88 protein-coding genes and 2 pseudogenes (2 of these 90 cut by a window edge) are annotated in these 115343 nt (G+C 59.6%); 42 read left to right on the top strand and 48 right to left on the bottom strand.

Translation table 11 applies throughout. The features are described from left to right. From QFZ60_RS11500 to QFZ60_RS11490, 3 genes are all read right to left on the bottom strand, one after another. Positions 1 to 756: the 5' portion of a FadR/GntR family transcriptional regulator gene (locus tag QFZ60_RS11500; RefSeq protein ID WP_307090617.1), read on the bottom strand. 18 nt of this gene lie to the left of the window's left edge; 756 of the gene's 774 nt are visible here — the first part of the coding sequence; its start codon is at positions 754 to 756; its stop codon lies beyond the left edge, outside the window. A gap of 63 nt (positions 757 to 819) precedes the next feature. Then, complete coding sequence (locus QFZ60_RS11495) at positions 820 to 1602, bottom strand: SDR family NAD(P)-dependent oxidoreductase (protein ID WP_307090616.1); 783 nt, start codon at positions 1600 to 1602, stop codon at positions 820 to 822. Next, positions 1599 to 3068 carry an aldehyde dehydrogenase family protein gene (locus QFZ60_RS11490; RefSeq protein WP_307090615.1) on the bottom strand — a complete coding sequence of 490 codons (1470 nt, stop codon included), beginning with the start codon at positions 3066 to 3068 and terminating at the stop codon, positions 1599 to 1601. Before QFZ60_RS11490 ends, QFZ60_RS11495 begins: the two co-directional genes overlap by 4 nt. Before the next feature lie 470 nt (positions 3069 to 3538). Here QFZ60_RS11490 and QFZ60_RS11485 point away from each other — a divergent pair, with 470 nt between their 5' ends. Next, complete coding sequence (locus QFZ60_RS11485; protein ID WP_307090614.1) at positions 3539 to 4657, top strand: 3-isopropylmalate dehydrogenase; 1119 nt, start codon at positions 3539 to 3541, stop codon at positions 4655 to 4657. Positions 4658 to 4792: 135 nt separating this feature from the next. Here the strand turns inward: QFZ60_RS11485 and QFZ60_RS11480 are convergent, their stop codons facing one another. After that, on the bottom strand, positions 4793 to 5449 hold the full coding sequence (locus QFZ60_RS11480) for a GntR family transcriptional regulator (protein WP_307090613.1): 657 nt from the start codon (positions 5447 to 5449) through the stop codon (positions 4793 to 4795). Between the two features lie 538 nt (positions 5450 to 5987). Between QFZ60_RS11480 and QFZ60_RS11475 the strand changes: the two genes are divergently transcribed. Together QFZ60_RS11475 and QFZ60_RS11470 are read left to right on the top strand one after the other, a co-directional pair. After that, entirely contained in the window at positions 5988 to 7349 is a 1362-nt protein-coding gene (locus tag QFZ60_RS11475) for an MFS transporter (protein WP_307090612.1), read from the top strand. Beyond that, a complete protein-coding gene (locus QFZ60_RS11470; protein WP_307090611.1) occupies positions 7339 to 8259 on the top strand; it encodes a Rossmann-like and DUF2520 domain-containing protein in 921 nt (306 codons plus the stop codon). Before QFZ60_RS11475 ends, QFZ60_RS11470 begins: the two co-directional genes overlap by 11 nt. Positions 8260 to 8877: 618 nt before the next feature. Here QFZ60_RS11470 and QFZ60_RS11465 read toward each other — a convergent pair. Both QFZ60_RS11465 and QFZ60_RS11460 read right to left on the bottom strand, forming a co-directional pair. Next, a complete protein-coding gene (locus QFZ60_RS11465; RefSeq protein ID WP_307090610.1) occupies positions 8878 to 9060 on the bottom strand; it encodes a helix-turn-helix domain-containing protein in 183 nt (60 codons plus the stop codon). Positions 9061 to 9277: 217 nt separating this feature from the next. After that, positions 9278 to 9781 carry an Lrp/AsnC family transcriptional regulator gene (locus QFZ60_RS11460; RefSeq protein ID WP_307090609.1) on the bottom strand — a complete coding sequence of 168 codons (504 nt, stop codon included), beginning with the start codon at positions 9779 to 9781 and terminating at the stop codon, positions 9278 to 9280. Between the two features lie 429 nt (positions 9782 to 10210). Between QFZ60_RS11460 and QFZ60_RS11455 the strand changes: the two genes are divergently transcribed. From QFZ60_RS11455 to QFZ60_RS11420, 8 genes are all read left to right on the top strand, one after another. Beyond that, entirely contained in the window at positions 10211 to 11536 is a 1326-nt protein-coding gene (locus tag QFZ60_RS11455) for a dihydrolipoamide acetyltransferase family protein (RefSeq protein ID WP_307090608.1), read from the top strand. A gap of 339 nt (positions 11537 to 11875) precedes the next feature. Then, on the top strand, positions 11876 to 13090 hold the full coding sequence (locus tag QFZ60_RS11450) for an acyl-CoA dehydrogenase family protein (protein ID WP_373427720.1): 1215 nt from the start codon (positions 11876 to 11878) through the stop codon (positions 13088 to 13090). An 89-nt stretch (positions 13091 to 13179) separates the two neighbouring features. Further along, positions 13180 to 13935: an SDR family NAD(P)-dependent oxidoreductase gene (locus QFZ60_RS11445; protein WP_307090606.1), complete on the top strand. Its 756-nt coding sequence runs from the start codon at positions 13180 to 13182 to the stop codon at positions 13933 to 13935. A gap of 35 nt (positions 13936 to 13970) precedes the next feature. Continuing rightward, the gene (locus QFZ60_RS11440) at positions 13971 to 15191 is read left to right on the top strand and encodes an acetyl-CoA C-acetyltransferase (protein ID WP_307090605.1); all 1221 of its coding nucleotides are present in this window, start codon (positions 13971 to 13973) and stop codon (positions 15189 to 15191) included. 83 nt (positions 15192 to 15274) lie between these two features. Further along, positions 15275 to 16795, top strand: coding sequence for an MmgE/PrpD family protein (locus tag QFZ60_RS11435; RefSeq protein WP_307090604.1), 1521 nt, complete (start codon positions 15275 to 15277; stop codon positions 16793 to 16795). Beyond that, complete coding sequence (gene prpB, locus QFZ60_RS11430; RefSeq protein WP_307090603.1) at positions 16796 to 17701, top strand: methylisocitrate lyase; 906 nt, start codon at positions 16796 to 16798, stop codon at positions 17699 to 17701. Positions 17702 to 17729: 28 nt separating this feature from the next. Continuing rightward, positions 17730 to 18890 carry a bifunctional 2-methylcitrate synthase/citrate synthase gene (locus tag QFZ60_RS11425; protein WP_307090602.1) on the top strand — a complete coding sequence of 387 codons (1161 nt, stop codon included), beginning with the start codon at positions 17730 to 17732 and terminating at the stop codon, positions 18888 to 18890. Positions 18891 to 18921: 31 nt separating this feature from the next. Beyond that, positions 18922 to 19695, top strand: a complete 774-nt coding sequence (locus QFZ60_RS11420) for an enoyl-CoA hydratase (protein ID WP_307090601.1) — start codon at positions 18922 to 18924, stop codon at positions 19693 to 19695. 1972 nt (positions 19696 to 21667) lie between these two features. Here QFZ60_RS11420 and QFZ60_RS11415 read toward each other — a convergent pair. From QFZ60_RS11415 to QFZ60_RS11360, 12 genes are all read right to left on the bottom strand, one after another. Next, positions 21668 to 23011, bottom strand: a complete 1344-nt coding sequence (locus QFZ60_RS11415; protein ID WP_307090600.1) for an MFS transporter — start codon at positions 23009 to 23011, stop codon at positions 21668 to 21670. 78 nt (positions 23012 to 23089) lie between these two features. After that, entirely contained in the window at positions 23090 to 24031 is a 942-nt protein-coding gene (locus QFZ60_RS11410; protein ID WP_056394567.1) for a hydroxymethylglutaryl-CoA lyase, read from the bottom strand. Next, positions 24031 to 24945, bottom strand: coding sequence for an SMP-30/gluconolactonase/LRE family protein (locus QFZ60_RS11405; protein WP_307090599.1), 915 nt, complete (start codon positions 24943 to 24945; stop codon positions 24031 to 24033). Before QFZ60_RS11405 ends, QFZ60_RS11410 begins: the two co-directional genes overlap by 1 nt. Further along, on the bottom strand, positions 24942 to 26600 hold the full coding sequence (locus tag QFZ60_RS11400; protein WP_307090598.1) for an AMP-binding protein: 1659 nt from the start codon (positions 26598 to 26600) through the stop codon (positions 24942 to 24944). The genes QFZ60_RS11405 and QFZ60_RS11400 overlap by 4 nt, the downstream gene beginning before the upstream one ends. 502 nt (positions 26601 to 27102) lie before the next feature. Then, entirely contained in the window at positions 27103 to 28635 is a 1533-nt protein-coding gene (locus tag QFZ60_RS11395) for a tripartite tricarboxylate transporter permease (protein WP_307090597.1), read from the bottom strand. After that, positions 28636 to 29187, bottom strand: a complete 552-nt coding sequence (locus QFZ60_RS11390) for a tripartite tricarboxylate transporter TctB family protein (protein WP_307090596.1) — start codon at positions 29185 to 29187, stop codon at positions 28636 to 28638. A gap of 8 nt (positions 29188 to 29195) precedes the next feature. Further along, on the bottom strand, positions 29196 to 30179 hold the full coding sequence (locus QFZ60_RS11385) for a tripartite tricarboxylate transporter substrate binding protein (protein ID WP_307090595.1): 984 nt from the start codon (positions 30177 to 30179) through the stop codon (positions 29196 to 29198). Positions 30180 to 30532: 353 nt separating this feature from the next. Continuing rightward, entirely contained in the window at positions 30533 to 31474 is a 942-nt protein-coding gene (locus tag QFZ60_RS11380) for a hydroxymethylglutaryl-CoA lyase (protein ID WP_056394567.1), read from the bottom strand. Beyond that, on the bottom strand, positions 31474 to 32901 hold the full coding sequence (locus tag QFZ60_RS11375; RefSeq protein ID WP_307090594.1) for an MFS transporter: 1428 nt from the start codon (positions 32899 to 32901) through the stop codon (positions 31474 to 31476). Before QFZ60_RS11375 ends, QFZ60_RS11380 begins: the two co-directional genes overlap by 1 nt. A 382-nt stretch (positions 32902 to 33283) precedes the next feature. After that, complete coding sequence (locus tag QFZ60_RS11370) at positions 33284 to 34051, bottom strand: enoyl-CoA hydratase/isomerase family protein (RefSeq protein WP_307090593.1); 768 nt, start codon at positions 34049 to 34051, stop codon at positions 33284 to 33286. 48 nt (positions 34052 to 34099) lie between these two features. Continuing rightward, entirely contained in the window at positions 34100 to 35269 is a 1170-nt protein-coding gene (locus QFZ60_RS11365; protein WP_307090592.1) for a CaiB/BaiF CoA-transferase family protein, read from the bottom strand. 790 nt (positions 35270 to 36059) lie between these two features. Next, positions 36060 to 36359, bottom strand: coding sequence for a hypothetical protein (locus tag QFZ60_RS11360; protein ID WP_307090591.1), 300 nt, complete (start codon positions 36357 to 36359; stop codon positions 36060 to 36062). 965 nt (positions 36360 to 37324) lie between these two features. Between QFZ60_RS11360 and QFZ60_RS11355 the strand changes: the two genes are divergently transcribed. Continuing rightward, positions 37325 to 38407, top strand: a complete 1083-nt coding sequence (locus QFZ60_RS11355) for a thiamine pyrophosphate-dependent dehydrogenase E1 component subunit alpha (RefSeq protein ID WP_307090590.1) — start codon at positions 37325 to 37327, stop codon at positions 38405 to 38407. Continuing rightward, complete coding sequence (locus QFZ60_RS11350; protein WP_307090589.1) at positions 38404 to 39390, top strand: alpha-ketoacid dehydrogenase subunit beta; 987 nt, start codon at positions 38404 to 38406, stop codon at positions 39388 to 39390. The genes QFZ60_RS11355 and QFZ60_RS11350 overlap by 4 nt, the downstream gene beginning before the upstream one ends. Before the next feature lie 888 nt (positions 39391 to 40278). On the opposite strand, the gene QFZ60_RS11345 is transcribed toward QFZ60_RS11350, so the two are convergent. The 5 genes from QFZ60_RS11345 to QFZ60_RS11325 form a co-directional block, all read right to left on the bottom strand. Further along, positions 40279 to 42234, bottom strand: a complete 1956-nt coding sequence (locus tag QFZ60_RS11345) for an MFS transporter (protein WP_307090588.1) — start codon at positions 42232 to 42234, stop codon at positions 40279 to 40281. Between the two features lie 149 nt (positions 42235 to 42383). Next, complete coding sequence (panD, locus tag QFZ60_RS11340; RefSeq protein WP_307090587.1) at positions 42384 to 42809, bottom strand: aspartate 1-decarboxylase; 426 nt, start codon at positions 42807 to 42809, stop codon at positions 42384 to 42386. A 587-nt stretch (positions 42810 to 43396) separates the two neighbouring features. Further along, entirely contained in the window at positions 43397 to 43822 is a 426-nt protein-coding gene (locus tag QFZ60_RS11335; RefSeq protein ID WP_113719797.1) for a heme-binding protein, read from the bottom strand. Between the two features lie 15 nt (positions 43823 to 43837). Then, positions 43838 to 46042, bottom strand: coding sequence for a malate synthase G (locus tag QFZ60_RS11330; RefSeq protein ID WP_307090586.1), 2205 nt, complete (start codon positions 46040 to 46042; stop codon positions 43838 to 43840). Then, complete coding sequence (locus QFZ60_RS11325) at positions 46039 to 47520, bottom strand: FAD-binding oxidoreductase (RefSeq protein WP_307090585.1); 1482 nt, start codon at positions 47518 to 47520, stop codon at positions 46039 to 46041. The genes QFZ60_RS11330 and QFZ60_RS11325 overlap by 4 nt, the downstream gene beginning before the upstream one ends. Positions 47521 to 48264: 744 nt before the next feature. On the opposite strand from QFZ60_RS11325, the gene QFZ60_RS11320 reads away from it, so the two are divergent. Both QFZ60_RS11320 and QFZ60_RS11315 read left to right on the top strand, forming a co-directional pair. Beyond that, on the top strand, positions 48265 to 48822 hold the full coding sequence (locus QFZ60_RS11320; RefSeq protein ID WP_307090584.1) for a gamma carbonic anhydrase family protein: 558 nt from the start codon (positions 48265 to 48267) through the stop codon (positions 48820 to 48822). A 139-nt stretch (positions 48823 to 48961) separates the two neighbouring features. Continuing rightward, positions 48962 to 49717, top strand: coding sequence for an IclR family transcriptional regulator (locus tag QFZ60_RS11315; protein WP_307090583.1), 756 nt, complete (start codon positions 48962 to 48964; stop codon positions 49715 to 49717). A 36-nt stretch (positions 49718 to 49753) separates the two neighbouring features. On the opposite strand, the pseudogene QFZ60_RS21680 reads toward QFZ60_RS11315, so the two are convergent. After that, positions 49754 to 50106 (bottom strand): annotated as a pseudogene (locus QFZ60_RS21680) (recombinase family protein); the annotation flags it as partial. Between the two features lie 319 nt (positions 50107 to 50425). On the opposite strand from QFZ60_RS21680, the gene QFZ60_RS11310 reads away from it, so the two are divergent. Continuing rightward, positions 50426 to 52072, top strand: coding sequence for an FAD-binding protein (locus QFZ60_RS11310; RefSeq protein ID WP_307090582.1), 1647 nt, complete (start codon positions 50426 to 50428; stop codon positions 52070 to 52072). Between the two features lie 142 nt (positions 52073 to 52214). Here QFZ60_RS11310 and QFZ60_RS11305 read toward each other — a convergent pair whose 3' ends face one another. Beyond that, positions 52215 to 52859: a TetR/AcrR family transcriptional regulator gene (locus tag QFZ60_RS11305; RefSeq protein WP_307090581.1), complete on the bottom strand. Its 645-nt coding sequence runs from the start codon at positions 52857 to 52859 to the stop codon at positions 52215 to 52217. 245 nt (positions 52860 to 53104) lie between these two features. Here QFZ60_RS11305 and QFZ60_RS11300 point away from each other — a divergent pair, with 245 nt between their 5' ends. The 8 genes from QFZ60_RS11300 (at position 53105) to QFZ60_RS11265 (ending at position 63265) form a co-directional block, all read left to right on the top strand. Beyond that, the gene (locus QFZ60_RS11300) at positions 53105 to 54382 is read left to right on the top strand and encodes an ABC transporter substrate-binding protein (protein WP_307090580.1); all 1278 of its coding nucleotides are present in this window, start codon (positions 53105 to 53107) and stop codon (positions 54380 to 54382) included. Positions 54383 to 54447: 65 nt separating this feature from the next. Continuing rightward, complete coding sequence (locus QFZ60_RS11295; RefSeq protein ID WP_373427678.1) at positions 54448 to 55524, top strand: carbohydrate ABC transporter permease; 1077 nt, start codon at positions 54448 to 54450, stop codon at positions 55522 to 55524. After that, positions 55521 to 56435 (top strand): carbohydrate ABC transporter permease, encoded by a 915-nt coding sequence (locus QFZ60_RS11290; protein WP_307090579.1) that lies wholly within the window; start codon positions 55521 to 55523, stop codon positions 56433 to 56435. Before QFZ60_RS11295 ends, QFZ60_RS11290 begins: the two co-directional genes overlap by 4 nt. Before the next feature lie 244 nt (positions 56436 to 56679). Next, positions 56680 to 59040, top strand: a complete 2361-nt coding sequence (locus QFZ60_RS11285; protein ID WP_307090578.1) for a glycoside hydrolase family 3 N-terminal domain-containing protein — start codon at positions 56680 to 56682, stop codon at positions 59038 to 59040. A 134-nt stretch (positions 59041 to 59174) separates the two neighbouring features. Further along, the gene (locus QFZ60_RS11280; protein ID WP_307090577.1) at positions 59175 to 59927 is read left to right on the top strand and encodes a sugar phosphate isomerase/epimerase; all 753 of its coding nucleotides are present in this window, start codon (positions 59175 to 59177) and stop codon (positions 59925 to 59927) included. Beyond that, entirely contained in the window at positions 59924 to 61045 is a 1122-nt protein-coding gene (locus QFZ60_RS11275) for a Gfo/Idh/MocA family protein (RefSeq protein WP_307090576.1), read from the top strand. The genes QFZ60_RS11280 and QFZ60_RS11275 overlap by 4 nt, the downstream gene beginning before the upstream one ends. 31 nt (positions 61046 to 61076) lie before the next feature. Then, positions 61077 to 62267 carry a Gfo/Idh/MocA family protein gene (locus QFZ60_RS11270; RefSeq protein WP_307090575.1) on the top strand — a complete coding sequence of 397 codons (1191 nt, stop codon included), beginning with the start codon at positions 61077 to 61079 and terminating at the stop codon, positions 62265 to 62267. Between the two features lie 2 nt (positions 62268 to 62269). After that, positions 62270 to 63265: a sugar phosphate isomerase/epimerase gene (locus QFZ60_RS11265; RefSeq protein ID WP_307090574.1), complete on the top strand. Its 996-nt coding sequence runs from the start codon at positions 62270 to 62272 to the stop codon at positions 63263 to 63265. Positions 63266 to 63412: 147 nt separating this feature from the next. On the opposite strand, the gene QFZ60_RS11260 is transcribed toward QFZ60_RS11265, so the two are convergent. From QFZ60_RS11260 to QFZ60_RS11250, 3 genes are read right to left on the bottom strand one after another with little or no spacing between them, the layout of a single operon-like run. Further along, on the bottom strand, positions 63413 to 64606 hold the full coding sequence (locus QFZ60_RS11260) for an NAD(P)/FAD-dependent oxidoreductase (RefSeq protein WP_307090573.1): 1194 nt from the start codon (positions 64604 to 64606) through the stop codon (positions 63413 to 63415). Between the two features lie 29 nt (positions 64607 to 64635). After that, a complete protein-coding gene (locus QFZ60_RS11255) occupies positions 64636 to 64833 on the bottom strand; it encodes a ferredoxin (RefSeq protein WP_307090572.1) in 198 nt (65 codons plus the stop codon). Then, the gene (locus QFZ60_RS11250; protein ID WP_307090571.1) at positions 64830 to 66107 is read right to left on the bottom strand and encodes a cytochrome P450; all 1278 of its coding nucleotides are present in this window, start codon (positions 66105 to 66107) and stop codon (positions 64830 to 64832) included. The genes QFZ60_RS11255 and QFZ60_RS11250 overlap by 4 nt, the downstream gene beginning before the upstream one ends. A 704-nt stretch (positions 66108 to 66811) precedes the next feature. On the opposite strand from QFZ60_RS11250, the gene QFZ60_RS11245 reads away from it, so the two are divergent. The 4 genes from QFZ60_RS11245 to QFZ60_RS11230 all read left to right on the top strand — a co-directional run bounded on the left by QFZ60_RS11245 (position 66812) and on the right by QFZ60_RS11230 (position 71997). Beyond that, on the top strand, positions 66812 to 67822 hold the full coding sequence (locus QFZ60_RS11245) for a LacI family DNA-binding transcriptional regulator (protein WP_307090570.1): 1011 nt from the start codon (positions 66812 to 66814) through the stop codon (positions 67820 to 67822). Positions 67823 to 67953: 131 nt separating this feature from the next. Then, a complete protein-coding gene (locus QFZ60_RS11240; protein ID WP_307090569.1) occupies positions 67954 to 70197 on the top strand; it encodes an MMPL family transporter in 2244 nt (747 codons plus the stop codon). Between the two features lies 1 nt (position 70198). Continuing rightward, positions 70199 to 71332, top strand: a complete 1134-nt coding sequence (locus QFZ60_RS11235) for a sensor histidine kinase (RefSeq protein WP_307090568.1) — start codon at positions 70199 to 70201, stop codon at positions 71330 to 71332. Then, positions 71329 to 71997 (top strand): response regulator transcription factor, encoded by a 669-nt coding sequence (locus tag QFZ60_RS11230; protein ID WP_307090565.1) that lies wholly within the window; start codon positions 71329 to 71331, stop codon positions 71995 to 71997. The genes QFZ60_RS11235 and QFZ60_RS11230 overlap by 4 nt, the downstream gene beginning before the upstream one ends. A gap of 115 nt (positions 71998 to 72112) precedes the next feature. Here the strand turns inward: QFZ60_RS11230 and QFZ60_RS11225 are convergent, their stop codons facing one another. Both QFZ60_RS11225 and QFZ60_RS11220 read right to left on the bottom strand, forming a co-directional pair. Further along, positions 72113 to 74752, bottom strand: a complete 2640-nt coding sequence (locus QFZ60_RS11225) for a glycoside hydrolase family 3 N-terminal domain-containing protein (protein ID WP_307090563.1) — start codon at positions 74750 to 74752, stop codon at positions 72113 to 72115. 44 nt (positions 74753 to 74796) lie between these two features. Continuing rightward, positions 74797 to 75972, bottom strand: a complete 1176-nt coding sequence (locus QFZ60_RS11220; protein WP_307090561.1) for a glycoside hydrolase family 1 protein — start codon at positions 75970 to 75972, stop codon at positions 74797 to 74799. 494 nt (positions 75973 to 76466) lie between these two features. On the opposite strand from QFZ60_RS11220, the gene QFZ60_RS11215 reads away from it, so the two are divergent. The 5 genes from QFZ60_RS11215 to QFZ60_RS11195 all read left to right on the top strand — a co-directional run bounded on the left by QFZ60_RS11215 (position 76467) and on the right by QFZ60_RS11195 (position 84154). Continuing rightward, positions 76467 to 78827, top strand: a complete 2361-nt coding sequence (locus QFZ60_RS11215; RefSeq protein WP_307090558.1) for a glycoside hydrolase family 2 TIM barrel-domain containing protein — start codon at positions 76467 to 76469, stop codon at positions 78825 to 78827. 31 nt (positions 78828 to 78858) lie between these two features. After that, positions 78859 to 81120, top strand: a complete 2262-nt coding sequence (locus QFZ60_RS11210) for a glycoside hydrolase family 3 C-terminal domain-containing protein (RefSeq protein WP_235509913.1) — start codon at positions 78859 to 78861, stop codon at positions 81118 to 81120. A gap of 154 nt (positions 81121 to 81274) precedes the next feature. Further along, positions 81275 to 82897 (top strand): DUF5597 domain-containing protein, encoded by a 1623-nt coding sequence (locus tag QFZ60_RS11205; RefSeq protein WP_235509914.1) that lies wholly within the window; start codon positions 81275 to 81277, stop codon positions 82895 to 82897. 148 nt (positions 82898 to 83045) lie between these two features. Then, positions 83046 to 83879, top strand: a complete 834-nt coding sequence (locus QFZ60_RS11200; protein ID WP_235509915.1) for an SDR family oxidoreductase — start codon at positions 83046 to 83048, stop codon at positions 83877 to 83879. Further along, positions 83879 to 84154 (top strand): hypothetical protein, encoded by a 276-nt coding sequence (locus QFZ60_RS11195; protein WP_056394322.1) that lies wholly within the window; start codon positions 83879 to 83881, stop codon positions 84152 to 84154. Before QFZ60_RS11200 ends, QFZ60_RS11195 begins: the two co-directional genes overlap by 1 nt. A 908-nt stretch (positions 84155 to 85062) precedes the next feature. On the opposite strand, the gene QFZ60_RS11190 is transcribed toward QFZ60_RS11195, so the two are convergent. The 3 genes from QFZ60_RS11190 to QFZ60_RS11180 form a co-directional block, all read right to left on the bottom strand. Beyond that, the gene (locus QFZ60_RS11190) at positions 85063 to 87597 is read right to left on the bottom strand and encodes a glycoside hydrolase family 78 protein (RefSeq protein ID WP_307090554.1); all 2535 of its coding nucleotides are present in this window, start codon (positions 87595 to 87597) and stop codon (positions 85063 to 85065) included. A 119-nt stretch (positions 87598 to 87716) separates the two neighbouring features. Next, a complete protein-coding gene (locus tag QFZ60_RS11185) occupies positions 87717 to 89171 on the bottom strand; it encodes an MFS transporter (protein ID WP_307090551.1) in 1455 nt (484 codons plus the stop codon). Positions 89172 to 89379: 208 nt separating this feature from the next. Continuing rightward, positions 89380 to 90906, bottom strand: a complete 1527-nt coding sequence (locus tag QFZ60_RS11180) for a glycoside hydrolase family 43 protein (RefSeq protein WP_082581905.1) — start codon at positions 90904 to 90906, stop codon at positions 89380 to 89382. 470 nt (positions 90907 to 91376) lie between these two features. Here QFZ60_RS11180 and QFZ60_RS11175 point away from each other — a divergent pair, with 470 nt between their 5' ends. From QFZ60_RS11175 to QFZ60_RS11165, 3 genes are all read left to right on the top strand, one after another. Continuing rightward, on the top strand, positions 91377 to 92018 hold the full coding sequence (locus QFZ60_RS11175; protein WP_235509916.1) for a plasmid pRiA4b ORF-3 family protein: 642 nt from the start codon (positions 91377 to 91379) through the stop codon (positions 92016 to 92018). Positions 92019 to 92181: 163 nt separating this feature from the next. Next, positions 92182 to 92400 (top strand): helix-turn-helix transcriptional regulator, encoded by a 219-nt coding sequence (locus QFZ60_RS11170; RefSeq protein ID WP_307090547.1) that lies wholly within the window; start codon positions 92182 to 92184, stop codon positions 92398 to 92400. 630 nt (positions 92401 to 93030) lie between these two features. Then, positions 93031 to 93159, top strand: a complete 129-nt coding sequence (locus tag QFZ60_RS11165; protein WP_268760865.1) for a hypothetical protein — start codon at positions 93031 to 93033, stop codon at positions 93157 to 93159. A 126-nt stretch (positions 93160 to 93285) separates the two neighbouring features. On the opposite strand, the gene QFZ60_RS11160 is transcribed toward QFZ60_RS11165, so the two are convergent. After that, the gene (locus tag QFZ60_RS11160; RefSeq protein WP_056394336.1) at positions 93286 to 93579 is read right to left on the bottom strand and encodes a hypothetical protein; all 294 of its coding nucleotides are present in this window, start codon (positions 93577 to 93579) and stop codon (positions 93286 to 93288) included. A gap of 223 nt (positions 93580 to 93802) precedes the next feature. Then, positions 93803 to 95029, bottom strand: a complete 1227-nt coding sequence (locus tag QFZ60_RS11155; RefSeq protein WP_056394339.1) for an alpha/beta hydrolase family protein — start codon at positions 95027 to 95029, stop codon at positions 93803 to 93805. A 316-nt stretch (positions 95030 to 95345) separates the two neighbouring features. Between QFZ60_RS11155 and QFZ60_RS11150 the strand changes: the two genes are divergently transcribed. Next, positions 95346 to 95648 (top strand): hypothetical protein, encoded by a 303-nt coding sequence (locus QFZ60_RS11150; RefSeq protein ID WP_307090544.1) that lies wholly within the window; start codon positions 95346 to 95348, stop codon positions 95646 to 95648. A gap of 77 nt (positions 95649 to 95725) precedes the next feature. Here QFZ60_RS11150 and QFZ60_RS11145 read toward each other — a convergent pair whose 3' ends face one another. The 6 genes from QFZ60_RS11145 to QFZ60_RS11120 form a co-directional block, all read right to left on the bottom strand. After that, positions 95726 to 96730 carry an ABC transporter permease gene (locus tag QFZ60_RS11145; RefSeq protein WP_056394345.1) on the bottom strand — a complete coding sequence of 335 codons (1005 nt, stop codon included), beginning with the start codon at positions 96728 to 96730 and terminating at the stop codon, positions 95726 to 95728. Further along, positions 96727 to 97488 (bottom strand): ATP-binding cassette domain-containing protein, encoded by a 762-nt coding sequence (locus QFZ60_RS11140; protein ID WP_056394349.1) that lies wholly within the window; start codon positions 97486 to 97488, stop codon positions 96727 to 96729. The genes QFZ60_RS11145 and QFZ60_RS11140 overlap by 4 nt, the downstream gene beginning before the upstream one ends. After that, complete coding sequence (locus tag QFZ60_RS11135; RefSeq protein ID WP_056394352.1) at positions 97485 to 98456, bottom strand: sugar ABC transporter substrate-binding protein; 972 nt, start codon at positions 98454 to 98456, stop codon at positions 97485 to 97487. Before QFZ60_RS11135 ends, QFZ60_RS11140 begins: the two co-directional genes overlap by 4 nt. A 2-nt stretch (positions 98457 to 98458) precedes the next feature. Next, a complete protein-coding gene (locus QFZ60_RS11130) occupies positions 98459 to 99457 on the bottom strand; it encodes an alpha/beta fold hydrolase (RefSeq protein WP_056394356.1) in 999 nt (332 codons plus the stop codon). 14 nt (positions 99458 to 99471) lie between these two features. After that, on the bottom strand, positions 99472 to 100449 hold the full coding sequence (locus QFZ60_RS11125; RefSeq protein WP_056394363.1) for an alpha/beta hydrolase: 978 nt from the start codon (positions 100447 to 100449) through the stop codon (positions 99472 to 99474). 140 nt (positions 100450 to 100589) lie between these two features. Then, positions 100590 to 101558 carry an alpha/beta hydrolase gene (locus QFZ60_RS11120; RefSeq protein ID WP_056394367.1) on the bottom strand — a complete coding sequence of 323 codons (969 nt, stop codon included), beginning with the start codon at positions 101556 to 101558 and terminating at the stop codon, positions 100590 to 100592. 328 nt (positions 101559 to 101886) lie between these two features. Between QFZ60_RS11120 and QFZ60_RS11115 the strand changes: the two genes are divergently transcribed. Further along, complete coding sequence (locus QFZ60_RS11115) at positions 101887 to 102906, top strand: LacI family DNA-binding transcriptional regulator (RefSeq protein WP_056394368.1); 1020 nt, start codon at positions 101887 to 101889, stop codon at positions 102904 to 102906. 503 nt (positions 102907 to 103409) lie between these two features. On the opposite strand, the gene QFZ60_RS11110 is transcribed toward QFZ60_RS11115, so the two are convergent. Beyond that, positions 103410 to 104438: a DUF4192 domain-containing protein gene (locus tag QFZ60_RS11110; RefSeq protein WP_307090533.1), complete on the bottom strand. Its 1029-nt coding sequence runs from the start codon at positions 104436 to 104438 to the stop codon at positions 103410 to 103412. 498 nt (positions 104439 to 104936) lie between these two features. Here QFZ60_RS11110 and QFZ60_RS11105 point away from each other — a divergent pair, with 498 nt between their 5' ends. Next, positions 104937 to 106265, top strand: coding sequence for a PolC-type DNA polymerase III (locus QFZ60_RS11105; protein ID WP_307090531.1), 1329 nt, complete (start codon positions 104937 to 104939; stop codon positions 106263 to 106265). Between the two features lie 940 nt (positions 106266 to 107205). Here the strand turns inward: QFZ60_RS11105 and QFZ60_RS11100 are convergent. From QFZ60_RS11100 to QFZ60_RS11075, 6 genes and pseudogenes are all read right to left on the bottom strand, one after another. Further along, positions 107206 to 107530: pseudogene (locus tag QFZ60_RS11100) on the bottom strand (enoyl-CoA hydratase-related protein); the annotation flags it as partial. Positions 107531 to 107862: 332 nt separating this feature from the next. After that, positions 107863 to 108408 (bottom strand): carboxymuconolactone decarboxylase family protein, encoded by a 546-nt coding sequence (locus QFZ60_RS11095; RefSeq protein WP_307090529.1) that lies wholly within the window; start codon positions 108406 to 108408, stop codon positions 107863 to 107865. 115 nt (positions 108409 to 108523) lie between these two features. Then, positions 108524 to 109129, bottom strand: coding sequence for a VOC family protein (locus QFZ60_RS11090; protein WP_307090527.1), 606 nt, complete (start codon positions 109127 to 109129; stop codon positions 108524 to 108526). Between the two features lie 32 nt (positions 109130 to 109161). Continuing rightward, entirely contained in the window at positions 109162 to 110541 is a 1380-nt protein-coding gene (locus tag QFZ60_RS11085) for an MmgE/PrpD family protein (RefSeq protein WP_307090526.1), read from the bottom strand. Positions 110542 to 110585: 44 nt separating this feature from the next. Beyond that, positions 110586 to 111569, bottom strand: a complete 984-nt coding sequence (locus tag QFZ60_RS11080; RefSeq protein ID WP_307090524.1) for a flavin reductase family protein — start codon at positions 111567 to 111569, stop codon at positions 110586 to 110588. Positions 111570 to 111620: 51 nt separating this feature from the next. Beyond that, positions 111621 to 112883, bottom strand: coding sequence for a hypothetical protein (locus tag QFZ60_RS11075; RefSeq protein ID WP_307090523.1), 1263 nt, complete (start codon positions 112881 to 112883; stop codon positions 111621 to 111623). A gap of 302 nt (positions 112884 to 113185) precedes the next feature. On the opposite strand from QFZ60_RS11075, the gene QFZ60_RS11070 reads away from it, so the two are divergent. The 3 genes in view from QFZ60_RS11070 to QFZ60_RS11060 are tightly spaced (at most 12 nt apart) and all read left to right on the top strand, a layout consistent with a single transcriptional unit that may run on beyond the window. Next, the gene (locus QFZ60_RS11070; RefSeq protein WP_307090521.1) at positions 113186 to 114085 is read left to right on the top strand and encodes an alpha/beta fold hydrolase; all 900 of its coding nucleotides are present in this window, start codon (positions 113186 to 113188) and stop codon (positions 114083 to 114085) included. Next, the gene (gene hpaH, locus QFZ60_RS11065; protein WP_307090519.1) at positions 114085 to 114891 is read left to right on the top strand and encodes a 2-oxo-hept-4-ene-1,7-dioate hydratase; all 807 of its coding nucleotides are present in this window, start codon (positions 114085 to 114087) and stop codon (positions 114889 to 114891) included. Before QFZ60_RS11070 ends, hpaH begins: the two co-directional genes overlap by 1 nt. A 12-nt stretch (positions 114892 to 114903) precedes the next feature. Continuing rightward, a protein-coding gene (locus QFZ60_RS11060; RefSeq protein WP_307090517.1) for an HpcH/HpaI aldolase/citrate lyase family protein crosses the window boundary here: on the top strand, positions 114904 to 115343 show its 5' portion. It continues 406 nt past the right edge of the window; only the first 440 of its 846 coding nucleotides appear in the window; its start codon is at positions 114904 to 114906; its stop codon lies off the right edge, out of view.

Here is a 115343-nt window from a genome sequence, read left to right as displayed (position 1 = left end):
TGTCGGACGAACTTCATCGGCCAGGGACCGAAGCCCGGGCCGCTCCTTTTCCTCCACGTAATCGTAGTAATACCAAAACAACCCGTCGCGGGTAAGCCACGATGCTAGTCGGCCATCACGATGCCGAATCGCATGCAGTAATTCGTCATGATGCCGAATAGAAGCCAACATCTGTCCCCGGCTGTCCCCGGAATCGATGATTCTTTGCTGAATGAGGTTAAGGACGGATTCACGGACGGCCTCGCCGGAAAGCTCCAACAAAGCATTGCCGCTTGCGCGCGCGACGATGCGGTGGAAATCGAAGTCAGCCGCGCTGAAATCCTCATAACCCAACTCAATGCTCGCCCGCATGCGCGCATTTGCCCGTTCCAGTTCCAGGAGTTCCGATTCGCTTCGATTAGTTGCTGCGAGCACAACCGCAGCGCTTTCGATAATCATGCGGAACTGTAACAAGGAGGCGAAGCCGACAATGTCTCCGGATGTCAGCCTCGTCAACGATTTTTGTAGGGAGTGGGAACTTGCCGGAAGGACGACCGGCCCGCGGCGGTCTCCTAATCGCGATTTGACCAGGTGGTTGCTTTCAAGCAATCGGAGGGCTTCCCTGACCGTTGGGCGGCTGACACCATATTGCTCCACTAGCTCCCGCTCGCTGGGGAGACGGTCTCCGGGTTTCAGCTCACCCGACAAGATAGCGCTCTCTACGCGGCCAGCGATCACCTGGTAGGCGCGGCCGGGCTGCGATGGCTCGGTGTTCACGCTTCCGCACCTTCCTTTCTTTTCACCTTGGGTTCTCGGACCTCCCGGTATTGGGACTCTGCCCTATGAAGTTGGGGGATCGAAGCGGCCGTCCACTGCTGTCCATCCGCCGTCAACATACAGTACCGTTCCGGTCACGTAACTGGCCGCGTCAGAGGCCAGGTAAACCACTGCGCCCGTTAGTTCGCTCGGCTGGGACCAGCGCCCCAGCGCGCCCTTGGTGGCATAGGCGTTGTACCATTCAGGGTTTGCTTTGATGGAATCGGTCAAAGGCGTGTCAACACACCCGGGCGCTACAGCATTTGCCCGCACACCGGCAGGGCCAAACTCCGCAGCCGCTGTCCGGAGCAGTTGCACCGTTGCTGCCTTTGTGGCGGCGTAGACGCCTTGTCCGGGTTCGACCACCACGTGGCGAACTGAGGAGAACCCGATGATACTCCCCTTCTGCTGGCGGACCATGTTGGCGCCAAAGGCGCGGATCAGGTCAAAGCTGGACCGGACATTGAGGTTTACGACGCGGTCGTACTCTTCAGAGGAGTAGTCGAGCAGCCTCTTGCGCACGTTGGTTGCTGCGGTGAAGAGCAGTGTTTCCACATCTGGGTGATCGGCAGCGGCAGCGAAGACGGCATCGGTATCGAGAACATCGAGTTCGTACGCTTGGGCGTGCCCCCCTTCGTTTTCGATCAACTTTGCTGTGTGCTTTGCCGCATCTAGGTCTCGATCGGCGCAGATAACGTGGGCGCCATGGGCGGCCAACGCCAGCGAGGATTCACGGCCGATGCCGCTTCCGGCTCCCAATACGAAGGACTTGCGGTCATCAAGTCGAAAAAGGTTGCTGTAGTTCACTTTGCGGTTCTCCTGTCAGGGCGAATAACGGCCATGCGGGTTACGGTCAGTTCTTCCATTGCGAAGCGGGGGCCTTCACGTCCTGTCCCAGAATCCTTGACTCCGCCATAGGGCATCGTGTCATTCCGGTAGCCGGGGACCTCGTTGACGATCACCCCGCCGACGTCGAGCCCGTCGATTGCCCGGTAGGCCCTGGCAAGCGAGGCTGTAAAAACGCTCGCTTGCAGCCCGTAGCGGGAGTTGTTGACGAGGCCTATGGCTGCATCAAAATCGGGTGCGGAGCGAATACACACAACTGGCCCGAAGATCTCCTCATCCCAAACCTTTACACCGGACGGGACGTCAACGAGGACGGTGGGTTCGAGGAGACCATCCTTGGTTCCGCCGCCGAAGGCGATCTCGGCGCCGTTGCTGACAGCTTCGTCAATCCATTCTGTTACCCGCCGGGTTGAGTCTTCGTTGATGAGTTTGGCTACCCGAGTTTTTTCATTTCTGGGGTCCCCGACAACCACCTCTCCCATTCGCTCCACCACCCGTTTGGAAAGATCAGTAATGATGCTTTCGTCAGCAACGATGCGTTGGACTGATATGCATGCCTGCCCGTTGCCGTAGAAGCCGCCGCGGATGACGGCGTCGGCGGCTGCATCCAGATCAGCATCCGATGCCACAATCAGTGCAGCGTTGGATCCGAGCTCAAGTAGTACCTTGCGCGGCGCGCAGTCCCGCGCAATCTGGTGTCCGACAGCTGCAGAACCCGTGAAACTGACAGCACCGATCCGGGGATCGCTGGTAAGGACGCTGCCGACTTCCGGGCCGCCTGTGATCATCTGAACAATGTCCTCGGTGACGTTCAGGGCCTGAGCGGACTGGCGAATCAGGTGAACCAGCCATAGCGTCGACAAGGGTGTGTTGGGTGCCGGCTTGCAGATAACAGCGCATCCAGCGGCGATGCTAGGTGCGATCTTGTGGGTGGCCAGTAGCAGCGGATAGTTGAACCCGGCGATACCGACAACCAAGCCAATAGGCTTGCGAGTCCAGTACCCGATCATTCCTTCTCCACCGGCCTGGATATCGAGCGGGACCGTCTCCCCATGAAGGGCTGAAATGGCCTCGGCGGCAGCGGCCCAGGTGAAGAGGGTGCGGCTGACCTCTGTTCGGCAATCCACAAGAGGCTTGCCCGTCTCTGCCACCAAAAGCTGTTCAAATTCGGAGCGGCGCTCCTCAAGAGCATGACGGACATCCAGCAGCAGCTGGCGGCGGGTCGCTGCAGTCAGGGCTGCAACCAGTGGCTGGGCGGTGAGGCCGGCATCAAGTGCTTGTCTCGCATGGTCGGTTGTGCCGACCGGGGCCTGCGCCACCTCGGAGCCGTCGTAGGGAAACGAAATGGTGGATGTACCGACGCCGTCGGTAACCCATTCTCCGGCAATAGGCAGTCCATTGGGGTAAGGGGGTTTGAAAAGGCCCACTGTTGAGTCCACTCCTTTGGGGTTCATTGTCGGCACTGGTAAGGCCGGTGATACTTAAAAGAATGCGCTAGTGAGTAGTCTCACGTCAAGCGCAGGGGTTTGAACCGGACGATACGACGTGGTCAAGAGGGTCCAGAGGCCCTAAACGACCGCCGTGATGCTCAACGAAGTGGGCAAGAACTGTTGACGCAACACTCGCATCTCGCGATACTTGAGTCTCTGGATCCAAAGACGCTAGGAGTCTTGGATTGAGAAAATCCGCGCAGGCAGCTGGATTGCCTGCTACATCTTCGGGATCCGGAGCGTTCCGCACAGGCGTGTAAGTGGCATCTCCAATGAGGGACTGGCCTTCAGAATGACGACATCTCTTGTTGCGTCCGACACGAGTGGAGCATGACCGAAGAGATGCCGTCCACGGGGACGGCAAACTCTGGCGCGACTTCGATCTCACGAATTAGGACTCGATATTCTTGACTACTTATGACTTGGCCATCATTCATGGCGACGGCATCGGCCCGGAGGTCAACCGGGAGGCCGTAAAAGCGCTGCAAGCCGCCGCCAGCCGTTTCGGGTTTGGTCTGCAGACAACGGAATATCCGCTGGGTGCGCAGGCATATCTCGAGACGGGAACGCTGATTGACTCGGGTACCATAGACAGCCTCCGGGCCCACGACGCCATAATGTTCGGGGCCATGGGAGATCCCCGAGTAACCCCGGGCATCCTCGAACGAGGTTTGATCCTGCGGATGCGCCGCGAGCTTCGCCAGCAGGTCAACCTTCGACCGGTGCGTCTCTATCCGGGAGTGCCAACCCCCATCAGAGACCTCGAACCGGGCCGCTGCGATTTTGTGGTCGTCCGTGAGAATACCGAGGGCATGTACGTCGGCGGAGGTTCGACTGTCCATGCCGGGACCAGGAATGCCGTAGCACTGCAGGAATCCGTCAACACCGCCCAGGCCATCTCCGACGTCGTCGATTACGCCTTCCGCCTCGCACAGGCACGCCGCGGAAGGCTGACGCTCTGCCACAAGAAGAATGTCCTCGTCCACGCAGGTGAACTGTGGCAAATCGTCGTCAACGAGCACGCGGCCCAATATAGTGACGTCGAAGTCGACTACGTCCATGCTGACGCCATGTGCCAACACATGCCCATGAACCCCGAGCGATTCGACGTAATCGTGACTGATAACCTTTTCGGCGATATCATTTCGGACCTGGGCGCCACCATCCAAGGAGGCCTCGGCGTTGCCGCCAGCGCTAACCTCAACTTGGACGGCACCGCACCCAGCATGTTTGAACCCGTCCACGGGTCCGCGCCTGACATTGCCGGAAAGGGATGGGCAAACCCGGCGGCAGCTGTACTCTCCGCCGCACTATGCCTGGCATCTTTGGGCGAAGGTAAAGCAGCGCTGGCTCTGGAGAATGCAGCGGCCTCTGTGCTGGGTGAACTGCCTGCTTTGGCCGGAGCGGGTATGGGTGCAACGACGGTGCAGATCGGCGATCGTATCGCAGAGCGCATCGCGGACGAAACGGGCGTAGATTCCCACATTGGAGAGACGTCCATCATGACGGCGATGGCCGCGATCTGACCCCGCCGTGTACAGCAGGCACCGAGTCAAGAACTCGGGATGCCTGCTGTACACGGCTAGAAGCATTGAGCAAGGGTTCTAGCCATAGGGCAAAGCCAGCCCCATACTTTTCATCCCCGCATGGGCGCCGATTCGCTAGGCGGGCGCTTGAAAATATTCGACTGAGGACTCACGGGGGGCGCCGCTGCGTAGCTGGTGGATCGTTTTCTCGATGTGGTCCCTGGCCAAGCGCTCGGCCGTAACACCATCCCCCAATTCGATCGCGTCCACAACTGCTGTGTGCTCATCGATGGCCCGCAGTGCACTGCTGGGCTCGATCATCGCAACGGGGGCAAATACCTGAGCTGTCATTCGAATAATGGAAGTCTGGGCAATCACGAACTCGTTGTTTGTCATTTGCACGATCATTTCGTGTAAATCGACATTCAGCTTTGAATATCCCCGGGGGTTCCAAGGGTCGACGGCCTTGCGCTGTGCAGCAATAACTTGCCGGAGATCACGAAGGCGTGCAGCCGAGACGTTGCCCGCCGCCAAGCGCGCCGCTAAACCGTCGATAACAGCACGCAACTCGTAAGCTGCGAGCAGAGTCGTCGCATCGCCCGAAATGACTCTGACCCCCCGGCGGGAGTCAGACTTGATCAGTCCTTCTTGTTCCAGCCGGCGCAGCGCTTCGCGCAGAGGCGTCCGGCTTACGCCCAGTTCCTCGGAGAGTTCCTCCTGCTTTAGCCAGGTCCCTGTCGGGTACTGCTGCGAATAGATCCGCTCGCGCAGAAGCACCGTGATTTCGTCCACCAAGGGGACCCTGCGCCGGGCGGGAGCATCAACAAGGCCGTCGCCGCCACCGTGTTGGACTGACTGGGAACCAACCACCACTCACAACCTTTCGTTAGTACAAGCTTAGTCGAGCATGGAAGGCACGCGGACAGGCGCAGAGCCAGCAGATTGCTCCGGGCGCCGAACTGGGCTGCCGGACACGCGAAGACTCTTGTGATCTGAAGAGAGTGGCAATCTGGTCACTGGTCTTACCTGTGAAATTCACACTTCGCCGCAACGGCTTCCTCGCACGGAAGCGCGAATTCGGGAGTACTTAGGCCTATTGACATGTTTTATTTCGCAAGTCACAGTTATCATGGGCTTGTGAGGGTTTTTGGATCCAAAGAATCCCGGTACTTCCTACCATCGGCGCTCTAACCCCGAAACGCTGCGCGGCTCAATGTGGAGGATCGCGGCGATGGCCTTTCGGGAAGAGCTTTTGACCTGGATCATAGCCTCCCTAACTCGCCATGAGATGGCGCTGAATCGCGCCCGCGGGCAACGAAAGAAGGTAACAGTGGCACTCGACAACGCCACCGGGTTCCTCGACGGGACGCCGGGACTCGAGCGAAGCACCATGCGACTTGTAACATGGCGGCTTGGTCTGCTCCTGTTCGTCGTCTACATCCTTAACTATCTCGACAGAACCAACATCGGGATCGCAAAAGATCATCTCCAGGCCTCCCTGGGGCTGAGCGAGGCGGCATATGGGCTTGGCGCTGGCTTGTTCTTCATCGGCTATGTGTTGTTTGAAGTACCGAGCAACCTGATCCTCTACCGGGTCGGAGCGAGGCTATGGATTACACGCATCATGGTTACTTGGGGACTCGCAGCCATGGGCATGGCCTTCGTGCAAAATGAGATGGCTTTCTACATTCTCAGATTCCTGCTGGGTGCCGCGGAGGCAGGGCTCGTGCCGGGCGTGATCCTCTACCTCACGCAGTGGATACCGTCCGCCCGCCGCGCCCGACTCATCGCACTGTTCTATCTAGCCGTGCCGCTTGCATCAGCGTTCGGGTCCCCGTTGTCCGGCTGGCTGATGGGCTTCAATCCCTTCGGCGTCGAAGGTTGGCGCTTCATGTTCTTCCTCGAAGGAATTCCATGTTTGTTTGTCGCCGTGCTCGTACTTGCCTTCCTGACGGATACTCCCACCCGTGCAAAGTGGCTTGACGAACGCCAACGTAGGTGGCTAACGGCTGCTTTGGCAAAGGAAAAGAGTGAAGAGGATACAACTCACCAGTCAGGGACGCTGCGCCAGGCGTTTATCAACCCTCGTGTACTTGGCATGGCAGTGGTGTTCTTTAGCATGATCATCCCTATCTACGCGCTGGCGTTTTTTCTTCCTGCGATCATCAAACAGATGGGCACCTTCTCGATCCTTCAGGTAGGTTTCATCACTGCCGTTCCTTACATCTTCGCCTCTGTCGGGATGTTCCTCATCTCCCGGCGATCTGACCGAACAGGGGAACGTGTGCTGCATTATGTAGTCCCGTCTGCCCTGGGCGCAGGTGGCTTGGTCATGGCTGCTCTGACTCTGGGTTCGGCACCCGTGGTTGCCATGGTCGGTTTCTGTGTCGGCGCGATCGGGTGCCTCTCAACCCTCCCTGTATTTTGGTCCATCACTCCCCGGTTGCTCACCGGAGTGGCCGCAGCCGGCGGCATCGCCCTGGTCTGCGCCATCGGGAACGTAGCTGGTTTCGTTGCCCCCTACATGGTCGGTCTCATCCGCGGTGAAAATGCGACGGCAGCGTCGAGTTCACAAGCGATCCTGGTCAGTGCCGGCTTCTTGCTGGTTGCGGCCGTCGGCATGCTTCTTGTCGGCAAATCCCTGGGCAAACGACACGCCCACAAGTCAGAAAGTAACGCCAATGCATATTAGTCAGCAGCACTCAATCGGTTTGGTTGGAGCGGGGAAGGTCGGCATCGTTCTCGCAACAGCGCTGGTTCGCGCAGGTCACACCGTGGTTTCCGTGTGGGACCCGTCGCCAGCTGCCGTAGAGGGCGCGCGGGAAACACTAGGGGACTTCCAGGCAGCCTCAACGGTGGCTGAAGCTACCGCCGGAGCCGACCTTGTACTTCTCGCCGTGCCCGACGACGTCCTGCAAGGCCTCGCCCAGGCATTGGCCGCCGAGCGACAAGACTGGCTCGGCGTCAACGTCGTTCACGTCAGCGGAAGATACGGGGCTGCGGTGCTTAACCCCCTGGGGGACCAAGGAGCCTCGGTGATTGCACTGCACCCGGCAATGGCTTTCAGCGGAGACCGCGACACGGAACTGAGCCGCATTACCGGTGCTCGTTTTGCCGTCACGGCTGAAGATGGTGCGCGGCAGACCGCAGAAGGCCTCGTCCATGACATGGGCGGAATCCCATTCAAGGTTGCCGAATCCGACCGGGTTCTGTACCACGCGGCTATGGCCCATGCCACCAATCACCTGGTCACTCTGATTGTTCAGTCATCGGCCATGCTCGCCAGCATCTCGGTCAACGACACCTCTGAAGTGCTTCGCCCGGCGCTGGCGGCAGCACTGGATAACGCCCTGCTGAAGGGCGCTGCCGGCGCCACCGGGCCGGTAGTGCGCGGTGACATCGGAACAGTCACTGAGCACATCCGTGCCCTCGCGGAACGAACGCCGGAAAGCCTTCCCGTGTACCGGGTAATGTCCGAAGCCGCAGCGGACATCGCTCTAACCGCGGGACGCATCTCGGAAGAGGTAAAACAGCAGATTGAGCAGATAGTTGGCGTCCCCTCCAACGTTCCCGAACCACTGCATGCCAGTCATCGAGCATAAGTTGGGTATTCCTCGCAACCCGTCCGACGCCTGACGGATACTTATTACCTCCTGCCGGCACTCCATCTACCTTTTCGGCAAGACCAAGAGGAATAGGAATCGATCCTGGACGGGTCGCTTTAGGAGCGAATCAGCTCAACACCCCAACGAGGTTCATAACGACTTTTCGGTAACGGTCGCCCGCACCCGTTCTATTGTTCACCTCAGCCCTATGGGGCGGATGTGGGGCAGCCGGATGGGCGCGGGGACACTCCGTCCTGCGCCCTGAGGAGTAACGGCCGGGCGCCCCACCACTAGGGCGTCCGGCCACCCTAGTGCTGAAAACTACCTACGTATGCGCTCGTCACTGGCCGAGCCGTCTGAGGCGAGCCCATCGTTCCTAGCCAGCTCCATGAATTTGGTGGCCTCCACGGGCCGCCAACCGCTTTGGTTTCACCGCCAAACCAAGATTCTGACTTCGTATGTCAGCGGTCAGATGAAACTGGCACCAAAGCAGCTCAGACGTACCGTGAAGGCGCCCACACTCCAGACCATAACGGGGTATCCCTTTGCTGATGCCCAATACAGCTAAGGTCCTTGAGCGGGAACCTGCCCGACCGGCTTCGTCGGTGCTCGGCATTACTGAGCCGTTCGCGGACCGTAGTTGCCAGAGGGCTCATGAGTGTTCCGGCGGATCTCACAGCTTATGGTCCAAGGACTGCGTCCGAATGCCTTGGATATGGCACGGATGCTACGCCGGGCCTGCAGCAAGTCCGGGTTCGTAATCCGCTCGAACCCGGAAAGGAACCGGACGGAGATCACTGTCGGCCTCTCATGTGAGATGGGAGCGTCCTTCGGAGGCGCTCCCGGGACTTCCTGGGCCTTTCAGCTCTGCCAATTGCAACTCCTAAATCACTCAAGTATTGCAACGACCACTGAACGCCAAGGGCTAACCACGGCTACGTTTCGACCATCGTTGACGCCTCAGCCCGCGAATGCAAGTTGTCGTACGGCCGTCGGCGCGGCTGGCAGGGCTCGGTCAGTCGGGGAGCGGAGTAGAACGTCCCCAGCCTAAATCCCTCGTCAAATGGTCAAGAAGCGGCTGCACGCGATAGGGGAGGGGCGTCGATACCGTAAGGGTTGTATTCGTATGTCTGACACCGGGGATATCGACCATCCTTGCTGCGGCAGCCTGAAGTTCCTGGAGTGTTGCGGATGCCACTCTTACCAATAGGTCTTCCCTGCCGGCCTGGGTCGTGACTTCGAGGACCTCCGGGATCTGTCTGAGTGCTTCGACGACGGTGCTTAGACGCCGCTGATCGAGTTCGAGACCGACAAAGGCCTGCACGGGGATTCCGGCCGCCTCTAGGTCCACAACCGGCCGGTATCTCTGGAGCACACCCCGCTTTTCCAGACCTTGGAGTCGGGCTAGGACCGTGTTTCGGGAGATGCCCAGTTGGGCGGCAAGGTCTGCGACGCCCGTACGGGCGTTGTTGTCGAGCCTCTTCAGGAGCTCTGAGTCGAGCCTGTCGATACTAATCATTTCGTCCAGCTGAATCCCGCAAAGTTTCCCTCATCTACGTCTGATGCTTAGTTAACTGCTTATAAGTTGACCATAGCCGCAGGCACATCTCAAGCTTATGCATCAGATCAATCAGCACTGCTACCCATAGATAAGGAGGCATACATGTGTGAGGTTTTGTTGATCGGCCCCGACGCGAATCAGTTCCGTGAAGTGAACGGGGCGGTTAGTGGTAGCCCACGGGGCCTCCCCTGGCGCAGGAATCAGAGGAGAGATCGCGTCCTTGGTGCATAGCGCGGCATTCCATTCTTGGAGCCCCAGCAATCAGGGTCGCCGGGTACGTCACACACACCCTCAAGCAGGCTGGAAGAAGAGTGGTGGCCTCCCGGGCTGGACAGAATCCTTAATGCGGTTGACCGCAGCTTCAACTACTAACGGACGAGATGAACCATGATCGTAAAACAATTCGCCCTGCCGGATGTGGGTGAAGGCCTCACCGAGGCAGAAATCATCAATTGGCTTGTCAAACAAGGCGACCAAGTCACGGTTAACCAAGCCATCGTAGAGATCGAGACAGCAAAATCGCTGGTAGAACTCCCTTGCCCATTTGCAGGTGAAGTCAGCGAATTGCTGGCCGAACAAGGGGAGACGGTTGATGTAGGACGGCCAATCATCAGCATTGTGACTTCATCCCCTGAGCCTGCTGACGGATCCGACAGGCCAGGAACGTCCCCAGAGTCAACAGCCACCGCGGATGAGGAAGATCCCAAACTCCTGGTTGGCTATGGAGCGCGTGAAGTACAAAGTAAGCGACGCCGCTCCCGAACCGTCCCAAGCGAAGTTAAGGATAGTCCGGCGGTTCAGCCCCCTGCCGAAACCGGGCGCCCAAAGGCGACCCCGCCGGTCAGAAAGCTGGCAAAAGACCTTGGCCTTAATCTGCATGCCGTCGAACCCACCGGGCCTGGCGGCATATGCACCCGCGAAGATGTGCTCAGGGCACACGCCAGCGACAATGGTTTGAGTGACACCCCGATTGGTGGTCTGAAAGCACAGGTAAACCCCGTCGCTGGCGGCGACATTCGTATTCCTATCAAGGGGGTGCGGAAACACACTGCGGCTGCCATGGTGCAGTCCGCATTTACAGCACCGCACGTCACGGAATTCGTTACAGTCGACATTTCACGGACTCTGGCATTGAAATCCGAAATAGGCCGCCGCAGGGAGTTTTTCGACGTCAAGCTCACACCGCTCGCCTTCGTCGCAAGCGCCTTCCTGAAGGCCATTCAGCGGACGCCCGAGGCGAACTCGAAGTGGGATGAAGCCGCGCAGGAAATTGTCCAGTACCGCGAAGTCAACCTAGGCATTGCGGCGGCTACACCGAGAGGGCTGATCGTGCCCAACATCAAGGGTGCCCAGTGTCTGGGTCTCGCTGAACTAGCGACGGCGATCGGTGACCTGGCTTCTACAGCCAGGTCGGGCAAGACCGAACAAGCGGCGATGACCAACGGGACAGTCACGATCACGAATATCGGCGTTTTCGGAATTGATACGGGCACACCAATCCTCAACCCAGGGGAGGCCGCGATCCTGGCGGTAGGAACAGTTCGTCGGACTCCTTGGGTCGTAGAGGACGAACATGGCGAAAGAATCGAGCCTCGATCGGTCCTCCAGCTAGCACTGTCCTTTGACCACCGGGTCATGGATGGACAGCAGGGCTCACAACTCTTGGCAGACACAGCCGCGCTCCTTAGGGAACCCGGTCTGGCACTGCTCTAAACCACCCACGGGTAACAACCCAACTCCCGGGTGCGGCCGCCATCACGAGGCCGCTCCCTAGTGGCAGATGACAGACCATCCCAATCGGACGTCGGTTGAAGTCAGGCAACATCGACGCTCATTCCGAACAAATGTGATCGCGGGTTAGTGGTATGGCCGGCCGCAGCATCGTTCGGCTCCCACAAGGAGAAGGACTTTGCCGCCAGTTCGTGGACAAAGATACGGCCAGAAGCTTTATCCCATCGAACTTTCAAGGCCATGGGCAAGCTGCCCCGTGGCCGTGGCCGTGGCCGTGGCCGAACCGTTAAACAACAAACTAAACGTCAGAGAAGAGGAACCATGCCGGTGCTCCAGAAAGGGCCCCCGCCTGCGTCCGCAGCGCCAGGAGTTCAGGACAATTTGCCGCCGTACCCCGAGGCGGATCTTCTTTACCTTTCGGGCCTCCTCACCGTAGCCGAGCAGGCCCAGCTCGCCCAAGCCCGCAACTTTTTCCAGCAGGAAGTACGCCCCATTGCCGTCGATTTTTGGAATCGAGCGGAATTCCCATTCGAGCTCCTGCCCAAACTGGGCAAACAGCAATTGACCGGACTGAATAGCCGTGGGCATCTATTGGCCGGATTGATCCAGATGGAATTCACACGCGCGGATACCTCCGTGTCCACGTTCTTTGGCGTCCATGACGAACTGTTCACCACAGCGATCCGCGAATTGGGCTCCGATGAGCATCGTCAGACCATGCTTCCAGACTTGCTGTCCCTGAAAAAAATAGGAGCCTTCGCCCTTACGGAGCCCCTGCACGGGTCCGACATTTCCAGGCAGATGGAAACCACTGCAACCCGAAGCGGAGATGAATGGATTCTGAATGGGCACAAAAGATGGATCGGCAACGGTACCTTCGCGGATTACGTCCTGGTCTGGGCCCGCGATACAGCGGACGACCAGATCAAGGGGTTCATTGTCGAGAAAGGCACCGAGGGTTTCCGCACTGAAGCCATACCCAACAAGGCAGCTGTCCGCATTATCCAGAATGCCAACATCACTCTGGATAACGTCAGAATCCCGTTCACCAATTGGCTGCCAGGAACACGAACGTTCCGGGACGCCAACTCTCTCCTCCTTCACTCAAGGGTGTGGGTCAGTTGGCAGGCCGTCGGCCAGCAGTTTGCAGCATTCGATGTTGCGAGGGCATATGCGCTCCAGCGCAAGCAATTCGGCAAACCGATTGCTTCCTTCCAACTCATTCAGGCTCAACTGGCTCGAATGATAGGAAACGCAACCATGTCCCTTTCCCTGATGATCCAACTCGCACGCCTCACGGAGTCGGGCCTTCTCACCATGGACCATGCTGCGCTGGCAAAAGCAACCTGCACAGAGCGGATGCGCAAGACCGTTGCTCTCGGTAGGTCAATCGTGGGAGGCAATGGGATCAGCACGGACTTCGAGATGGCGAAAATCTTCGCTGACGCGGAAGCCATCTACTCCTACGAGGGCAGCCACGAAATCAACACTCTCTTGGTCGGGCGGGCCCTGACAGGTATCTCTGCGTTCGCCTGACCCAAAGCCCTTGCCGCCCCCCCAATATCAGCCGCATCACCACCTGCACCGTCCCGGAAGCAAGCGCCCTACACAGAGGAGCAATTAATATGGAGCTCAGCAATACTGCAGCAATCGTTACCGGCGGCGCGTCAGGTCTTGGCGCAGCCACCGCCCGGGTTCTCGCCGAACGGGGCGCAAACGTGTTTGCCGTCGACCTCGGCGACTCCATCGGAAAGAGTCAGCCGGTGAACGGCGTGGAGTACGTCGAGGCCGACGTGACCGACGTTGCTCAGATCCGTGACGTCGTTTTGAAAGCCTCGGCCGATAAGCCCCTGCGGACAGTAATCAATTGCGCAGGCATTCTCCCAACAATGCGAATCCTCGGGAAAAGAGGCGTACATGACCTCTCACTCTTCGCAAAGGTCATCGAAGTAAACCTCGTCGGATCCTTCAACGTTCTCGCCTCCGCGGCTGAAGCCATCTCACGCACAGACCCGGATAGTGATGGTCAACGCGGTGTAATTATCAACACGGCTTCCATCGCTGCCTTCGAAGGGCAGATTGGCCAAGCCGCCTACGCCTCGTCAAAAGCCGGCATTGTAGGCCTCACCCTTCCTGCAGCCAGGGACCTTGCCCAGTATGGAATACGGGTAAATGCCATAGCACCCGGCATCGTCGAAACCCCCATGATGGCCTCTGTGAGCGATGAAGTGCGTCAGGGACTTGCCGCCGGCGTCACCTTCCCCAAACGGTTAGCCCGCCCCGAGGAATTCGCTCAACTGGCGTTGTCAATCATCGACCACGACTATCTCAACGGGGAAATCATCCGGATGGATGGGGCGCTGCGAATGGCCTCCCGGTAGCCCCGCACATCAACACTGATTTCGAAGGACAAAGCATGCACAGCAAGCCAACACATGAAATACCCTCCCGCCCGGAGGATGTAGTGATTATCGGTGGTGCCCGAACCCCCCAAGGCAAGCTCAACGGCCAGTTGGCTGGACTGACCGCGGTAGAACTCGGTGCAGCAGCAGTAAGCGGAGCACTTGAAAAGGCCGGCATCGATCCGGGCCTGGTAGATGCCGTGGTGATGGGCCAGGTTGTGCAGGCAGGCTCAGGACAAAATCCGGCCCGCCAGACCGCGCTAAAAGCTGGAATTAGCGGGAAAGTACCTGCGACCACAATAAACAAAGTTTGCCTGTCCGGGCTTACCGCCGTCATAGATGCTGCACGCCTCATCCGCGCCGGTGACGCGGAAGTAGTGGTTGCCGGCGGGCAGGAATCCATGAGTCGGAGTCCACACCTGCTGCCTGGCTCGCGCCAAGGATGGCTATACGGCGGCGGCAACTTGATCGATTCCCTTGTCAGTGACGGCCTCAGCGACGCACAGGAAGGCATCTCTATGGGCCTCCTGACTGAACGAGGCAACCAGGTGCACAGCATAGGGAGACGCCAACAAGACGAGGTGGCGGCGGCGTCCCATCGGCGAGCTGCTCAGGCAGCCGACGAAGGAGTGTTCAAGGACGAAATCGTACCCATCACTGTTGACGGCAGGAGGAAAGGACAGTCGCTGGTTCTGGACAGGGACGAACAGATAAGACCGGGCACCGACGTCGGTGTCCTGTCCCAATTACGTCCCGCCTTTGCTGCCGATGGCAGCATCACGGCAGGAAACGCCTCGCCCCTCTCCGATGGAGCTGCAGCCCTTGTCCTCACAAGTCGCGCCAACGCTGAACGACTCCAACTTGAGATCCTTGCCGTCGTCAGCGCCCCTGGCCAAGTAGCTGGTCCTGATAATTCACTGCATTCACAGCCCTCGAACGCCACCCGTGCGGCGCTGGCACGGGCCGGGTGGACCGCAGAAGATCTCGACTTCATCGAGATAAATGAGGCCTTCGGCGCCGTCGCGGTTCAGTCGCTGAACGAGTTGGGAATTCCCTTGGACCGCTGCAACATACACGGCGGGGCCATCGCTTTGGGCCATCCCATCGGAGCTTCGGGGGCGCGCCTGGCACTTCATGCCGCCAACGAACTGTTCCGCAGGGGGTCCGGCCGCGCGGCAGTCGCCCTCTGCGGTGGCGGTGGACAGGGCGAAGCGCTGCTGCTCTACCGGAACTAGCTCCCCCTCCTCAACGACACGGCAAAAGTGCGACGCCTGCGCGGTCCAGAAATCCCATCATCCGCAATCCTGAAAGAATCAACGTGAAGAATAAACATTCCGTCCGTGTATACAAGAGTGAAGAGAACCTTGCTCGCGAGGAGCAGCTGGCGTACAAGATCGCGGTGGTCGCTGCTGACGATGTAGAAGTTACACCGCTAGTGGCTGATATGGTGATCAACCGCGTCATCGATAACGCGTCCGTGGCCATTGCCTCGCTGAACCGGGCGCCGATCGTGGCCGCCCGCGCCCAGGCACTGGCCCACAGCCCCAGTACCGGCGGAAAGGGGGCTAAGGTCTTCGGCGTCGGCGAACGGGTCTCGCCGGAATGGGCTGCCTGGGCCAATGGCGTTGCTGTACGAGAGTTGGACTACCACGACACGTTCCTGGCTGCCGAGTATTCACACCCGGGCGACAACATCCCGCCGATCCTGGCCGTCGCGCAGCACGTGGGTTCCAGCGGCGCCGACCTGATCCGGGGCATTGCCACCGGCTACGAAATTCAGGTGAACCTTGTGAAGGCGATCTGCCTGCACAAGCACAAGATCGACCATGTGGCCCACCTCGGCCCCTCCGCCGCAGCAGGGATTGGCACCCTTCTGGGCCTTGATGTCGAGACCATCTTCCAGTCTGTTGGCCAGGCGCTGCACACCACTACCGCCACTCGGCAGTCACGTAAGGGCGAGATCTCCACCTGGAAAGCGCACGCCCCCGCCTTCGCCGGGAAGATGGCCGTTGAAGCCGCGGACCGTGCCATGCGCGGACAGACCTCCCCGGTGCCGATCTACGAAGGCGAGGACGGCGTCATCGCCTGGATGCTGGATGGCCCGGGGGCCACCTATGAGGTCCCGCTACCCGAGGCCGGCGAGGCCAAGCGCGCCATCCTGGATACCTACACCAAGGAACATTCCGCCGAATACCAGGCCCAGGCCTTGATCGACCTCGCTCGGAAGCTGCACAAGGACCACCCGGAGGCCACCGACCCCGCAAACGTGAGGTCGGTGCAAATTAGGACGAGCCACCACACTCACTACGTCATCGGGTCCGGCGCCAATGATCCGCAGAAATATGACCCGACCGCCTCACGGGAGACGCTGGACCACTCCATCCCGTATATCTTCACCGTCGCGCTCCAGGACGGGGCCTGGCACCACGTGGATTCCTACGCCCCCGAACGCGCCGCCCGGCCTGACACCGTCGAGCTGTGGCACAAGGTGACCACCGAGGAAGACCTGGAGTGGACCCGCCGCTACCACTCCCTGGACACCAACGAAAAAGCCTTCGGCGGATCCGTGGAAATCACCCTTACGGACGGCACCATCATCACCGATGAGATCGCTGTGGCCGACGCCCACCCGCTTGGGGCCCGGCCCTTCGCCCGCGAACAGTACGTGCACAAGTTCCGCACCCTTGCGGCCGGGCTCGTCGAGGATGCCGAAATCGAGCGTTTCCTCGCTGCTGCCGAAGCTCTTCCGGACCTGGGCCCGGGCGAGCTGGACCAGTTAAACATCACCGCCGCCCCCGGCGTCATCGACCTCGACGCAGCACCACGGGGGCTGTTCTAAATGCTGTATTCAGGAACAACGCCCGAGTGGAAACGCGTTAAACTGCGGGAACTCCTGCGATCCGGGCCCATCGCGCAGTTTCCCGGCGCCTTCAACCCACTTTCGGCGCGGCTGATCGAGGAAAAGGGCTTCGCGGGCGTTTACATTTCCGGCGCCGTCTTGGCCAATGACTTGGGCCTGCCGGACATCGGGCTCACCACGCTCACCGAGGTAGCCACCCGTGCCGGTCAGATCGCCCGGATGACCGACCTGCCCGCGATCGTTGACGCGGATACTGGCTTCGGCGAACCGATGAACGTTGCCCGCACCGTCCAGGAAATCGAGAATGCAGGCCTGGCCGGGCTCCACATCGAGGACCAGTTCAACCCCAAACGGTGCGGCCATTTGGATGGGAAAAACGTGGTGGACCTCGACACGGCCACCAAGCGGATCAGGGCAGCCGCCGACGCCCGCCGCGACCCCAACTTCCTGATCATGGCCCGCACCGACATCCGCGCCGTGGATGGACTCCGGGCAGCCAAAGACCGCGCAAAGGCCTTGGTCGACGCCGGCGCGGACGCCATCTTCCCCGAGGCCATGCGAGACCTGCACGAGTTCCGTGCCATTCGGGACGCCGTCGACGTGCCGATCCTTGCCAACATGACCGAGTTCGGCAAAAGCGACCTGTTCACCAAAGACCAACTGCAGAACGTAGGCGTCAACATGGTGATCTATCCGGTGACCCTGCTCCGCAGCGCCATGGGCGCTGCTGAACGGGTTTTGGACACGCTCAGAAGCCTCGGAACACAGCAGGTCCGCGTCCCCGAAATGCTCACTCGTGCGCGTCTTTATGACTTGGTGGACTACGAGGCCTACAACAAATTCGATTCCGACGTCTTCAACTTCCAGATCCCTAATATCCGCTAATACACGTAATGCAACGAAGGAGTTCAGCATGACTGATACAGACATTCGAAAAGGCCTCACTGGGGTCGTGGTGGACTACACCGCCATTTCCAAGGTCAACCCGGATACCAACTCCCTGCTGTACCGCGGCTACCCGGTTCAGGAACTCGCCGCTCGGTGCAGCTTCGAAGAGGTCGCCTACCTCCTCTGGAACGCTGAGCTGCCCTCAGAAAGCGAACTTGCGGAGTTCATTGCTCGCGAGCGTGCAAGCAGGAGCCTCGATCCGGCTCTCAAAATGATCATTGATTCGCTGCCTAAGTCCGCTCATCCGATGGACGTCTGCCGCACCGCAGCATCCGTCCTCGGCGCGCGTCACCCGCTGTCCGAGCACTCCTCACCAGAGGCAAACCTGACAAAGGCGATCGATCTGTTTGCGGCCATGCCTGCCGTTGTTGCCTACGACCAGCGCCGCCGCCGCGGCCAGGATCTCGTGAATCCTCGGGATGATCTGGGCTACTCGGCCAATTTCCTCTGGATGAGCTTTGGTGAAGAACCCGCGGACGCGGTCGTAGAGGCTTTCAATGTCTCCATGATCCTGTACGCGGAGCACTCCTTCAACGCCTCCACGTTCACTGCGCGTGTAGTCACGTCCACACTTTCGGACCTGCATTCCGCCGTTACAGCCGGCATCGGGGCGCTCAAAGGTCACTTGCACGGCGGCGCCAATGAAGCAGTCATGCACACCTTCACTGAAATCGGAATACGCCCGGAGGAATCTCTCGACGAAGCCGCGACCCGGGCCAAATCCTGGATGGAGGAAGCCCTCGCAGAGAAGAAAAAGGTCATGGGTTTCGGACACCGGGTCTATAAGAACGGCGATTCCCGGGTGCCCACCATGAAGGGGGCCCTGGACAAGCTGATCGACTACTACGGCAGGCCGGAAATTCTGGGACTGTACAACGGCCTCGAACAGGCGATGGACGAAGCCAAGGCTATCAAGCCAAACCTTGACTACCCTTCGGGTCCGGCCTATCACCTCATCGGCTTCGACACCCCCATGTTCACCCCCATCTTCGTCGCCAGCCGTATCCCCGGCATGACCGCCCACATCATGGAGCAGGCCGCTTCCAACGCCCTCATCCGCCCGCTCAGTGCCTACAACGGGCCCGAAGAGCGGTCGGTCCCGGTTGGAATCCACACCCACTCCTAGTTGCCTAGCGCAGCCTCCTTCGAGGAAGAGCATGAATTTTCGAACCATCACCGTAAAGCAAAATGGACGCGTAGGCGTCATCACACTGAATCGACCGGAGGCTCTCAACGCACTGAACCTTCAACTCATGCAAGAAGTCGTCTCGGCTGCCAGAAGCTTAGACAAGGACCCTGATACGGGTGCCATCCTTCTGACCGGATCCGATCGCGCCTTCGCCGCAGGGGCCGACATCAAGGAGATGTCTTCCCGGACTTACATGGATATGTACTTGGACGATTGGCTGCAGGGCTGGGACGGTCTGGCCGCCGTACGGACCCCGATAATTGCTGCCGTCGCTGGCCACGCGCTGGGCGGAGGCTGTGAACTGGCAATGATGTGCGACTTCATCATTGCAGCTGACTCAGCGCGATTTGGCCAGCCGGAGATCAAATTGGGCGTCATACCTGGCATGGGAGGTTCACAGCGGTTGACGCGCGCCGTCGGCAAGGCAAAGGCTATGGAGATGATCCTCACGGGCCGCACTATCGACGCGGCTGAGGCTGAACGCATCGGTCTGGTAGCAAGGCTTGTCCCTCACGACAGGCTCCTGGAGGATGCCTTGGAAACTGCGAAGACTATCTCTGAGAAGTCCGCGCCAATTGTCATGCTGGCAAAGGAGGCAGTGAATGCTGCCTTTCAAATGCCCCTGGACAGCGGCATCCTCTTCGAACGCAGGATTTTTCACTCTGTGTTCGCCAGCTCGGACCAAAAAGAAGGTATGCGCGCCTTCGTCGAAAAGAGACAGCCCAACTTTACCCACGGCTGACGCCCTACCAGCTGCGGGGCGACGTGCACATTTCAATCTCCCAGCAGCCCTCGACGACAAACCTGTCAAAAATTCCCGGCGCGGCAAGGAGAAGCGCAACGCACACGCCCGAAGGCCGGGTGCCGCGCCGGGATCCCACACCTACAAAACAGTCCACCCGACCCGAAGCCAGTTCACCCTTCGGGACCCCAACCATGAATCACCCTCGGTCACCACGCCACTTCGATAGACAAAGATCTTGCAGCCGGCGTTGGCCGGAGAGTCGGCAGAACCTAACCGCAGCCAAAGTCACTAGGCCCACGAGGACGTCTGCGATGATCAGCTTCAGCAGGCTGTCCAACGACATGGGATCGCTCCCGTGGTAGTACCAAGTTATGGTGGGAAAGCGGTTCGAGCCGTTGGCTGCCCAGATCTAGTGGCTGATTGTCAGCGATGGTCGAAAAGTAAGCCAATTTGCGGGCTCGGCCGCCCGGCGGTCAGCTATCTGTGGGGTCAGGCAGAATTTCCTGGCACTCAGAGTTGTAATCTGGTCGGCTCCGGCATTTGTTCCGACGGAGCATGTAGATGGGTGGGCCGGGGTCCGCTTTCACGACATAGCCGGCGACGGCAGATATCGACCCTCGTGCCGCCGTGGTCTTGTTAGCTCACTTTGGACCATTGCTGTATCAGCGATGAAGCTAATCTGCTACGGGCATCGACGGTCACACCGGGCGAATCTTTGGACCACGACTTCCAGCGAAGACCCAGCGGGATGCCTGTCCTGGGCTGAGCTTGTCGCCGCCACCACCACGCGGTCTACTAAGCCTTTCAGCTGCCCCACCCCTGCCCTTGACTTGCTGAAATGTTACGGAGTCTCAGTCACGGCCTGGCTTGCCAACCAAATCAGGCGGAAGTGGCCCGGGCTGCCTTCGCGGCCTCCTTCTCGGCATAACACCACAGCCAGCCGAGCAATAATCCTTGCACGCAGCAATTAGACAGCACCCCGGACCCACATAGATCCACGGATTTGGAACCGGTCAAGGACCTACCCGGCAACCGGGACACGGATGCAATATTCCAACACCACGCCGTGCTCCGCCGGAAAGAAGAGGCCGTGCAAAAGAAGCAAACCTACTTGAAAGCCGGTGCTCAAAGACCAGTCCAGGAACGCGTCCGGCTCTGCCCCCTGGCTCACTTCCGGACGTTTCTCGAGTTGGGGTCGGCACGTAACCCAGTTGCTGCTTACCGGCAGCCGCTTTCCCTTCAGAACCAGTGCACGACCACAGATCAAACACCCAAGAGACATGCAAGAACCCCAGCAACCCTAAGGGCCCAAAGCATAGCTGCCCCCGACTTGCCCCTGTTGCTGGCAAGTAGGACACTGCCATACACACGTTTTGCCCTAAACCCGCATAGCAGCCCTTCCGGAACGCTGTGGAGATTTCCCCGCCTGCCGCCAGTCCCAAAAAGGCCATGTCCTGACTCCAGCCATCAGCGGGAGCTCCTTGGGATTTATGGTGAAACAGCTCCCGCATTCTTAAATCTGAAGGCTCGGATCCCTGCTGTAACGAATGCTCTCAGACGCATTCATTACAGCAGGGATCCGAGCTATGGCGCGGCACTCCCGCTGCGGCCACCGCATTTTCCCCAGCCCGGTTTTACGTCGGTGGCACCGACAAGTCGCCGACACTGAGGTGGTCACATTCGGCAAGAGCCGCTATGAGTGGTTGTGCCGGCGACAGACATACAACCGACTACAGCCAAAGTCTGTGCCTGGCCTGGTCCATCCTCCGGATCTTTGGTCTTTGATGCAGCGTTGCGCCGTGTTCGGATGGAGCGCGCAAAGACGGCGGCAGCTTCACCGATCCCTGCGTCGTGGAGGATTGCCCAGCAGGCGTTGAGACTCGGCAGCTCTCACTCTGCCCTCTCCCTATATTCGTGCCGTCACGTTACGTCACTGGACCAAAGGATTCGAGTTGGACGTGTAGTCCGGTTACCGAGGAACTGCCGGCTGCAGGGGGGTGCGGTAGGTTTCTTTCATGAGGGTAAGTGCGACTAGAGCAATTACGGCCTCCAATCCGAAAAAGATAACGTACGCCCAAGCGTTGTTATTAAACGCGGCGGCCAAACTCGAAGCAATCAGAGGTGAGAATCCTGCGCCCAACAGCGTTCCAATCTGTTTTGCAATTGAGAATCCAGAGAAGCGAACCGGCGTCGGATAGTTCTCGGAAATGAGTGCTCCTTCAACGCCGTACATCAGCGCTTGTGCCACCCCAATAGCTACTACCATTCCGCAACCCACAAGTAGAATATTCTGTGACGGCAGTAAGTACAGGAAATAGACCGTAACCGTTACCATGGCGAGCGGAATACCGATGTAGTAGTTGCGTTTTCGTCCTCCCGAGTCGGATAGGCGGCCACTGAGGGGAATAGTAATCAGCGAAACAACGCCCGCGACCATGGTGGCGACGGTAAGTCCGGTCACTGAGAGACCGTAGTTCCGAGGCCCAATCGACAGTGCAAAAGTCGCAACGAGGTGGTAGAGAGTGGAAGCAACCATTGCCAAGGCAATTCCGGCAAGAGTAGGCCGCCATGCAGTTCGGAAGACTTCGAGAGCAGGAACCTTTATGATCTGTTGTTTCTTCGCAAAAGCCGGCGATTCGGTGATACGGCGCCGGATGTAAGCACCGATTACAACTAGGATAACGCTGCCCAGAAATGGTAGGCGCCATCCCCAGGAAAGTAGATCTTCCCGCGGCATCAGACTTAGCAGTGCAACGGAACCAACTGAAAGTATTACCCCGACGCTGGCGGTTGCCATGACGATTGAGCCATACAGGCCGCGTCGGTTATCCGGAGCCGTTTCAAGGGTGAGGAGCGTGCCAGCCCCCGTTTCACCGCCGACGCCAATTCCTTGAATAAATCGAAGCGTGACCAGGAATACGGGTGCCCATACGCCTATGGTTTCGTAGGTGGGCAGCATACCAATACCTACTGTAGAGACACCCATCACGATCAGAGTCACCATGAATATCTTTTTTCGACCGACTTTATCCCCGTAGTGGCCGAATACGATGCCTCCAAGTGGCCGCGCGCCGTATCCTACGGCTAACGTTGAGAACACAATAATGGCGCCGACCACAGGGTCGAATGTCGGGAAAAACAGCTCGTTGAACACAACGGGCGCCAGGAAGCCGTACAGGAGAAAGTCGTACCATTCTATCGTGGTGCCCAGCGCGCTCGATATTACTGTTCTTCGACGGTTTGCCTGAAGGGAAAGTGATGTGCTTTGTCCGGAATTCAGTCCCGCTGAAGTAGATAGATTGTTGTGTGCCATGCCTGTTCCTGACCGTGTTAACTAGCGTTTTACAAATAAGCTAGTATACGAAAACCCTTTGAATTATTGGACCTAAACTCAGCGATATGTGTGTAGTGCGCGTCCGCGCATGACTTTCCCGGGAAGGGAATGTCCCACAATGGATTCGGATTGGAGGGCGACGTCGATAAGGCGGTCAAGGTCGACCCCGGTGTCGATTCCCATTTCGTGGCACATGTGCACGAACTCCTCGGTGGCGATGTTCCCGGCGGCGCCGTGGTCCCCGCCGAACGGGCATCCGCCCAACCCCGCGACCGAGGCATCGAAGTCGCGTGCTCCCAGCTGCATCGCCGCGTAGGCGTTGGCGATACCCATGCCGCGGGTATCGTGCAGATGCATCCGAATGTCGTGTTCCGGCCAACGCTCCCGAACTTCACCGACGGTGCGGCGAATCTGTTCGGGGTTGGCCCACCCCATGGTGTCCGCCAAAAGCAAAGTGGGGATATGAACACCTGCGTCCGCTGCTACTGCAAGCGCACGCGTAAAGCGATCGATCACAGCACCCAGGTCGATGTCTCCGGCGTAATTGCAGCCGAAGGCCGCCGCGACCGACAGGTAGGCCACTGGTACGTTCGCATCGCGGGCGACAGCGAGAGAGTCCGGGAGGTCGGCAAGCACCTGCTCGGTGGAACGTCTCATGTTTTTGTGGGAAAACTCCTCGCTCGCCGAGACGACCACTGCGGCCTTGACGTCCAAAGTGCCGACCGCGAGTGCGCGTTCGAGACCCTGCTTGTTCAGGTAAACACAGGTATATTCGGTGCCCGGCTTCCGGGTGAACCCTGTTGCAACCTGCTCGGCGTCCGCCATTTGCGGCACCCACTTCGGTGAGACGAAAGAGGTAACTTCGATCTCCGGGAAGTTGCACTCGGACAGAAGGTTCACCAGACGTATCTTCTCCGCCGTCGAGATTGGTCCCTTCTCGATCTGCATACCCTCACGCGCGCCTACTTCACGCACCACGACAGACTTAGGCAGTGTCATTAGTCCTCCTCCTTTGGGGACACGGCCGGGGGCGTCGCTCCTACCAGCACGGGGCACTTTGCTTGATGGGTTTGCAGTCCAGGGACGTCGTTAGTCAAGTGATACACAGCACCAACACGCTCCGCCGGGTTCAGGGACCCCGTGGTGATGAATACCTCGTCCATTGCAGTGCCGCCGAAACAAACGTTGGTCACGATTTCCTGGGGAATGTTAACGGTGCGCTGCAGACCTCCGTCAGGACCGAAAACAAGCACACGGGATGCGAACGCGTTTGCTACCCAGACACTTCCATCAGCCGCAACCGCTAGCCCATCAGGGATGCCCGCGTCCATCGTGGCGAACAGACGTGGTGCGCCGACACGGCCGCTGGCAACGTCGTAGTCATATACGAAGACAGCCTGCTGACCAGAATCTGCATAGTAGAGGCTGGTGTCGTCTGGGGAGAACGCCAAACCGTTGGTGTGCCGAACCTTAGGTGACGGTATTAGACATCGGGCGGATCCGTCCAAGTCGATGAGCCAGAGACTCCCGTGGTCGGAGAGATGGTTTTCCTCGGTGGGCCGAGACCCTAACATACCGGCTAGCACGCGGCCCGCTGCATCGGCACACATATCGCTGAATCCGACCATTCCACTTACTTCAGGGGTGTTGTCTAACAGAACGACCGTCGACGATACATCGGTTCCCTTGTATGCGACATTGCGACCGGATACGACAAGACCGCCGGACTGATGACGCACTAACCCGCCGATTCCTCGTCGGTGTTGCACGATAGTGGCGGGGCCAGCTCCAGTCTCGTTGAGACCAAATACCCCGCCCCCCTCGGCGTCTGCGAATACCAAGCCGGAGGCGGGATCCCAGACCGGCCCCTCCAGTAAACGAAATCCTGCTGCTATCTTTTCGAGACGGGTCATAGCCGACCAACCTCGATGCCTTCCGACACGCGATCCCACAACTGCTTGACGTTGGATTGCGCATCCGTGCGAAGCGAATGCTTTTGAATTTTTCCGCTCTCAGTTCTCGGCAAGTCTTCGCGCGTATCGATAAATCGCGGCACCATGAAGTACGACATTCGTCCCTCACACCACCTAATCAGATCAGCCGGCACAAAGTTGTGGCCTGGCGTAGTAATAAGAGAAACGCCCACTTCTTCGTCTCCGTCAATCGCCACCGCATAGGCACAGACTTCCGCAATGCCCTCGTAGTCCATCAACACCTGCTCAACCTCGAACGCAGATATATTCTCACCGCGCCTGCGGATTGCGTCCTTCTTTCGATCCTTGAAGTACAGAAATCCGTCTGCATCGCAAATTCCTAAATCTCCGGTATGGAACCATTGATTCCGCAGACTAGCCGCTGTCTCGGTTGGCATCTTGTAGTAGCCCGAGGCACTATGCCATGGCGTCTTTGTGCGCAAGACAATCTCGCCAAGATGTCCGTCAGGTACCTCGAAATCGTTATCATCAACAATTCGTACCTCGAAATGCGGTGACACCATTCCGCAAGATCCAAACTTACCAGGAGGATCATCGACCGTCGAAAAGTTTGAAACTCCGAAATCGGTTAATCCGAAACAGGACACTAGCTGGACATGCCAGCGTTCTTCCATTTGGCGACCGCGGTCTGGTATGGGTCCCGCCATAATTTGGCGAAGGGTGTTCTTGCGCTCATATTCGGATGGATCAAGATTCCAGAGAATGTCACCCATTGAACCTAAAAGGTTTGTCAAAGTGGCACCGTAGGTATATATGTCATGCCAAAACTTGGATGCCGAGAATTTGGGCTTTACAACGACCGTGGCTCCGACCAATAAGCACCCATACGTGGCGGAATGCAAAGCATTCCCGTGAAACAAGGGCATGGATACGTACATGATGTCGTCGCTGCGATAGCTGTGTGCATCGGCGAACCCCCCGGCCCACGTAAGGGCGTACGCGTGTGTGTACATAACGGCCTTCGATGGGCCGGTCGTCCCTGACGTGTACATCAGGAAGGCTTGATCGTTGTATTTCACGGCAGTTTTGGGCGCAAGTGTATTGCTGGACCGCAGATCGGTGAACTTCAAGACAATGAGACCAGCAGGCAGGTCAGCGCCAGCGGGCGGCTCACCGACGATGATCAAGCGCTTCAAAGAGGAGGTTACGTGGATGATCGCCGCGATATGCGGAAGGAACTGTGCATCAGCGATCAGCGTGGTGGCATCAGCGTGATCAAGATTGTAGGCCAGCCCCTTGCCTCTCGCCGATGTGTTCAGCGGGACGGCTACGGCGCCTAGTTTCCCTAAGGCGAAAATTGAGAGCAAAATCTCTGGACCATTACCCAACATAACTGCTACGTGTTCGCCGAAATCAACTCCAGCTGAACCCAGGCCGTTGGCGAGTCTGTTGGTTTCCAGCTCTACCTCCTGATACGTGAAACTGACTGTTTCGAAGACCAGGCACGGTTTGTCACGGTGTCGTGTGGCTTGGGTCGAGAGAACCTCTCCGATCGTCAAGTCTCGAAGGGCGAACTGCATCAGAACCTCACTTATATAGACTGTGCTCTCTGGATCCAGAACTTCCGAAAGCATGGATAAACTGTGACTCAGAAGACACTGACTGTCAAGAACCCGCGCATAGTGGGCCTACTGGCCAGCAGCCGCATTGAATGCCATGGCGGGTGGAGCTGCGCTTATTGGCGTACTGGCCTTACCGGTGGCAGAACTGTGTAAGTCAGCCGTAGCACCCCTGGACAAGGTGACTTGTCCCATTTCGCTACTTGGGAAGCCTCGGAGCTGTGCAAAAGATGCATTACGGTGGCTGACCTTTCGAGCGATGCTGAATGGCCGGCCGATGTTTAGCCTGGACATGCCCCCTGTCGACAGTGGGCACGACCCCGCTTCTCGAGCTGACCAGCAAAATGCGCGATCTTTCCGTGGCACAAGCCGCCAAGACGTTGGTGACATCGCCAGTAGGGAAGACCTCTTAGATTGGTGGTTGCCATAACTGCCAACTGAATCTAAGAGGTCTTCGTGTGTCCCACCGTGGGGGCTGCCTGACCGAGACTGGGTCCACCTAGATGAGGAGTCGCCCCTAACTCAAGGCGTCTATTCTCGTCGGTTCCGCTGCAGGGGTTTGATACCTTGCGCGTATTGTCCTGATGATGAACGGCACAATCGTGCCGAGCGCGATGACGACGATTAAGATGAGCGACAAGGGCCTGCTAATGAACGTTGTCCAGTCGCCGTCTGATACGAGTAGGGATCGACGGAGATTCACCTCGAGCATGGGAAGCAGTACGGCTGCCAGGATTGCCGGCGTGAGCGGGAAATCGTTCTCCTGCATCACGTAGCCGAGCAAGCCTATGGCGATAAGCAGCAACAGTGAATAGAAGCTGAATGTCAGGGCATACGCGCCTAACATCACGAATGCCAGTACTCCGCCGTAAAGCAGCGGCGGTGGTGCTTTCAGCATTGGCGTGAAGATGCGAACCATCGGCATGTTCAACGCCAGCAGCATGGCGTTACCTATCAGCATCGACGCGACGATCGTCCAAACGAGTGGACCATCGTTCACGAAAAGTTGAGGACCCGGCTGCAACCCATACATCTGGTAGACGAAAAGAAGAAGCGCCGTTGTCGCCGATCCTGGTATCGCTAAAGCCAGCATGGGAACCATGGCACCGCCGACTGCAGCGTTGTTTGCAGTCTCAGGACCGGCGACCCCTTCAATTGCTCCCTTGCCAAAGAGTTTCTTCCGCTCGCCCCGGGCAACACTTCGTTCCAATGAGTAGGAGGCAAACGAGCCAAGTGTCGGTCCGAGGCCAGGTATCACTCCGGCCAAGAATCCAACTACGGAGCCTCGGGCGTAAGGTCCCACTGATAGGCGAAGGTCTTCCTTATTCATCCAAGCCCGTTGGACATGCGTCGTAGACGAGGGCTTCCGGTCACCGACTGCGAGGTGACGAAGCGCCTCTGGCACGGCGAAAAGGGCCATGGCAACTAGAGCGATGTCGATGCCGTCGGAAAGCTCGATAGCCCCTCCGGTCCAACGTTCCACTCCGTTTTGCGGATCGAGCCCGACCACGCCGAATGACATTCCGATAAGCACGGAGATACCGGCCTTCAGCTTAGACCCACTCATCAAGGATGCCGTGAGTGCAAGTGCTCCGAGGAGCAGAACAGTGTATTCAGCGGCTCCGAACGTTGTCGCGAGGGTGACCAGAGCCGGAGACAGAAAAACTAGACCGATGACGGCTAATGTGCCGCCAATGAACGAACCAACGGCAGCGGTAGCCAGGGCAGGCCCAGCGTGTCCCTTTTTGGCCATCTGGTGCCCGTCGAGCGCTGTGACAGCAGATGCCACCTCGCCGGGTGTTCGTATGAGTATGGAAGTAATTGATCCGCCGTACATCGCGCCGTAGTAAACACCTGAAAGCAGTATCAGGCCGCTAGTGGGTTCGAGGCCGAATGTAAGCGGAATCAAAAGTGCTATGGCCGTAATGGGGCCGAGTCCAGGGAGCACTCCTACGATTGTGCCGATGAGAACGCCAAGGAAAACGAACATCAGATTGGTCGGGGTGACCGCAGACCCGAGGCCAGCTAGGAGAGAACCGAACGCGTCCATTCAGCCCCCTACCGGTAATCCGAGCACACCTACAGGAAGCGGTACGCCGAGGAGTTGGGTGAAGCCCAGATAAACAATGGCTGAGAAGCCTAAGGCGAACAGCACATTCCGCTTCCATTTAGCCGGATCGATGACGGTAACTACGATCCCGAGAAAAACCGCCGTCGACAGCACGTAGCCGAGAGGGATAAAGGCGACAGCGTAGCCGACAAAGAGGAGGACCATGACAAGGAGTTTCTTGAGCGGGACGGGTGGTTCAGCTTCCTTCAAGAGCGCTTCTACATCGCTTGCGGCTTGTGAAAATGTTTGCGTACCGGTGTGGGATGCTCGCGCCGCCCGAATACCGGTGAAGAGAAGCGCGGCACCGCCGGCCATAAGCAAGGTCGCTAGGGCAACAGGCACCGTCCCAGGACCAATTCCCGCTTTAGTCCCAAGAGTAGTGTCTATGCCGAGCGCGCTGACGAGTAGAAGTGAGCCCCCAACCAGCACGCCGAGTCCACACAGCAAGTCGGAGCGCCCGCGGGATAAAGTGGGGGTCTTTTCAGCCGACATTGGTGTGGTCACCCCTTCTCAATTTTCGTGAAGGCATCGGTCACCTGCTGGTTCGTTTCCTTCAGAAAGGTATTGAGATCCTCACCCGTCCGGTAACTCGTTACCCACTGGTTCTTCTCCGCGGCATCACGCCATTCCTTTGTCTCGAGTGCTTCCTTGATCGCGTTCTGCCAGTACTTGACGGCGTAATCAGGCATGTTAGGGGGGCCGTAAATCCCGCGCCAGTTTGCGATCGTAACGTCGTAACCCAGCTCAGTTGTAGTCGGAACATCGCTCAACTTTTCGTATCGCTCCTTGCCCACTACAGCCAGAGCTTTGAGGTCCCCAGATGTAATCAGGGGAAGCAATTCGCTGCTGCCAGCGATAGCGACGTCTATGTCTCCGGAAAGCAGAGCAGTGGATTGTTCCCCGCCGCCCTCGTAGGCCACAAAGTTGATTTTGGAAGCGTCACCGCCCGCAGCTTCAACCAGTAACGCGAAGGGCATCTGATCATCCGATGCAGCGCCAACGGGTACCGACCCTGGGTCGGAAACGACCGCATTGAGGACCGCCGGCAGATCACCGTAGCCCGAGTCCTTGTTCGTGACAACGGCAAAATTTTCCGTCATCAGCTGCGCGATCATAGTGACATCGTCATAGTTGAACTCAGACTTGCCACGAGCATGATTCGTCATCATCACCAATGATGTGACGGAAAGGCGGTCGTCGGCTCCAGAATACTTATCGATCATTTGCGAAGCCCAGAGCCCGCCGTCAGCCCCAGGCCGGTTATCGATAGGGGTGGGGACATCTACAATCTTATTTTTCCCCAGGACTTCTGTAAGCGTTCGCAGCGTTAGATCGAACCCGCTGCCGGGAGCCCCGCCCACAGTCATATTGATTGGACGGTCGGGATATTTTTCTTCACTGCCCGTCGTCGAGGCGTTGCCGCCGCAGCCTGTGGCTGTGAGACCGACGATCAGGCATAGTGCTGCAAATGAAATCTTTTTCACTGAGACTCTTTCTATGATTGTGGCTAGCGGCATACTTATTAGTCGAGAGATCGGCCTTCTGCTGAGAGGTCTGGACTTGGGAGACGTCAGTTTGCACCTCCTGCAATCAGCTGCCAGACGGGGCGGTTACGGGAAGCTCCAGGTTCCGCACACTGGTCCGAGGATTCGAGCCCGCGACCTTCGCGCTGCGCATTGGACCGCCGCATGCGATGCATCACAAGACCGACGCCGGAGTCGATCCCCGGCAGCTCGGTGGACTAGTTCCCCTTTGCGACCTTTGCGATACTCCCCAGTAGTGCCCGGAGCGTAGGGCCGTCAACACCGCGCCCCCGGATTCGGAGGCAGTCGGAGCATCAGCGATATGTGTGTAGTGCGCGTCCGCGCATGACTTTCCCGGGAAGGGAATGTCCCACAATGGATTCGGATTGGAGGGCGACGTCGATAAGGCGGTCAAGGTCGACCCCGGTGTCGATTCCCATTTCGTGGCACATGTGCACGAACTCCTCGGTGGCGATGTTCCCGGCGGCGCCGTGGTCCCCGCCGAACGGGCATCCGCCCAACCCCGCGACCGAGGCATCGAAGTCGCGTGCTCCCAGCTGCATCGCCGCGTAGGCGTTGGCGATACCCATGCCGCGGGTATCGTGCAGATGCATCCGAATGTCGTGTTCCGGCCAACGCTCCCGAACTTCACCGACGGTGCGGCGAATCTGTTCGGGGTTGGCCCACCCCATGGTGTCCGCCAAAAGCAAAGTGGGGATATGAACACCTGCGTCCGCTGCTACTGCAAGCGCACGCGTAAAGCGATCGATCACAGCACCCAGGTCGATGTCTCCGGCGTAATTGCAGCCGAAGGCCGCCGCGACCGACAGGTAGGCCACTGGTACGTTCGCATCGCGGGCGACAGCGAGAGAGTCCGGGAGGTCGGCAAGCACCTGCTCGGTGGAACGTCTCATGTTTTTGTGGGAAAACTCCTCGCTCGCCGAGACGACCACTGCGGCCTTGACGTCCAAAGTGCCGACCGCGAGTGCGCGTTCGAGACCCTGCTTGTTCAGGTAAACACAGGTATATTCGGTGCCCGGCTTCCGGGTGAACCCTGTTGCAACCTGCTCGGCGTCCGCCATTTGCGGCACCCACTTCGGTGAGACGAAAGAGGTAACTTCGATCTCCGGGAAGTTGCACTCGGACAGAAGGTTCACCAGACGTATCTTCTCCGCCGTCGAGATTGGTCCCTTCTCGATCTGCATACCCTCACGCGCGCCTACTTCACGCACCACGACAGACTTAGGCAGTGTCATTAGTCCTCCTCCCGCGGAAACACCTGTCGAGGCGCGGCCTCGGCCGTTATGGGGTATTTCGCTTGGTGGGCAAGGGGTTCCGGATCATCGTTGGTCGTCTTGGAGACGCTGCCGACGCGTTCGGCATCCGGGGCTCTCCCAAGGTCGCGAAAGCGTAGTGCGATGAGAAGTCCCGCAAGCAGCATGGCGACGGCGACGATAATCAGACCGCCCTTGTATCCTCCCGTGGCGTCACTGAGCGCACCAAACGAGTATGGCCCAAGAAAGCTGCCAAAATTGGCAATCGTATTGATCAGGGCTATTACGCCGGCCGCGGCGGCGCCTGTATAGAGACGCGACGGAAGAACCCAAAACGTAGTAAGGGATCCAAGAACCCCGACCATGGCCACCGTTAGCGCTGCAAGAGCGATATACGGGTTGTCCAAACCAAACATGGCAAGGAAAAAGAACCCTATCGAACCGATAGTCGCGGCCGCAACGAAGTGTTTGGTTACTTCCCTTTTCTTGTCCGACCTGGAGGCGAAAAAGAGCATACCCGCGCCGCCGATAGCCCACGGAATTGCAGAGAGGAGACCCACCTGCACGCTGCTAAGACCGAGAGACTCCCGGGCATTAATATCTTTGAGCAGGGTTGGCAGGAAGAACGTCACGACGAACATGGAGTAGAGAACCAGGAATGGCGCGACTGCGAGTAGCCACACTTGCCCGTTAAGCAGGGCCTTGCGAATGCTGTGATTACCCGCTTTTTCCGGGGTCTCAGTGGCCAACGCCTCGGTGAGCGCCTGGCTTTCCTCGGCTGTCAGCCAATGCGCATCCGCAGGCCGATCTGTCAGGTAGAACCAGCACATGACGCCGAGCACCACTGCCAACAAACCCGTGATCAGAAGGATCACACGCCAACCGTCAAGCCCGAAGAACCCGTCCATATGGACACCAATCAGGGTCATAGACGGAACGCCGAAGGCGGCCGCGACAGGAATACCAAGCAAGAAGAAGGCTGTCGCCCGTGAGCGCATCTCGCGCGTGAACCAGTATGTCAGGTAGACCACGATTCCGGGGGCAAATCCAGCTTCAGCTACCCCCAGCAGTATGCGAAGACCGTATAGCCATTCTGCATTTGGAACAAAAGTCAGGGCCGTCGCCACGATTCCCCATGTGACGACGATACGCGCAAGCCATCGCCGCGCCCCGAACCGGTGCAGGGCGAGATTACTGGGAACTTCAAGTGCCATGTAGCCGATAAAAAAGAGGCCGGACGCAAGGCCGAACTGCGCGGCAGTCAACCCAAGCTCGTCGTTCATACCATTGGGTCCGGCTACCGAGATATTAATGCGGTCGAGTTGGTTTACCACGAAGAGCAATGCCACGAATGGCATCAACCGGCGAAATGCCTTCTTTTGAGCTCTGTCGAGCACAGTTTGCTTCATTACAAGCTGCCTTTCCATGTGCACCAGCGATCTTGAGCGAGGTGGCTGAAAGTTTGAATTGGTTTGAAGTCTCAGGGGGTCCCATGACGGTCGCGCTGCCGCAACTATTTGATCAGTTGGCATATGTTCTGTCTCGCTCAATGATGGCGGTTGACAGTAATGCCAGTTTTATCCGTCCAGGGAACTGGTCGGATTACGGCACCCTAGGCACTACCAGTATTTTTGGGCAAAGGTGGCGTACGTTCATCGGAATTGTGTCTTTAGAATTGCAGAGTGGAAGCCGTTTCGGCATGGCGACCGTTAGCATGGAGTTGTTAGTTTGTTAGGCAAGCAGCGCTTCCTATGAATCAGCTCTAACAGCTTTGCGGATGACTCACGTGGGCTATCTATTTGAGGTGGCTGTCGACAGGTAGGACTGGGCTTTTCTTGGGTCCTCGTCAGCGTTCGCTAAGGCGTGCTGAAGCGCTTTCTGGGCGCCGGACAAGATCGTGTTTCTGTTTGTATCATTGGCGTTGTTGGTGAATCGCTTTGCACGCCTTAGAGAGTCCACATTTCCACCCATCCATCCGGTGAAAATATCTGCGATGCCTTCTTCCGCTTCCTGGATCGAGGCGCACAGGACGACATTATTGGCAAAGCTACTGATTTCCCTGCCGGAGAAGCGCTTGCCTTGCCACATCATTCGAGCTCCGGTCGCGGCATGCCCCGACGCGTCCAGAACCGCTATTGCATACACGGGAACAAGTCCGTGCAGCAGTTCAGGCAGCGCGAACCAGGCCCGTTCCGTTGAAAACACAAGATCTGAACTAAGAGCGAGAGCACATCCGAACGCTTGAGCCGCGCCGTCGACCAGCGCTACTGCTGGAATGCTCCGTGACAACCACTGCTCGGTGAAGTCGTGAATCGCAGCGCTGTAATCAGGGTCACGCCTACCGCGATCATCAGCTATGTCGCCGCCCATACAAAAAGTTTCGCGACTACTGCGAATGAGGAGCGCGCCGATGGAGGCATCGTTCTCCGCACGTCTTATTACTTCGGCCAGCTCACGATACATCGAAGCAGACAGGGCATTCCCGCGTTCGACCCGATCCAGAACTACCTCTAGAATCCGACCGTCTGCCTGCCTGGTGATCATCAGTCCGTCGGGCATGTCATGCTCCCTTCCCGAACCGAGCGGGTTGATCGCTTTCAATTGACATCAGACGATTCCCTTAAGTTCGAGGTCGGCGATCTGCTCGGCGGTGTAGCCCAGCTCAGTGAGGACGGTTGTGGTGTGTTCGCCCATGAGAGGGCCCGCGCTCCGGATGGAGCCAGGGTTCTCGCTGAACTTGGGCACTACTCCAGGCAATGTGACTGAGCCGAGTGTGGGATGACTGACTTCTACGAGCATGTCGCGTGCTGCATAGTGCTCATCCTTGAAGATGTCGGCGACGTCGTAGACAAGGGAGTGCGGGACCGAGAAGTCGTCCAGCCGCTTTTGCAGTTCTTCGCGGGTGTAAGTGCCGGTCCAAGCGCTGACCAGCTCGTTCATCTCGGTCCTCCGCGCTAGTCGTTCCCGGTTGGTCGAGTAGCGCGGGTCGGTGAGCATGTCAGGCCGGTCCATCGCTTCGGCGAGTCGGGCGAAGGTGCGCTCTGTGCTGGTGGTGATGACGACCCAGTGTCCGTCCTTTGCCTGATAAATTCCTGCAGGGCAAGAGGCTGCTAGCTCGTTGCCGGTGCGTTCTCGGACTGTGCCGAGCACGTCGTACTCGGCAACAACTACTTCAAGCATCCGGAAGATTGATTCGTACAGCGCGGCGTCGACTTCCTCGGCCGGCCCGCCCGACACCTTCAGTTGATATACGGCCGCCAGGGCACCTAGCGCGCCGAACATGCCGGTTAGGTAGTCCACCAGAGACACTGACGGCAATACCGGAGGACGGTCGGGGTACCCGTTGATATGAGCGTAACCACTGAATGCGGTCGCAGGGGTCCCGAAGCCTGCCTTACTCCCGAAGGGACCAGTCTGGCCGTAGCCCGAAATGCGTACCACGATCAGGTTGGGATTCGCCGCCCGCAGCCGGTCAATGCTAAGGCCCCACTTGTCCAAAGTGCCGGGCCGGAAGTTCTCGATGAGAATGTCCTGCTCGGCGAGAAGGCGGATGAGAACTTCTTGACCCTCCGACGATTTCAGGTCGAGAGTCATGCTTTGCTTGTTTCGAGCCGCTGCAGCCCAAGTAAGCGATGTGTCGCCCTGGAACGGACCGAGGGCGCGCAACGGATCGCCTACCCCTGGCATCTCGACCTTCAGCACAGTTGCTCCCATGTCGCCAAGCAATGCGGCGGCGAAAGGGCCGGCGAATACGGTGGCAATGTCCAGGACACGCATGCCGCTAAGTGGACCACTCATACAAATAGCTCCTAATAAGGGTTGGTTACGCGACTTGAATCTGTGATGTCGGCGGCGACTTGCAGATCCGTTCAAGCGCGTAATTTCAGGCCATTAGCGAGTCTGTTGGTTCCAGATCGACCTCGTGATATCCAAAAACCGACTGTTTCGAGGACCAAGCACCTTTTGTCACGGTGTCGTGTGGGCTTGGGACGAGAGAACCTCTCCGGTCGTCAGTTCCGAAGGGCGAACTGCATCAGAGCTTCGCTTACGTTGTTACCTGCTCTCTGGATCCAGAAGGTCCGATAGCATGGATAAACTGTGACCTAGAAGACACTAGCTGTCAAGAAGACCGCGGGATGACACCCATATAGCGTCTTTTTGGAGTAAAATTCTAGGCCCGCCGGCTGTGGGCGATTGCACACTGGTCTTACCGGTGGCTGCGCCAGAGGGCACACTGGTCTTACCGGTAGCTGTGCGAGTGCGTTATCGACCCGCTGGACACGGGGCTTGTCTGGACTTAACGAACTGTGGAGCGAAACCCCCGAGCTTGTGTTGGGATGCTCAGGGAGCCAGACAATTCCGAGATGGCGCGTAGCCGCAGAGCTCACAGGGGAGGCGCTGGGCGCTCCAACAGTGGCCCGGGTGGAGCCGACGGGCTACGACCCGCGTTACTGCTGAGCAGCTACTTCAGGGCTGGGATCCCCCGGAAGCACCACCGTGATCATCCGCGCTGAAGCTACGATTCCTGGCGTCATCGTGGGCCCACCTGGCCCTACCCGCAGTTGGACTAAGGCGGCGGCCCGCCGGCCCGGGCAAATAAGTGATATTGATGCATTTGGTCTGGGCCGCGGCGACCCGGAGCGCGCAAATCTTCGCTAGCTGGTCCACCAGCAGCAGGGCCCGTTCTGACAGCGAGGGAGGCGGTGATGGTGAGCAGCTCCGCGGCGTCCTGGGAAAATACCCTATCCAGCAGCGTCTTGCCGTTGCGATCCAACGCAACGGCGTGTTCTTTGATCAGGCCGCCTCCAGACACTCCGATGTGATGACAGTGCTTGGCCTGTCCTTCGGCGGCAAGTTCGGCATTCACGTTACGACCGAACCGGCCCGATGAAAGCTTCGGCCGGTACCGTCCTCACCCGCGATCGTCGGGCGCCTATCATGCCCCGGCGAAAGCACCCCGTGTAACCCGTTAACGGTGGGCCGGGACCAGCTGGCAGGGTGATTACTGGCGGCGGGCTCTCTTTGGCCTGCGGGTCCAACCACCCTCGGCCCCGCTTGAGGGCCTTTGGTCCGAATTTTCCAGCGAGGGTAAAGGCCGCGGGTGCCTGGCCAGACCACGCCGATGGGTGATCAGAAGGTGGCCCGCCCCCCTGCAGAGATGGCTCGTCGCAGGAATGCCGCGGAGCATCGCCCTGGCCGGGCCGCTACCGCACGCACCGCGATCAGAGTATTTGCTCATTTTCGGGAAAGGAACCGTGGCCTCGAAGTCCAATGTCGCACGCTTCCACTCGTAAAAATACACGCCAGCACACAAACTTAGACGCTTCCGTTCGAAGAGGCCCAACCGTCTCTTCCAGGTTCCGAAGTTGGGAATGTCGGAGTGCGCGAGTCACCTAATTCTGATGCAAGTTCGGCGGTGCCTGTACGGGCGTTCGCGTTGAGTCGTTTCGGCAGCTCCTAGTCGAGACCGTCGGTGCTAGTCGTTTAGTCCAGCTCCGCATGCGTCTTCGAGTTCGTTATGAACAGATCGCTCAGTTGCAAGGGAACAAGTTGACCACAACACGCCTTCTCTTCAGAGTTAGGTCAGCGATTCATTCAACGACAATCCGTCGGAAAACATTTTTAGGAGGGCGCCATGCTTGTGGCTTCGACTACCGGCCCCAGCACAGAACAGGGCGGCGTCTTAGATCTGACCGTGGCCCGGGTCGTGTCTGGCTGCACAGCGGCAACGGTACGGCTTCGCCCAGTCACGCGGCCCTTTGCCGCTGCGGGTTGTGCCGCACCAGCCCAAATGCTCCGGGCAGTCCAGCCCAAAGGAAAGGGAAGCAGTTCATGACGGACGAGCCGATCAGTCTGATAAGCCAGGACGGATCTATCCAAACGAATGAGGTGTTGAAGCTCGACGTCGGCACGGTCGATGGCCCGGGCCTGTATCGGGACATGGTGCTGGCGCGGAGGGTGGACACCGAAGCGATTGCTCTGCAGCGGCAGGGGGAGCTGGGCCTTTGGCCGTCCCTGTTGGGTCAGGAGGCCGCGCAGGTCGGGGCTGCCCGTGCACTACAACCAGGTGACATTGTTTTCCCTACTTACCGCGAGCATGCCGTGGCGTGGTGCCGTGGGGTGGATCCTGTGAATCTCCTGGGACTCTTCCGTGGCACGACCCTGGGGGGATGGGACCCAACAGCCAATAATTTCAATCTCTACACGCTGGTTATCGGTGCACAGACGCTGCATGCGGTTGGTTACGCCATGGGTATTGTCCGGGACGGCGACGTTGGCACCGGAGATCCGAACCGCGACCGGGCGGTGATGGTGTTCCTCGGTGACGGGGCGCTAAGCGAGGGCGAGACGAACGAAGCTTTCGTCTGGGCGGCAGCGCAGAACTTGCCGGTTGTATTCTTCTGCCAGAACAATCAATGGGCAATTTCCGCCCCGTACTCGGTCCAAAGCAGGGTTTCCGTCGCGCAGCGCGCAGAAGGTTTCGGCTTCCGGGGTGTCCGTGTGGACGGCAACGACGTCTTTGCCTGTCTGGCTGCAGCCAGGCAGGCTCTCGACAACGCGCGCAGTGGAAATGGTCCTACACTGATCGAGGCCCTCACCTACCGCCGCAACCCGCACACCACGTCGGACGATGACGGTCGATACCGCTCCGGCGCCGAAAACGACGAGTGGGCAGCCCTGGATCCGATTGATCGGTTCCGCCGCTATCTGGACTCCACTGGACAGATCGACGATGCCCTTCTGGACCAGATTGCCGACGAGGAAAGTCGTCTGGCAGAGCGGCTGCGGACCGGTTGCCGTAACCTGCCAAGCCCAGGTCCTGAGTCGCCCTTCCGGAATACCTACGTTGATCTGCCCGTAGAACTCGAACAGCAGATGGCAGAACACATCGAATTCGTGGAGGCAGGAGAATGAACCAGACGATAAGCAAGATGCCAATCGCGCACGCACTTAACCTCGGTTTGCGCCATGCAATGGAATCCGACGACAAAGTGATGCTCCTCGGTGAAGACATAGGGCAACTTGGCGGAGTCTTCCGAGTGACCGACGGCCTCCAGAAAACCTTTGGACCGCAGCGCGTGGTCGATTCACCGCTGGGGGAAGCCGGGATCGTTGGCGGCGCCATCGGACTCGCGATGGCAGGATACCGGCCGGTTTGCGAGATCCAGTTCGACGGGTTCGTCTTTCCCGCCATGAACCAGATCATTACCCAGCTGGCAAAATACCGGCACCGGTCAGAGGGGACAATCACTCTCCCCGTGGTGATCAGGATCCCGGTTGGCGGGGGCATCGGCGCCATTGAACATCATTCGGAATCGCCTGAGGCATACTTCGCCCACACGGCCGGGCTCAAGGTGGTCTGCCCGTCCTCACCGCAACAGGCCTACGATATGATCGGCCTCGCTGTCCGCAGCCCAGATCCTGTCATTTTCCTTGAACCAAAACGCCACTACTGGCTTAAAGGCGACGTGGATCCGAACAGGATGCCGCAGGCACTTGAGAAAGCCGAAATTGTCCGGGCGGGGAACGACTTAACGATCGTTACCTACGGAGCGTTGGTGCCCGTCGCCCTTAAAGTCGCAGAAATATGCGATCAAGAGGGTCGTAGCATTGAGGTTATCGACCTCCGGTCCCTGTCTCCGATCGATGACGCCACAATAATCAGGTCCGTAGAGCGTACCGGGCGGCTCCTTGTTGCCCACGAGGCATCGAGGACCGCAGGACTCGGAGCCGAAATTGCCTCCCGAATTCAGGAAACGGTCTTCCACTCGCTGTTGGCCCCAGTCGTCCGCGTCACCGGGTACGACACCCCTTATCCCCCCAGCCGTCTTGAGGAGGACTGGCTTCCGGGCCTGGACCGCATCCTCGATGGAGTCGACCGAAGTTTCGCCTACTAAGGACCTGAACCCAGCCACGGGGTCAAAAAGGTCTTCACCGCCCGATGTGTCACCAGGAGGTGACTGTTCGCCTTCCCCCAACCCGTAACAGTAAGAGCGTGGTGGCCTGGTGTCCCTGAGAAGCAGCTGCAGCAGGCATTGTGCAATCGCGGGGTTACTGGCGTCCACGGACTCGCCGTTCAAACGGATGAGTTCAGGTGAAGAGGTGGATTCTAATGTGCTCAGCAGAAGCGCCGGCTCCGGTGGAGTTCATAGCGGGCTTCGTCGGCAACGAGGGGCTCGGCTGCCATCCCGCAGCCCGGGGCTCATGATGAGCGACGGACTGCCCGCATAGGGTTGCGAGGTAGGCAGACTCACGTAACACGACTGGACGACGCCCCGCACCATGAAAGTTGCGGAGGAAGACTCCGATCCCTCATGCTGAGCCCAAGGCCAACATTATGTAGGCAGCTGGGCCAAACAGTGATCCTCAACTGGAGCGCGCCTCCGCAGGGATTTCATGGGCTTACTGGTTGTGTCGCAAACAGCCGTTGCATAGAAGGACTATTGACGTGCTAGGTGTGCTTTTTAGTGGGCTGCTGCCGTGCAGGTGTCGATTTACGTTTGGACGGTAGCGCCGAAGTCTGCCCCCAACTCGTGAAAATTCCAAGCCGTCAAAGAAATTCGCCCGGTTCCTGCATTCCTCGTTCCCGGTCATTACTGCACAAGGGTTCGGCCGAGTGTGGCCGGTGGGACGCCCAGCTCGGTAAGCTGCGGCCCGTGGGGCCGGGCGACAGTAAAAGCTTTTCCGTGGAATGGAGCAGTTTCATGACCAGGGAGGGGGAAACGCCAGCGTCCGCCGAGATGTCACCTACCGCGGAGCTGACCGTTAAATCGTGGCTGGGCTGTTCACCCTCCCACCTCTTTGCCGGAACACCTCTGCACAGCCGGAACGTCAAAATCTACGCGCATGGAACGGGTATCCACGCTGATCTTCTGCGCCATGGCTACGCGAGTCCCGGAACTATGCATGGTTACTACGTAGCGGCCGGCGAGTGGGAGCGGGAAGGCATACCCGCCGTCGTCGTCCGTTCGGGTGGTGCCCAGATGCCCACCGCCGGCTTCGAGGAGTGTTATCACCGCGTCGGCTACTGTCCCACTGTTGTCGTTGACCGTCCCGGTAATCTCTAGCCGCTCCTGGAGCAGGAAGTCTTGCTGGAGGGTGCGTCCGTCGACCTCAAAGACCGCGGCCATGGGCGACCAGCCAGCGGCGTTGGCTACCATCAGGTACTCGCCGGCGTGGGGGAGGGCGACTGAGTAGTTGCCTTCAGCGTCCACGCGGCTCCAGTCGACTTGTTCTCCGCTGGTTTTCAGGACGGTGACGACGGCGGGTGTGAGGGGCTGGTGGTCCGGTGCCAGGACGCGTCCTTGCAGTACGAGTTCAACAGCGCCGACGTCGGACAAGGGCGCACGGGGGATAAGGACCGCGAACAGCGCCGATGCTGCCGCCGCCAGCGCTGCTATCCAGAAGATGTCCTTGAATGCTTCGAAGGACGGCAGGCGAGTGCCGTCGACCGTCATGGTGACCGAGGTGAAGACGGCGGCAATTGCCGCGCTTGATGTCGAAGTTCCTATGGCACGGACCAGGCTGTTTAGACCATTCGCGGACGCGGTCTCGGTGATGGGTACGGCACCCATGATGAGGGTGGGCATGGCCGCGTAAGCGATAGCTGTGCCGATGCCCACGACAGTGGAACCGACGATCACCCAGGGTATGGAGTCGTAGAAGAACACGCGGCCCACGTAGCCCACGACCATCACAGAGGCGCCAGCCATGAGGGCAATCTTGCCGCCGAAGATCCGGATAATACGACCGGACAGTGGTGCGAATACCACCATGGCCAACCCGGAGGGGATCATGCACAGGCCAGCCGCAATTACGCTGAGTTCGAAACCATAGCCTGTGGCAGTGGGTAGTTGGAGTTGCTGGGTAGTGAGTAGCATGTTGGCAAACATCGCGAAGCCGATGAGCAGCGAGGCGAGGTTGGTGAACAGAACAGGCCGGAAGGCGGATGTTCGAAGGTCAACCATCGGCTGGCTGACTTTTAGTTCGTACGGCACCCAGACTGCCAGCAGTATGGCGGCTGCAAGGAACAGCAATAGGACTTGCTCAGACCCCCAGCCCCAGGAACCGCCCTTTGAGATAGCCAACAACATCGCGGTCAGCGCAGCCGACAGCACCAACGCTCCTGTGTAATCGAAGGTCCCGGACGTGCGGACCTTCGATTCAGGGATTACCAGCACCACGGCAAGGAGCAGCAGGAAACCTGCTGCAGCCGAGACCCAGAAAATCCAGGCCCACCCCAAGCTCTCGTACAGTATCCCCGCCAAGGGAAGGCCCATGGCGCTGCCAATGCCCAAGGTGGCGCTCATCAGGGCCACGGATGAGCCCATCTTCTCCTTGGGCAGTTCATCCCGCATGATGCTGATTCCCACCGGGATCAGGGCCGTGGCGAAGCCCTGAAGTGCCCGCCCAATGACCAGCCACACGAAGGAGCCGCCCACCGCTGCCAGCACCGACCCCGCGACCATAGTGGCTAGGCACACCACCATCATCTTGCGCTTGCCGTACATATCCGCGCTGCGGGAAACAATCGGTGTTGCCACGGCACTGGTGAGCAACGTGGCGGTCACCAGCCAGGAGGCGTCGTCGGATGTCACCTTCAGGATGCCAGGGAAATCGGGAAGGAGCGGAACTACCAGCGTCTGCATGAGGGCGACAACCGTGCCGCTGAGTGCCAGGACTGCGGTGACTGCGGCAGGGGACTGACGTCGCTGTGGCCTTGGCGCGGGAGACTGGGGCATAAGGTCCTCCTGAAATCCGGGGGGGGAGGGGACGGCAAGCGTATAAGTGCTTGTTTGCAACGCGTAAGCACCAGCCACCCCCATTCGCACTCTTAGCAAGGGTTTCGCCTGTGCGCGCAGTTGGGATAGTCCTACCGCGCACGGTGCGATTAGATTGCGGAGATGATAAGGGCATGTGGCGGGCGTAGGAGCCCGGGCGTGAGACCCTCCGCGGGGTCGTTGCCAATCTGGATCATCCTGTTGTTCTCGTCTACGTGGACTACCCGGGGCTCATAGGCTTTGGCTTCCCCGGTGGTCATTTCGGCGTAGGTGATCAGGATGACGATGTCGTTTTCCTGTACCAAATGGGCGGCCGGGCCATTGATGCCGATCACGCCCGAGCCTCGTTCGCCGGCAATAGTGTAAGTCTCCAGTCGGGCGCCATTGGTTACGTCCACGATGGCCACAAGCTCACCAGGAAGGATGTCGGCAGCATCGAGGAGGTCAAGGTCAACGGTAACTGAGCCTACATAGTGCAGGTCAGCGTGCGTGACTGTTGCCCGGTGAATTTTGGACTTGAACATTGTTCTATTCATAGGAAGCTCCAGCATTTGGGTCGTAGAGCCGCTCGGCGGCGGTATTCGGCAAAAAGCATCCCGTTGCAGACCTGCCGAACTCCTACTGATTGCTCTCGGGCCCCCCCGGGGGCATGAAATGTGTGAAAACCTGGTTTCCGTCGAAACGGAAAATCATCTGCCGCGACGAGGCTCCGTCCGCGGAAATCCAAAGAAGCGTCTCATCTGGCATGACGACCTCCACGGTTCCTTTGCGTACCAGCTTCCCGTTATTCCAGATTTCTACACGCTGCCCGACTGTACGTTGCCAATTTGATTGCAGGTGAAGGTCCATCGTTTACTCCTGAATATACGCGGCTCAGATTGGGGCAGCTGTACTGGGTCATTTGGCGAGCCTGCAATGAGGTGTCATGCGTTGCGATAGTTGATGATCCCGGTGACCATCGACACCCCACCGCAGAAATTGTGGCTACAGGGATTGCAGGTAAACGACACCCTGCCGGGCCCGTGGTACACGCTGAGAGGTGGCCAAAGAGCCGCTAGTGGCGGCGCCACCCGTAGCAGCCAGGGCAATTCTTGTGCCAACCGGCAGGTATGAGCAGCAAGGATCAGGTCGCCGCTAGGGTGCTGCCCAAAGCTTCCAGCACTGCAGAGCCGATCTCGGCGTCCTGGTCAGGCGTCCCGCCCGCGACACCAAGGCCACCTACGTGCTTTCCCGTGAACACCAAGGGGAATCCCCCACGAATGTTGGTCAGGAGGTTATCGGTGCCCATCGGAAGGGCAAGGGCGAAGTCTCCCTGCATCCAGCCGCTGGGCCTCCGAGAGGAAGCCGCCGTATTGGCTTTCCTTCGGCTGGTCTCCACGCTGTGAGGCATAGAACCGTCCGCCCGGCCGAAAGCAACAAGGCCCATCATCGGGTCGACAACTGTGGCTGCTACCAGGACACCGCGCTTTTCCCCCTCTTCAAGGGCCAAGACAACGGCCCTGGCGGCCGCCGCGTAGCTTACCGACAGTGATTCAACATAGTTCTGCATGAGGTTCCTTGAGGTCTATGACTTAGCCGCATGGAGGGCTACTGAGCGGGTGACGCGTTTTTGCTCACGTCGTCGTTTGTGCAGGAGGGGTTCGGTGTAGCCGTTTGGCTGTTGAGCCCCTTGGAACACCAGGTCAGCAGCGCACTGGAACGCGATGCTGTCCTCGAAGTTGGAAGACATAGGGCGGTACGAGGGGTCCTTCGAGTTCTGTGCGTCTACAACACCGGCCATCCGCATCATGCTTTCATGCACATCCTGCTCGCTCACCACTCCATGACGGAGCCAATTGGCGATGTGTTGACTTGATATGCGCAGGGTAGCCCGGTCCTCCATAAGTGCAACGTCATGAATGTCCGGCACCTTTGAGCATCCCACTCCTTGGTCGACCCAGCGGACGACATATCCGAGCAGCGACTGCATGTTGTTATCTAGTTCTTCCTGGCGCTCGGCTGCCGACCATGACGGATTAGCCGCGATGGGGAGAGTAAGGAGTCCCTCAAGAGTGCCGCGGCGGCCCTGAGTGGCGATGTCCTGCTGCCGGGCAGGAACATCTACACGGTGGTAATGGATGGCGTGAAGAGTCGCTGCCGTGGGTGAGGGGACCCAAGCAGTGGCGGCGCCGGCCAAGGGGTGAGCAATCTTTTGCTCAAGCATTGCAGCCATGAGGTCAGGCATCGCCCACATGCCTTTGCCGATCTGGCCGTGGCCGGGCAGCCCCACTTCGACGCCGACATCGACGTTTTGATCCTCATAGGCGGAGATCCATGCTTGACTGCGCATGTCAGCCTTACGGACGAAGGGCCCGGCCTCCATGGACGTGTGTATTTCGTCACCGGACCTGTCCAGGAAACCGGTGTTGATGAATACCAGTCTTTCCTTGGCTTCCGCTATGCAGGCCTTCAGGTTGACTGTGGTCCGCCTCTCCTCGTCCATGAGGCCGAGCTTAAGCGTGTTCGATGGCAGTTGGAGAAGTTCCTCCACGCGACGGAAGAGTTCCACTGTGAAAGCCACTTCGGCCGGGCCGTGCATTTTCGGTTTGACGATGTAAATGGAGCCTTGGGACCCGTTTCGCAGGGGGTTGGAGGGGTCCCGACCGGGCAGCGCGGTTAGCGTGGTGAGGACGGCGTCCAGGATGCCCTCGCCGATCTCATTTCCCTGGATATCGAGTACGGCATCGGAGCTCATGAGGTGGCCGACGTTCCGGACGAAGATGAGTGACCGTCCCGGCACCGTTACATCTTCCGCGCCATTTGGAGATGTGTAATGCCGATCGTTTGCCAGCCGCCGAGTCATCACTTCACCTCCCTTTGTGAAGGTGTCTGCGAGGTCGCCGCGATTGATTCCGAGCCAATTGCGGTAGCAGACGATTTTATCCTCGGCGTCCACGGCGGAAACGGAATCCTCGAAGTCCATGATCGTCGTAATGGCGGATTCGAGGAGCACGTCGGAGATGCCTGCCGGGTCCGTCTGTCCTACCTGTGTGGCAGGGTCGATAGTGATCTCGACGTGGAGTCCATGGTGGCGCAGAAGAATTGCCGATGGCGAGCTGGCCTCACCTCGGTATCCGGCGAGCAATTCAGACTGAATCAGACTGCTAAAGGTGCCGTCAGCCAGTTTCACCGTCAAGATGCCGTCGCGTACCGTGTATCCCACTGAATAGGCGTGTCGCCCTTCGTTCAGCGGAAAGAACTCGTCCAATAGCTCGCGCACATATGAAACCACCAGCTTGCCGCGTGCCGGATCGAATTCCTTCACTCCCGTTGCCGGGCCCAAGGCATCGGTGCCGTACAGCGCGTCATAAAGTGAGCCCCACCGCGCGTTTGCGGCGTTTAGTGCATAGCGGGCGTTCGAAATGGGCACAATCAGCTGGGGTCCTGCCACGCGGGCAATCTCCTCATCCACTCCGTGAGTGTGTACTTGTACGTCTTCGGGTTCGGGAAGGATGTAACCGATGTTCTGGAGGAAGGATCGGTACTCATGTTGATCAAATGGAACTGGGTGCAGTGCGTGCCAGCCGTCAATCTCGGCTTGGAGTTCATCGCGCCGGGCGAGTAGCTCACGGTTTCGGGGCGCCAAGTCCTGAACAATTTGTTCAAGACCACTCCAAAAGTCTGCCGCTTCGATGCCCGAGCCCGGAAGTGCCTCCTCCTCGACAAAACAGTGCAAAGCTGCGTCGACGGAGAGCCCTCCGCTTTGGATGCGTCCTTCCTGGTCCATCATGAATGTCCTTTCTTCGCAGCCAGGCCGGCAGTACCTGACGCAGCAAAAATGGTTCCAGGGTTGAGGATTCCTGCTGGATCCAAAGCCCGCTTTACATTGTGTGAGATTTCAAGGAGGTCTTCTCCGATCTGATCAACGAGCCAGGGCCGTTTGAGTCGGCCTACGCCGTGCTCGCCGGTGATGGTGCCTTCCAGTTCTATGGCCAGGTCCATTACCTCACCGTAGGCGAGGTATGCGCGCTCCTTCATGGCGGCGTCGTCCGGGTTGAAAACAATCAGCGGATGCGTGTTTCCGTCACCCGCGTGGGCAATGAATGCGATGACCACATCCCGGGCTTCAGCGATCTTCTCTACTCCGAGAATTAGTTCTCCCAGTCGGGGGATGGCTACGCCCACGTCCTCGAGGAGTAACGTGCCCAAACGTTCGACGGAAGGGATCGCGATTCGCCGGGCGTGGGCAAACCGCTCACCTTCCTGTTGGTCTGTGACTTCAAATGCCTCGAACGCGCCGTGCTGTTGGAAGGCTGCCAGCATGGTCGTGACCTCGGCCCCGCTAGGGCTTTGATCATCAGAGCGCGCTACGACAAGGGCGGACGCGTGGCGGTGCAAGCCCATATCCAGCACGTCTTCAACGGCGTTGATGGACGTCGCATCCATGTACTCCAGCATTGATGGGCGGATGCTCGAGGCGACCTCAAGGATTGCGGCTGCAGCATCCCCGCTGCTGGAGAACCATCCAACTACTGTCCGCGCGGGAGGCGCTGCCGGAAGGAGCCGCAAGGTGAGTTCCGTGATAATGCCCAGTGTTCCCTCGCTGCCGACAAAGAGCTTGAGCATGGACAGTCCCGCGACGTCCTTAAGCCGCGGTCCGCCAATGCGTACGACCCGGCCGTCAGCCGTGACCACTTCCATGCCCAAGATGTAGTCAGAGGTGACACCGTATTTGACGCAGCACAGGCCGCCGGCGTTGGTCGCGGCGTTGCCGCCGATGGTGCAGATCTCGTAGGACGCGGGGTCTGGCGGGTACCACAGTCCTGCCTGAGCGGCTGCCGCCTTAACCTCAGCGTTGAGAAGTCCCGGCTGAACCACCGCAGTGCGGGTGACTGCGTCCACATTGATGCTGCGCATCCGCTCGGTACTCAACACTATTCCGTCACTTACAGCGGTTGCCCCTCCGGATAGACCAGTCCCGGCCCCCCTGGGCACGACGGGAATCCGATGTTTGGCCGCCCACTGCATTGTGACCTGGACGTGCTCGGTGGTCAGGGGAAGCACAACAGCAATCGGCATACCAGCATTGGGATCGAAGGCGCGATCCTGTTGGTACGGCCCCATGGCTGTCGGATCCGTGATTAGGGCTTCGGGCGGCAGTACCGCACCGAGTTCATGGATGGGCTCACCGGCGCTACCTTGTTCATCGGTAACTCCAAGTGGAGAACTTTGCAACTCCGCCTCCCGCTCAATGGCTGGGTATGACATGTCGTCGCTCCTTTTCAATCATAGTTAGGTCGAGAGAGTTCCTGAGGTCACTCACCGCGCTGCTCTCGTCGACGGCAGCGCTCCATTCACTCGGACCGCTGCCCGCACATCAGGAGTTACGTCCGTATGCGGACAAGATTCGAGGGTGTTAGTTCACCCCTGCCAGTTCCAAGGCCGCTCAACGTGGGTTTTGTAAAGCCGGTTTCAGGCCGGGTGATTGGCAAGTCCCCAGAGCCGGAGCGGAGCTGCTCCGAGCATTCACTACGCTGGTTCCCGCCGCAACGTCACCATGTCTCAACAGAGGCCCCACCAGCCGACGCTTCCAACATCCAGCTTCAGGGCTGTTGGTTCGGCGATCATGAAGCGACGATATTTTCGCGTCCGGTGTTCCGTAGTCTGTGCGCCTACGTAGGGGGCGAAATTCGGTTGCTGGTAGAAATATCTTGTGGTCTAGTGCCGTCTCGAGGCCTGCGGTTCGAAGCTCCAAGACGGGCACCTCCTAGGTTGGATCATCGGCTGTCTAATGAATGAATTGCTGCACTAACTTTGAGCAACACGTGTGATTTGGTCAATTCGTTTTATCGCAACTGATCAATCTGACAGTCATAGTGGCATAGATCATGTGTTGATCTGAACGAAATGATTAGCATCGATCCCCTCCACTACCTGTGCGGCGAGACTGGCTGCCAGAAGGTACTAGGGTGGTGCCTTATCCCACACCTGCAGCCCTTTGGAGAACCCATCATGAGCACTAACGTCATCACCATAAATGGCCGAACGCCGCGTCTCGCTGCCGGCACTTGGATCGCCCCGACCGCCACCGTGGTCGGCGATGTCAGCCTAGGGCAGGCGTCGGGAGTCTTCTACGGTGCTGTGTTGCGCGCGGACATGGAAAACATCACGATCGGATCCGGCAGCAACATCCAGGACACAGCCGTCGTCCACGCAGATCCCGGATACCCCGCTCACTTGGGCGACCAGGTCAGCGTGGGTCATGGAGCGGTCCTGCACGGCTGCACCGTGGAAGCGGGCTCGCTCATCGGCATGAACGCGACCGTTCTCAATGGCGCAGTTATTGGGAAGGGGTCACTCGTAGCCGCTAACGCATTGGTGCTGGAAGGCACTGTTGTTCCTGCGGGTTCCCTCGTGGCGGGTGTACCCGCCAAAGTGCGCAGACCCCTTACGCCTGGGGAAATCGAGCATTGCCGGGCGAACGCCGAAAACTACAAGGCGCTCACTAGTCAACATCTCGAAGCAACCGGCAAAATTCATGCTTCTGCCCATGATTCCCATGGACTCTGATGCACCAATCCAACATGTCGGAGGCGGGCCCTTGCCTGAACAGCTACGGCGCTCTCGCGCCTCACGCTGCACTATCTCGGCGTGCGGACGGCGCCTGAAGCGATGCCCTGGTCGCTGACGAGTCGCAGGAGACAGTCTCATGGCTGAGAAATCCCCCGGAGGCGTGCAGTCTGTTGAGCGCGTTTTTGAGTTGTTGGAACTGATTACGGATGCAGGCGGCGACGTCATGCTCAGCCAGCTCTCCTTATCGACCGATCTTCCGCTACCCACCATCCACCGTCTCCTGCGTACGCTGGTCACTCTCGGCTACATCCGACGGCTTCCCCACCGCCGCTACGCCCTGGGACCCCGGTTGATCAGGCTCGGCGAAGTAGCAAACAAGCAGTTGGGCGCCATAGCCGGGACGCAGCTAAAATCCCTCGTGGATCAGCTCGGGGAGACCTCCAACATGGCCGTGCTCGATTCGGACATGGTTATCTACGTAGCCCAAGTTCCCTCCCGGCATTCCATGAGGATGTTTACTGAGGTCGGACGCCGTGCCCACGCCCACGACACGGGCGTCGGCAAAGCCATCCTGGCCCAGCTTGATGACGAGGTGGTCCGCGGCATCGTGCAACGCACCGGCATGCCCACTCCGACTTCCAAGAGCATCGGCGATGTCGAATCCCTCCTGGCAGACTTGGGCAGGATCCGGGAACGCGGCTACTCCATTGACGAGGAAGAGCAGGAGCTGGGCGTGCGCTGCTTTGCCATGGCAGTTCCCGATGCACCTACTCCTGCCGCCATCTCGGTCTCCGGGCCGGTGTCCCGCGTGGACCAGTCATTCGCCGGGCGTGCCGTCCCGATGCTGCGCGAGGCCGCCCAGGCCATCTCGAACGAGCTCAACCGCAACTGACCGTGCCGGCGCAACGGCCCGACCTCTGCGTTGACGTCACTGGCGAGGCAGGTACTGTAAAACGGTCTTTCGGCTGGTCCTCTGTACGCGGGCACGGGCGACCTTAGGAACGCCGCTGTCGGCGCGCCGGGCCAGTTCGCCGGCATGCTCCGGTGAAGGGGTCTTCTTTCGTCCCTTGTACGCACCGCGCTGCTTCCCAGCGCAATCCCTTCCCGTCGCCGCTCCCTGATCAGGGACTGGCCGAACTCCGTAAAAGCCCCCACGTCCGAGGGCGTGACGTTGGCGATGGGGGAGTCCTCCCCGGTGACGACCAAGCTTTCTTTGTCGAACTCCGCCCGGACTCGTTTTCGAGTGCGACCCTGTACCAGAGCACGCAAGTGGTCTAGGTCGGGGTGAGCCTAGGCCCTCCCCGGCGGTTTTCTTACGCCGATATGAATTTCAATTAAGTAAACATCGGGTCCAGGAGGGGCCGGTACACACCGCGCCCGCTTCTGCCGCGTCAGCCTTGGGCGAGATTCCGTTTCATTAGCGGCCGCTCTATGGTGCTCTCAGACTTCACCCTCACGGTCGGAGGGGAAGACACCCGAGGGGCAATGCACCACACCTCGCAGATTGGGTGTTGACGCGTGTCAAATTGGACTGTTAGCGTTTCTTCCATTCCTTGCCCGGCTTGTGTGGGGGCTTCGATCCGATGAGGGAGACGAAAGCATGACGAGAACGGGCTGTGCTGAATACGACGTCATTGTCGTCGGACTTGGAGCTGCAGGAGTGGCCGCTGCCATTGAAGCGTCAGACGCTGGAGCACGCGTACTGGCTATAGACCGAGCATACGGGGGCGGTGCAACGGCACTCTCCGGCGGCATAGTTTACGCTGGCGGTGGTACAGCACAGCAGGCAGCCGCGGGAGTCACCGACGACCCGGACAACATGTTCCGTTACCTCGTGCAAGAGGTCCGGGGCGCGGTATCCGAGCCCACCCTGAGGAACTTCTGCGACGAGAGTGTCAGGATGATCGAGTGGCTCGAACGTGTGGGCGCCTCGTTCGAGCCGTCCCTCGCCCCGCATAAAACTTCGTACCCCACGGACCGGCACTATCTCTACTACTCGGGCAACGAGAAAGCCCACCCGTATATAGAGCATGCCCGGCCGGCCCCACGCGGCCACCGACAGGTAGCAAAAGGCCTCGACTCCGGGAAGGTCCTGTTCAGCAGATTGCTGGCAACCGCCATCCACAAGGGAGTGACAGTCTTGCCCCACACCAGGGTCGATGAGCTGATTGTCGAGGAAGGCGCGGTTGTTGGCGTCCGTTACAGGACCGTGCAAGAAATGAACCTGCCAAAGAACTATCAGCGTCGCAGGCTGCTTGCTGACAAGCTGGGCAACTGGGCACCCGGGATCGGCGCCAAGCTAGCAAGGAAGCTCGAGGCGGAATGGCAAGACCTCGCACAGCCAGGGGAAGCGCGAGCCGGAAGCATTGTGCTTGCCGGCGGTGGTTTCGTTCGAAACCGACAGTGGATGGAACAGTGGGCCGGTCCCTACCGGGACGTATCACCCTTGGGCACCAGCAGCGATGACGGTGGAGCCATCTCCCTCGGAATCACCGCCGGCGGCGTCGTCCAGCATATGGATCGTTTAACTGCCTGGCGCTTTATCACGCCGACAAGCGCCATGACCGAAGGCGTAATTGTTGACGGCGTCGGGTACCGCATCGCCAATGAGGACCTCTATGGGGCAACTTTCGCTGACCAGATGGTACGCAAGCATGAAGGAAAGGGCTGGCTCATTCTCGACGCGGAACAATGGCGAAAAGCGCGCAGGCAAATCCGGCATCAGACGAACGCGTTCCAACTCGCCCAGCTGCTCTATCTATACACTGTCGGGCACCGCAAAAGCCGAAGTCTTACTGCTCTTGCGCGCAAGACAGCAATCCCATTCCATACCCTTGAGTCAACAGTCAACGCCTACAACTCTGGCGTTCTGTACGGCAAAGGAGATCCAGCAAAAAAGGCTTCAGAGTTGTCCTCTGCCATACGCTCGAAGCCATACTTCGCCATCAATGTTTCCATTAAGAACTCCCCGTTCTACCCCGCCCCTGGACTGACCCTGGGCGGGCTCAAGGTCGACGAGGTAACAGGAAATGTGGTTGACATTGATGGAGAGCCCATCGAAGGATTATTCGCCGCGGGCCGGACGGCCGTTGGGGTGTGCTCCGTTGGCTATATCAGCGGACTTTCCCTGGCCGACTGTTTCTTTTCGGGTCGGCGGGCAGGCCGGTCCGCGGCTGGAATCAACCGGGTCGACAAAGAAGTTCGCCTCCAACCGTCAGTAGCGGAACCTAATCTGACGAGGCATTGATCCTGCGGAAGCCCTTTGAGACTACAGCCTTGAGATGGAGGCGCCTTGTCCAATGAGTGCCTTGGAGGTCTACAAAAGCCTTCGCTGCGCCGGGCTCGTATGCCTGGTAGCTGCCGGCCCAGAGAGGGCGGAGGTGTGGCACTTACCGAGCAGACTCATTGAGAGCGCAGCCAGCTCCGTCAGCGATCGCCGGAGACAATGATCTCCTGGCGGCCGCCACAAGACGCCAGAAAGCATCCACAGCCTCCACTACGTCCAGGTCCTCCCTATATCGCCTCTGAAGCTGAAGCCCATCCTGCACAGCGATCCCGAGCGTGGCGATCATCTCCGGGGTCAGCCTCGATGTGCTCGCGTTGGTCTCCGAGTCCGGCTCTCGGGTCTGTATCTGAGCCGAGCGATAGTGCTCCGCGAAATACCCGTGCGCAGGGTGGTCACCGTCGATCGCCTCGGCCGAGAGAATGATGAACAGGGACGTCAGCCCCTCATGTTCCGCGGAATGGCGCGCGACTTCGCGTGATCGTGTCGCAACGTCTGTGGCTTGGAACGTTGAGAGGTAGTTCTCGACGGAGGAGTCGCGGAGACCAAGCACTTCAACAAGGAGCTCCTCCTTGTTCGCGAAGTAGTGGAGAAGCCCAGGCTGGGTAAGGTTCACCCGCTTGGCAAGTTCGCGCATGGATGAGTTCCTGTAACCGGACTCGGCGAAAAGCTCAGCTGCGGCGGCAATAATTTCCCGCCGGCGCTCTGTTCCCTTGCGATAGCCTCCCCGAGGTCCACTGCTTTGTGCCATGCCCTCACGGTACCCGAGACAGGCGGCCCAGCGAAACCTTGTCACGTGAAAGGTTTTGGGCTAATGTCAACGCAGCAGTATCCAGAGAAGCCGATAAAGACTGGGATGCAGCTCCCAGCATGCAGGCGCCAGTGACCGATCACAGGCTTCTGACCCGCAGTTGAAGTCCCGAGCACCAGCGGCGAGCAGAGCGTCACCTCGCTATAGCACTCAATGAATTCATCGCATAAACAAAGGAGTAACGAATGCGATTTACCCGAAAGGCTCTTGCCCTGGCTGGGGCGGTATCACTCACCGTCCTGGCCGCAGGTTGCTCACCTAGCGGAGACGCTAGCGGGGGCGATGGCAAGCCGACACTCACCATCTCGACATTCAGCGAATGGGGATATGGGGACTTGATCGACGAATACCAGAAGCTCCATCCTGAGATCACTGTCAAGCACAATCGCTTCGCAACGAGCGACGAAGCGAAGGAACAGTTCCAGACCTCGCTCGGTGCCGGTTCTGGTTTGGCCGATGTCGTGGGCGTAGACAACAGCTGGATGCCTCAGGTCCTGCAAAACTCCGAGAACTTCTTGGATCTCTCCTCTTCCAGTGTCGAAGGCCGCTGGAACGACTGGAACGAGAAAATCGCCACTACTGACGATGGCAAGCTCTTGGGCTATCCCACCGATATTGGGCCGCAGTCCATCGCATACCGCGCGGACTTGTTCAAAGCCGCAGGCCTTCCAACGGACCGCGAAGAGGTAGCCAAGCTCTTCGGGGGTAAGGACGCCACATGGGATGACTTCTTCAAAGTCGGCGAAAAGTTCAAGGCAGCGGGAACGGGCCCGGCGTTTTACGACGACTCGTCGTCGGTGGCTACCAGCTGGGGAGACCAGTACAGGGTCCTTTGGGAGGACCCCGATAACGGTGACATCATTGCGGGCAACAACAAAGACCTGCGGAACATTTACGACACCGTGACTTCGCACGACGACCTGTCAGCTCACATCGCTCGCTGGAGCCAGGACTGGGTTGACGCGTTTCAGAAGGACAAATTCGCTGTCATGCCGGCACCCTCATGGATGCTCGGCGTCATCAAGGGCAACGCCGCCGGTGTTACCGGCTGGGACGTCGCCAACGTCTTTCCTGGCGGCGGCGTCAACAGTGGCGGGTCGTACCTGACGGTGCCGAAACAGTCGCAGCACCCGGAGGAGGCTAAGGCACTCGCTGACTGGCTTACCGCCCCCGAGCAGCAGCTGAAGGCTTTCAAGGCCACGGGCAATTTCCCCAGCCAGGTACAGGCGCAGAAGAGCGACGAGCTGCAGCAGGTGACGGACCCGTTCTTCAACAACGCACCCGTGGGGAAGATCCTGACAGACCGCGCAGCGGCCGTGAAAGAGATTCCTTTCAAGGGCGACAACTACTTCGCCATCACGACGGCCTTCAATAACGCAATCAAGCGTGTTTCCGTGGACCGCACCCACAGCGCACAAGAATCGTGGGACATGTTCGAAACTGAGCTGAAGACACTCGGATAAAACAATCCGACCGCTGGCACGGAGGCGCGCCGAGCGCACCTCCGTGCCGCGACCAAAGGAACATCATGACTCTCTTGACCAAGGGATCCCCGAACACCACTAAGAGCCCGGCACAGATGCCGTCGCCATGGCGAGAGCGTCTGGGGCGGTGGGATATCAAGGCATCGCCCTACCTCTACATCTCACCGTTCTTCGTCCTCTTCGGAATAGTAGGCCTCTTTCCACTCCTCTACACCGCCTACGTCTCGCTGCACGAATGGTCGCTTATAGGCGGCCAGGGCCGGTTCGTGGGCTTCGACAACTTCGCATTCGTCCTCGGCCAGCCTGTCTTTTGGAAGTCCCTTGGCAACACCCTCAGCATCTTCCTGCTCTCCACTGTGCCCCAAGTTGTCATAGCGCTCGTTCTCGCCAACCTTCTGGACGCGAACATCCGTGCTAAGACCTTCTGGCGTATGGGTGTACTTCTTCCGTACGTTGTCGCGCCGGTTGCTGTAACACTCATCTTCTCCCGAATGTTCGCTGATCAGTCAGGACTCATCAACTCACTTATCGGGCTGGTCGGAATAGAGCCCATCGGCTGGCACCGGGATAGTTTCGCCTCGCATATCGCCATAGCGACGATGGTCAATTTCCGCTGGACCGGCTTCAACACGCTCGTGCTGCTGGCGGCGATGCAGGCAATCCCCCGCGACCTCTATGAAGCAGCAATCATCGACGGGGCGGGGCGCGTCAGGCAATTCTTCTCCGTCACGGTGCCGGGCATCCGCCCAACGATCATCTTTGTTGTGATCACGTCCACTATTGGTGGCCTGCAGATATTCGACGAGCCTCGACTGTATGACATCCAAGGGCTTGGCGGGAATTCTGGGCAGTGGAAGACGATCACCCTGTACCTGTACGAACTTGGCTGGAACCAGCAGAAACTGGGACGCGCTGCGGCTGTCGCTTGGCTGCTCTTCCTCTTGATCATAGTATTCGCGCTGCTAAGCAACTGGATATCCAGACGAATCGCCTCGGGGGATGATTCAACTGCCGCAGCCCGTAAGGCTACCCGCGCTACCTTGCGGAAGCCCAAGCCTGGAGCCGATCCCTCCGCGGTCACCTCTTCACACTCCGATGACTCACCTGGGAGCAACTCGTGACTACGCCGTCTGTACCCTCCATCGAACAAACGGCCGGCCGAGCCGCGGCCAAGGCAGCGCGACGCCGTCAAGGACATGAGACGGAGGCAGGGCGCCGGCCAACTTGGGTTACCTATGTCCTGCTCGGGGCCGTGGTGCTGATTTCTGTCTATCCCCTGTACTACACATTCCTCCTCGCATCATCGACGCCTGCGGAGATTGCACAGAACCCCATCACGTCGCCCATTCCCGGGGGAAATCTAGCCGATAATCTCACCCGCATTTTCGAATCCGACATCGACCTAGTCCGCGCTTTCTGGAACTCGGTAGTCGTCTCGACAGCGACGGCTCTCGCCGTTGTATTTCTCTCCACCCTGGCAGGCTTTGCGTTCTCCAAGCTTCGATTCAGGGGGCGCGCCGGGCTCCTCACTTTCGTCGTAGCCACTATGGCGATTCCAACCCAACTCGGGGTAGTGCCACTGTTTATCGTTATGCGGTCAATGGGACTGACCGGCAGCTTGTGGGCTGTCATCATCCCCGGCATCGCCTCCGCGTTCGGTGTCTTTTGGATGACTCAGTACCTTCAATCGGCACTGCCTTACGACCTCATCGAAGCTGCCCGCATCGACGGCGCTTCGACTTTCAGGATCTTCCGTGCCATCGTGCTGCCCGCCGCCAGGCCAGCAGCCGCGATGCTCTCCCTGTTTACGTTCATCGGAGCATGGACCAGCTACTTCTGGCCCTCGATCGTACTGGGCAGCAGCAACCCGACGCTTCCAGTCGCATTGCAACTCCTCCAGGCCGGATTCTTCAAAGACATCGCCCTCATCATGTCCGGCGTGCTCATCTCTGTTGTGCCACTCCTGGCATTGTTCTTCATCCTCGGAAAGCAGCTCGTCGCTGGTGTTATGCAAGGAGCCGTCAAAGGATGACCGAGCCGGAAGCCCTGCTTTCGTCGCCAGCAGTAATGGTTGGTCATGTCGGAATGCCTTGCATGATTGGGCCAGACCGTTGACCTTGGTTTGGCAGATGCCACGAGGTACGCCGTTGTCCACACCATCAATACCCGCGCCTAATCGCTCAACCATGAGAAGCGGCGGAAGTACCCCGCCTCCATCGTTCTTCAGCCCCTCCACGTAAAAGCAGCGGACGCTACACCGCACTCACGAAAACGAGATGATGACCGACCTTAACAAAGTCCTCTCCCGCATGGATCTTGACCAGAAGATCGGGCAAATCCAAGGCATCGTCCCCATGGACATGACCGCCCAGTCAACCGGGTCCAATGTACTGGGCGATGTCATGTACGACGTTGAGTCGGTCGCCAAAGTTCGCCCACACGGAGTCGGCCACCTATCTCTCGGCGGCCAACTCACTGCAGACATTGGCAACCTACGTCAGGAGCTCGTGCGATTCCAGGCAGCTGCCCGTCAGGTGTCACCAATGGGGATTGGTGTATTGGTTCACGCTGAAGGCATCAGCGGATTGGTCCACCCACAGGGTCACCAGTTCGCAACATCCTGGGGACAAGCCGCGAGTTGGAACCCACAGGTTCCATGGACTGTTGGCGATATTGCTGCCCGCCAGAGCCGCGAGATCGGCATTCACCTCCTATTCTCACCTGTTCTCGACCTGGCGAGAGACATCAGGTGGGGAAGAGTCCACGAAACGTATGGAGAAGACCCTGAGCTTGTCACCCGTATGGGTGTCGGTTTCATTCGCGGCGTCCAAGGTGTTGAACGCCGAAGCGGTGTGCTGGCGGCCGGAAAGCACTTTCTGGGTTACGGAGTTTCGCTGGCAGGGCTAAACCAGGCGACCACACAGCTCGGTAAGCGCGAGTTGACCGATGTCTACGCCGAGCCTTTCCGGCGGGCCATCACCGAAGCAGGCCTCTCCATCGTCATGAACTCGTACAACGATCTTGACGGCATACCCGCGGTCAGCAACGCGTGGCTGCTTCAGGACTTGCTCCGCGGTCAATTGGGTTTCGAAGGCCTCGTCGTCAGTGATTACGGGGCGATATCCATGCTACTCACGAGCTACCTCACCGCCGCGACACCTGGAGATGCTGCTGCGCAAGCAATTACAGCCGGCATGGACGTTGAATTGCCGAGCGCCGCAATGACTTCAGGTCTTCGACCTCTCATCGAGAATGGCACCTTCTCTGAAGAAACACTTGATCGCGCCGTGCTAAACGTCCTCACGGTCAAGCAGCGGCTCGGCCTCATCCCTGGCCTTGCCCCATCAGTTTCGTCAGATCAACAACGTCCGCTCTCCGACGGTGAGCCTGAATTGAAGGCGAACGAGGTCGCTGCCCAGTCGGTCACGCTGCTGGCAAACGATGGAATCTTGCCCTTACAGCCAGGGCGGCAGAAGATCGCCGTGGTTGGGCCAGCCGCGGACGAACTCCGTATCCATTTCGGTGCTTACTCTTCTGTAGCTGACGGGGAGATGCCCTTCGCGGTCAGAGAAATACTGGCAGGAAACGTAACTGGAATTGAGGCGTCACCCGATGTGCTGCCGGATATGTTCCAGACTCGGCTTCCTGGGGTCGAACCAATCTTCGAGGAAGGGGCCAGGCGCCTTCATCCCCGTGCAGCGACAGTGCTTGGAGCGTTGGCAGCCATCGATGCAGAACTCAGCTACCACGACTACGGAAGCCTCACCGATCAAGATTCCTTTATACTCGACGATCTGCTCTCGGATGTAGAGGGTGCTGATGTCGTCATCGCCGTGGTGGGGGAGAGAACCGGTTGGTTCGGAAACCACACAGGGGGAGAAGGCAGGACTGTCGCCGACCCACGACTTCCCGGCGACCAGACCGAACTGATCGCTGCACTTGGTGCGGCCGGGAAACGCGTTATCAGTGTGGTCATTTCAGGACGCCCACTGCTGCTGGAGCGGGTCCACAAGGCATCATGCGCGGTCGTCCTTGCCCCGCTCCTCGGTCCCTCAGCAGGCGAAACCATCGCCAATATGATCTTCGGACGGATTAGCCCAAGCGGACGGACGCCATCAACTTTTCCACGTTCGACTGGGCAAATTCCGCTCTATCACGGGCACCCGATCGGCAGCGGTTACGACCATCCTCACCTAAAGAGATACGGCTACTCAGACCTTCCCGACAGCACACCGCTTTATCCATTCGGCCATGGCCTCGCCTACACCACTTTCGATATGTCCATCGTTGATGTCCGTCTGAACAAAGAGCGGCTGGAAGTTGACGCAACCGTCAGGAACACCGGCACGGACGCCGGGACCGCAGTACCCCAGCTGTATGCCCGCGATGAAAGCGCCGCGGTCGTCCGCCCTGTCCGGCAGTTGCTCGACTTCGCCCGCGTCGATCTGGAGCCGGGGTGCAATCAAACGGTCCATCTTTCCGCTCCTCTCAGCCGCCTCGCATACACCTGGCCGGACGGGCGCCGTGGCCTTGAGGCAGGTACCGTCACGCTCCTGCTGGGATCCTCAAGCGCCGCAATAGAAGCAACATCGACGATCGAAGTCACCGAAGTCTTCATCGACCGCACCACCCGTTAGCGGACAACCCCTCCGCACAACTGAGTACCCCACCCTGGAAAGCACGCCCCATCGGACCAAGCCAGGCTTTATCTGGCCTTTCCCCAGAACCACGGCTCGCCCCGAATTTCAGCACGACCCGCAAAGGAACAACAATGTCTTACTCACTCCAGCTCTACACCCTGCGCAACGCCATCGCGGAGGACCTGCCCGGCACCATCAAGAAGGTTGCGGAGATCGGCTTCACCCAGGTTGAGCCCTACAACTTCGTCGCTACGGCCAAGGAACTCGGTGCCGCGCTGAAGGAGAACGGCCTCACCGCACCCTCCGGCCATGCGCCGCTGCTGTCCCAGGACCAGGACGAGATCTTCACCGCGGCGAAGGAACTGGGCATCAGCACCGTCATCGATCCCTACAGTCCGGCGGACAAATGGCAAAACGCCGAAGACATCCAGGCCACCGCAGCCAAGCTCAATGATGCAGCCAGAAAGGGCGCCGAGTACGGCATCACCGTGGGATACCACAACCATGAATGGGAACTGGAGTCCACGGTGGAGGGGCTAACGGCGCTGGAGTATCTCGCCGAGCACCTCGACCCCGCAGTAATCCTGGAGGTGGATACCTACTGGGTGGCCGTGGGCGGCCAGGACCCCGTGGATATCCTCACCAAGCTCGGTGACCGGGTGAAGTTCATCCACATCAAGGACGGTCCCCTGAACAAGGACACCAAGGCCCAGCAGCCCGCCGGGCAGGGCCAGGTCCCTGTCCTGGACGTGATCGCCGCCGCGAAGTCCCTCGACGTTGGCGTGGTGGAATTCGATGACTACTCCGGCGACATCTTCGACGGCATCACCCAGAGCCTGGCCTTCCTTAACAACAGCACCGCCACCGAAGGAGCCAAGGCATGAGTTTCGCACCATCCACCCGCAAGGGACCTGTTGGCGTTGCGGTGATCGGCGCGGGCAATATCTCCAAGGCGTACCTGGACAACCTGACGGTCTTTCCGGACCTGAAGGTCCTGGTGATCGCCGACCTCTTCGAAGACGCCGCCGAGGCCCGCGCCAAGGAATACGGCATCCCTGAATGGGGCGGCCCGGAAAAGGCGCTGAACCACCCCGACGTCGAAATCATCGTCAACCTCACCATCCCCGCGGCCCACGTGGAGGTGGCCACCGCAGCGGTCAACGCCGGCAAGCACGTCTGGACCGAAAAGCCTTTCTCCCTGGACCGCGAATCCGGGCTTGGCCTGCTCAAGGCAGCCGACGCTGCGGGGATCCGGCTCGGCACCGCTCCGGACACGTTCCTGGGCGCCGGGATCCAGAGCGCACTGCGGCTCATCCAGCGCGGCGACATCGGCACCCCGCTGACCGCCATGACCACCTTCCAGACCCCCGGCCCGGAATCCTGGCACCCCAACCCTGCGTTCCTCTTCCAGCACGGCGCCGGCCCCCTGTTCGACATGGGACCGTACTACCTCACCACCCTGGTCCAGGCCTTCGGCTCAATCCGCAAAGTGGCCGCCGTCGGGTCCAAGGCCAAGGAAGTCCGCGTCATCGGTTCCGGGCCCAAAGCGGGCGAGGAATTCACCGTAGAGGTCCCCACCCACGTCTCAGCGATGGCGCAGTTCGAATCCGGCGCCTCCTCGCACAGCGTCTTCTCCTTCGAATCCCCCCGGGCCCGGATGGGGTTCGTGGAGATCACCGGCACGGAAGCCACCATCTCCCTGCCTGACCCCAACTACTTCACCGGCGACATCAGGCTCTGGCGCGCCGGCGACGAAGACTGGACCACCATCCCCGCCACCGGCCCTGCCAACGGCCGCGGCATGGGTGCCCTGGACATGGCCCGCGCCATCCGCGCCGGCGTGCCGCACCGCGCCACCGGCGACCTCGCCTACCACGTGCTGGACAGCATGGTCTCGATCTCCGAATCCATCGACTCCGGAACCTTCGTGAACGTCGAAAGCTCAGCTCCCGTTTCCACAGCCCTCCCCGAGGACTGGGCCCCGGAAACCGCAACTCTCTAGCTCAGCCAGCAGGAAGCAGCAGGAACACGCCATGACCACTCCCGCACACCCAACCGCAACCCCGGCTCCCCCATCCCTCGGGGTGGCCGCCATCGGCTACGCCTTCATGGGGAAGGCCCATTCGAATGCGTGGCGGAACGTGGCAAGTTTCTTCGACGTCCCGGCCTTCGAGCAGAAAGTGCTCGTGGGCCGGGACGCCACCGCCGTGGCCGAGGCCGCCACCAGGTACGGCTGGGCCGAGTCCGCCACCGACTGGCGTGAAGTCATCCAACGCGACGACATCCACATCATCGACATCTGCGCCCCCGGCTGGATGCACGCCGAAATCGCCATTGCAGCGCTCGAAGCCGGCAAGCACGTCCTGGTCGAAAAACCCCTCGCCAACACCCTTACCGAAGCCGAACTCATGACCGCCGCCGCTGCCAAAGCCCGTGCCCGTGGCGTCCAGTCCATGATCGGCTTCAACTACCGCCGCGTCCCCGCCCTCGCCCTGGCCAAGGAACTCATCGCCGAAGGCCGGTTAGGCACCGTCCGGCACGTCCGCGCCGCCTACCTCCAGGACTGGCTGGCCGACGACCAATCACCCATGACCTGGCGGCTCCGCAAGGAAACCGCCGGCTCCGGAGCCCTGGGCGACATCGCCTCCCACGCCATCGACGAAATCCAGCACCTTACTAATGAGACGGTTACCGAGGCAACCGGGACACTGCGTACTTTTGTCACGAAGCGCCCGGGCAACCACGGCCTGGAAGACGTCACGGTAGATGATGCAGTTTGGGCCACACTTGGAATGACAGGGGGAGTCGGTGCCTCGGTTGAGGCGTCTCGAGTCGCGACCGGCCAGAAGAACAGCCTTCGCATAGAGGTTTACGGCACTGCAGGTTCACTCCTGTTCGACCTGGAGAACCTCAACGAGCTCCGCTTCCTGGACGCCACCGCCCCGGTGCGCGAGCAGGGATTCCGCCGCATCCTGGTCAACGAACCCGAGCACCCCTACCTCGAAGCGTGGTGGCCGCAGGGCCATATCATCGGCTGGGAACATAGCTTCACCCACCAGGTCAGGGACTTCCTCACCGCCATCCAGGACCAAACCCCGCCCTCGCCTTCCTTCGAAGACGGGCTACAAATCCAACGCGTCTTGTCCGCCGTCGAAGAATCGGCAGCCAACCGCAGCGTCATCACGCCGGTACTACAACCAATCCTCGCTACACAAGGAGCCTGACCATGCCCCGCCCGTTTACCCTGTTCACCGGCCAGTGGGCCGACCTTCCCCTCGAGGAAGTCGCCAAACTTGCCTCCGGCTGGGGCTACGACGGCCTCGAAATCGCCGTCTCCGGAGACCACCTGGACGCCTGGCGCGTGGACGAACCAGGCTACGTCGAGTCCAAACTCGAACTCCTGGACAAGTACAACCTCAAAGTCTGGGCCATCTCCAACCACCTCAAGGGCCAGGCCGTCTGCGATGACCCCATCGACTTCCGCCACGAAGCCATCGTCGGCTCCAAAGTCTGGGGCAACGGCGACCCCGAAGGCGTCCGCCAACGCGCCGCCGAGGAACTCAAGCACACCGCCCGGCTCGCCCGCGCACTCGGCGTGGACACCGTCGTCGGATTCACCGGCTCCTCCATCTGGCAATACGTCGCCATGTTCCCGCCCGTCCCGGAAAAAGTCATCGACGCCGGCTACCAGGACTTCGCCGACCGCTGGAACCCCATCCTGGACGCCTTCGACGACAACGGCGTCCGCTTCGCCCACGAAGTCCACCCCAGCGAGATCGCCTACGACTACTGGACCACCGTCCGCACCCTCGAAGCGATCGGCCACCGCGAAGCGTTCGGCCTGAACTGGGACCCCTCCCACATGATGTGGCAGGGCATCGACCCCGTGTCCTTCATCTGGGACTTCAAGGACCGGATCTACCACGTGGACTGCAAGGACACCAAGATCCGCCAGACCGGCCGGAACACCGTCCTCGGTTCCCACCTGGCCTGGGGCGACCCCCGCCGCGGCTGGGACTTCGTCTCCGCCGGCCGCGGCGACGTGCCCTGGGAGGCGTCCTTCCGGGCGCTGGCCGCCATCGCCTACGACGGGCCCATCTCCGTCGAATGGGAAGACGCCGGCATGGACCGCCTCCATGGCGCCCCCGAAGCCCTCGCCGCCCTCAAGAAATACGACTTCCCCGCCTCCCAAACCAGCTTCGACGCCGCCTTCAGCAGCTAAGACTGGTGGGGCTACCGACCTCGGCGGTGAAGTTGCCGGACCAAGCCTGACGATGCACGGACTCTTGGTTAGCGGCCGTTCGTGAAGGAGCTCGGCCAAGTCGGGCCGTTCTTGGATCTGGTTCCCAAAATTTATGGTCGGGTAATCTTACGAATTCAATTCCGCTAGTTCGAGCGCCTGAGCCCAGCTGGTGCGGGACTCGATGTGCGCGCGCCACTGCCGGACGGCTTTGGCGGCGCCGGCTCCCATCACGCCGGCTAGCCTTTCCCCTTTGCGGTAAATCGCGACTACTTTCCCCTCCTCGATGCTCCCACGAAGAATCTTCACTTCGTCGTGGTCGCGGAGGTAGCCGTGGGCCTGAAGTTTGACGTTGTACTGATCCGACCAAAAATACGGGACGGTTGTGTAGGGAAGTTTGTCTCCTCCGAGGATTCGATCAGCGACGTGGAGGGCCTGTTCAACAGCGTTGGTTCGGTGCTCTATGCGCATTGAACGATCGAAGAGTGGATTGTGCCATCTGGCGACGTCCCCTACCGCATATATTCTGTCGCCGGCTGAGCAGTCAGATGCGCATACAACACCGTCGGACAGAGTGAGAGGGCTGGCTCGGAGCCAGTCCACTGCTGGCTCCGAACCAATCGCCACAACAACCAGATCAGCGTTTTCCGTCCCCCCGGATGCGAAATGCACGCCAGTGACTCGATGTCCGTTGGTTCGTAGGGACTGCACGAGCGCGGCTTTACCCGTGCGAAGGCGGATCCCCTGCGTTTGATGCAAGGAGGTTAGTTGTTGTCCCACTTCGCTGCCGAGCGCATTCTCCAGAAGTGTCGGGGTCTTGGTCGCCAGAACAACTTCAATTCCTCGTTGTATTGCCGCGGCTGCGATTTCGGTTCCGAGGAAACCTCCTCCGATAACAACGAGACGGGAAGCTGCTGAGAACGCTGCCTGAAGGTGGTGTGCGTCATCGACCGTCCTCAGCGTGTGGACATTGGAGATGTTGTTGGATGCCGGAAGATGTTTGGCGTTCACTCCTGTGGCAATGATGAGACGTTCGAATTCAAGGTCTGTGCCATCTTCAAGCAGCACCTTCCGGTGACGGTTGTCGAGGTGGACCGCGGCGACTCCGCGGCGTAAGTCAATACCGAGGTCCTGGAGGTGGTTGGGCGGCCGCAGTGCCAGTGCTTCCACCGAGACTGGACCATGCAGTGCCTGCTTGGACAGGGGTGGCCGGTCATAGGGTTCGTGCTTTTCCGCGCCCACGAGCACAATGTCACCTTCGTGTCCCCGCGTGCGCAGGGCTTCGGCCGCGCTCACCCCAGCTGACGAGGCGCCGACAATCACGGTCCTGAGGGTTGGATGATTGGTACGGCTCATTGCTTGGACAGGGTGATGACAGCTGCCGGGCAACGCACTGCTGCGTCCCGCAGCTTCGACTCCTGTTCGGCGGGAGGGTGCGCGTTGAGGACGACGACAATGCCGTCGTCCTCATTCTGGTCGAAGATTTCGGGTGCCGCGATGGCGCACACGCCGGCTCCAACACACTTGCTTACGTTGATGTCGAAATTCATGAAATTACCTCATCCCAGTTGATCATCAGCTTTTTGATTCCGTATACGAGCATGTCGTTCTTGAAAGGGATGTCCGTTTCCGGGGTCTCTACCCTCATGCCCGGTAGCCGGCGGAACAGCTCAGGCAGTGCAATGCGCAGTTCAAGGCGTGCAAGATGCTGTCCCAGGCACTGATGCGGTCCGTACCCAAAGCCGAGATGGGCAGAGCGTCTTTCAAGGTCCAGCTGGTCACCATCAGAGATGAACCGGTTATCCCTGTTGGCCGATTCAAGGACCACAGCCACATGTTCGCCCGCACGGATTGTCTGCCCGGCAATGGTGGTGTCCTTGACCGCTTTGCGCAGGACACCGTTGTGCACAATGGTGAGATAGCGGATCAGCTCATCGACGCCTGTTTCCATGACAGCCGGATTTTGTAGCTTTGCAGCTTGCTCCGGGTGCTGCAGGAGGGCGTAGGTGCCAAGAGTGATCATGTTTGCCGTGGTGTCATGACCTGCGGTCAAAAGCAGGAGCGCTATCCCTTGGAGCTCTGCGGCGTCCATGGGGCGCTCGGTGGGTTCCAGGATGAGTCGGCTGAGCAGGTCGTCACCGGGATTCTCCAGTTTCGACTGGATGAGGTTCGCGAAGAAGCCCGCGCTCTGGATGGCCGCCGCCTGGCGTTCCTCGAGAGGCAGGCTCAAATCGACTTGAGAGGCCGTAGCATTCTCAAATTCCGATCGCTGCCCCTCGGGCACTCCCAGGATCTCGCTGATCACCAAAGCGGGGACGGGCAGCGCGAACTCGCGGTAGAGGTCGAGCGGGCCTTTCTGCTGGCCGATGCGGTCGATGTGCGTAGCGACGAGGTCCCTGATGAATGGCTCGAGACGCGCTATCCGCTTGACCATGAACTCCCGGGCCAGGCGGAGCCGGAGCCGGGAGTGGGAATCACCGTCATGCCTGAGCATGACGCCCGGTGGCGGGGGTGCGCCAAGGTTGTCTTTGTCGCCCATTAGGTGGGATGAACTGGCGTCTACATTGCTGAAGGTCTCGGCGTCGCCCAGGACTGTACGCGCATCCTCATAGCCGCTGACGAGCCATACGTCGAAGCCTGCAGGAGTGCCGACGCGCAGTACGGGGTCCGAGGTGCGAATACCTTCGTACCTCGGGTCGGGATCAAATGGGCACCGGTTGGTCGGAAACGGCACGGATGCCGGTGGCGGCTGCTGAATTGTTGATGTCAAAGAAATCGGCTCCTGTATCTGCGGGGCGACGACGTTGTTGCTGTTCGGTTTCACCTGCGGTTGGGGTAGTTACAGCCTCTCGCCCAAGCCGCAGGAAGTAAGCCCGCCGCTGCGGTATTTCAGGTACTGCATCCGCAGTACCTTCGTTCTGTGCCTGCCGGCATTCCATCCGGTGACTTGTAGCCTCCCGCAGCCGCAGGGTCCAGCGCTTGCGACAGCGCAGTCCTTTGTATGGAATCTGGCCAGTAGATTCACGAGTCGATGGCAGGCGGACCTCAGTCGTGTACGGTCCTGATCTCAAAAGAGGAGGCAACCGTCCGATCGTTCTCAGTGGTGGTCTCAGCCCGGGTCCTCGTCTGAAGTCCGGTTTTCGTCGGCTCTCAGATCCTGACTCTTTCGTGGATTTCACCGCATGGGACGGACAGATCGACCGCAATCTGAAAATCCGTGATGCTGCACCGGGTAACTGAGATACCTGTGCGGCTCCTAATCGCTTCTGGGATGAGTTCCTGAACGGCTGTGCTGATAGCTGTGTCTTTCGTCTTCGCGTCCTCGACCTGTACGTCCAGGACCTGGGGATAGGGGTAAGGCATCGGGCCCTCCAGTTTGCCGCGGCAAAGCAGCCGACGGGCTCGGTTGTGTGCATATTGGGGGATGGCCGGGCAGGCCTTGTCCAGCTAAACACGCGTATTGGCACGCGTCAATAGGCGTCTCCCGGGGGGACTGCGGTAGGCTGGGTATGTCGTTGAAGCGTGTCAATGAGGCCGCCCGACAAGTCCTGGCGCGGGGAGAGAAGGGAAGCTGTAATGACAGGTAGTGCTGACGTTGCTCTTCGTGCAGGCGTTTCCAGGTCTACAGTGAGTCAGATTCTCAACGGCCGTGCCCACCTGTTTGCCGAAGAAACGGTCGCAAAGGTTAGAGAAACAGCGGCGGCTATGGGTTACCGCCCCTCGCTGGCTGGACGAACACTGGTCCGTGGTAAGAGCGACATCGTCATCACGCTCATACCGGACATCACTTTCGGCCCGACCGTTCGCGAATTCGTGGATCTCCTGACAGAAGGACTGGCGAAGGAAGGCCTGACGAACCTGCTTCGGCTTTCGTCATCAGAGGATACCCTTCAGGACGCAGTCCTCGGGCTGCGTCCTCACTCGATTGTGACAATGGCTCCGCTTCGCCCTGAAGACGTTGAGCGGCTCGAAAAACAGGGTATCCACGTGATTGGACAGTCCCAGGCTTTCCAGGCTGCGGCTGACGTGATTATTGGCCGCCTTCAGGCTGAGCATCTTCTAGGCCAGGACTACAAGCGCATTGCAGTTGTCCGCCCGCGGTCGAAACGGGAGCAATACAGCGCTCCGGAACGCGAGAAGGGGGTGCTCCAATATGGCAGCCTTCACGCTATGGAAGTTCTGCCTACATTGGAGATTGGCCTGAGTAGCGACGAAGCTCTGAAAGCAGTGCGCAGCCTTCCGGCGGGACGGGTCGGTTTGGCGTGTTACAACGATGAGGTGGCCTTGGCGATTTTAGGGGCCGCTCTTCGAGAAGGGGTCAGCATTCCCGCGGAGATGGGAATTATCGGGGTCGACAACTCTGTGATCGCACGCGCTTCGACTCCGACAATTACGTCTATCAGCATAGACCTGGAGCTAAACGTACGCGAGCTGGTCAGCCATATCGTCTCCGGCCAGGAACTGCGGGTCCCGCCTGAAGCAATCAATGAGTACGCGCGTGGTTTCACAGTCATCCAACGAGACACCACCCTGCGGTAGGACTAATTCCTACTGCTGATGCAGTACCAACGCGCCTGCGTTCGCCGGATGTCCATAACGTGCTGTCCTCAGATCATTGGTGAAGGGCTTTCAAGACACACCCTTTCCATCAACACTGTTAGGACTTTCGCATGGCTGCATTTCTTGCACGGATTGGGAGGCTGGCGGGCCGTCATCGTATCGCTGCCATTACTGTTTGGCTGGGTCTTCTGGCCGTAGTTTCAGTCGTTGCTTTGGGCGGGATGAAATTTAGCGACGGTGCTTTCGACGTGCCGGGCACGGAGTCCAGCAAGGCCATGGGCCTGCTGCAAGAGCATTTTCCGTCCACACCCGCCGGCTCTGGTGAACTGCAGCTTGTGGTGCAGTCGCCTGCCGGAACCGGGCTGACGGCCCCTGGGCCGGCGGATTCCCTGACCCGGGCAATCGAGCAGCTGCGTTCTCTTCCCAACGTCAGCCAAGTCCTGGATCCAAGGGATCCGGCGCGCCCTTATCTTTCAGTCGACGGCACGACAGCGGTCATCCAGGTATCCCTTGAAGGGTTAGAGGACTCAGAGCGTGAGACAGTGCAGGAAAACGTCACCGAAGTTGCGGAAGGGGTCCGCGGGCAAGGGTTGACGGCCGAGGTGGGCGGGTCCCTTGCCTCGGGTATTCCTGAGATCCTTGGGCCGTCTGAAGCCGTCGGGGCGGGCATTGCTTTTCTAGTCCTGGTCTTGACCTTTGGCTCCCTTGTCGCGGCGGGCGCGAACATGCTGAGCGCATTGATCGGCGTCGCAACCGGGATTCTCGGAATCCTTGCGTATTCGTCTATCAGTCCCATTGGCAATGTCACGCCGATCTTGGCTGTGATGCTTGGCCTCGCTGTCGGCATCGATTACAGCCTCTTCATTCTTGCCCGCTTCCGTGCTGAGCTGCGCGAGGGCCACACAGTTGACGTGGCCATTGGCAGGGCGACTGGCACAGCAGGTTCTTCAGTTGTGTTCGCGGGGGCGACGGTCATCATCGCCCTGGCCGGACTCACCGTTGTTGGCATTCCGTTCATCGGAGAAATGGGGTTGGCCGCGGCATTTGCAGTCGGTGTGGCGGTACTGATGTCACTGACGCTGCTGCCTGCTTTGATGTCGTTCATGGGTCTTCGGGCTCTGTCCAAGCGGGACCGGAGGCAACTTTCCGCTGCCGAGCCGGCACGTGTCCCTACACGGGTGCCGGGATTTCTCTTCCGTTGGGCGCAGTTCGTTGTGACCCGGCCTCTTGTTTCAGTAGTTGGCGGCACCCTGCTGCTCATCGTGATGGCGTTGCCGTTGCTATCGATGAAAACAACCCTTTCGGTGCCTGGCGGCGAAGACCCGGAATCAACGCAACGGGCTGCCTACCAGATCGTCAGCGACAAATTTGGGCAGGGCTCGCAGGATCCCCTTGTGGTCCTCGTTGAAACGCCTGGAGGCGGCCTGCAGGAAAGAATCCCCGAAGTTCAGGAGTTCCTGGCAGGGATCGACAACGTAGCGTTGGCGGTGCCCGCAGGCGTGGCCAGCAGCGGAGACGCGGCGATAGTGTCCGTGATTTCCAAATCCGGTCCCCTCGATGACCGGACCATGCAGTTGGTGCGGGACATCCGCGCCGAAGCACATAACCTTCCCGGAGCCAACCTGTACGTCACCGGAGCCACCGCACTGGGTTTGGATGCGGACGCGCAGCTTAGGCAGGCCCTAGGACTTTACGTTGGCCTGATTGTCGGCCTTTCGCTGATCTTGCTGGTCATCCTGTTCCGTTCCGTGCTTGTTCCCGTTGTTGCCACGGCTGGATTCCTTCTGTCTTTGGGTGCGGGCCTGGGAGCGACCACCGCAGTGTTCCAGTGGGGGTGGCTGGGGGACGTGATCCAGGCTCCGCAAGGAAATGCTCTGCTCAGCCTGCTGCCGATTATCTTGACCGGCATCCTATTTGGTCTTGCCATGGATTATCAGGTGTTTCTTGTAACGCGGATACAGGAGGCATACGGGCAGGGAATCCGTTCCAAGCAGGCAATTCTTCACGGTTTCAAAGCCTCCGCCGGCGTGGTCGTCGCCGCCGCAGGCATCATGGCAGCGGTCTTTGGTGGGTTTGCCTTGAGTCATTCTTCCCTAGTCGGTTCGATAGCTCTTGCCTTGGCCGTGGGTGTCGTTGCCGATGCCTTCATCGTGCGTATGGTTATTGTTCCCGCCGCGCTTGCTCTTTTGGGCCGCTCCGCGTGGTGGATGCCCAAGTCGTGGGCGGCACGCCTGCCCGTACTTGATGTCGAAGGCCACCACCTCAATACTGTGGAACTTCAGGAAGCCGAGGGTACCGATGATGCCGAACAGGACGCAGCCGACGCCGAGCCATTCCCCGTTGGACGCCGCTGACATGACTCTCACTCCCCGGCCGGGTTCTCGGTGGGAGGTTGCGCTCGATGCGGCTGCCGTCCTCGCCTTCCTGTCGGAACTCATGAGAGGAGCAACGGGCGGAACCTATGAAGGTGTCGTCCTGGTGGCAGCAATGCTCGTTGCTGCCACCTGGCGTCGGAAGTTCCCGGCCTCTGCCGCTGGCGCGGCAATCATTGCCAGTGCCTTGGTGGCGGGCGTTCCCGGAGCAGCGATACCTGTCTGGGTTATAGCCCAGGTCTGTATTTTCTCGCTTACGCTGCGCCGTTACGGTGCGGCATCGGTTGCTCTCCCGGTATTACACGCCTGCACCCTTTATGTCGGCGGTCTGGTCTTCTTGCGGCTCGAACCCTTTGATGTGGTGTCGTTGAGTTTGCCGGTATGGACGGCAGCTGCCGCTTCAGCCGGGTACGCTCTGCGATCCCACAACGAAACAATTTCTGCTCTCCGGGATAAGGTCGCTGCGTCGGCCGCGGCGAAGGACAGCGAAATCCAACGCAGACTCGGCGAGGAACGAATCAGAATCGCAAGGGATCTGCACGACGCCGTGGCACACAATATCGCCATTATCAACGTCCATTCAGGCGCCGCTGAGAAGGCGCTGGATCAGGACCGAGAGCGGGCGAAGGAATCACTCGAACAGGTGCGGGCGGCAAGCAGAAACGTGCTTAGGGAGCTCCAGGACATACTCCTCATTCTCCGTTCCGCCGGCCATCGGGACGATGCCGGACCCATCCCCAGCGTTGAAGGCATCCCGGCCCTGTTGGAGAGCTCACGGGAACTGGGCCTTGCAATCGATGCCACCATCGAACCGCTGCCTGGTGTTTCTCCAGCAGGGGAGGCCGCGCTGTATCGTGCGGTCCAGGAAGCACTTACCAACGCCCACCGGCACGGAAACGGGCGGGCACACCTTGTACTCTCCGCGCGAGATGGATCCGTTGTCCTGACCATTTCAAACACCTACAGGCTCGGTCGTGACCGCCAGGGCGGCTATGGCCTGATAGGCATGCGGGAACGAGCCGAATCCGCAGGCGGCGACCTGTATACCCAGGATGAAAACGGTACCTTTCTGCTGAGGGTCACTCTGCCGGCCATCAAGACGAAGGAGAGAAAATGACGGCGGTACTCATCGTTGATGATCAATCCATGATCAGGGCCGGCCTGCGCGGCATCCTGGAGAACTCGGGAATCACGATTGTGGGCGAAGCTTCTGATGGACGTGAAGCTGTCCGCATGACCCGGCAGCTGAAGCCCGACCTGGTCCTCATGGACCTGCGAATGCCTGTTCTCGATGGCATGGCCGCAACCCGTGCCATACGCAGCGATGAGACCCTCGCGGAAGTTAAGGTTCTCGTCCTCACAACGTTCGAGGGCGACAAGGACGTCATCGGAGCCCTTGGAGCCGGTGCATCGGGGTTCCTGAGTAAGGGCGCAAGCCCTGACGAACTGGTCGCGGCTGTCCTGGACGCCGCCGCGGGGCAAACGACCCTGTCGTCAACTGCGGCGTCCGCAGCCATCCGCCACATTTCTGCCACAGCGCAACGGCCACCGGCTGCGCCCGACCCGCAGTTACTTCGGCTCGTCAGCCAACTAACGCCCAGGGAGCGGGACATGGTGGCTGCTGCTGCCACCGGCATGGACAACCCTGCCATTGCCCGCGAACTTCACATTTCACCGTTAACGGTTAAAACGCATCTCAACCGGGCGATGACAAAGTTGGGTGCAAGGGACCGTGGACAGCTTGTCGCTCTGGCGTTTAAATCCGGAATAGCCCAGGTATAGCCTCACGGAGTGCGGGCAGGCAGGAGACCTGCCGCCGCTGTCCTGTCTCCGGAATCACAGGGAAACAAGTGGGAGCCGGTCCGAAAGGACCGGATCCCACTTGTATAGTGCCTTGCTAGATGGCGACCCGCGTCCCAGCGTTCTGAACTTTCGCCACCAAATCATCGACTACTGATTCTGGTAGCTGCCCTTGGCTGTAATAGGCCATCTGTGCGAGGGTCATTCCCATTGCAGGGGCGAGCATCTCTTCGCTTGCCCCGCCCATCATTGCCCGCAGCAGCTCGCCGCCCACAGGGTGGTCGAGCCAGTCACGAATCGTGCTTTCGGCCGTCACCGGGGCGACGTCCAAGGTGTCCACATTCTTCGCTGCCGCGATTTGGGCGGCAAAGTCCTCGTACGACCCGGTCTCCACCAACACGGTGCTGAAAAGCTGGCGGTTCGGTCCCGGAAGGTGATCCCTGCCTGTCAGCGCTACCTTGGTCTGCAGGGGCGTGTCCGCTGACGAGCCTCCTATGTAGAAGCGGATGAGGCCCGGCTCCACAACCCAGCCCTGTTCAGCATCCCACAGCGCGAACATGCTTGCCGGGATGCTCACGGTGATTTTTGCGGCCGTCCCCGGGTCCAGGGAGATCCTCCGGAACGCGACCAGGACCCGCCCGCGCCGGGCGGTGCTGCCGATAACATCCCGGCCATACACCTGGACGACTTCCTCGCCAGCGCGCTCTCCGGTGTTGGTAACGGTAAACGTCAGACGGATTGTTGATTCGGTTGCTGCTTCGTGCGCCTCCGCCACCAGATCCCGGTAGGCGAACTGGGTGTAGCTGAGCCCATGTCCGAAGGGGAACACTGCGGTTGTCTCCCCATTGAAGTAGGAGCTTGGCTGCAGTGTTCGCCAGTAGGGGAGCGGGGCTGAGGCAGCGGACTGCAGCATGGACATCGGCAGCCGCCCGGCGGGGTTCACGTCACCGAAGATCACCGAGGCCAGCGCGTTGCCAGCTTCTTCACCGCCAAAGAAGGAGGAAATTATTGCCGGCACGGCTTCCGTCATCCACTTCAGTGCGTAGGGGCGTCCGTGGCTGAGTACCACAACGGTCGGGGTACCGGTTGCCGCAATCGCTTCCACCAGTTCACGCTGCACTCCGGGCAGGGTGCAATCCGTGCTGTCGATTCCCTCACCGACGGTGCCATAGGAACCAATACCTGCCTGGTCCCCGACCACGACTACGGCCACATCTGCTGCCTGTGCTGCGGTGGCTGCTGCGTCGAACCCGGTTCTGTCTTCTGCGGCGACGGGGCAGCCCCGTTCGTAGAGAACCGTGGTGTCGTTGCCCGCACGACGCTTAATGCCTTCAAGGAAGGTAACTACGGGAACCGACTCGACCAGCAATTTTGCCTCGTCCGCGCCGGCCGTCGCTGCCTCTGCGTTCTCGAGGCGCGCCTGGGGGTCAGCGGCCAGGGCGAAGCGCTTCGTCATGCTGTCGAGCACCTGGTAGCTGTAGTTTCCGAGCTGGCCCATCGGGCGGTCAGCGTTGGGACCGATCACCGCAATTGTGCGTACCTTCCCGTCGAGAGGCAGCAAGGGATCAGCTCCGTTAACGGGCTTATTCTGCAGCAGGACGACGGCTTTTTCGGCCAGGGTACGGGCTAATGCCCGTTCGTGCGGTGAATCCAGGGTTTCCGGAACCTCATCCAGGTTCGTGTAGGGCTGCTCGAATAGACCGAGCCCGAATTTCGCCCGAAGGACGTTGGAAACTGCCCGGTCCAGATCGGCTTCAGCCAGCACCCCGTTCCTGACAGCTTCAACGATCCGCCCGGAGTTGACGGCGTTGTCCAGGTCCAGGTCAACGCCCGCCCGCAGGGCCTGGGCAAAGGCCTCGCTGCTGTCCGCGACGGTCCCGTGCTTGGTGTAGAGCTGGGACACCGCATTGAGGTCAGAGGTCACAAGGCCTTCGAATCCGTAGTCACGGCGCAGCAGGTCCTGCAGATACTTTTTTGAACCAGTTACCGGAACACCGTCGAGTGTATTGTAGGCGGGCATAACGCCCTTGGCCCCGCCGACGCCGATCGCCATTTCGAAGGGCACCCCGTGGACTTCTCTGAGCTCGTTTTGGCCGATCTGCGCCGGGTCGGTATTCCGCCCGCCGTCGCTGGCACCGTAACCGATAAAGTGTTTCAGTGTCGCGATGACGGGCGCATGGTGGTCGGTATCCTGCAGCCCGCGGACAAAAGAGGTTGCCATGGATCCTACGAGGTAGGGCTCTTCGCCGTATGTCTCCTCCACACGTCCCCACCGCGGGTCGCGTGCCACGTCAGCCAACGGGGAAAGAGCCTGCCGCACTCCGATGCGCGCCATTTGCGCGCCAATGGCCCGGGCCATTTCTTCGACCAGTTCGGGCTCCCAGGTGGCAGCCTGGGCGATGGCGTCGGGATAGGTGGTTGCGTCCCGCACTTTCAGTCCGATGAGCGCTTCCTCGGCCAGCAGGACCGGGATGCCCAGACGGGTATCCTCTATGTGCTTTCGCTGAAGTTCGTTGCCTTTTTCTGCGGCTTCGCGGGGTGGAAGGCCCAGCGTCGACAGGGCCGCTGTCGCACTGCCCCATCCGGTCGGGGGCGGGTTGTGGACATCAACGGCTGATCCAAAGGGGGACGCAGTCTGGGCGGCCTTTTCCTCCAGCGTCATCCGTCCCAGCAGATCCTGCACCCGTTCCTCGATGGGGAGTGCCGGATTTTGATAGGGGTGCACTTCGGAAGTCATAAGACGTTCGCTTTCATTGGTGAGGGTTCTGTTGGCTGTGGTGGTCACAGTGCGTTCGCCGTCGCGAGGGCGCCCAGGACATGAAGGCTCGGCTTGGGAATGCGTTCGAAAGTCTCCCGATTCACTGCAACGAGACCAAAAGTCGGTGCCCAGCGGCCCCACTCGAAGTTATCGAGCAGGCTCCAGTGGATGTATCCGAGTACGTTCGCACCCTCCGCCATGCAGTCCCGAAGGTGGTTCAGAGCTTCATTGATGTAGGCGATCCGGCGTTCATCGTCTGCTGTAGCAATGCCGTTTTCGGTGATCACGATAGGTGTATCCGGCAGGACCTCACGGGTGTGCCGTACCGCGATGCCAAGCGCATCCGGCCGATATGCCCAACCCATAATGGTGTTGTCGGGGTGTGGCGGGTGGCGAACGATTCCGTCGGCGTCGATAGGCTGACTTGTGTATGACTGAACGCCGATGAAGTCATCACCCCTTGCCGCTTCCAAGTACATGTCCTCGAAGAGGTACTGGATCTCCGTGTGCTTGTCCTCAGCACCGGGTGTCACCGTAAAGGCCTGGTTCGCGACCGTCCAACCGACTTTGGCGGTGGTTCTGCTGCGAACGATCTTGGCCGCGGCCTGGTGTGCGCGGATCAGTACGCGGCCGATTTCCGGGTCCGGGAGGTAGCTCTCTTCCGGGTCATACACCTCTCCAGCGACGGCCAGACGGCGCTGCATGCCATGGTTGATGGCAACAACGTTTGGCTCATTGATGGTGCATACCCACTCGACGCCCTCAAGGATGGTGCAGGCCTGCTCAACATAGCGGGTGAAGAGGTCCACGGCGTCATCGGCCAACCATCGTTGCTCGTCGAACCACAGGGGATGTGTGAAATGGTGCAGGGTCACCACGGGTTGAAGTCCGAGACGCTGGCACGCCTCGATCATCCGCCGGTAGTGGGCCAGTTCGGCTTGTGAAAACCTGCCTGGGCTGGGTTCGATGCGGGACCATTCAAGGCTGAAGCGGTAGGTGTTGAACCCCGCCTCAGCCAGGAGTCGCATGTCCTCTTCATACCGGTGATAGCTGTCGAGTGCGTCACCGCTGAATTCCACACCGTGCTCGGCTGCGTCGAGCTCGAGCTTCCAGAAGTCATTATTGATGTTGTTGCCTTCCACCTGGTGGGCAGCTGTCGCTGCCCCCCAGAGGAAACCGTCGGGGAAACTGCGTGACATGGTTGGCTCCTTGCCGGTAGGTCTGTTCTGTATCCGCCTGCAGCGCGATGTATGCAGGCAACGCATCTTGCTGCACTCCGAGGCAGGGAAGGGAACCGCTACTGGGGGCGGATCCGGAGAATCAGCGGGGATCCGCCGAAGCTCCCTGGGGTGCCCGGTCTTCGGGCCTGGGGAAGAAGCTCGTTGGTCATAATGGCTCCATTGGCATCCGGTGACTGACGCGTTCTGGAAAACGCGGACCTCTGTGTCATTCATAGCGAGGGTACTGCGCCTTTTGACGCGCGTCAATGCAACAGTGCGGCCATTGACACGCGTCAATTGCTGTGCTTCGCTGGTCTGAACCAATAGCAAGACTGCGGATTTCAGTGCCCGCAACCGGAAGGACAAAGATGACCCTGGCGTCGCGTGTTACAGAGATGTTGGACCTGGACGTTTGGGAGTTTTCCGTCGGAGCCTCCGACAGTTGGTCCTTAGTTCGGCTTCCTCACGATGCCATGATTCACGAACAGCGCCGGGCTGATGCAGAAGGAGGCGCTGAAGTTGCCTACTATCCGGGCGGCCGGTACGCCTACAGGACAACCTGGCGCGCCGGTGTGGACCCGGCGCCTAACGTTGCGTTGCGGTTTGAGGGCGTTCAGGGCGATTCCACTGTCTCAGTGAACGGCACACCTGTCGGGACGCTTAGAAGCGGTTATACGGAATTCGAACTGTCGATAACCGATCATGTTCTGTGGGGCCAGGATAATGAGGTCCTTGTCGACGTCGACAACTCTGCCCAACCTGCAAGCAGATGGTACCCGGGGTCAGGCCTGTACCGTGCCGTGTCACTCGTCTTTCGGCCAGCGGTCCATTTCGCTGCGGACGGTCTGCAGTTGCGGACGAAAGCGACCTCAAATGAGGCGGCAATTGTCGAAGTCGAATACGTACTGGTGAACGCCGACGCGCACGATACCCAGGTCGTTATCGAGCTTTCGCACGAAGGACAAGTCGTTGCCGCCGGCGCCGGTGGGGGGAGCACCGGTGCTGTGGCCCTGCGCATCGACCACCCGCATGTTTGGTCGGCGGAAACGCCGCACCTCTACGAACTTGCCGCGCGCCTCGAACTGGACGGCTCGGTCGCTGATGAACGACGCGAAATGGTGGGTCTGCGGACAATTTCCGTTGACACCCATTACGGGCTGCGGATCAACGGCACAACTGTCCTGCTACGTGGTGCGTGCATCCATCACGACAATGGGGTCCTGGGAGCCGCAACCCACAGGGCAGCAGAGTACCGCCGCGTCCGGCTGCTCAAGGCGGCAGGCTTCAATGCAATCCGCAGCGCACACAATCCCATGTCCAGGCACCTGCTGGATGCATGCGACGAACTGGGCATGTATGTGCTCGATGAACTGGCCGACTATTGGGTAGTTCCGAAAACCAAGCATGATGCCTCATGGCGTTTCCGGGACACGTGGCGGGAGGACGCGGACCGTATGGTCGAGAAGGACCGCAATCGCCCCTCCGTGATCATGTACGCCGCCGGCAATGAGATCCCGGAGACTGCCACGGCCGAAGGTGTGGCGCTTACCCGCGAGATTACGGAATACCTCCACTCCATTGATCCTGACCGGCCGGTGACACTGGCTACCAACCTATTCCTGAGCACCCTGGTGTCCATGGATAAGTCCCCCTATAAGGATTCACCTTCGGTTGAGGGCGAATCCTCCATCGCGGGGTCTACCGAGGCGAATGTGATGATCAACCAGATTGGCCGCATGATGGATCTGGTCTCACGGCTTCCCCGTGCGGACAGGGCTACCCGGGACGCGTTCGCGGCCGTGGATGTGGCTGGTTACAACTATGGCCTGGGCCGTTACAAAGGGGACACGCGCCGGTACCCGGAGCGTGTCATCCTTGGTTCCGAAACCCTGCCCGGCGATGTTGCACGTGCCTGGCACCTCGTACAGGAAAACCCCGCGGTCATCGGCGACTTTGTCTGGGCGGGTTGGGAGTATCTGGGGGAGGCCGGAGTAGCCGTGTGGGTGCCCGGGAAACGCGCCGGCTTAGCTAAACCCTTCCCATACCTAATTGCAGGTCCTGGAATGTTCGACCTTATCGGGCAACCGGACATCACGTTGCGGCTCGCCCAGGCAGCATGGGGTTGCCTGGACGCTCCAGCCATCGGCGTACGACCCGTGGACCGCAGTGGCGTTGCCATGGTGAGGTCAGCGTGGCGCGCTACCGACGCCGTAGAAAGTTGGTCCTGGCGAGGATGCGAAGGACGCAAGGCAGATGTTGAAGTGTACTCCGCAGATGACCACGTCGCCTTGTTCCTCAACGGCCGCCGCATAGCCCGCAGACGGGCAGGGCGAAAGCAGGGGTATCTTGCCAAATTCACCGTTCCCTACGAACCGGGGAATCTGACCGCGATTGGGTACCGCAACGGTTCTGAAGTGTCGCGCACAGAGCTCAGAAGCGCCAGTGGAGAACTTGGACTACGCGTCACGAGCAGTGCCGGCACGGTTATCGCGGACGGTGCGGATCTTCTCTTCGCCGACCTTGCTATCACCGATCGCAGTGGAGTGGTGGAGATGCTCGCGGATGAACAGGTGGTTCTGGACGTTACGGGGCCCGGAGAACTCATCGGTTTCGGAACTGCAGCGCCCGCCTCCGAAGAGGCCTTCACGGGCAACACCCGCACGACATTCCGCGGACGGGCCTTGGCCGTCATCCGCCCCACCGGAAAGCCAGGACTCATCACAGTCAGTGCCCGATCACAAACCTTGGGTGCCGCCGATCTGGTAGTTGAAGCGATCGTGACCGGTTCCTTGGAAGAATCTACCGACCTCGCCGCAGGCGCGCTCACCAGCTAACCCATAACCTCGACCTCGGAAAGTTCTGTCAATGACCAATCAAACACAAGCCCAGACCGGCGCCACTGTTGATACCAGTGCCATGACTGAAATAGCTGGCATGCCTGCCGACCGAAAGGCCTCCCTGCTGTCCGGGCAGAATTTCTGGGAGACCGAACCCATCGACGAATTGGGCCTTCCTGCAGTGACCTTGGCCGATGGAACCTACGGATTGCGCCACCAGTCAGGACGCCACGACCACCTCGCAATGTTCGAAAGCGACCCAGCCACGTGTTTCCCTCCCGGCGTCGCGATTGGCTCCAGCTGGGACCCGGGTATAGCGTCGCGTTTGGGCTCCGCCATCGGCAAAGAGGCCCTCGCCCAAGGCGTACACATTGTCCTTGGTCCGGGAATCAACATAAAACGCTCCCCGTTGTGCGGACGAAACTTCGAATACTATTCGGAAGATCCTCACCTCACCGGGGTACTGGGATCCGCCTTCGTTAAGGCCCTCCAGTCCGAAGGCCCGGGAGTCTCGGTCAAGCACTTTGCAGCGAACAACCAAGAGACGAACCGGCAGACGATCAGCGCGGACGTTGATGAGCGGACGCTTCGGGAGATTTATTTACCGGCTTTTGAACGGGTTGTCACAGAAGCACAACCAGCGACCGTCATGGCGGCCTATAACAAGATCAACGGACAGTTTGCGTCGGCAAACCCCTGGCTGCTGACCGAGGTGCTTCGTGATGAGTGGGGTTTTTCCGGAGTCGTTGTATCCGACTGGAACGCTGTAACGGACCGCGTGGCAAGCCTTCGGGCAGGATTGGACCTCGAAATGCCAGGAGGTAGCGCCGCGCATGACCACGATGTTCGTGCAGCGGTGCGCTCAGGTGAGCTGGACGAACATGAGCTCGACGAGAGTATCGCCAGGATTGCCGCACTGGCCCAGTACGTTCCCGAATCAACGACAGATATCGACTACACCGCCCAACATCGCATTGCTCGAGAGCTTGCAGCCGACTGCGCGGTCTTACTGAAGAATGAGGCTCAAACCCTGCCATTGAAAGCAGGCACCCGCCTCGCAGTCATCGGCGAGTTCGCTGCCAAGCTCCGTTACCAAGGCGGAGGCAGCGCGCATGTCAATGCCACCCACCTGGACCAGCCCCTTGAGGCTATACATGCCCTCGCAGGAGAGCATGAGGTGACGGTGACCTATGCACAGGGTTTCGCGATCGGCGGTGATGAAGACGCCACGCTGCGGCAGGAGGCCCTTGATACGGCCCGGCACTGCGATATTGCGGTGATCTTTGCTGGCCTGGACGAAGTGGCTGAGTCCGAGGGGATGGACCGCGAAAACCTCGATTTGCCTGCGGCCCAATCGGAGCTGATCGCTGCGGTAGCTGCCGTCGCACCCCGTACGATAGTCGTCCTTTCCAATGGCGGCGTCGTCTCTCTGGAGGGGTGGCATGACGACGTCCATGCCATCCTCGAAGGTTTCCTGCTGGGGCAGGGAGGTGGGCACGCAATTGCCGATATCCTATTTGGCCGCACGAACCCTTCCGGGCACCTGGCGGAAAGCATCCCGCTGCGGCTGCAGGACCACCCCAGTAGCCTGAACTTCCCGGGCGAACGCGGGCACGTCAGGTACGGCGAAGGCGTGATGGTCGGCTACCGCTACTTCACCACCTTCGACACAGCTATCCGATACCCGTTCGGTCACGGCCTTTCGTACACCTCTTTTTCCACTTCAGCCCCCCGGGTGACAGTGACATCAAGTGAAGACGTCACAGTCAACGTCGATGTACGAAATACCGGAGACAGGCCCGGCAAGCACGTGGTTCAGGTCTATGTCGCAACCCAAGCCGGCCCCGTGCGACGTCCGGCACGGGAACTGCGGGGGTTCGATAAGGTGCACCTCGAACCCGGCGAAACGAAGACTGTCACGATCGACCTTCCACGACGGGCCTTCGCCTACTGGGACATCCAGTATCGTCGCTGGGTTGTCGCCCCAGGTGAATACCGGATTCAAATTGGCACTGATGCCCACACCATCCTGCATGACGAGAGCCTCACGCTGACCGGCGACCTTATCGTCACCGAGCTCACCATGGAGACCCCCATGGGTGAATGGTTTGAACACCCCCAAGTGGGCAACCGCGTCATGGAAGCACTCGGATTCAATTCGGTCGAAGTCTCTGCCGAACACCTGGCCATGCTGTCGTCCATGACCATGACCCAGTTCATCAACATTTCCGGCGTGCCGGTTCCAGAGGAAACCCTGGCGCACCTGATGCGCGACAGCCGCCCGGCCTGAAATCCCCAGAACCAGGAATGGAAAGCCCAGTCAACGGTTATCGGGCGCAATCCCGAACAGGCGTCCAATCGCACTGGCCAAGACCGTTCTCGCTTCAGGTAGGACCCAACGCCCAAATCCGTAGCAGGCTCGGCTTCGCCAATGGAGCCTATTAGTGGAAGAAACCAACATGCATCAAACTCCAAGCACCGTCGTAGACCAGTGGACAGGCCCCTACCTGGCAGTCGACGGCCAGCCGTTCCTGATCGTTGGCGCCGAAGTGCACAACTCCAGTTCAAGCACCCTTGAAGCGATCGCGAGTTCTTTCGCAACCATTAAACTGCTTGGCGCCAACACGGTACTTGCCCCGGTCGCCTGGGATCTTTTCGAACCGGAAGAGGGCAAATTCAACTACACCCTCATCGACGCGATGATCGCCACAGCGCACGAGTTCGAGCTGCGGCTGATTCCGTTGTGGTTTGGTTCGTGGAAGAACGCCGCCTCCACCTATGCACCGCACTGGGTCAAGAAGGACGTAATGCGCTTCCCCCGGGCTGAACTGGCTGACGGACGCCGCATCGAGCACGTTTCCCCGTTCTCGTCCGAGGCGAAGGCCGCTGACTCCCGGGCCTTTGCCGCGCTTATGCAGCGGCTCTCTGACACCGACCATGAAGGCACCGTCCTGATGGTCCAGGTCGAGAACGAAGTCGGACTCCTCGGAGCATCCCGGGACCACTCGCAAGCAGCGCAAGCGGCTTTTGAAGGGCGCGTACCCGCTGCAGTGATCAAAGCCGTCTCGGCTGATTTCGGCATTCCGGTCCATCAAAACTGGCAAGAAAACGGATCCCGAACCGAAGGCACCTGGAAGGAGGTGTTCGGTGAAGGAGACCGTGTGGACGAGGCCTTTATGGCAGCTGCATATGCTTCCTACGTGGATGCTGTCGCCTCCGCGGGAGCTCAAAACCACAGAGTTCCATTGTTCGTAAATGCCTGGCTGGATGCAGACAGCGTCCTGGACGGCCCAGTCCCACTCGCGGGCGGCAAGCGCCCCGGTGAGTACCCGAGCGGAGGACCGGTCGCCCCGGTCGCCCCGATCTGGGATTCGCTGGCCCCAGCTCTGGATTTCCTCGCCCCTGATATGTACGTAGATGACGCCGAGCCTGTCTTCAGTGCCTTCTCCGCCAGGAAAGGCCGGCTGTTCATACCCGAATTGCGGGCCGATACAGTCGGCATCGCACAAATGTTTTCCGCAGTCGGCGGCCACCGTGCACTAGGGGTATCCCCGTTTGGCGTCGATGACATGGACCCGGACGCGGACAGCAGCACGGGCCTCAAAGACGCCTATTACCTGCTCTCGGCGGCGGCTGCCATTATTCGTACGAACCCTGAAGCCCGGATGCAAGGCTTCGTGCTTAACGACGAGACTCCGTCAGCCTCTTTCCAGTTTGGCGAAACAGCGCTTCAGATTAACACCCAGTCCGACTGGAGCCCGGCACTGCCCACCTACCCTGCCTACGGGTTGGTCATTGAGGACGGTGACGGGGCTTTCGTCATCGGTCGCGGTTTTTGGGTCACGCCCTTTGCCGGCGAAGGAGCCCCAGTCTCCTTCCTTTCGGCAGCCGAGTATCGGCTGGAGGCAGGTGAACTGATAGTCACCCGCCGTATCAATGGTGATGAAACTGCGTCGGGGACCCTGGTTCCTTTCCCGTTCGTGGGCACACCTCCGATGTCGGACAGGGCTATCCCCACCAAACTCCCTGAAGCGGGAATCGTTAGGTTCAGCCTCTACACCTACTGACCTCCCGCTCTGCACAAGACCGGGGGCCGGGCAAGGGTACGCCCTGCAAGGGGAACGTCGGACAGGCACGCCCTGAAGTCGCCGGCGACACGTCCGCCCCCGGTTGCAGGCGGACCTGGGACACATATCAGAGATCAATGTCCTGATAATGCACCCCAAAGCACTTAATTCATTCGACAGAAAGGCCAGCGACATGCAGGTTTACGGCAAAACGTTCGTAGTGACGGGTGGCGGCAACGGCATCGGCCGCCAAGTAGTGCTGGGGCTCCTCCGAAAGGGAGCAACGGTTTCCGCCGTCGATCTGAACGCCGATGCGCTCGAAGGAACACAGGCCTTGGCAACCGGAACAGGCACACTGAGCACCCACGTGGTAAACGTGACTGACCGTCAGGCCGTCGCAGCGCTACTCGAAGACGTCACCAGCCTCCACGGCCACGTCGATGGCCTCATCAATGTAGCGGGCATCATTCATCGCTTTGTGCCTGTGGCTGACTTGTCATTTGAAGACTTTGAGCGCGTAATGAACGTAAATCTCTGGGGCACCGTGAACATGTGCAAGACGTTCCTGCCGGCCTTAAGGTGTCGTCCCGCAGCGGCCATCCTTAACGTATCCAGCCTCTCAGCCTTGCTCCCATTCGCCGGCCAAACATTCTATGGAGCGACAAAGGCTGCTGTTAAGCAGTTCAGTGAGGGTCTTTACCAGGAATTGAGCGGCACGGCTGTTGCAGTTACGACTGTTTTCCCGGGAAACATCAGCACTGACATCAGCGGAAACTCAGGGGTCAAAGCGATCGACCCCAAAGGCAGAAAAGCACCTTCCACCACGCCCGAAGCAACTGCGGCCAAGATCATCCAAGGCCTGGAGAGGGGCAGCTTCCGAGTGTTGGTCGGCACGGATGCAAAAATACTCGACGCAGCCGCGCGGATGTCATCCCGTATTGCGACCGCTTTCATCGGGCGCCAAATGAAGTCGGTCTTGTGATGGTGTCGGACGCGGGCTGGCAGCCAGTTGACGACTGGACCGTTCTCGCAGGCCTGGAGGTGGAGGTTTGGGACAAAGACCGCCTTGTGGACCAGGGAACCGTAGATACAGTCACCGCGGATGGCGCAATTTTCTGGCTTAAGCACTACGGCATTCTGCAGCGCAGGGCCATTGAGAAGGTTGACCACCGCTACGTGAAGGTAATCCCGGTCCCGCAGATCATGGAAGGAACGCTGCGGGACGACCATCCGGTGACCGCCGCTACTGGCAACTAATGGCGGTCACCGGCTAATAAGCGCATGAGAGGACTGTTCTCCCCGCGAAGGGGTCGGTCGTCTCCTGTCGCCGGTCCGGGGACTAAGACCATGAGACGCTCGCCTCGACACCGGGCCCCTCGGCAGTGATGGCAACCCGAGGGCTGCAGGCGGGCGCTTTCAGGCTGGCCCCTCACTCCTCACTCGGCGGCTATAGCCTTCAGCTTCGGCTTTGTTTGAGGAGCGTCTTCCTCCCCACTGCTCGCCTGCGACGACGCATCCCGAACCCTTCTTCGTCCCGAACGTCGCCATGGCAATAAAACATCGAACGCGATCTGCGTTAGCCGCTACTGCCTGCGAACAGGCATTGGTAGTGCATGAGAAATCGAAGTTGCCCTCCGCGCGCAGTGCAGCTGCTTCCGCTATCTCGACAAGCCAGCGTCCCTCCCGCTTGGCAACTGGGGATGAACATCGGCGAAGTGTGAAAGCGTCCGGGTCGTTCGTCGCACCTTCCCGCACACGCGTAGGCAATCCAACGAGGTAGCAACAGGCTCATCGACCAAAGCAATCTGTCCCTGTGACGGCCGCCAGGATTTTCAGGCAATGCGTTGGGCCGCTGGCTTCTTGGTTCCTATGTTGGGATAGCAGCTCGAGGAGTACTGCGTTCTCAATGGTAATTTTCATATCTCGGCTTACCGGGACCTGGCACAAATCCCCTCCTTGGTTCGCAAAGATTGGACCCGAGAGTTTCGGCAGCAGGGATCGCGCGAAAAGAGTGGTCCCTTACCTCGTTGACTGCGCCAGGGACATCGCAAAGCACCGGATATCGGTGGTATTCAGTGACAGCCAGGCTTGGCCTCATGATCTTTGTGAGGCCGAAGCGGCCACCGTCGAACCAGTGATGGTTCGGCGGTGGCCGCTTTGATGACTCAGCCTGCCAGTGCCGCTTGAAGATCACCCCTGAGACCTACTGGGGCTCCCGGCATACTCTCGAGAATGGTGTTCACAGACTCTGGCCTGCAGTCCAACTCCGTCGTTTCAACGGGGAAGTGAGGAAGGTGCTTGGTGATGGCCCGAAGCACGGCATCCCAGACCTCCGGATGCTCGGCCACTTTCATCAGCGGTGAATCCAGAGTGAACGACGGGCGCTGGCCGTACGGTTCAGCAGCTTGGTACTGCCACTTGTGGTTGCCCGAACTTACGTCTTCGACGGCATTTTCCGGATGCAGGGGAAGGATGACTGTTGCTGTCGCACCTGCCGGTATCTGCGCTTCCACAGTTACTACATCGGATTCGACCTGCCACATGACTTCGGCGCGGCCCCGCGTGGTTTCATGCGCTGTTCTTGCCCATGTCAGTCCTCCTCCGGGCTGCGGAGCAACACGGATGTGTTCCCACCCGGGCGACAGGCGTTCCAGGCCACCCACGACGCGGTGCAGCCAACTAGCCACGGCACCAAGCGCGTAATGGTTCAGGGAGGTCATCCCGGTCGAGTTCAGAGTACCGTCGGGACGGATCGCGTCCCAGCGTTCCCAGATGGTGGTCGCACCCATGGTGACCGGGTGAAGGAATGAGGGGCATTCCTTTTCCAGCAGCAGCCGGTAGGCGGCTGACAGGTGTCCTGTGCTGCTCAGGGCGTCTGTGACGAGGGGTGTTCCCGCAAAACCTGTGGATATGCGGTACTTGGCCTTCTTTACGATTTCTGCCAGGCGGTTGCCGGCCACTTGCTTTTGGTCTTCGTCGAGGATGCCAAACATGATGACCAAGGCGTAGGCGGTTGCAGATTCATTGACAACACGGCCGGCCGGTGTGACGTATTCGCGACGGAATGCGCTGAGGACGCGTTCGTGCAAAGCACGGAATTCGGCTTCGTCCTGCCGACAGCCAAGTACTGCCGCAGTTTCTGTCATTTCCCTGGTGGTCTTCACCAGGTAGGCCGAAGCAACCAGATACCGATCTGTCTTCCCCCCCGCCGCATTGGTGGCAGGTGCGTCTGGATCCAGCCAGTCGCCAAACTGAAAACCCGCAGTCCATAGCCCCTGCTCGTCAAGCAGCGAACCGATCTGGCGGATGAGGCTGGTCATCGATTCGTAGCTGCTGCGTAGGATTTCCGCGTCGCCGTACTCCTGGTACAGCTCCCACGGCAGACTCACGGCTACGTCGCTCCAGAGGGCTGTGGGTGCCGAAGGGCTGGTCATAACGTCAGGTACGGTCCAAGGAACGTCACCGGTTGCCTTCTGCTCGACGGCCAGATCTGCGAGCCAGGACCCAAGCACCCCCCGCACGTCATACAGGTAGGTTGCGGTCCTTGAAAAGGCGTTCAGATCACCGGTCCAGCCCATTCGTTCGTCTCTTTGCGGGCAATCCGTCGGGACGCCAACAAAATTGTCGCGCATCGACCAGACCGTATTCTGGTGGAGTTTGGTAACGAGTTCGTCGGAAGTCTCGAACCAGCCGGCGCGTGGCATGTCGCTGTGAACAACGACGGCCTGAAGTGCGTCCGCCTCCAGCTCACCGGGCCATCCTTCGACCTCTGCATATCGAAAGCCGTGGAACGTGAACTGCGGCTCCCACACTTCCTCGCCTTCACCGCTAAGAGTGTATCGATCGGTCGCCTCAGCAGTACGGTTCGTCTCCCGCTCCAGTTCCCCGGACGGGGTCAGGACCTCAGCATGGCGGAGCGTGATCACTTTGCCGGCCTCGCCAGAAACTTTGATTCGCACCCATCCTGAGATGTTCTGACCAAAATCAACGATTGTTGTCCCGGAGTCGGTGACGCGGAGTTCGACGGGTGCGAGTTCTTCAATGCGCCTGATGGGTGGGAAATCAGCAACCACCAGGGATGACAGGGGCCAGTCGACTGGCTCGATCGCCGCCCATTCGACATCCTCGAAACCGGCTTGTGTCCAGCCCTCGGGTTCCATTCGGGCGTCGTAAGTCTCGCCCGCATAGATCCCATTTGCACGAACCCCTCCGGATCCCACCCGGAATTCGTCGTCAGTTGCGATGACCTCCGTCCGGTCAGGATACTCAAGTTCCACCTGAGCAAAGAGCGCGGGCCGGTCCGAGTAGTTGTGGCGCAGGTTGTCCCATGTCAGAGCCCCTACAGCCCAGCCCTCACCGACAACGGCGCCGAACGCGTTGGCACCCGGGGCAACAAGCGAAGTTACGTCGTAGGTGCTTACTGCCAGGCGGTGCCGGTACGAGGTCCACCCTGGTGCGAGAACTTCGTCCCCCACCCTTGTGCCGTTGATGTACGGGACCACGATACCGAGTGCCGTTACACGTAAAGTAGCGCGAATAGGACGTTCTGCAAGCTCGAATTCCCTCCGGAAGTATGCTGCCGGATCATCAGCGTCCGAGGCTTTCGCCGGGCCGACAAAGGTCCCGTGCCATTGGCGTATTTTTCCGTCGCCTTGTTCGTCGCGGTCGGTACCGGGAGGTTCCGTAACGATGCTAGTCATCGAGAGCCTTTCTCCTGCTTGGCTGTGTGTTTAGGTGGCCCAGTGAGAAACGTTTGTTCTGGGTGCCGGGAATGGTCATTGAAGGAGGCGCGGACCGACGTCCGCGCCTCGATGGATTGTTATCTCGCCCCACGCACCCGGGCAGCAGTGATAGCAGCACCGAGGCTGAGAAGGCCGCCAACGATGAACAGCGCGGTGTAGTTAGCCCCCGTACCGCCGATGGCGAGGACCAGGGGTGCCATGACGGGGCCCACAGTGCTGGCGAGGCTTCCCGAGAGGAAGTAGATGCCCATCCATTTGCCGTTCTCATTCCCCTTCGGAACAACGTCTGCCGCGAGTGCCAGGTCTACCGAGTTGAAGGCTCCGACACCTGCTGACAGCACAACACCGCCAATAATGTAGGTGAGAAAGTCCGGGGAGATGGCAATCGTGATGGAACCAGCGGCGATCATTGCCGAGGACAAGTAGATAAACGGCTTGCGGCGCCGCAACCGATCAGACAAGTAGCCGCCGCCGAGGGTGAACAGGAGCGTCCCGAGAAGGCTGAGGCCGCCGACCGTTGCCATCTGCTGGCCTGCGGTCTCAGGGGTGAAGCCCATACGGTCCAACAGGAAGTAGAACTGGTAGGTCGAGAAGAAGGAGAATCCGATATTGAGTGCGAACTTTCCCACCCAAACCCATGCAAAGTCCCGGTGCTTTTTAGGGTTGAAGGCGAGGTGGCGGAAAATGTCCATCAGCGAACCGATGCGGGCTTCCTTGGGGGCAGGGGCATCGGGCACGGTCACCAGCCACAGTGCCGCCGCGACGGCAAACACTGCCACGGGCGCCAGGAAAAGGAGCAACAGGTTGCTCGTCAGGAAGCTGCCCGCCAGAGTTGCCACGACTCCGGCAACTGATGCTGCCACGCCGCTAAGGGAACCCAACCGGCCGCGCTGGTAGTCCGGCACGCGTTCGGCGAGGGTGGGATTTAGGGCTGCGCTGATTGCGCCGCCGCCGAGTTGGGCGATGATCCATCCGACGATAATGACCCAGACGTTTGGTGCTAGCGCGATGATGACGGCACTTACGAGTGAGAGTGCAAAACCCACAATGATGTAGGGCCGGCGACGTCCCCACCGTGTGCGGGTGGCGTCGCTGAGGACACCAAAAATTGGACCTGTCACGAGGCTGATGAAGCCGCCGATGCCAATAATGAGGCCAAGAGTCGCCTCTTTGGTCCCGGGGTCTATCAGCTGCACTTTATACGCGAGGCTGAACAATGTAGGCATGAACAGGACAAGGAAAAACCCGAAGTAGGTCAGCGCGAAAACGGTGGTGAACCACGCCCCGACCTTGGGGATAGCAGGCGCTTCTCCGACTGAATTCCGGGTTTCCGGGTGCTCTGCCAAGGCCTCGGCAGTGACACTCTGGGGTAACGCGCCCGGAACGACGTGGCTGGTGGATTCTGATTGATCTTTCATGACGGCTCCGTTGACATCCAAATTCGGGGGCGGCAAGTGCCACCACCGGACTACAGGAATATTGTAATTGACTCGTGTCAATGGTTCGCGGAAGGTCCCCTGAATAGGGGACACGACCGCATGACACGTGGGTAACGGCGGCACCCGTCGGGGTGCGCACCTCAGGACAAAGGCACACGCGGGAAAGGCTTAACTTCCGGCGACGCCCTTTACTTGGCTTCCCCTTGTGGCTTGCACTTTGGACCGCAAGGAATTGCCGGGTATTGATATCACATCGCGCAGTCGGGTTTGGGGTCGCGGCGCTGGTGTTGTTTTTTGGGGGCTAAGCTTTGTTGGCTCCGGATGCTTGAAGTTCCCGTTCACGCCCGGGGGTGCCCGCGTTCTCCAAAGTTAGATAGGAAATGCGTTTGGCGACAATCGCGCCGGCTGTCGGTTCGATACCGAATGTTCGTCCAGTGAAACCACCTGCTACTTCCGTCGACAGGTAACGTCCGTCCAGGGTGGCAAGGACTTGTTCGTCTCCGCCCGCCGTCAGGATGGAAAGCTCAACAAGGTCCGGTTCGTGGGCTGGATAAAGCGGGTTTTCGTCCGGTTCACGAACCGCGATCCGCAGAGTGACATTGCGGCTGTCCTCTATGGCCAGGTGGCCCAGAGAGGCGATGGAGGGACCGATAGCTGCAACGGCTTCGGCGCCCGTTTCACTAACCATGAGTCCGTACCAATGGGCACTATCGATTCTGAGAAGGAACCGGCAGGAACCGGCACTGACGTCGATTGTCGCTTCTGCAATCCATTCCCTATCGCGCGCCCTGGCCAGAAGCATGCCTTGAGGTTCATCTTCTTTAGGCGCATCGATCCTAATTCCGGCCGGCGTCTGACTTGAGACAACCTTCTGCAGATGCACGTTCGGCGAAATCCATCGCTGATCCAATTTCTGGGAGTCAAAATTGTCAACGAAGGAGTGCGTAGGAGGCGTTGGGGTGAATCTCTCCTCATCAATAACGGGCCACCCGTCGATCCACTCCACGCCCGCTAGGAACGTTTCGCGGCCGTTGACATGGAACATGGGGCTACGCCCCCGCGGCCGGACGCCCAGATAGACCATCGCCCAGGAGCCATCCTCCAACTCCACCAGGTCTGCGTGGCCCGTATTTTGTACAGTGGCGCTTGTGCTGCGGTGCGTCAGGATCGGATTGCTTGGCGCCGGCTCAAAAGCATCTTTCAGGGTTCGAGAGCGCGCGACGGTGACGGCGTGTCCCCGCTCCGTGCCCCCTTCAGCCAGGAGCAGATACCACCATCCATTCAGACGGTAAAGGTGCGGACCTTCCGGATGGGACAAACCAGTACCCTGCCACAGAAGTTTTGGTTCGGACAGCATGACACCGGTTTGGGGGTCAAGAGGTACGCTCGCTATGCCAAAAAGACCTGGCACGGACGACACCCACGTCAAGTGACAGACGCCGTTCTCGTCCCAGCACAAATCCGGGTCTATGCCGACAGCTCCTTCAACATAGACCGGCTCCGACCACGGGCCCGCAGGGTCCTCGGCCGACACAAGCAGTTGTCCCCGCCCGTACTCTAGAACGTTCGTGGTTACCAACCAGAACTTGCCGTGATAGCGAAGAGTCGTGGCGTAGACACCAGTACTGGGCGGAGCCATCCGGACATCAAGCTGACTCTGTCTATCGAGCGCGTTGGTCAACGGCGTCCACGTTGTCAGATCGGCACTGCTGTGAATCGGAGCTCCTGGCGCAAACTCAAAGCTGGAGTTGGCGATGTAGTACGTGCTGTCACGCCGGCAAATCGACGGGTCCGGGTAGAACCCGGCAATTATCGGCGTGCTGCTCATTAAGACTCCTAGAAGTGATGGGAGTTACATAGAATCAGGTCCATTGTCGCGTGTCAATAGGCTCATTGAAACGAATCATTTCGCGCTTAACCTCCTTGGGGCATATGTCTCTGGGCTTTAAGGAGCTTTTCCTCATCGGACAGTGTCTCCAGCCACTGCCCTTGGACCGCGCCATAGCACCAAAGGTTTCATCACGCCACCGCGGCTTTACGCTCCATCGACCCCGTATCCCGCCCACAGTCTCCAATCTCCTGCTTATTGACTGCGGCCGCCAACCGCTGGCAACTATCAGAGACAGGACCGATCTGAATCATTCCAATTCGTCACGGGGAGGCGGGAGTTCCAACCATCCACCCCTATTCCAGTGCCTCAAACGCCGATACGGATCTTTCGTCAAGCTATCGGCCGAGGCTGGGGGAGAGGTCATGCCTCTTCTTACTAGGGCTGTGAGGCCTGTAAAAATGGGTGCCATGGACAAATTTGAGGCCACGTCGGGTATGGGACAGGACTCTGTCCTGGAGGTTCGCGTGGCGCTGGTCGACAGCGAACCTGAGATCTGGCGTCGATTCGAACTCCGGGGCTCGCTGACTTTAGGCCAGGTACACCGGGTCCTGCAAGCAGCATTTGGCTGGGAGGACGCGCACCTGCACAGGTTCGTAGCAAGCGACCCGTTCGCGCCGCTGCGGCCAGTCGACGGCGAATTTCCGGAGGTCCCGCAGTGGCTTGCAGGGCAGCAGTGCGAAGAACCGGGCGACAGGCCTGAGGAGGAATGTTCCCTGGATCAGCTGCTCGAGCTGGGGTCAGGCGAAGCGTTTTACGAGTACGACTTTGGTGACAGCTGGCTTCACCGGATCGAGCTGGTTTCCCGCCGGTCCGTGGGCGAAAATAATCCGCCGGCCCGGCTGATCGACGGCGCCCGGCGCGGCCCGCTGGAAGACTCCGGAGGTCTCCCCGGTTACGAGGAGATCATGGATGCCTTGGCCGACCCGTCGCATCCTGACCATGCCGAACAGGCCGCATGGGTGGCCGACATGACTGGATCTGCCGAACCATTTGACCCAGCCTTTCTGGACATCCCCGCCGTCAACCGGGCGCTGACCGGTCACTTCTGACTTACGGAAGCCGGGATTAACTCCACGAACTGTGGCAGGAAACAGCCCCCTCTAACGGCACTCCCCCCCTGGTCGAGAGGGCCGATAATAAAGATTTCGTCAGGCCAGAGTCAAGGAGTTGGGGGAGCGGGCCTCGACACTGCTGCACAGCAGGCAGGGCAGGGTGATCATTGACGCGCCCAGTTCTGCAATTCACAATATTCGTGTCAAACACAAACAGCCCTTACCGGGGGTGGATGTGCAAAACAAAGTCCGTGATTTCCGCATCGCAGCCGGAATGTCGCAAGGTGAGCTGGCCACGGCCCTGGAGGTTTCGCGGCAAACGATCCAATCCATAGAGGTTGGCCGCTACCTTCCTTCCCTTCCTTTGGCTCTCGCCTAAGGTCGCTATTTCCGGCGACCGGTGGAGGAAATATTCGATCCCTGCGGGGGACCGTCGTCAGTAATGGATGCAGGCGGACCTCAGTCCACAAAGTTCCCTGACCTAGCAACCGGTGCGGCCGAAGGCCGCTGATCTTCGATGTTCAGCCGCTGCGGTCAGATGCACGTTTCTCTCAACTACCGAGCATCCGGCCAAAACGCCGATAATGGATATTCCGTAAAGCTGGTGGTGTTAGCTGACTTGGGCAAGGCTGACTGGTTGGTCAGGCTGGGTGCTCATGGCCGACGGCTACAGCAACGGGTGAACTCTGAGAGAGCGGCTATTTCCTGGAGGGCCCAGCCAAGGATGGTGAGCTGGTAGTCGTCTCGTTCCTTCATTCCGTGCAGGTACACATCAAAGTCAGCCGAGGTTGTCGTGCCGCCGTTGGCCAATACTTCATCCAAAGTTCGTCGGCGGTGGTTTCGTGTTTCTGGATCATCTCCAGTGCTGGGGTCCGCGGATCTTCCATAACGGTCCCCTCGTTAGTGTCCATTGGCTTTGCCGACCCCTTGGTAAGCATGATCGGTTGCCGCCGCTGGTGGAGCTGGTACTTACCGGGGCTTTCCCGGAAGCCGGGCACCAATTACTCCTGTGCTTACCAAAAACAAGCGCGGCCTCGAGCATGCACTCGCGGTCGGCACTTTGGACGCCAGGACTGCAGTGATTGTCTCGGCCAGCAAGAAGTTTTCCCACAAGAACATGGGACGGCCCACCGAGTAGGTGCTTGCTGACGTCCCGGAGTCTCTCGCTATCGCTCGCGATGCCTCAAAAAACGTCTCTGCAGCAGAACCGGACTGACTGCGAAAGGCTGAGTAGGGCGGCAATCGAGATATCTTGCTGACCAGTTCACCTTCCCGGGACTTCATAAGAGGACTCTTGAGTGACGCCGCATGGAACGTCTTGATCGACGCGGACGGTGTATTTGCCGTAATCGCGTTGCACGACGATAATTCCCTGCTTGAGCTCCAAAGCGGCGGGTATGAGCATGGCGACCGCATTGTTGAGCTTTTCGTCCCTGCTCCCAGGCTCCTCCACAGTGATCACTTCAACGGAAAGAGGGAGCGGCCAGTTCGGGAAAAGGTTGCCGCCCATAATCGGGGAGGCATCGCTGACTACCGACAAATGCGAATTTTGGGACATAACTTCTCTTTTACGGGATCGACAGGGGTGCACGGGGCTTCCTGCAGGACAGGATGAGCTGCCTGCAGTCAGCTCGTCAAAACGCAATCCTCCACGCATTGGACTCGACCTTGAGTCCTTGGGCTTGTCCTACGACGAATTCAAGGTGTCTGGTCGATGGCCGTCGAATTAGGCTGTAGTGGGCCGTGCAGGATGCTGTTCGGGCGTAGCGAATGGGCGCGTGTCAGCGGTTGAAGGTGACGGTTGTAGTGCTGTGCTTCGTTGTGGCCCCTAGGGTGTATTGCTGCTGTTGATTTGGTGGCCCCTGGGGGACGCTGAAGGTGATAGCGCCGTTTTTGTCTGGCTGGACGCGGGTGGGCTTTCCATCGATTGTCACAAAGACAGGCTTTGCTCCGCTAAAGAGGGGCGGCGTGGTGATTGTTGTGGTGCCGCTGCCGGTGATGGTCAGTCCATTGGCGCTGACATCCTCCAGGGTCAGGAATTCCAGCGGCCGTTGCGGGTCAGCGGTGATCTTCCATCCGTAGATATCGAAGCTCGGCTCGATGGAGGTGTGATCGAATACCGTTGGTGCTGTGGTGCGCCTTGCGAAGACGTTTTGGAAGCGTTCAATGGCTTGGGCTATCTGGTACTGGAACTGGGCAGGACTGTGGCACCCCCAGGATTCGTCCTGCCATCCGTGGCTGATGTCGAGGGCGAGGAGGGTCTGATGCAGTCGGACGCTTTCCGGACGTATGACGCCCGCTTCGGTAGCGCAACCCGAGGAGTCCGCTAGTCCGGATTCCCGCACGAGGTCGGGCACACCGTTGCCGGTGAACAGCTGCAGGTCTACACCGCGCAGGTTGCGGGCTAGGTCGGTTGGGTTATGCCCTCGCCACCTGACTTCTTCGGTCGCGCGGGGTCCGTAGATTGAGTCCGGTGCAGCACCCTGCAGAGTCGGGCTTGCCGTAATCGCGCCCGCGCCGGGGGCCCAGTTACTGTCAACGGCACCCGAGAGGCTTGCCGCGGCAGCAAATTTGTCTGGGTGGCGTGCGGTGAACATGAGGGCTCCGTAGCCACCCATGGATTCGCCCATGATTGCCCGGTGGGCACGGTCAGGGATCGTGCGGAAGTTAGCGTCAATGAGAGGGATGAGCTGATTCATGACGAACGTCTCATACTCCGGCGGGCCTGCGGTGCCCGTGTTGAACCAATCGCTCCAATAGCCGCTGTCACCCCTGGGGGCAACGACGATTGAAGGATACGACGCAGTCAACGCCTCACCGTTGTATATGGTCCTGAAGGACATTTCGTCATGTGTGGTCCCGGCAGTGTAGTACGTTACCGGCCACTTTTTCGTACTATCAGCGTTGTAGCCGACAGGAAAGATGACTTCCACCAGCGCCGGGGCTGCAAAGGCATCTGTGGCTACCGTGAGCTGGAGGGTTCGTTCTGTAAGCCAACGTTCTCCCATGATGTGGGGGCCTGAAGCGGACACTGTTCCCGAAAGCGGCGGCGGAGCATCCGCGGAAGCAGGTATGGCCGGGGCGAGAAAGGCTGTTGCAGAAAGGGCCGCGACTGCAACAACCTGGCTGCACCGGCCTGGCCAAGCCGGGGTACGGGGAATTCTATACATCGGGATCCTCATCAATCAGTTAGCGATAACAGGGACGCTATTTGGAGCGGACATATATAGGCCGATGTACCGGTCTAGAAGCTTGAGCGAGCTATTCGTTGGACGTTGCCTTTATGGTTGCCGGCGACCTGACGAAACCAGCCGGGACCACGGGGTGTGCCCTGATGATGAAGTGCTCCGGACCGAGGTCGGTGACCAGGATTCCTATGTTGTTCCGCTGGGCCGCATCGGCTACGCGTTGGATGGCTGCGTCGAGTACCTTTCCAGTTTGTGCTCCTTCTTTGACGGTGACTTCGACCATCCCCTTGGGTCTTTTCCCTGGTTTTCCTCGGCTTGGTTGGGTGGGGGAGTGAAAGCTGTACGTCCGGCGTGGAATGAGTTGCGTTTCTGGATCGGGCTGAGGTTGGGCGGTTGTGTCTCGGTGGTGGTCATCGGCGTTGTTCTTGTCGTGTTGTGAGCCGGCGGGCAGGTAAGGACCTTCCCGCCGGCTCAAGTTGTCTTTTGCGGCGGCGGAGAACGGATCTCAGGCTGCTGTCAGGAACGTCCGGCTTTGAAACGGCGTGCGCGGCGGTACTGGTCAATCGTGACTGCGGCGGCAAGGATGATACCGATGAAAATGTTCTGGTATAGAGGGTTCACATTTGCGAGTGCCAAACCATTGTTGATGGCTGCGAAGAGCAGTGCGCCGAGGGCACTGCCGGTGATGGTTCCGATACCGCCGAAGAGGCTGGTTCCTCCGATGATCACGGCCGTAACGACTTGGAATGTCAGGGCCGTTCCACCGGCCGAGGGTGATGCGGTGAATAGCCGGGAGGCAGCGAGCAGTCCGGCCAGAGCTGTTACTCCGCCAAGTGTGGCGAAAAGGATGAGATCGAGTTTTTGAATGTGGATGCCGTTTGCAGCCGCTGCCGTCCTGTTTCCGCCCATAGCCCTCACGTTGTAGCCGAAGGGTGTTTTTTCCAGCAGTACGTGGAAAATGAAGCCGACGATGATGGCGATGTAGATCAGGTTGGGGACTCCGAAGAGGTTGCCGCCGCCGATGTTGGTGAACGCTTCTGGAAAGCCGTAGACGTCCTGCCCGTTTGTCATTACAACTGATACGCCGCTCACGATGAAGAAGACAGCCAGTGACGCAATCAGGGACGGCAGCTTAAGATAGACGCTTAAGGCTCCTGTAACTAGGCCGATACCGATGCCAACACCGACCCCGGCGAGGAGAGCTATTGCCCATGGTACGCCGGCGACCATCATGGTTCCGCTGATGACGGCGCCAATTGCGTAGACAGCTCCTGCTGAGAAATCAAGTGCTCCTGCTACGAGAATGAGAGTCATGGGGCAGGCGACCATGAAGTAGAGGGTGGCAGACCTGAGGAGTTCGATGAGGTTGCTGCTGCTCAGAAAGTCGGGGTTTGTGAACTGGAAAACGGCCCCAAGCACAACAAGTACGGCAATGATGCCGACTTGTTGGGTGTAGCGGCCCCAGTCGATGCTTCGTTCTGGGTGTTTTACGGTCTTTGTTGAAATCGTTGCTGCGCTCACCTGGCAACTCCTTTCGCTGATTCTTCGGTGATGGCACCGGTGATGAATCCGATGACCTCGTCCATGGTGGTTTGGGCACGTTCTCGTACCGTTGCGACCCGTCCCAGTCGCATGACCTGGATCTGGTCGGCGAGGTCGAGGACGAGAGACATGTCATGGCTGACACAGATCACGGCGTTTCCGCGGTCGCGGAGCCGGCGGATCATGTCGGCGGCTTGTGCTGTTTCCCGGACACCCAGTGCGGCGGTCGGTTCGTCGAGCAGAACAACCCGGCCGCCGGTCCGCATGGCGCGGGCGATGGCGACTATTTGCCGTTGCCCGCCCGAGAGCATCCCGATGGGTGTGCGGACGTTCGCGACGGTTACGTTCAGCTCGTCAAGGAATGCGCGGGATTCGCGTTCCATCTTGCGTCGGTCCACGAAGGGCCCCCGGCGGGGTACCTGACCCAGGAAGAGGTTGGTGGCGACATCGAGGACCTCCACCAGAGCAAGGTCCTGGAATACGGTGGCGATCCCTGCGTCTTTGGCATCAGAGGGCGCGTGGAATGCCCTTTCCTTTCCGTCAACGCTGATTGTTCCTTCGTCGGGACGGTAAACCCCGCTGATGGTTTTGATCAGGCTTGACTTCCCTGCGCCGTTGTCTCCTACGACGGCGAGGACCTGTCCGGCGTATGCGGTGAGGTTTACGCTGTTCAGAGCTGTGACATGTCCGAAGCGTTTAGTGATTCCTCGGAGTTCAAGAGCGGGCGTTTGTGTCATTTCGTGGCCGTCCCGCTTGCCAGTGCCTCTGCCAGGTTTTCCTTCGTGACGAAAGTTGTCCCGGTATCGGTGTTGGCGGGGACTTCCTCTCCCTTGCTGAGTTTGACCAGATTTTCGACAGTCTTGGTTGTCATGGCGCAGAAGTCTTGCTTGCTGGTGCCATAAAGGGTGCCGTCGTTGATGCCGTCCTGGACCTGAGGGGTGAGGTCGTTCACTACGCCGACGGTTTTACCGACAAGCCCCTGTTCCTTGATGGAGGCGGTGATGCCGCCGACAGCTGTACCTTGCCAGGAGTACACGAGGTTGATTTCGGGGTTCGCTTTGAGCATGGCTGTGACCGTGTCGGCGGTTTTGTTCGGGTCACCGTTATCGTAGGCCGTCGTTACGGCCTTCACGTTTTCAGGCAGGTTTTCCTTAAGGGCGTTGATGATCACGTCTCCGACGCCGCCAGGGGCGTTGGTGATGATGCCGACGTTCTGCTGTCCTCCACGTTTGCCGATTGCCTGGGCTACTGCCGCGCCCATCTTGGAGTACTCGGTGCCGATCGTGAAGTCCTGGGTTGTCGTCGAGTCCCCGGTATTCAGGGTGACGACACGGATGCCCTTGGACTTGGCCTGTTTCATTAGGGGCTCGTATTGGGCGGGGACAATAGGCACCATAATGATGGCGTCCGGCTGCTGGGCGATTGATTGTGTGATGCGGTCCAGGACGAACTGGTTGTCCACGCTGAGTCCGGTCGGTCCGGAGGTCTTACCATCGATGCCGTATTTTGCGGTCGCATCGCGGAAGCATGTGTCGGCTGTTGCCCAGTCGGGGTAGGACGGCAGAGGGTTGGCAAAAAAGATGCTTTTAATCTCTCCAGTTTCACCGGTCGAACTCGGACCGGCGGCGGGGGAGCCAGCACATCCTGAAAGAGTCAAGATCCCGACTGCGAAAACGGCAGCAGTGCTGAGAGGTTTGTGGTTCATGTCTACTCCATCGTGTTATTGGTTACCGGGTGATACTGGGGCGGGGATGTATGCAGAGCAATGCCCTTGCCAACTGGTTTTCCCTGATCGGCAGCGCGGTCCTTGCGTGAGGCGGGTGAGAGGGCTGTCGCCTCGCGAGGCCGGCGGGCGTTGCCGGTGGCCAGATTGGCGACAGGTGTGGGGAATCGACGGGCATTGAGCGATATTTCTCTGACGAATTCGGGCCAGAGGGCTTGGGGAACCTCGTGGCCCATTCCGGAGAACAACTCAAGGCGTGCCCCGGGGATGAGTTTGGCGAGTTCGATCGAGGCTTTGTAATCAATGAGCTTGTCAGCGTTGCCGGTAAGGATGAGGGTGGGGGATCGGATAGCGGTTATGTCTTCGCTTCTGTCCGGTGCAGATAGGACGGCCTCGGCCTGTCGTGCGTTCCCTTCCCTGACGGGGTCGCGGTCATATGAACGTGCGGCCAGTTCGGTAAGCCAGGGCAAATCCTGTGGGTAGCGCTCGGAGCGGCACAGGTATTCGCCTGCGACAAATTCCCGAATGGCTTCGTCTCGGGACTGAGTGGCGTGATGTTGAAGGATTTCCCGGTTCAACGCCTGGGGAAGGAACCACTTCTGGGACGCTGCGGTGTAGATCAGGGTCAGCGAGGACACCAGATCGGGGTTCCGGACTGCAAGCTCCTGGGCGATCATGCCGCCCATGGACTGGCCGACGACAGTGGACGGACCGAGGCCGAGCGCCTGGATCAGGCCGGCTGTGTCCTCTGCCATGTCCGCCAGAGTATAGCTGTGGCCGTCAAATTTTTGAGATAGGCCGACGTCCCGGTTGTCGAACCGGATGACCCGAAAGCCAGCGTCGACCAGCAACTCGCAAAACTCCTCCCGCCACTTGATCATTTGCGCGGTCAGTCCCTCTATGAGGACAAGAGGCTTCGCGTTCTCGGGGCCGAACGAGTCATAAAACAAGGTCGTGCCGTTGGCGGCATTTATGTAGGGCATTGCAGCGGTTCCTTTTAGTGGGAGGTTCTATGGCCAGTGCTGCTCTGCGCGACCGGTTCGCTGACACTTTTGATGGCTCTAATTACGTCGTCGCGCCACGTTCGTGCCGCTTCGAGGACTGCTGTCATCAGTGCTGAGGCGTGAATCTGGCCTTCTGCCACAAGGTAGGTGACATGTACGCCAGACTGGCTGAGGCGTCGGGCGTAGGCGTCCGCGCTGCCACGGACCAGGTCGTACTCCGATGCAAGTATCACCACAGGCGGCAACCCCGACAGATCCGAGGCCAGCAACGGAGAGGCGTAAGGGTTCAGTGCGTCATCCGGATCGGCTAAATAGTCCTTGCCGATTTCCACGATTTCGGCCTCCTCGAGGACGTATCCTTTGCGGTAAGCTGAGAGGTTTGTTTTCCAAGTGAGATCCAGCGCAGGGACTTCGAGGATTTGCAAAGCGATAGCCGGTCCGTTCTGGTCACGGGACCGCAGAGCGACTCCAGCGGCAAGGTTTCCCCCGGCCGATGCGCCACCGATGATAAGCTGCCCGGGACGCGTGCCGAGCTCACTTGAGTGCTCTGCGACCCACTGGAGTGCGGCGTAGGCATCGTTGACCGCTGTGGGAAATTTGTGTTCGGGTGCCAGCCGGTACCCGACGGAGATAACGACTGCGTCTGCCCCGACACAGCGTTCCCTGCACATGCCGTCGATGTAGTCATAGTGGATGGAACCGCCCCGGAACCCGCCCCCGAAGAAGTAGAGATAGGCAGGATGTGGCCCGGGGGAGAAGGGCTTGTAAATGAGCAGCTCAATGGTGCCGCCTTCAACTGCGATCTCCACGAGTTCCCGGCTATGAACCTCGGGGTAGGGTTCTGCGAGCTGAGCCGCAAGGGTACTAAGGGTTTGGCGCTCCATGTCCCGGAAAGCGGCTGCATCTGTGATTTTCGGTGACGGTAGCGTGATGGCAGAAAGAATGTTTTCCAAGAGTGGATCGATGGGCACTGTTGCTCCTCTTGTGACCTTGCGGGAAGATGACCGGGGCCGAGTTGGTTACCCGTCCCGGACAGGATGGCTAGCGGGACGGTATTTGATTGGGACGTGTTCGACGCCCACTGTGTGGGTGGACTGAGTACAGCTAGGTGTTACCCGATCACGCCGCTGTGGTTCGATGCATGGGCCTTCAACTCGGCAATGACGTGGTCCCGCCATGCCGCCGCTTCCGGGAGCAGCTTGGTGAATTGGGAAGACGCGTGCACGTGCCCTTTGCCCAGAGAGAAAATTGCCTGTACCCCCGCGTCCTGGAGCCGCTGAGCGTAGCGTGAGCCGTCCATCTGCAAAGGATCCAGCTCTGAGCTGATGATGTACGCGGGAGGGAGCCCGGATAAGTCCTGAGCCAGCAATGGCGAGGCGTACGGGTCGGTAGCGGCCTCAGTGGAAGGCAAATATGCGGCCAAACACATGTCGATCTCCGGTCGAGACAGCGGATATTCCCCGCCTCCGTACTGCTCGATGCTGGGGCTGGCCAGCGTCAGGTCAAGTGCGGGAACCTCCAAGACCTGGAAGGTAATCCGAGGTCCGTTCTCGTCCCGGGCTTTCAGCGCGACTGCGGCAGCAAGATTCCCACCTGCTGAACTACCTCCGACAGTCACGCGTTCCGGGTCGGCGTCATAGTCAGCAGCGCGCTCAACGATCCATAGCATCGCAGCGTAAGAGTCCTCCAGCGGAATTGGGTATTTGAACTCAGGTGCCAGGCGGTACTCGACAGCGACAGTGACATATCCGGCAAGTGCCGTCCGTTCCCGACACGCGATGTCCACGAAAGCCTCCTCGATGGTCCCGGTGATCCACCCACCGCCGTGGTAGTAGAGGTGGATCGGGTGCGGACCGGCAGTCGCAGGCTGGTAAATACGGACGCCGATCTCGCCGCCGTCGACTGGCACCATCGCGGTCTGTACCGAGCCGACTTCAAGCGGTCCAGCGGCCACTTGGGCGGCGAGTGCGTTGGAGCCCTCAAGGTCAGCCTGCCGGACGGAGGGGAAGTCGGCAGGGTCGAAGGGCGCGCGCGGAGGCAGGCTGTTAAGGAGCGCCCGGAGCGCGGGGATGACGGGCATGTCAGTGTCGCTTTCTTAGAGACGGGACAGGCTGGGCTCAGTGCGGTTCCGGCAGCTGTACAGCTCATCGGAAACCCGCAAACTCGGAATCGGTTTTCTGGCCGTGTTCAAGGCCGCACCTCGAAGTACGAAGCTAGACCAGTAAAGACCACCACCTGACAGGGGATCCTTGTCTGCCCCAGCCTCGGCAGTCCAACTGCCCAACGCACTTTTCGTTCGGGGAGCATGGGGGTTCAACATCTAATCCTCCTTGATTAATCGTGTCAAGCACCGTATTTCAATACGCTATGCCCTACGATTAATCGTGTCAAGCACTTTGGAGGTAATTATGAGTTCGACGCCGTTGACCGTGAGTGACGTGGCCCGGGAGGCCAGCGTGTCCAGGGCGACCGTCAGTTACGTCCTCAACGGCCGCCGCGATGTCCGGGTCAGCGAGGCAACACGTCAACGCGTGCTAGACACCGCGCGCAGGCTCGGCTACGTGGGCTCGCCGGCCGCCCGCGCTTTGCGCAGCGGACGGGGCGACGTGGTCCTCCTTCTCATTCCCGGCTGGGAAGTTTCCGGTCAACTCGAGCTCCTGCTGGAGGAAGTCGGCCGCCTCGTTGCTGAGTATGGGCTGGTCTGCCTTCGCTACGAAGGTGAACACTGGCAAGGATCGCTGTACAAACTACTCTCCCGCATCTCCTGTGCATGCGTCGTTACCTTCGACCCGCTGACCGCTGACGATGTCCAAGCGCTGGAATCGGCTGGCGTACCAGAAGTATCCTCACGGCTGCTCGACCACCCTGGCATGCCGCACAACACGGCGATCGGACAGGACACGATAGTGGCCGCCCAAGTCGACCACCTGCTGGATCAGGGATATACCCGCCTCGCCTACCTGGCGACGGAGGAGCGCCGTGGACAAGCCTTCATCACGTCACGAATTGAAGCGTTCCATGAGATCTCCACAATGCGCGGCGTCAAAAGTGCGGTGTCCGCGATCGTCCCCAGCAACCTGGAAAGCATTTCCGACATCCTCCAGGCGTGGCTCGCGCAGTCAGTTAAACCCCTGGGGGTAGCTGCCTGGAACGATTTGACTGCTTTGGGCATCATTAGTTCAGCGGCGTCCCAGCAGATCCCGGTTCCTCAGAATCTAGGCGTGGTAGGCGGTGATAATACACCCATCGCGGCACTCGCACGCCCACCGATCAGCAGCGTCAAGTTTAATTTGCCGTCAGAAGCAAAGCAAATAGCCAGCCGCATCGCAGAAGTAATTGGACGCGACGAGAAGGGTAGGACCGCGGAGCCTGTCCCGGTGGTGGAAGTCGTCCCCCGGCTTTCGTCTGCATTGCGTTCATCCGCATGAGCAAACAGATTCAGCATTGAAGGGCGCGATCCAATTGATGCGGTGCCGCAATTCTGGGGCGGCGGGCGCGTCGATGACAGTCGCGGAACGTTACGGTAGCTTCAACACAGTCCGAGCCGAAGGAAAAGCCGCTTCTGACCTGCGGAAACGCGGAATACGTCGACAGGCGGGAGTTCTCGCAGCTACTTCTACTCCCGCTATTTAAACGCCGATAATGTAGGTTCTGTAAAGCTGTTCTTCATTCCGACGGACCTGCTCGCGGGGCGACAAGGGCCGGGAGTGTCCGTTCCGAGACAACGCATAGACTGTCTTACTGCACTGAGTGATGGTCCCGCATTCGAAGCGCGCCAAACTGATGCTTCTCCGCCGCAAAAGGTCCTACAGCCTGTTGGACCTTTTGCGGCGGCTCTTCCCGAGTAGATGAATCGCTAGTCAGCAGCCCACGCGCAGGTGGCAGGATCACCCCAGGAAGGGCTCGATGATTTTCTGCCCTTCCTAAAGGGCTAGTCGAAGGGTAGTGCTCTAAAGGCGGTGTCTTTGTTCATGTTCCAGCCGGCGACGAGGCCGGAGCCGATCATTTGGTCGCTGAGGCGGGCAAGGCGATAGGCGGGGTCGGTGTCGAGGGCGAGTTGGAGGAATTGGTGTGCTTTGCTGCCCCTGCCTTCCCACCAGTTGATGTAGCCAATGGTCGTGAGGACAGGTGCTGCATGTTCCGCGCTCGTGCGGGTGTAGGCGTGCAGGAGCAGTTGTTGTGCCCACTCGATGCGTGACCACTTCGGGGCTTGTTCGGTTTTGGCGAACAGGATCTGCTGCATCGGTTCGTCCACTCCGGGGATGTCTGCGATAAGCCGGTCGCGGATCGCCGGGAACTGCAGGTTCGCGACCAAGGCGTGGCAGTCATCGTCGCTGGGGAAAGTGTCGGCGTCGAGCATGCCTGCCCAAAGTTTCCGACCTTGCTTGAGTGCGTCGTCCGTTGGCTGGGATGCGATGGTGTCCATGTGGCGCTCGACGGCGGCCGCTTTCGCTTCTGCTTGGCTAGTGCTTGGGAGGGTGATCCGGTCGGTGGGTTCAACGAAGCTCCCGCGGTAGATGAACTCGGCGTTGATGGCACTGGTCTGGGTGGAGTTGACGGGCAGCGCTAGGCTGGTGCCGGGTTCGCCGTCGTAGGGGGAGAAGGTTTCGTCGCCGACGAAGAGTCCGTCCCTGATGGTGATGCCCTGTTCGGCGAGGACGCCGGTGAGCGCCGCGATCGTGCTGGCCTGCGGCCTGGCCTGTCCGTGCTGCGCTGTTTCGCTGGTGTAGACGGCGAAGAGGATGGATGTGGCGTTGGTGTCGCTGGTGAGGTAGTGGGCGACGGTGCGTGCGTAGGGGAGTTCCTGGCCGGGTTGGCGGGGGAGGTCGATGCGCAGGGTCGCGCCGATGCTGTTCTCGTTCAGGGTGATGCAGACCAGGCTTTCCTGTGGCCAGAAGCCCAGGGTGTGCCCGATGAAGCTGAGTACGTCTGATGGTGTTGTGATTGTGAGCTTTTCCATGATCCCGGTTTTCCCTTTACCCTTTGTGTTGCTGGGGTTTCTGCGGTTGGTGGTTGTGGGCGTCGTTCTGGTAGGGGACCATCCGCTGGGTTGAGGGGCCGGAGTGCAACTTGGGGGACCGGCGCCGGGGACGAAAACTTCATCCGCAGGCAATGCTTCATCCTTTTGATGAAGAAGTTTTCGGTTCCGGGGTCGGCGCGGTAGCGCCCTGGTTGCTCGGAGGACCCGCCCAGCGATCATGGGTCATATCAGAATGACAAACAGCGATTGAACTTCTGCCCGTTCATCGGCGTAAACGAATCAAGCCGCATGACTTTCGCGAATTCACTGCCCTTCGTCCAGTCGCCTGCGTATCTCGGCCAACGGGTGTAGGCAGCGGTGTTGACCATAGGGGAATGAAGCGCTGATTTTAGGACACTGGACAAACAAAGCCTTCGTTACATTTCCACAGGAACGCCGGTGATAATATCGGGCTCTTGCCGCGAAGAAGGAATGCCCATGGAAGCTCTATTTGGTCTGTTGTTTGTAGCTGTCGTTTTCTGGTGGCTAGCACGCAGAAAGAAGCGCCAGAAGCCGCAAGTTCTATCCTCCTCACAGGCCAAAGCTCCGAAGGCTGAAGTCCGTAAGCCGCTGACATATACACGGCCCCGCGCGGTCCAAGACCCGGCCCCTGCACAGGGTACGTCCATGCGTTTTGCTGAGCCTGGCCGGGTAGGTGAGCTCTTCAGCTATGGCGGGCCCTCATCAGGAAAAAGCTACATACATGACGGTTCCTTTGCCGTTATCGATGTCGAAACAACAGGGTTTTCACCAGGCAAAGGCGATCGCGTCATCGAATTGGCAATTGCGCGCGTAGATAAGAACGGGCGCATCGAAGACGAATATGCGACACTTCTGAACCCGGAAGGACGCGATACAGGCGCCGTTATTATCCATGGAATCAGCAACGAAGCTGTGCGGAACGCCCCGCTATTTTCCGACGTTCTAGCCGATGTTTTAGCGCGTCTGGACGGCGCAGTCATCGTTGCGCATAACGCAATTTTCGAAGAACGATTCATCGCGGCCGAGTTCGCTCGCGCCGGGATGGCAACACCGCCGCTGCCAGCCCTGTGTTCTCTATGGCTGGGGCAGCAAACCTTCGATACCCCGAATCACAAGCTGGGCACTCTCGCCCAGCACGCAGGAATACCCCTAGTTGATGCTCACGCTGCCCTTGGCGACGTCAGGGCTACAGCGGCCTTGCTTCCACTAATGCTCGACCGGTATGAGCCAACCATTGGGTTCGGACACGATCCAGCGCGTGGCCTTTTTGATCCTTACCGCTTGGGTGCAGTAAACCCGATGACACGTGCCGCTTCATTGCGAAAGGGCACCGACGGTTGGATGCACTCCTTGATGTCGCGCCTCCCCATCAGTGCAGGCGATGTCAGTGACGCCTCGGCCGCCGAATATCTTGAAGCGCTTGCCACTGCCCTGGAAGACGGCAAAATTGTCGGGGATGAGGCTAAAGCCCTGGCCAAAGTCGCCGGTAGAGGTGGCATGGGGGCCGAACAGGTTCGCGGCCTCAATGAACGGTTCCTGGAGATGATGCGCGAAGCCGCGTTCGCAGACCAAGTGTTGACAACCGGCGAGCTCACCGAGCTTAAGCGCGCAGCAGATGCTCTGGCCGCCCCCGGCTATTTCGACGATCTACAGGCGACCGTGACGCAAACCAATGTTCCCGCAGGACAGGAAGCAGATTCAGCAACACAGGCGGCGAAGCCCCGAAAATGTGGACACTGCCGGACACCTGGCCACTACCGTTCGAAGTGCCCTGAACTGAACTAAATAGGGCCTGTGGACATTGTCCACACTCTCAGCGTTGGATCGGGCTTTAGGGCCGTCGAACTGCTTCGGATCCCGCACGTTTTCGGGAGTTCTCAATGTTTGCAAGGCCGCGAATGCAGTTCGAGTCCCACCTCGGGCACAGCATATTCCCACGTTAGAGGGATTTTTGCTTTAACGCGTTGACATGGCTTGTGGTGGCGTCCCTCTGACGCTAGGTGTGCGGGCTGTGGCCTGGCTGCCGCGGAGCCTGTTCAGGTGTGTGGGGTGGCGGGGTCAAGTCCCTGGCTGGTGGGTCCTCCGCCTGCTGTAATGGGATCCCGGGTTCCTCTTTCCGGTGCTGTCGGGTCGGCCGGTAGTTTGCTTACATCAATTCATGGGTCCGGCGGACGCGTACGACATGACCTTCGCTGGCTCTGCTGGGTGACGTCATGGGAATGCTCTTCTTGCACTTCATGAGAGCTGGGCGGGGGAGGTTTGTCCGGTTAAAGGTGGTGTGTACAGTGGGCACACTCACGTCTGCTTTATTGCGTAGTCCTTCGGCTGGGGCCTTATTCCACATGGATACCCGTTCGATTTCAAGGCGCGGGCGGACCACACTCTTGTCTGCTCGCTTGTGTGGGGAGGTTGGCAACGAAGAGCTGACAGAGTCGCCCCGAAATGCAGATTTCGGTGTCAGGTACGGTTACGGTTCATGACCTTATTGGGACCGTGTTTGCGAAGTCGATATTGGGCCTTAATCTGACGCTATTGGCCCTGCTGCTTGACGTCAGGTTGGGGTGTGCCCTATTTCGAGCAGTAGCCAGGAACCACTTCTCGACAAAGGTGGGACCCCAAGGCTCATTCCAACGGGGAGTTGGAACCAGTGGCAGCCCAAAGAGCCAACACTCTTAATGATGCATGAACTCCGTTGGCGCTTCTCGATGAAGGCGCTCCTGCCTTCTTATCTGATCCTCGGGGCGAAGAGGGAGTGGAAGATTCAGCGCTCAAAGAGGACGCCCTGTGCGAGTCCAGTTTCAAAAGCAGCGGTCATGGCTTCCTTTGGCCATCATGGTTAGAGGCTTGGACTTGGAGGCAATCACCTCCGCAACCTTTAACGCCTCTTTAAGCACATCACTGGTTGGTACGACCCGCGATACCAGCCCCGCCCGCTCAGCTTCTTCCGCACCAATAGATAGCCTTGTTAGCACTAAGACCATTGTCTTGGCTTTGCCTATAGCCCGAGTAAGGCGCTGTGACCGGCCCATAGCAGGCAATACACCTAGTGAGGCCCGTCATGAAGGGAGCCGTTGCTCTGTTCTTAGCAGCAGCTGTTCGGGGGAGACCTTGAGGACGTATCCGCTACTTCGTTCCAGGAGTTTGCGGGGTCCGCTGGCATCTGCGGCGACCCAAACAATCTTCGAATCATCTGTTGCCGTCTCAACAACCCGGATCCCCTCAAGTATGCCTCCCTGCCAAACTTCGACCTGGGCTCCAGGGAGTCTCTGCCAGTCATCGAACCTAATGAACGTCATCTGCCCTGCGCTTGGAGTTGTCGGCTGCTATGAAATGAGCTGGTGAGGCTTGACTGGACGTAACTGGCGGTCTTGGTCACGGCCAGCTATTCCAGCCGGATTCTGAAGGCATCCGCCGGCCCAGTCTCGAGATCGATCTCGAAGGTGTTCATCACCCGGCTGACCATCATGTAGAAACCGATGAGCAGCACGAGCTCCACGAGCTGGCTCCTGCTGTACCGTTCTTCGACTCGGCGGAAGATCTCTTCTGGAGGTGTCGTGTCCTTCACGACAGCGTCCGTGAAGGCAATGAGGTCTCGCTCGTCTCCGTCGAAATCAAAGCTGGTGTTGGGGTACTCGCCGATGGCGTTGATCTTGTCTTCTGGAAGTCCGACACGGCGGGCCACGGCTGTGTGCTGCTTAATCTCGTAGGCAGCGGCAGAAAGGTGGCCGATGCGGAGGATTACTATCTCGCGGTCGACATGATCAAGCGAGGAGCCATGACTGAGCTTTTGTCCCAGAGCCAGGACTTCAGCGCCGGCGCCCTCGGAGTTGGCAATCATGCGGAAAATGTTGATCTTCTTTTTTCCCTCGAGTGCCCTGACAATTTCGGCGGAGGCAGTTGCAGGATCGAAGTAGTCTATGCGGGCCATGTGTGCTTCTCCAGGGGGCTTGGGTGGATCGGTGGGACCGGAAATGCCAAATGGGTGAATGATGTCATCCCAGGGAGCAGGCCCGCTTCCTGGGATGACATCGGCACTTGGACTCTTAGGACGCGAGGGCGACCCGTGCTGCCTTCAGCTTTTCGGCCTGCTCGGCCATCCACTCCGTACGGGGGCGGGCTTCGGGATCCTGCTTTACCAATTCCATAGTCTGACGGAGGATCTCTTCCTCGCTGTCTTCCAGATTCAGCGGCTCACCAAGTGGCTGCTGGGTGTAGTAGTCAGAGTGGGTGTAGACCTCGATCATGTTGCCGTCCGGGTCATCGATGTAGATGCTCCAGGCGTTGCCGTGGTTCTTAACGACCTGCACGGGGATGCCCGTTTTCTGAACGTGGCGCCAGAAAGCCCGCAGCTCGCTGAGCGTGGGGACCAGGAAGGAGATCTGGGCGGTAGTTGGCGGGGTGTCTTTGTCGCGGCCCTCGATGAGCGCGAGCTGGTGGTGCTCGGATGGATCACCTGTGAGGAATGCGCCTCGGCGGCGGATGCCTGCCTTGCCGGACTTTCCGAGGCCGGAGTCGCTGATGATCATGCCGAATTCCCGGCAGTAAAACTCGACCATGGCATCCAGGTCCTTGCAGAAAATGCCGAGGTGGGCCAGCCGGGGATTGAACTCAGTCTTTTGAGCGGCCGCAGTAGTGGTGGTTTCCGTCATCGTTCTTTTCCTTTGCTTTGGTGGTGGAATTCTCAGCGTGTCAGCTGGGCCGCGAGTTCGGTCACGTCCGTAACCTGCTCGAGGTTTTCAATCAGGTGGAGCCCGTACTTGGCCTTGTCTTCGCTAACAAGTCCGGCGAACCGGACGTTGCGCCAGTACTTGTCGACAATCGCGTCATAGGGGGCCGGCGTGTCGAGCCACCCAGCTGGGTCTTCGCGGTATGTCTCTACGGCGCGCCCATCTTTCAAGTGGACGGTCATCCGGATGGCATGGTTTTTACCCACGGGCAGGCCGCCCCTGAGCTTGACACGTGCGGTCAGGTCAAGAACCGCCGGGTCGTGGATCATCTCTTCGGTGTAGTGCTCAAGTTCCGGCCGGCCGCGATACAACGCGTTGGCGACGGCATAAGGGATGGTGAACAGGAATTTGGGCTGCATGTCATCTGCAGTGGCTACCTGGTTCAGGAAGTGATCGAGGCGGTTCGGAGGCACGTCGAGGAAGACTTCCGCGACGTCATCCGCGGCGAACCCATGCTCCTCGCGGAGCAGCAGGGCGCATTCGATCGGATTATGGTTGCCGTAGCACGAGGGGTGCAGCTTGTGCTGCCCCTTGACGTAGAAGATGGATCCGAGGTCGGCCAGCATGACGTCTGGGTGTGGATCCGCGCAGTAAAGGTTGAAGTAGCCCAACCGGCTTTCCAGCGCATCCCGGACACCGGTAAATCCCCCCAAGGACAACTGGCAGCTGAGGATGCCGTTGTAGGCGGCAGCAGCACCAGGAAGCTTGAAGGAATGCACACCATCCCAAATACCCTGGTAGGAACCGGCCATGAGGTTGATGGCAATCCCGAAAGCGTTGCGGAGTTGCTCGTGGTTCAGGCCCATGAGACGGCCGGCCACAGCGGTGGCACCGAACGCGTTGGACGTTCCGCAGACCTCGAAGTCTGCATCGAAGTTGAACGTGTTGGAGACGGAGATGCGTGCCGCGACGTCACCTCCGAGGATCACTGCCGCCAGCATTTCCTTGCCCGTGGAGTGGACGTACTCGCCCACGTTCAGAGCCAGGGGCTCGGTGGTGCTGGCGACGTGGCCGACCATTTTGCCTTTGTTGATCCCTTCGGGCTCCGGGCCGCATACTTCAAAGTCGAAGGAACGGGTCTGCAGGGAATTCACCATTGCTGCATGGGGAAGGGGCAGTTTGGTGCCGGAGCCCAGCACCGTTGCCTGGGAAGCGCCGCCCCATTCGCTGAAGATGTTGAGCATGGCGTCGTTCCCTGAAGCGCCGGCTCCCGAGATGGTGCAGCCCAAGGCATCAATGAGGCGCTTCTTGGCGGCTAGAACGGTGTCGTCGCTGAACGCTTCGAAGGGGGTGTCCAGTACGTGTGAGACCAGTTGGTCGATGATGGAAGCCATCTGGAATCCTCTCTCTGATGGGGGCGTCACCGCCGGCTCCGAGCTCATTGGCCACCACCTGCGCGTCGCAGGAGCGTGCCGAGGACGCGTTCTGCTGTTGCGAGATCCTGCGTCGGAATTCCACGGAGCTGCTCATGGGTGAAGTGTTCCGCGCTGCGGCGGAGCGCTGCCCGTACGTCCCGGCCCTCATCGGTGAGAGCCCAGTTTCCATCCGCGAGCCTCTCGGCCTGGCCTTTGCCGGACAGCTCCATCAGGGCGTCGTCGACGGCGCTTTCGCCCAGGAACGTCTCCAGTTCCAGCACATCCGGGGCACATGGTCCTTCGGAGAGCCTGTTGAGGATCCGGCCGCTGGCGACCGTGACGCCTACCTGCTGCCGCTGCTCCTGGAACAGCGCGGACATGTGGTTGTCCGCGGCTTTCAACAGCGACAGGAACAGTGATTCTTCTGATTCCCGGCTGTCGTTGGCGGGCTGCGGGTCTGGTGCCGGGGTCGCATCGGGGTGCGCAACGGGAACGCCATACTGTCCTTGGGCGAACAACAGCGGGGCGCCTTCAAACCGGGCGTAACGCTCCACCCGGCCGATCAGGATATGGTGGTCCCCGCCGTCGACCACCGCTTCCTGGACACACTCAAAGTGTGCGATGGCACCTTCGAACAGTGGGTCGCCGTGATTACCGGCCCTCCACTTCGCCTGTCCGAACTGGTCCGGTTGTGGGCGGCCAAACAACGCGGACAGGTCCATTTGGTCCTCGCCGAGGACGTTGATGCTGAAGTGGCCGTTGTTGAGGAAGGCGGGGACACTCTTGGACTCTTTCCTGATGGACCACAGCACCAGCGGCGGATCCAGCGAGACCGTGGAGAACGAATTGGCGGCCATGCCTACCATTTCGTCGCCGGCGCTGGTGGCAATGACGGTGACCCCGGTTGCGAATTGGCCCAGGGAACGCCGGAAGGCACGGAAGTCGTCGGAAGGGTTGCCCTCCTCGACAGGCCCGGGGGAGTGCTTGAGGTCTGTTGCTTGGTTCATCTTGGTGGTCCTTTCACGGGTGCGGAAGCGGGCTCACGGTGGCCCGGGACCTTACTTGTAGTAGCTGAGCGTGCCGAAGTCGGAAAACGGTGCGGGCGGCAGGCCGAAGAGTTCCTTGACGTACTGTCCGGCGGCGAGTTCCTTGCCCGCCGAGCCGTGGTTCCGTGCCGCCATGAGGTCCCGCATGGTCTGTTGGAGCGGGTTGCTGCTCGAAGATGCCGCAGCCCCTGCGATCGGCCAGATTTCGGTGAAAGACTCAAAACTTGCTGCGATCGAATCGGCGGCCTCGAACCGGACACGCATGCGCTCAAGCGCGCTGGCCTCCTGCCCTCGGCAGGCAACGTCGAACAGTTCACGCCAGTTGTTCAGGTGGCGGTCCTTGACCGTGCGGACCCGCGTACGGGCTTCGGCGACCTTGAGATGCAGGAACGGGTTCTGCGCCGCCGGCGCGCCGGTGCCCTGGCGTGTGAGCCGGACCCGTGACTGTTCGATAAAGGTCTCGATGCCTCCGGTCGCCGTTCCGATGGCCGTGTTGGCCGGCGTTGAATTAAAAAGCCCCAGGAAGGAGACCCAGTAGAGCGGGCGGTTGTTCACTTCCCAGCCTGGGTTGGCGTCGTTGTACGTGTCGACCAGGAGGTGCGTCCGGTAATCGGGGACGAAGACATCTTTCAGGGTAACGGACTTGCTGCCGGTGCCTTTCAGGCCCTGGACATCCCAGCTTCCGTGATCAATTGCAACGTCATGGAGCGGGACGACGAAGTTGCGGTCCCCGCCACCGAGGATGACCCACTGCGCATGGTCCACACCGCTGGAGAACGTCCAGGTGCCGTTGAGCCGGTAGCCGTTCTCGACCGCGATGTACTTACCCACAGGGGCGTAGGAGCTTGATGCGCGGGTGTCGGGGCTTTCGCCCCAGAATTCTTCCTGCATCTTTTTATCCATCAGGGCGATTTCGAACGAGTGGACGTTCAGCTGACCGGCGATCCAGGCGGCAGCACTGTCAGCCTCCGCAATTCGCATGATTCCCTCAAAAAATGAGGCCGGGTCCATTTCCAGGCCGCCGTACTGCAAAGGTGTGAAGGCGCGGAAGAGCCCCGTGCTGATCATCGCGGCGACGGTTGCATCTGGTACGCGGCCATCCTGTTCTGAAAGGTGGCGGCCGGCGCGGACAGTGTCAAGGATGCCGTCCACCTCGGCAAGGTATTTGGCTCCCTCATCAAGGGCCCGGCGTCGATACTCGCTCCAGTCCTGAGAACGGGGTTCCAAAAAGTCGGCGGCTTTCGTGGTGGTATCGGCTTGCGTTGTGGTGGACATCTAAATTCTCCTTGGTGCAAGGACGGGGTGTTACCGGGAGCCTATGCCGATGCGTGCACGGTTGCGAGGGCCGTCTTCCAGATAGCGGAACGAACAAAAACATTCTTTTTCAACGGCCCGGCCAGGTGATGAGTACCTGGCTGTCAGGGTTACCAAAGTCATGGACCGGTCATTCCATAATGCGGCATAAACTCATTCCCCGCTTCCCCGGACGCCTCTAGTGTTGGTCCCCACGCATACAGCCGAGAGGCGACTTCCGCGGCCACATGTGTCGCCCCAGGATCCACAGAAAGGAGTCCACCATGACTGGTGAGGCAAGCACAGGCGGCTATCGCAGCGTATGGACATACCTCAACACCGTTCCACATACGTTGGGCTGGGTCGACGCTGGCGGCATTCGCACGCGCTACCTTGAAGCCGGGAATCCGCAGGGCCCAACTGTTCTCCTGCTTCACGGAACGGCGGGAAGTCTGGAAAACTTTTGTGCGAACTACGGCGCACTCGGTGAAAGCCATCGCGTCATCGGCATCGACATGCTCGGGTGCGGTTACACGGACAAACCTGACCGCCCCTACCTGATTCCGGATTACGCAGCCCATGCATTGGCCGTAATGGACGCACTGAGTATTCGGGAGGCTGCAGTCATCGGTGTTTCCCTGGGTTCCTGGGTCGGAGCGAGGCTTGCCTTGGATCATCCGGAGCGTATTACCAGGTTGGTAATGGTGGCCCCCGCAGGCGTGGTCGTCGATGCCGATGAGGAAAAAGACTTTGGTGTAGATGTCAGGCGCCGACGGCAAAACGCCGCGCAGACTCCGTCCTGGCAATCAGTCACCGCCGCCATGGGACGGTTGATGCTGAATCCGGAGGATCTCATCGACGACTTGGTCGGCGTCCGCCTGCGTATCTACAAACAGCCGGAGATGGCTCGGGCGATGAGGCACCTGCTTGCTTTTACCGAAGGCGGGCAACACTTGTCCCGGGATGAGTGGACACGGCTGGAGCAGCCAACAATGATCATCGCCGCAGTGGAGGCTCCGAACATGTTCTTGGATAACGCCAGGTTGCTCGGAAAGCTGATCCCCAACAGCACGGTCGTGGAGATGACCGGCTGCGATCACTGGGCCCAGTTTGAACAGCCCGAGCGTTTCAACCGGGTTGCTCAGGAATTCCTGGGTGTTTTGCAGGCGGAGGGAGCCAGGTAATGGTCCTTGACCAGCAGACGTCCACCCTCCTGGCCCAGGAACTGCATGAGGCAGAGCAAAGCCGGGAACAGGTCCGACATTTCTCGCGCCGATTCCCGCACATGAGTATCGAAGACGGTTACGCCGTTTCACGAGCGTGGGCCCAACTCAAACAGGACGAGGGCCAACGAATAGTTGGACACAAGATCGGATTGACCTCCCGTGCGATGCAGATCAGCAGCCAGATCAACGAACCGGATTTCGGAACACTCTTTGACGAAATGGTTTACGAATCAGGGCAAACCATCCCCACCGAACGGTTCATCCGTCCGCGCGTCGAAGTCGAGCTGGCCTTTCTCCTGAACCGTCCGCTCGAGGGCCCGCATGTGTCCATCAACGATGTTTTCAACGCCACCGACCGAGTGACCCCCGCCCTGGAAATCATCGATGCCCGCATCGAGCAACTCGACCGCGACACAGGCGAGCCCAGGAAGGTCTTTGACACCATCTCCGACAACGCCGCCAACGCCGGAATCGTCACCGGCGGCACCCCCGTCCGGCCTGATGAAGTGGACCTGCGATGGGTGAGTGCACTGCTTCACCTCAATGGCGTCGTTGAGGAATCGGGCGTGGCCGCGGCCGTCCTCGGCCACCCGGCCAGCGGTGTGGCGTGGCTTGCGCGTCGGCTGCACGGTTTTGGTGAACGTCTGGAAGCCGGTGAGGTGGTTCTCGCAGGGTCATTTACGCGGCCCGTTCCCCTGACGGCGGGCGACGTGGTCCAGGCCGACTACGGCCCTCTCGGAACCGTCTCCTTCCACTTACTCTAGCAACGGAGACACATGTCAATCACCAGAAAAACACCGCCTAACCGCTTCAAAGAGAGGATGGCCGCCGGCGACATACAGATCGGGCTCTGGTCCGTCCTGGCCGACGGATACGCCGCAGAAATACTGGCCGGCTGCGGGTATGACTGGTTGCTTCTCGACGCCGAGCACGGCCCCAACGACTTGCGTTCGGTGCTGGCACAGCTGCAAGGCATAGCGGCAGCCGGGTCGCTGCTGGGGGACCAGGCCAACGAGCTGTCCCAGCCGGTGGTCCGGCTGCCCAATGGTGACACGGCTCTGATTAAGCAGTACTTGGAAATCGGGGTGCAGAACCTGCTGATTCCGATGGTGAACACCCCTGAGCAAGCGGCGGAACTGGTCCGGGCAGTGCGCTATCCGCCGCACGGTGTGCGTGGGATGGGCAGTGGGCTTGGCCGCTCCTCGCGGTGGGGCCG

The sequence above is a fragment of the Arthrobacter sp. B2I5 genome, from assembly GCF_030816735.1.
GTDB lineage: Bacteria > Actinomycetota > Actinomycetes > Actinomycetales > Micrococcaceae > Arthrobacter.
Note: the sequence above shows the minus strand (reverse complement) of the source record. Positions and strands in the feature narration are given on the sequence as shown.

Excerpts from the sequence above, each read along its gene's own strand:
- QFZ60_RS11315 (WP_307090583.1), top strand. The coding sequence starts at position 48,962 with ATGGCTGAGAAATCCCCCGGAGGCGTGCAGTCTGTTGAGCGCGTTTTT.
- prpB (WP_307090603.1), top strand. The coding sequence starts at position 16,796 with ATGCTGTATTCAGGAACAACGCCCGAGTGGAAACGCGTTAAACTGCGG.
- QFZ60_RS11355 (WP_307090590.1), top strand. The coding sequence starts at position 37,325 with ATGACGGACGAGCCGATCAGTCTGATAAGCCAGGACGGATCTATCCAA.
- QFZ60_RS11135 (WP_056394352.1), bottom strand. The coding sequence starts at position 98,456 with ATGAACCACAAACCTCTCAGCACTGCTGCCGTTTTCGCAGTCGGGATC.
- QFZ60_RS11225 (WP_307090563.1), bottom strand. The coding sequence starts at position 74,752 with ATGACTTCCGAAGTGCACCCCTATCAAAATCCGGCACTCCCCATCGAG.
- QFZ60_RS11320 (WP_307090584.1), top strand. The coding sequence starts at position 48,265 with ATGAGCACTAACGTCATCACCATAAATGGCCGAACGCCGCGTCTCGCT.
- QFZ60_RS11445 (WP_307090606.1), top strand. The coding sequence starts at position 13,180 with ATGGAGCTCAGCAATACTGCAGCAATCGTTACCGGCGGCGCGTCAGGT.
- QFZ60_RS11335 (WP_113719797.1), bottom strand. The coding sequence starts at position 43,822 with ATGCAGAACTATGTTGAATCACTGTCGGTAAGCTACGCGGCGGCCGCC.
- QFZ60_RS11245 (WP_307090570.1), top strand. The coding sequence starts at position 66,812 with ATGAGGCCGCCCGACAAGTCCTGGCGCGGGGAGAGAAGGGAAGCTGTA.
- QFZ60_RS11090 (WP_307090527.1), bottom strand. The coding sequence starts at position 109,129 with ATGACGGAAACCACCACTACTGCGGCCGCTCAAAAGACTGAGTTCAAT.
- QFZ60_RS11330 (WP_307090586.1), bottom strand. The coding sequence starts at position 46,042 with ATGATGGACCAGGAAGGACGCATCCAAAGCGGAGGGCTCTCCGTCGAC.
- QFZ60_RS11295 (WP_373427678.1), top strand. The coding sequence starts at position 54,448 with ATGACTCTCTTGACCAAGGGATCCCCGAACACCACTAAGAGCCCGGCA.
- QFZ60_RS11425 (WP_307090602.1), top strand. The coding sequence starts at position 17,730 with ATGACTGATACAGACATTCGAAAAGGCCTCACTGGGGTCGTGGTGGAC.
- QFZ60_RS11160 (WP_056394336.1), bottom strand. The coding sequence starts at position 93,579 with ATGTCCCAAAATTCGCATTTGTCGGTAGTCAGCGATGCCTCCCCGATT.
- QFZ60_RS11115 (WP_056394368.1), top strand. The coding sequence starts at position 101,887 with ATGAGTTCGACGCCGTTGACCGTGAGTGACGTGGCCCGGGAGGCCAGC.
- QFZ60_RS11405 (WP_307090599.1), bottom strand. The coding sequence starts at position 24,945 with ATGACCCGTCTCGAAAAGATAGCAGCAGGATTTCGTTTACTGGAGGGG.
- QFZ60_RS11350 (WP_307090589.1), top strand. The coding sequence starts at position 38,404 with ATGAACCAGACGATAAGCAAGATGCCAATCGCGCACGCACTTAACCTC.
- QFZ60_RS11200 (WP_235509915.1), top strand. The coding sequence starts at position 83,046 with ATGCACCCCAAAGCACTTAATTCATTCGACAGAAAGGCCAGCGACATG.
- QFZ60_RS11095 (WP_307090529.1), bottom strand. The coding sequence starts at position 108,408 with ATGGCCCGCATAGACTACTTCGATCCTGCAACTGCCTCCGCCGAAATT.
- QFZ60_RS11240 (WP_307090569.1), top strand. The coding sequence starts at position 67,954 with ATGGCTGCATTTCTTGCACGGATTGGGAGGCTGGCGGGCCGTCATCGT.
- QFZ60_RS11155 (WP_056394339.1), bottom strand. The coding sequence starts at position 95,029 with ATGGGAGAACGTTGGCTTACAGAACGAACCCTCCAGCTCACGGTAGCC.
- QFZ60_RS11215 (WP_307090558.1), top strand. The coding sequence starts at position 76,467 with ATGATTCACGAACAGCGCCGGGCTGATGCAGAAGGAGGCGCTGAAGTT.
- QFZ60_RS11230 (WP_307090565.1), top strand. The coding sequence starts at position 71,329 with ATGACGGCGGTACTCATCGTTGATGATCAATCCATGATCAGGGCCGGC.
- QFZ60_RS11300 (WP_307090580.1), top strand. The coding sequence starts at position 53,105 with ATGCGATTTACCCGAAAGGCTCTTGCCCTGGCTGGGGCGGTATCACTC.
- QFZ60_RS11325 (WP_307090585.1), bottom strand. The coding sequence starts at position 47,520 with ATGTCATACCCAGCCATTGAGCGGGAGGCGGAGTTGCAAAGTTCTCCA.
- QFZ60_RS11070 (WP_307090521.1), top strand. The coding sequence starts at position 113,186 with ATGACTGGTGAGGCAAGCACAGGCGGCTATCGCAGCGTATGGACATAC.
- hpaH (WP_307090519.1), top strand. The coding sequence starts at position 114,085 with ATGGTCCTTGACCAGCAGACGTCCACCCTCCTGGCCCAGGAACTGCAT.
- QFZ60_RS11310 (WP_307090582.1), top strand. The coding sequence starts at position 50,426 with ATGACGAGAACGGGCTGTGCTGAATACGACGTCATTGTCGTCGGACTT.
- QFZ60_RS11470 (WP_307090611.1), top strand. The coding sequence starts at position 7,339 with ATGCATATTAGTCAGCAGCACTCAATCGGTTTGGTTGGAGCGGGGAAG.
- QFZ60_RS11110 (WP_307090533.1), bottom strand. The coding sequence starts at position 104,438 with ATGGAAAAGCTCACAATCACAACACCATCAGACGTACTCAGCTTCATC.
- QFZ60_RS11380 (WP_056394567.1), bottom strand. The coding sequence starts at position 31,474 with ATGACACTGCCTAAGTCTGTCGTGGTGCGTGAAGTAGGCGCGCGTGAG.
- QFZ60_RS11285 (WP_307090578.1), top strand. The coding sequence starts at position 56,680 with ATGATGACCGACCTTAACAAAGTCCTCTCCCGCATGGATCTTGACCAG.
- QFZ60_RS11400 (WP_307090598.1), bottom strand. The coding sequence starts at position 26,600 with ATGCTTTCGGAAGTTCTGGATCCAGAGAGCACAGTCTATATAAGTGAG.
- QFZ60_RS11280 (WP_307090577.1), top strand. The coding sequence starts at position 59,175 with ATGTCTTACTCACTCCAGCTCTACACCCTGCGCAACGCCATCGCGGAG.
- QFZ60_RS11140 (WP_056394349.1), bottom strand. The coding sequence starts at position 97,488 with ATGACACAAACGCCCGCTCTTGAACTCCGAGGAATCACTAAACGCTTC.
- QFZ60_RS11440 (WP_307090605.1), top strand. The coding sequence starts at position 13,971 with ATGCACAGCAAGCCAACACATGAAATACCCTCCCGCCCGGAGGATGTA.
- QFZ60_RS11085 (WP_307090526.1), bottom strand. The coding sequence starts at position 110,541 with ATGGCTTCCATCATCGACCAACTGGTCTCACACGTACTGGACACCCCC.
- QFZ60_RS11130 (WP_056394356.1), bottom strand. The coding sequence starts at position 99,457 with ATGCCCTACATAAATGCCGCCAACGGCACGACCTTGTTTTATGACTCG.
- QFZ60_RS11395 (WP_307090597.1), bottom strand. The coding sequence starts at position 28,635 with ATGGACGCGTTCGGTTCTCTCCTAGCTGGCCTCGGGTCTGCGGTCACC.
- QFZ60_RS11415 (WP_307090600.1), bottom strand. The coding sequence starts at position 23,011 with ATGGCACACAACAATCTATCTACTTCAGCGGGACTGAATTCCGGACAA.
- QFZ60_RS11455 (WP_307090608.1), top strand. The coding sequence starts at position 10,211 with ATGATCGTAAAACAATTCGCCCTGCCGGATGTGGGTGAAGGCCTCACC.
- QFZ60_RS11305 (WP_307090581.1), bottom strand. The coding sequence starts at position 52,859 with ATGGCACAAAGCAGTGGACCTCGGGGAGGCTATCGCAAGGGAACAGAG.
- QFZ60_RS11345 (WP_307090588.1), bottom strand. The coding sequence starts at position 42,234 with ATGCCCCAGTCTCCCGCGCCAAGGCCACAGCGACGTCAGTCCCCTGCC.
- QFZ60_RS11105 (WP_307090531.1), top strand. The coding sequence starts at position 104,937 with ATGGAAGCTCTATTTGGTCTGTTGTTTGTAGCTGTCGTTTTCTGGTGG.
- QFZ60_RS11370 (WP_307090593.1), bottom strand. The coding sequence starts at position 34,051 with ATGCCCGACGGACTGATGATCACCAGGCAGGCAGACGGTCGGATTCTA.
- QFZ60_RS11120 (WP_056394367.1), bottom strand. The coding sequence starts at position 101,558 with ATGCCCGTCATCCCCGCGCTCCGGGCGCTCCTTAACAGCCTGCCTCCG.
- QFZ60_RS11365 (WP_307090592.1), bottom strand. The coding sequence starts at position 35,269 with ATGCGTGTCCTGGACATTGCCACCGTATTCGCCGGCCCTTTCGCCGCC.
- QFZ60_RS11175 (WP_235509916.1), top strand. The coding sequence starts at position 91,377 with ATGGACAAATTTGAGGCCACGTCGGGTATGGGACAGGACTCTGTCCTG.
- QFZ60_RS11210 (WP_235509913.1), top strand. The coding sequence starts at position 78,859 with ATGACCAATCAAACACAAGCCCAGACCGGCGCCACTGTTGATACCAGT.
- QFZ60_RS11220 (WP_307090561.1), bottom strand. The coding sequence starts at position 75,972 with ATGTCACGCAGTTTCCCCGACGGTTTCCTCTGGGGGGCAGCGACAGCT.
- QFZ60_RS11075 (WP_307090523.1), bottom strand. The coding sequence starts at position 112,883 with ATGTCCACCACAACGCAAGCCGATACCACCACGAAAGCCGCCGACTTT.
- QFZ60_RS11255 (WP_307090572.1), bottom strand. The coding sequence starts at position 64,833 with ATGAATTTCGACATCAACGTAAGCAAGTGTGTTGGAGCCGGCGTGTGC.
- QFZ60_RS11180 (WP_082581905.1), bottom strand. The coding sequence starts at position 90,906 with ATGAGCAGCACGCCGATAATTGCCGGGTTCTACCCGGACCCGTCGATT.
- QFZ60_RS11235 (WP_307090568.1), top strand. The coding sequence starts at position 70,199 with ATGACTCTCACTCCCCGGCCGGGTTCTCGGTGGGAGGTTGCGCTCGAT.
- QFZ60_RS11390 (WP_307090596.1), bottom strand. The coding sequence starts at position 29,187 with ATGTCGGCTGAAAAGACCCCCACTTTATCCCGCGGGCGCTCCGACTTG.
- QFZ60_RS11190 (WP_307090554.1), bottom strand. The coding sequence starts at position 87,597 with ATGACTAGCATCGTTACGGAACCTCCCGGTACCGACCGCGACGAACAA.
- QFZ60_RS11195 (WP_056394322.1), top strand. The coding sequence starts at position 83,879 with ATGGTGTCGGACGCGGGCTGGCAGCCAGTTGACGACTGGACCGTTCTC.
- QFZ60_RS11275 (WP_307090576.1), top strand. The coding sequence starts at position 59,924 with ATGAGTTTCGCACCATCCACCCGCAAGGGACCTGTTGGCGTTGCGGTG.
- QFZ60_RS11410 (WP_056394567.1), bottom strand. The coding sequence starts at position 24,031 with ATGACACTGCCTAAGTCTGTCGTGGTGCGTGAAGTAGGCGCGCGTGAG.
- QFZ60_RS11375 (WP_307090594.1), bottom strand. The coding sequence starts at position 32,901 with ATGAAGCAAACTGTGCTCGACAGAGCTCAAAAGAAGGCATTTCGCCGG.
- QFZ60_RS11460 (WP_307090609.1), bottom strand. The coding sequence starts at position 9,781 with ATGATTAGTATCGACAGGCTCGACTCAGAGCTCCTGAAGAGGCTCGAC.
- QFZ60_RS11450 (WP_373427720.1), top strand. The coding sequence starts at position 11,876 with ATGCCGGTGCTCCAGAAAGGGCCCCCGCCTGCGTCCGCAGCGCCAGGA.
- QFZ60_RS11265 (WP_307090574.1), top strand. The coding sequence starts at position 62,270 with ATGCCCCGCCCGTTTACCCTGTTCACCGGCCAGTGGGCCGACCTTCCC.
- QFZ60_RS11270 (WP_307090575.1), top strand. The coding sequence starts at position 61,077 with ATGACCACTCCCGCACACCCAACCGCAACCCCGGCTCCCCCATCCCTC.
- QFZ60_RS11420 (WP_307090601.1), top strand. The coding sequence starts at position 18,922 with ATGAATTTTCGAACCATCACCGTAAAGCAAAATGGACGCGTAGGCGTC.
- QFZ60_RS11080 (WP_307090524.1), bottom strand. The coding sequence starts at position 111,569 with ATGAACCAAGCAACAGACCTCAAGCACTCCCCCGGGCCTGTCGAGGAG.
- panD (WP_307090587.1), bottom strand. The coding sequence starts at position 42,809 with ATGAATAGAACAATGTTCAAGTCCAAAATTCACCGGGCAACAGTCACG.